104 protein-coding genes and 1 pseudogene are annotated in these 105688 nt (G+C 66.2%); 51 read left to right on the forward strand and 54 right to left on the reverse strand.

Annotation, left to right across the window (positions count from 1 at the left end):
- Positions 1-161: 161 nt before the first annotated feature.
- Both ACILR9_RS23440 and ACILR9_RS23445 read right to left on the reverse strand, forming a co-directional pair.
- The gene (locus ACILR9_RS23440) at positions 162-449 is read right to left on the reverse strand and encodes a carboxymuconolactone decarboxylase family protein (RefSeq protein ID WP_395712381.1); all 288 of its coding nucleotides are present in this window, start codon (positions 447-449) and stop codon (positions 162-164) included.
- A 21-nt stretch (positions 450-470) separates the two neighbouring features.
- Complete coding sequence (locus ACILR9_RS23445; protein ID WP_395712382.1) at positions 471-713, reverse strand: hypothetical protein; 243 nt, start codon at positions 711-713, stop codon at positions 471-473.
- Positions 714-885: 172 nt separating this feature from the next.
- On the opposite strand from ACILR9_RS23445, the gene ACILR9_RS23450 reads away from it, so the two are divergent.
- Both ACILR9_RS23450 and ACILR9_RS23455 read left to right on the forward strand, forming a co-directional pair.
- Positions 886-1377 (forward strand): hypothetical protein, encoded by a 492-nt coding sequence (locus ACILR9_RS23450; RefSeq protein ID WP_395712383.1) that lies wholly within the window; start codon positions 886-888, stop codon positions 1375-1377.
- 341 nt (positions 1378-1718) lie between these two features.
- Positions 1719-2954, forward strand: a complete 1236-nt coding sequence (locus tag ACILR9_RS23455; RefSeq protein ID WP_395712384.1) for an MFS transporter — start codon at positions 1719-1721, stop codon at positions 2952-2954.
- 299 nt (positions 2955-3253) lie between these two features.
- On the opposite strand, the gene ACILR9_RS23460 is transcribed toward ACILR9_RS23455, so the two are convergent.
- The 3 genes from ACILR9_RS23460 to ACILR9_RS23470 form a co-directional block, all read right to left on the reverse strand.
- Entirely contained in the window at positions 3254-4258 is a 1005-nt protein-coding gene (locus tag ACILR9_RS23460) for an extradiol ring-cleavage dioxygenase (RefSeq protein ID WP_395712385.1), read from the reverse strand.
- Positions 4259-4300: 42 nt separating this feature from the next.
- Positions 4301-5884 carry a phosphoglycerate dehydrogenase gene (gene serA, locus ACILR9_RS23465; RefSeq protein ID WP_395712386.1) on the reverse strand — a complete coding sequence of 528 codons (1584 nt, stop codon included), beginning with the start codon at positions 5882-5884 and terminating at the stop codon, positions 4301-4303.
- A 161-nt stretch (positions 5885-6045) separates the two neighbouring features.
- Positions 6046-7212, reverse strand: coding sequence for a phosphoserine transaminase (locus ACILR9_RS23470; protein ID WP_395712387.1), 1167 nt, complete (start codon positions 7210-7212; stop codon positions 6046-6048).
- 216 nt (positions 7213-7428) lie between these two features.
- On the opposite strand from ACILR9_RS23470, the gene ACILR9_RS23475 reads away from it, so the two are divergent.
- Positions 7429-8673 (forward strand): GDSL-type esterase/lipase family protein, encoded by a 1245-nt coding sequence (locus ACILR9_RS23475; protein ID WP_395712388.1) that lies wholly within the window; start codon positions 7429-7431, stop codon positions 8671-8673.
- On the opposite strand, the gene ACILR9_RS23480 is transcribed toward ACILR9_RS23475, so the two are convergent.
- The 4 genes from ACILR9_RS23480 to ACILR9_RS23495 all read right to left on the reverse strand — a co-directional run bounded on the left by ACILR9_RS23480 (position 8660) and on the right by ACILR9_RS23495 (position 12336).
- Positions 8660-10321: a hypothetical protein gene (locus ACILR9_RS23480; RefSeq protein ID WP_395712389.1), complete on the reverse strand. Its 1662-nt coding sequence runs from the start codon at positions 10319-10321 to the stop codon at positions 8660-8662. The genes ACILR9_RS23475 and ACILR9_RS23480 overlap by 14 nt on opposite strands.
- An 80-nt stretch (positions 10322-10401) precedes the next feature.
- Entirely contained in the window at positions 10402-10668 is a 267-nt protein-coding gene (locus ACILR9_RS23485) for a cupin domain-containing protein (RefSeq protein ID WP_395712390.1), read from the reverse strand.
- Positions 10669-10681: 13 nt separating this feature from the next.
- Positions 10682-11395 (reverse strand): class I SAM-dependent methyltransferase, encoded by a 714-nt coding sequence (locus tag ACILR9_RS23490; protein WP_395712391.1) that lies wholly within the window; start codon positions 11393-11395, stop codon positions 10682-10684.
- Positions 11392-12336, reverse strand: a complete 945-nt coding sequence (locus ACILR9_RS23495; protein WP_395712392.1) for a glycosyltransferase family 2 protein — start codon at positions 12334-12336, stop codon at positions 11392-11394. Before ACILR9_RS23495 ends, ACILR9_RS23490 begins: the two co-directional genes overlap by 4 nt.
- Positions 12337-12559: 223 nt before the next feature.
- On the opposite strand from ACILR9_RS23495, the gene ACILR9_RS23500 reads away from it, so the two are divergent.
- Both ACILR9_RS23500 and ACILR9_RS23505 read left to right on the forward strand, forming a co-directional pair.
- Positions 12560-13726: an ATP phosphoribosyltransferase regulatory subunit gene (locus tag ACILR9_RS23500; protein ID WP_395712393.1), complete on the forward strand. Its 1167-nt coding sequence runs from the start codon at positions 12560-12562 to the stop codon at positions 13724-13726.
- A gap of 308 nt (positions 13727-14034) precedes the next feature.
- A pseudogene (locus ACILR9_RS23505) lies at positions 14035-15303 on the forward strand (adenylosuccinate synthase); the annotation flags it as partial.
- Positions 15304-15448: 145 nt separating this feature from the next.
- On the opposite strand, the gene ACILR9_RS23510 reads toward ACILR9_RS23505, so the two are convergent.
- The 3 genes from ACILR9_RS23510 to ACILR9_RS23520 all read right to left on the reverse strand — a co-directional run bounded on the left by ACILR9_RS23510 (position 15449) and on the right by ACILR9_RS23520 (position 18468).
- Positions 15449-16609, reverse strand: coding sequence for a phytanoyl-CoA dioxygenase family protein (locus tag ACILR9_RS23510; protein WP_395712394.1), 1161 nt, complete (start codon positions 16607-16609; stop codon positions 15449-15451).
- Between the two features lie 105 nt (positions 16610-16714).
- On the reverse strand, positions 16715-17392 hold the full coding sequence (locus ACILR9_RS23515; protein ID WP_395712395.1) for a hypothetical protein: 678 nt from the start codon (positions 17390-17392) through the stop codon (positions 16715-16717).
- Between the two features lie 224 nt (positions 17393-17616).
- Positions 17617-18468: a phosphotransferase gene (locus ACILR9_RS23520; protein WP_395712396.1), complete on the reverse strand. Its 852-nt coding sequence runs from the start codon at positions 18466-18468 to the stop codon at positions 17617-17619.
- A gap of 68 nt (positions 18469-18536) precedes the next feature.
- Here ACILR9_RS23520 and ACILR9_RS23525 point away from each other — a divergent pair, with 68 nt between their 5' ends.
- The 3 genes from ACILR9_RS23525 to ACILR9_RS23535 are packed head-to-tail and all read left to right on the forward strand — an operon-like array spanning position 18537 to position 21073.
- Positions 18537-20207, forward strand: a complete 1671-nt coding sequence (locus ACILR9_RS23525; protein ID WP_395712397.1) for a thiamine pyrophosphate-binding protein — start codon at positions 18537-18539, stop codon at positions 20205-20207.
- A 3-nt stretch (positions 20208-20210) separates the two neighbouring features.
- Positions 20211-20603, forward strand: a complete 393-nt coding sequence (locus tag ACILR9_RS23530; protein WP_395712398.1) for a VOC family protein — start codon at positions 20211-20213, stop codon at positions 20601-20603.
- 17 nt (positions 20604-20620) lie between these two features.
- On the forward strand, positions 20621-21073 hold the full coding sequence (locus ACILR9_RS23535; protein WP_395712399.1) for a hypothetical protein: 453 nt from the start codon (positions 20621-20623) through the stop codon (positions 21071-21073).
- A 159-nt stretch (positions 21074-21232) separates the two neighbouring features.
- Here ACILR9_RS23535 and ACILR9_RS23540 read toward each other — a convergent pair whose 3' ends face one another.
- The 4 genes from ACILR9_RS23540 to ACILR9_RS23555 all read right to left on the reverse strand — a co-directional run bounded on the left by ACILR9_RS23540 (position 21233) and on the right by ACILR9_RS23555 (position 25920).
- Positions 21233-22300 carry a hypothetical protein gene (locus tag ACILR9_RS23540; protein ID WP_395712400.1) on the reverse strand — a complete coding sequence of 356 codons (1068 nt, stop codon included), beginning with the start codon at positions 22298-22300 and terminating at the stop codon, positions 21233-21235.
- A 176-nt stretch (positions 22301-22476) separates the two neighbouring features.
- Entirely contained in the window at positions 22477-23688 is a 1212-nt protein-coding gene (locus ACILR9_RS23545) for an acyl-CoA dehydrogenase family protein (RefSeq protein WP_395712401.1), read from the reverse strand.
- Between the two features lie 114 nt (positions 23689-23802).
- Complete coding sequence (locus ACILR9_RS23550; RefSeq protein WP_395712402.1) at positions 23803-24825, reverse strand: aspartate-semialdehyde dehydrogenase; 1023 nt, start codon at positions 24823-24825, stop codon at positions 23803-23805.
- Between the two features lie 246 nt (positions 24826-25071).
- On the reverse strand, positions 25072-25920 hold the full coding sequence (locus ACILR9_RS23555) for an enoyl-CoA hydratase (protein ID WP_395712403.1): 849 nt from the start codon (positions 25918-25920) through the stop codon (positions 25072-25074).
- A 34-nt stretch (positions 25921-25954) separates the two neighbouring features.
- Between ACILR9_RS23555 and ACILR9_RS23560 the strand changes: the two genes are divergently transcribed.
- Positions 25955-26848 carry an alpha/beta fold hydrolase gene (locus ACILR9_RS23560; RefSeq protein WP_395712404.1) on the forward strand — a complete coding sequence of 298 codons (894 nt, stop codon included), beginning with the start codon at positions 25955-25957 and terminating at the stop codon, positions 26846-26848.
- A gap of 5 nt (positions 26849-26853) precedes the next feature.
- Here ACILR9_RS23560 and rpoH read toward each other — a convergent pair whose 3' ends face one another.
- Both rpoH and ACILR9_RS23570 read right to left on the reverse strand, forming a co-directional pair.
- The gene (gene rpoH / locus ACILR9_RS23565; protein WP_395712405.1) at positions 26854-27795 is read right to left on the reverse strand and encodes an RNA polymerase sigma factor RpoH; all 942 of its coding nucleotides are present in this window, start codon (positions 27793-27795) and stop codon (positions 26854-26856) included.
- Between the two features lie 139 nt (positions 27796-27934).
- Positions 27935-28906, reverse strand: coding sequence for an RluA family pseudouridine synthase (locus ACILR9_RS23570; RefSeq protein WP_395712406.1), 972 nt, complete (start codon positions 28904-28906; stop codon positions 27935-27937).
- A 9-nt stretch (positions 28907-28915) separates the two neighbouring features.
- Between ACILR9_RS23570 and ACILR9_RS23575 the strand changes: the two genes are divergently transcribed.
- The 5 genes from ACILR9_RS23575 (at position 28916) to ACILR9_RS23595 (ending at position 33311) form a co-directional block, all read left to right on the forward strand.
- Entirely contained in the window at positions 28916-29251 is a 336-nt protein-coding gene (locus tag ACILR9_RS23575) for a DUF6476 family protein (protein WP_395712407.1), read from the forward strand.
- 102 nt (positions 29252-29353) lie between these two features.
- Entirely contained in the window at positions 29354-30400 is a 1047-nt protein-coding gene (locus ACILR9_RS23580) for a threonine aldolase family protein (RefSeq protein WP_395712408.1), read from the forward strand.
- Positions 30397-32694, forward strand: a complete 2298-nt coding sequence (locus ACILR9_RS23585) for a molybdopterin-dependent oxidoreductase (protein WP_395712409.1) — start codon at positions 30397-30399, stop codon at positions 32692-32694. Before ACILR9_RS23580 ends, ACILR9_RS23585 begins: the two co-directional genes overlap by 4 nt.
- A 61-nt stretch (positions 32695-32755) precedes the next feature.
- On the forward strand, positions 32756-32974 hold the full coding sequence (locus ACILR9_RS23590) for a hypothetical protein (protein ID WP_395712410.1): 219 nt from the start codon (positions 32756-32758) through the stop codon (positions 32972-32974).
- Between the two features lie 136 nt (positions 32975-33110).
- The gene (locus ACILR9_RS23595) at positions 33111-33311 is read left to right on the forward strand and encodes a hypothetical protein (RefSeq protein ID WP_395712411.1); all 201 of its coding nucleotides are present in this window, start codon (positions 33111-33113) and stop codon (positions 33309-33311) included.
- On the opposite strand, the gene ACILR9_RS23600 is transcribed toward ACILR9_RS23595, so the two are convergent.
- Positions 33292-33741, reverse strand: a complete 450-nt coding sequence (locus tag ACILR9_RS23600; RefSeq protein ID WP_395712412.1) for a phasin family protein — start codon at positions 33739-33741, stop codon at positions 33292-33294. The genes ACILR9_RS23595 and ACILR9_RS23600 overlap by 20 nt on opposite strands.
- A 193-nt stretch (positions 33742-33934) precedes the next feature.
- Between ACILR9_RS23600 and ACILR9_RS23605 the strand changes: the two genes are divergently transcribed.
- A complete protein-coding gene (locus ACILR9_RS23605; RefSeq protein ID WP_395712413.1) occupies positions 33935-35386 on the forward strand; it encodes a wax ester/triacylglycerol synthase family O-acyltransferase in 1452 nt (483 codons plus the stop codon).
- Between the two features lie 40 nt (positions 35387-35426).
- On the opposite strand, the gene ACILR9_RS23610 is transcribed toward ACILR9_RS23605, so the two are convergent.
- A complete protein-coding gene (locus ACILR9_RS23610) occupies positions 35427-36299 on the reverse strand; it encodes a hypothetical protein (RefSeq protein WP_395712414.1) in 873 nt (290 codons plus the stop codon).
- A gap of 19 nt (positions 36300-36318) precedes the next feature.
- The gene (locus ACILR9_RS23615; RefSeq protein ID WP_395712415.1) at positions 36319-38118 is read right to left on the reverse strand and encodes a TauD/TfdA family dioxygenase; all 1800 of its coding nucleotides are present in this window, start codon (positions 38116-38118) and stop codon (positions 36319-36321) included.
- A 230-nt stretch (positions 38119-38348) separates the two neighbouring features.
- Between ACILR9_RS23615 and ACILR9_RS23620 the strand changes: the two genes are divergently transcribed.
- Both ACILR9_RS23620 and ACILR9_RS23625 read left to right on the forward strand, forming a co-directional pair.
- Positions 38349-38609, forward strand: a complete 261-nt coding sequence (locus ACILR9_RS23620) for a hypothetical protein (protein WP_395712416.1) — start codon at positions 38349-38351, stop codon at positions 38607-38609.
- A 57-nt stretch (positions 38610-38666) separates the two neighbouring features.
- Positions 38667-39443 carry an esterase/lipase family protein gene (locus ACILR9_RS23625; protein ID WP_395712417.1) on the forward strand — a complete coding sequence of 259 codons (777 nt, stop codon included), beginning with the start codon at positions 38667-38669 and terminating at the stop codon, positions 39441-39443.
- Positions 39444-39668: 225 nt separating this feature from the next.
- Here ACILR9_RS23625 and ACILR9_RS23630 read toward each other — a convergent pair whose 3' ends face one another.
- From ACILR9_RS23630 to ACILR9_RS23640, 3 genes are all read right to left on the reverse strand, one after another.
- A complete protein-coding gene (locus tag ACILR9_RS23630; protein ID WP_395712418.1) occupies positions 39669-40094 on the reverse strand; it encodes a phasin family protein in 426 nt (141 codons plus the stop codon).
- Between the two features lie 16 nt (positions 40095-40110).
- Positions 40111-41280, reverse strand: a complete 1170-nt coding sequence (locus tag ACILR9_RS23635) for a DUF445 domain-containing protein (protein ID WP_395712419.1) — start codon at positions 41278-41280, stop codon at positions 40111-40113.
- Positions 41281-41386: 106 nt separating this feature from the next.
- Positions 41387-44584, reverse strand: a complete 3198-nt coding sequence (locus tag ACILR9_RS23640) for a bifunctional cytochrome P450/NADPH--P450 reductase (protein WP_395712420.1) — start codon at positions 44582-44584, stop codon at positions 41387-41389.
- Between the two features lie 130 nt (positions 44585-44714).
- On the opposite strand from ACILR9_RS23640, the gene ACILR9_RS23645 reads away from it, so the two are divergent.
- Positions 44715-45602 carry an NAD(P)-dependent oxidoreductase gene (locus ACILR9_RS23645; RefSeq protein ID WP_395712421.1) on the forward strand — a complete coding sequence of 296 codons (888 nt, stop codon included), beginning with the start codon at positions 44715-44717 and terminating at the stop codon, positions 45600-45602.
- Positions 45603-45774: 172 nt separating this feature from the next.
- Here ACILR9_RS23645 and ACILR9_RS23650 read toward each other — a convergent pair whose 3' ends face one another.
- From ACILR9_RS23650 to ACILR9_RS23670, 5 genes are all read right to left on the reverse strand, one after another.
- Entirely contained in the window at positions 45775-46371 is a 597-nt protein-coding gene (locus ACILR9_RS23650; protein WP_395712422.1) for an alpha/beta fold hydrolase, read from the reverse strand.
- Between the two features lie 203 nt (positions 46372-46574).
- Positions 46575-47840, reverse strand: coding sequence for an Nramp family divalent metal transporter (locus tag ACILR9_RS23655; protein ID WP_395712423.1), 1266 nt, complete (start codon positions 47838-47840; stop codon positions 46575-46577).
- A 17-nt stretch (positions 47841-47857) separates the two neighbouring features.
- Positions 47858-48661 (reverse strand): phosphodiesterase, encoded by an 804-nt coding sequence (locus ACILR9_RS23660; protein WP_395712424.1) that lies wholly within the window; start codon positions 48659-48661, stop codon positions 47858-47860.
- An 8-nt stretch (positions 48662-48669) separates the two neighbouring features.
- Complete coding sequence (locus ACILR9_RS23665) at positions 48670-50325, reverse strand: NAD+ synthase (protein WP_395712425.1); 1656 nt, start codon at positions 50323-50325, stop codon at positions 48670-48672.
- Between the two features lie 79 nt (positions 50326-50404).
- Positions 50405-50791 carry a RidA family protein gene (locus ACILR9_RS23670; RefSeq protein ID WP_395712426.1) on the reverse strand — a complete coding sequence of 129 codons (387 nt, stop codon included), beginning with the start codon at positions 50789-50791 and terminating at the stop codon, positions 50405-50407.
- A gap of 47 nt (positions 50792-50838) precedes the next feature.
- On the opposite strand from ACILR9_RS23670, the gene trmFO reads away from it, so the two are divergent.
- From trmFO to cobF, 6 genes are all read left to right on the forward strand, one after another.
- Positions 50839-52197, forward strand: coding sequence for a methylenetetrahydrofolate--tRNA-(uracil(54)-C(5))-methyltransferase (FADH(2)-oxidizing) TrmFO (trmFO, locus tag ACILR9_RS23675; protein WP_395712427.1), 1359 nt, complete (start codon positions 50839-50841; stop codon positions 52195-52197).
- A gap of 371 nt (positions 52198-52568) precedes the next feature.
- The gene (locus tag ACILR9_RS23680) at positions 52569-52721 is read left to right on the forward strand and encodes a hypothetical protein (RefSeq protein WP_395712428.1); all 153 of its coding nucleotides are present in this window, start codon (positions 52569-52571) and stop codon (positions 52719-52721) included.
- A gap of 81 nt (positions 52722-52802) precedes the next feature.
- On the forward strand, positions 52803-53417 hold the full coding sequence (locus ACILR9_RS23685; RefSeq protein ID WP_395712429.1) for a hypothetical protein: 615 nt from the start codon (positions 52803-52805) through the stop codon (positions 53415-53417).
- A 541-nt stretch (positions 53418-53958) separates the two neighbouring features.
- Positions 53959-54249 (forward strand): acyl carrier protein, encoded by a 291-nt coding sequence (locus tag ACILR9_RS23690; RefSeq protein WP_395712430.1) that lies wholly within the window; start codon positions 53959-53961, stop codon positions 54247-54249.
- Positions 54250-54358: 109 nt separating this feature from the next.
- Complete coding sequence (locus ACILR9_RS23695; RefSeq protein ID WP_395712431.1) at positions 54359-55684, forward strand: MATE family efflux transporter; 1326 nt, start codon at positions 54359-54361, stop codon at positions 55682-55684.
- 61 nt (positions 55685-55745) lie between these two features.
- Entirely contained in the window at positions 55746-56504 is a 759-nt protein-coding gene (gene cobF / locus ACILR9_RS23700; protein WP_395712432.1) for a precorrin-6A synthase (deacetylating), read from the forward strand.
- 105 nt (positions 56505-56609) lie between these two features.
- Here cobF and ACILR9_RS23705 read toward each other — a convergent pair whose 3' ends face one another.
- From ACILR9_RS23705 to ACILR9_RS23730, 6 genes are all read right to left on the reverse strand, one after another.
- Positions 56610-57086 carry a VOC family protein gene (locus ACILR9_RS23705; RefSeq protein ID WP_395712433.1) on the reverse strand — a complete coding sequence of 159 codons (477 nt, stop codon included), beginning with the start codon at positions 57084-57086 and terminating at the stop codon, positions 56610-56612.
- Positions 57083-58261, reverse strand: a complete 1179-nt coding sequence (locus tag ACILR9_RS23710; protein ID WP_395712434.1) for an FAD-dependent monooxygenase — start codon at positions 58259-58261, stop codon at positions 57083-57085. The genes ACILR9_RS23705 and ACILR9_RS23710 overlap by 4 nt, the downstream gene beginning before the upstream one ends.
- 17 nt (positions 58262-58278) lie before the next feature.
- A complete protein-coding gene (locus tag ACILR9_RS23715) occupies positions 58279-59835 on the reverse strand; it encodes an FAD-dependent monooxygenase (protein ID WP_395712435.1) in 1557 nt (518 codons plus the stop codon).
- Positions 59836-60125: 290 nt separating this feature from the next.
- Positions 60126-61352, reverse strand: a complete 1227-nt coding sequence (locus ACILR9_RS23720) for an LLM class flavin-dependent oxidoreductase (RefSeq protein WP_395712436.1) — start codon at positions 61350-61352, stop codon at positions 60126-60128.
- A 33-nt stretch (positions 61353-61385) separates the two neighbouring features.
- The gene (locus tag ACILR9_RS23725; protein WP_395712437.1) at positions 61386-62276 is read right to left on the reverse strand and encodes an alpha/beta fold hydrolase; all 891 of its coding nucleotides are present in this window, start codon (positions 62274-62276) and stop codon (positions 61386-61388) included.
- Between the two features lie 82 nt (positions 62277-62358).
- Positions 62359-63006, reverse strand: a complete 648-nt coding sequence (locus ACILR9_RS23730) for a squalene/phytoene synthase family protein (RefSeq protein WP_395712438.1) — start codon at positions 63004-63006, stop codon at positions 62359-62361.
- A gap of 110 nt (positions 63007-63116) precedes the next feature.
- Here ACILR9_RS23730 and ACILR9_RS23735 point away from each other — a divergent pair, with 110 nt between their 5' ends.
- A complete protein-coding gene (locus ACILR9_RS23735; protein ID WP_395712439.1) occupies positions 63117-63713 on the forward strand; it encodes a urate hydroxylase PuuD in 597 nt (198 codons plus the stop codon).
- Between the two features lie 65 nt (positions 63714-63778).
- On the opposite strand, the gene ACILR9_RS23740 is transcribed toward ACILR9_RS23735, so the two are convergent.
- The 5 genes from ACILR9_RS23740 to yajC all read right to left on the reverse strand — a co-directional run bounded on the left by ACILR9_RS23740 (position 63779) and on the right by yajC (position 68344).
- Positions 63779-64420, reverse strand: a complete 642-nt coding sequence (locus tag ACILR9_RS23740) for a LysE family translocator (protein ID WP_395712440.1) — start codon at positions 64418-64420, stop codon at positions 63779-63781.
- Between the two features lie 210 nt (positions 64421-64630).
- On the reverse strand, positions 64631-65038 hold the full coding sequence (locus ACILR9_RS23745) for an Mth938-like domain-containing protein (protein ID WP_395712441.1): 408 nt from the start codon (positions 65036-65038) through the stop codon (positions 64631-64633).
- Positions 65035-66213: a protein translocase subunit SecF gene (secF, locus tag ACILR9_RS23750; protein ID WP_395712442.1), complete on the reverse strand. Its 1179-nt coding sequence runs from the start codon at positions 66211-66213 to the stop codon at positions 65035-65037. The genes ACILR9_RS23745 and secF overlap by 4 nt, the downstream gene beginning before the upstream one ends.
- Positions 66214-66222: 9 nt before the next feature.
- Positions 66223-67893, reverse strand: coding sequence for a protein translocase subunit SecD (gene secD / locus ACILR9_RS23755; protein WP_395712443.1), 1671 nt, complete (start codon positions 67891-67893; stop codon positions 66223-66225).
- Between the two features lie 25 nt (positions 67894-67918).
- Entirely contained in the window at positions 67919-68344 is a 426-nt protein-coding gene (gene yajC, locus ACILR9_RS23760; RefSeq protein ID WP_395712444.1) for a preprotein translocase subunit YajC, read from the reverse strand.
- A gap of 159 nt (positions 68345-68503) precedes the next feature.
- Between yajC and ACILR9_RS23765 the strand changes: the two genes are divergently transcribed.
- The 8 genes from ACILR9_RS23765 to ACILR9_RS23800 all read left to right on the forward strand — a co-directional run bounded on the left by ACILR9_RS23765 (position 68504) and on the right by ACILR9_RS23800 (position 75640).
- A complete protein-coding gene (locus tag ACILR9_RS23765; RefSeq protein ID WP_395712445.1) occupies positions 68504-69367 on the forward strand; it encodes an ATP-binding protein in 864 nt (287 codons plus the stop codon).
- A gap of 16 nt (positions 69368-69383) precedes the next feature.
- A complete protein-coding gene (locus ACILR9_RS23770; RefSeq protein WP_395712446.1) occupies positions 69384-69977 on the forward strand; it encodes a pyridoxamine 5'-phosphate oxidase family protein in 594 nt (197 codons plus the stop codon).
- Between the two features lie 84 nt (positions 69978-70061).
- Complete coding sequence (locus tag ACILR9_RS23775; RefSeq protein ID WP_395712447.1) at positions 70062-71114, forward strand: ABC transporter substrate-binding protein; 1053 nt, start codon at positions 70062-70064, stop codon at positions 71112-71114.
- 9 nt (positions 71115-71123) lie between these two features.
- Positions 71124-72191 carry an ABC transporter ATP-binding protein gene (locus ACILR9_RS23780; protein WP_395712448.1) on the forward strand — a complete coding sequence of 356 codons (1068 nt, stop codon included), beginning with the start codon at positions 71124-71126 and terminating at the stop codon, positions 72189-72191.
- Positions 72188-73051 (forward strand): ABC transporter permease, encoded by an 864-nt coding sequence (locus tag ACILR9_RS23785; RefSeq protein ID WP_395712449.1) that lies wholly within the window; start codon positions 72188-72190, stop codon positions 73049-73051. The genes ACILR9_RS23780 and ACILR9_RS23785 overlap by 4 nt, the downstream gene beginning before the upstream one ends.
- A complete protein-coding gene (locus tag ACILR9_RS23790) occupies positions 73048-73848 on the forward strand; it encodes an ABC transporter permease (protein WP_395712450.1) in 801 nt (266 codons plus the stop codon). The genes ACILR9_RS23785 and ACILR9_RS23790 overlap by 4 nt, the downstream gene beginning before the upstream one ends.
- A gap of 165 nt (positions 73849-74013) precedes the next feature.
- Entirely contained in the window at positions 74014-74763 is a 750-nt protein-coding gene (locus ACILR9_RS23795) for an aspartate/glutamate racemase family protein (protein WP_395712451.1), read from the forward strand.
- Positions 74753-75640 carry a polysaccharide deacetylase family protein gene (locus ACILR9_RS23800; protein WP_395712452.1) on the forward strand — a complete coding sequence of 296 codons (888 nt, stop codon included), beginning with the start codon at positions 74753-74755 and terminating at the stop codon, positions 75638-75640. The genes ACILR9_RS23795 and ACILR9_RS23800 overlap by 11 nt, the downstream gene beginning before the upstream one ends.
- A 38-nt stretch (positions 75641-75678) precedes the next feature.
- Here the strand turns inward: ACILR9_RS23800 and ACILR9_RS23805 are convergent, their stop codons facing one another.
- The gene (locus tag ACILR9_RS23805; RefSeq protein WP_395712453.1) at positions 75679-76152 is read right to left on the reverse strand and encodes a PaaI family thioesterase; all 474 of its coding nucleotides are present in this window, start codon (positions 76150-76152) and stop codon (positions 75679-75681) included.
- A gap of 10 nt (positions 76153-76162) precedes the next feature.
- Complete coding sequence (locus ACILR9_RS23810) at positions 76163-76393, reverse strand: hypothetical protein (protein WP_395712454.1); 231 nt, start codon at positions 76391-76393, stop codon at positions 76163-76165.
- A gap of 179 nt (positions 76394-76572) precedes the next feature.
- On the opposite strand from ACILR9_RS23810, the gene ACILR9_RS23815 reads away from it, so the two are divergent.
- From ACILR9_RS23815 to ACILR9_RS23830, 4 genes are all read left to right on the forward strand, one after another.
- A complete protein-coding gene (locus ACILR9_RS23815; RefSeq protein ID WP_395712455.1) occupies positions 76573-77610 on the forward strand; it encodes a 2Fe-2S iron-sulfur cluster-binding protein in 1038 nt (345 codons plus the stop codon).
- Positions 77607-78539, forward strand: a complete 933-nt coding sequence (locus ACILR9_RS23820) for an SDR family NAD(P)-dependent oxidoreductase (RefSeq protein WP_395712456.1) — start codon at positions 77607-77609, stop codon at positions 78537-78539. Before ACILR9_RS23815 ends, ACILR9_RS23820 begins: the two co-directional genes overlap by 4 nt.
- 177 nt (positions 78540-78716) lie before the next feature.
- Entirely contained in the window at positions 78717-79553 is an 837-nt protein-coding gene (locus tag ACILR9_RS23825; RefSeq protein WP_395712457.1) for an alpha/beta fold hydrolase, read from the forward strand.
- Positions 79554-79803: 250 nt separating this feature from the next.
- Entirely contained in the window at positions 79804-81339 is a 1536-nt protein-coding gene (locus tag ACILR9_RS23830) for a M81 family metallopeptidase (protein ID WP_395712458.1), read from the forward strand.
- A gap of 178 nt (positions 81340-81517) precedes the next feature.
- Here the strand turns inward: ACILR9_RS23830 and ACILR9_RS23835 are convergent, their stop codons facing one another.
- Complete coding sequence (locus ACILR9_RS23835; RefSeq protein ID WP_395712459.1) at positions 81518-82396, reverse strand: pirin family protein; 879 nt, start codon at positions 82394-82396, stop codon at positions 81518-81520.
- Between the two features lie 621 nt (positions 82397-83017).
- On the opposite strand from ACILR9_RS23835, the gene ACILR9_RS23840 reads away from it, so the two are divergent.
- The 9 genes from ACILR9_RS23840 to ACILR9_RS23880 all read left to right on the forward strand — a co-directional run bounded on the left by ACILR9_RS23840 (position 83018) and on the right by ACILR9_RS23880 (position 92849).
- Entirely contained in the window at positions 83018-84313 is a 1296-nt protein-coding gene (locus ACILR9_RS23840; protein WP_395712460.1) for a M23 family metallopeptidase, read from the forward strand.
- A gap of 348 nt (positions 84314-84661) precedes the next feature.
- Positions 84662-85687, forward strand: coding sequence for an amino acid ABC transporter substrate-binding protein (locus ACILR9_RS23845; RefSeq protein ID WP_395712461.1), 1026 nt, complete (start codon positions 84662-84664; stop codon positions 85685-85687).
- A 127-nt stretch (positions 85688-85814) separates the two neighbouring features.
- Positions 85815-86846: an amino acid ABC transporter substrate-binding protein gene (locus tag ACILR9_RS23850; protein ID WP_395712462.1), complete on the forward strand. Its 1032-nt coding sequence runs from the start codon at positions 85815-85817 to the stop codon at positions 86844-86846.
- Between the two features lie 245 nt (positions 86847-87091).
- Entirely contained in the window at positions 87092-88123 is a 1032-nt protein-coding gene (locus tag ACILR9_RS23855) for an amino acid ABC transporter substrate-binding protein (RefSeq protein ID WP_395712463.1), read from the forward strand.
- A gap of 125 nt (positions 88124-88248) precedes the next feature.
- A complete protein-coding gene (locus ACILR9_RS23860) occupies positions 88249-89439 on the forward strand; it encodes an amino acid ABC transporter permease (RefSeq protein ID WP_395712464.1) in 1191 nt (396 codons plus the stop codon).
- A gap of 3 nt (positions 89440-89442) precedes the next feature.
- The gene (locus ACILR9_RS23865; protein ID WP_395712465.1) at positions 89443-90720 is read left to right on the forward strand and encodes an amino acid ABC transporter permease; all 1278 of its coding nucleotides are present in this window, start codon (positions 89443-89445) and stop codon (positions 90718-90720) included.
- A 23-nt stretch (positions 90721-90743) separates the two neighbouring features.
- On the forward strand, positions 90744-91514 hold the full coding sequence (locus ACILR9_RS23870; RefSeq protein WP_395712466.1) for an amino acid ABC transporter ATP-binding protein: 771 nt from the start codon (positions 90744-90746) through the stop codon (positions 91512-91514).
- 35 nt (positions 91515-91549) lie between these two features.
- A complete protein-coding gene (gene rfbB / locus ACILR9_RS23875) occupies positions 91550-92605 on the forward strand; it encodes a dTDP-glucose 4,6-dehydratase (RefSeq protein WP_395712467.1) in 1056 nt (351 codons plus the stop codon).
- A 58-nt stretch (positions 92606-92663) separates the two neighbouring features.
- Complete coding sequence (locus ACILR9_RS23880) at positions 92664-92849, forward strand: hypothetical protein (protein WP_395712468.1); 186 nt, start codon at positions 92664-92666, stop codon at positions 92847-92849.
- Between the two features lie 30 nt (positions 92850-92879).
- Here ACILR9_RS23880 and ACILR9_RS23885 read toward each other — a convergent pair whose 3' ends face one another.
- Both ACILR9_RS23885 and ACILR9_RS23890 read right to left on the reverse strand, forming a co-directional pair.
- Complete coding sequence (locus ACILR9_RS23885; protein ID WP_395712469.1) at positions 92880-93785, reverse strand: dienelactone hydrolase family protein; 906 nt, start codon at positions 93783-93785, stop codon at positions 92880-92882.
- Positions 93786-93974: 189 nt separating this feature from the next.
- Positions 93975-94826 carry an LLM class F420-dependent oxidoreductase gene (locus tag ACILR9_RS23890; RefSeq protein ID WP_395712470.1) on the reverse strand — a complete coding sequence of 284 codons (852 nt, stop codon included), beginning with the start codon at positions 94824-94826 and terminating at the stop codon, positions 93975-93977.
- 118 nt (positions 94827-94944) lie between these two features.
- Here ACILR9_RS23890 and ACILR9_RS23895 point away from each other — a divergent pair, with 118 nt between their 5' ends.
- On the forward strand, positions 94945-95196 hold the full coding sequence (locus ACILR9_RS23895; protein ID WP_395712471.1) for a hypothetical protein: 252 nt from the start codon (positions 94945-94947) through the stop codon (positions 95194-95196).
- Positions 95197-95204: 8 nt separating this feature from the next.
- Here the strand turns inward: ACILR9_RS23895 and ACILR9_RS23900 are convergent, their stop codons facing one another.
- Genes ACILR9_RS23900 through ACILR9_RS23925 form a run of 6 tightly spaced genes read right to left on the reverse strand, consistent with a single transcriptional unit; the run spans position 95205 to position 98954 of the window.
- Positions 95205-96308 carry a DegT/DnrJ/EryC1/StrS family aminotransferase gene (locus ACILR9_RS23900; protein WP_395712472.1) on the reverse strand — a complete coding sequence of 368 codons (1104 nt, stop codon included), beginning with the start codon at positions 96306-96308 and terminating at the stop codon, positions 95205-95207.
- The gene (locus tag ACILR9_RS23905) at positions 96305-96736 is read right to left on the reverse strand and encodes a sugar 3,4-ketoisomerase (RefSeq protein WP_395712473.1); all 432 of its coding nucleotides are present in this window, start codon (positions 96734-96736) and stop codon (positions 96305-96307) included. Before ACILR9_RS23905 ends, ACILR9_RS23900 begins: the two co-directional genes overlap by 4 nt.
- Positions 96737-96771: 35 nt before the next feature.
- Complete coding sequence (locus ACILR9_RS23910; protein WP_395712474.1) at positions 96772-97689, reverse strand: DMT family transporter; 918 nt, start codon at positions 97687-97689, stop codon at positions 96772-96774.
- Entirely contained in the window at positions 97686-97820 is a 135-nt protein-coding gene (locus ACILR9_RS23915) for a hypothetical protein (protein WP_395712475.1), read from the reverse strand. Before ACILR9_RS23915 ends, ACILR9_RS23910 begins: the two co-directional genes overlap by 4 nt.
- An 11-nt stretch (positions 97821-97831) precedes the next feature.
- Positions 97832-98191: a dihydroneopterin aldolase gene (locus ACILR9_RS23920; RefSeq protein ID WP_395712476.1), complete on the reverse strand. Its 360-nt coding sequence runs from the start codon at positions 98189-98191 to the stop codon at positions 97832-97834.
- 1 nt (position 98192) lies between these two features.
- Positions 98193-98954: an SDR family oxidoreductase gene (locus ACILR9_RS23925; protein WP_395712477.1), complete on the reverse strand. Its 762-nt coding sequence runs from the start codon at positions 98952-98954 to the stop codon at positions 98193-98195.
- A gap of 194 nt (positions 98955-99148) precedes the next feature.
- On the opposite strand from ACILR9_RS23925, the gene ACILR9_RS23930 reads away from it, so the two are divergent.
- The 3 genes from ACILR9_RS23930 (at position 99149) to ACILR9_RS23940 (ending at position 102166) form a co-directional block, all read left to right on the forward strand.
- The gene (locus ACILR9_RS23930; RefSeq protein ID WP_395712478.1) at positions 99149-100267 is read left to right on the forward strand and encodes an NAD(P)/FAD-dependent oxidoreductase; all 1119 of its coding nucleotides are present in this window, start codon (positions 99149-99151) and stop codon (positions 100265-100267) included.
- Entirely contained in the window at positions 100264-101097 is an 834-nt protein-coding gene (locus ACILR9_RS23935) for an alpha/beta hydrolase (RefSeq protein WP_395712479.1), read from the forward strand. Before ACILR9_RS23930 ends, ACILR9_RS23935 begins: the two co-directional genes overlap by 4 nt.
- A gap of 94 nt (positions 101098-101191) precedes the next feature.
- Positions 101192-102166, forward strand: coding sequence for an NAD(P)H-dependent flavin oxidoreductase (locus tag ACILR9_RS23940; protein WP_395712480.1), 975 nt, complete (start codon positions 101192-101194; stop codon positions 102164-102166).
- Positions 102167-102200: 34 nt separating this feature from the next.
- Here ACILR9_RS23940 and ACILR9_RS23945 read toward each other — a convergent pair whose 3' ends face one another.
- The 3 genes from ACILR9_RS23945 to ACILR9_RS23955 form a co-directional block, all read right to left on the reverse strand.
- Positions 102201-102701, reverse strand: a complete 501-nt coding sequence (locus ACILR9_RS23945; RefSeq protein WP_395712481.1) for a hypothetical protein — start codon at positions 102699-102701, stop codon at positions 102201-102203.
- Between the two features lie 368 nt (positions 102702-103069).
- The gene (locus ACILR9_RS23950; protein ID WP_395712482.1) at positions 103070-103813 is read right to left on the reverse strand and encodes a glutathione S-transferase family protein; all 744 of its coding nucleotides are present in this window, start codon (positions 103811-103813) and stop codon (positions 103070-103072) included.
- A gap of 7 nt (positions 103814-103820) precedes the next feature.
- Positions 103821-104570, reverse strand: a complete 750-nt coding sequence (locus tag ACILR9_RS23955; protein WP_395712483.1) for a VOC family protein — start codon at positions 104568-104570, stop codon at positions 103821-103823.
- A gap of 61 nt (positions 104571-104631) precedes the next feature.
- On the opposite strand from ACILR9_RS23955, the gene ACILR9_RS23960 reads away from it, so the two are divergent.
- Positions 104632-105552 (forward strand): branched-chain amino acid ABC transporter permease, encoded by a 921-nt coding sequence (locus ACILR9_RS23960; protein ID WP_395712484.1) that lies wholly within the window; start codon positions 104632-104634, stop codon positions 105550-105552.
- Positions 105553-105688 lie beyond the last annotated feature (136 nt).

Below are 105688 nucleotides of genomic sequence, written 5' to 3' on the forward strand. Positions count from 1 at the left end.
ATTCTATTGTTGCTCTCGACAGTTGTATTGGATTCCAAAATTATAGGAGAAGCGTGCTCCTCAACACACACTCCCAACCTCCCCCCGTCTTCGTGCGGCGCAACATCTGTGCTGAAACTAGCCAGCGAAGCTGGGGAGGAAAATGAAAGAGCGCCTCGCTCCTACTTCCGCGCCGGCACCAGGCAGAAGCCCTGGGCCTCGATGCCCAACGGCGGATTGAACTTGCTGCGGAAGTTCTCCATGGCGATCGCCGCCGTGAGCTCGACGATCTGCGCCTCGGTGAAGTGGCGCTTGACCTCGGCGAACAAGGCGTCGTCGACCTGCTGGTCGGTGTAGGTGATGCGTTCGGCATATTCGAGCGCCACCCGCTCGGCAGCGCTGAACAGCTTGCTGTCGCGCCAGTTCAGGACTTCCGTGACCTTGTCCAGGCCGCTTTCGGTTTCCGTCACACGGACGGAATTGATGTCAATTCAAAACGGGCAGCCGTTGATCGAGGCGACCCGGAGATAGATCAGCGGCGGCAGCGACTTGGGCAGCTGGCCGGACTGCTCGATCGACTGGCCGAGCAGCTTGGCGGCGCGCAGGATCGGCGGGCAATGCGCCAGCACCTTGGTGGGATTGAGCAGGTCCCCGAAGATCTCGCGCTCCTTGGTGAAGGTGGCGGCGAGCGTGGGATCGCCGCCGTCATTTTCGATTTCACTGACACGGGGCATCGGGTCGGTCCTTCGACAGAGTGCTTGTTTGGCAACGGGACGCCACCCCGACCGTAGCGTCCCGCCGAAGATCGCGACCACGGACCTTTTCTCATGCCCGCCATAGATCGGACGCGGACTTTGCTGCGTGGGCGCGTCATAGTCCCTGCCGTCTCGCGAAAAGGAGTAGGCAATGGCAGACGGACCGGTGACCGAGGCGGAAGCACGGGCGATCGTCGCGCGCTGGGGGGAATTGCACGACCTTCAGGCCGGCCTCTCCGCGTTCATCCCGTTCATTGCCGCCGAGGGCTTCTACATGGAGTTCGCCGGCAAGCGCTGGGAGGGTTACGCAGGGTTCGAGGACCATCAGGTCGCCAAGCGGCGCTTCTTCGACGAGCTCCACGAGACGGTGGAGATCCGCGTCACGCCGGGCGCCGACGTCACACGGTCCTGGACGCGGTCGCACTGGAACGCCCGCTATCGTCCGGAGAACAGCCCGCGCAGCCGCGTCATCAAGACCGTGATCGAGCACGACTGGGAGTTTCGCCGCGAACGGCTGAGCGGACGGGCCGTCATGCAGGGCCACAAGGTGACGCGGTTCGAGTACCTGCCGGGCTTCGGCCCCGACGACAAGCAGGACTACGACCCGCATCTCGACGCCAACGCCGGTAGCCGGCTCACGTAGCGGACATTGGCGCTGGAAAAGATGCCGTCATCCCATTACCCCGGGCGTCGCCTCATTCTCCTCCCCAGCTTCGCTGAGGAGGTGTCTCGGTAATCCGAGACGGAGGGGTCAGGAGCCTCAGTGGGGCTTTCGACCCCTCCGTCGCCGTATGACGGCGACACCTCCCCACGCAAAGCGTGGGGAGGAGAATGAGGGGACGCCCGCGGCTAAGCGCGGCTTCGCACGCGCGACGGCGTCCTGAAGACGCCGATGGCGGGCGGGGTCACGCAAAGCTACGATCGGCTGGCGGCGATCCTCGACGAGGACAAGACGGCCAAGACCGAGCCGCAGAGGAAGCGTGCATGTCTCGTTCCTACGGCTGGGTAATTGTCGGTGCCGGCATGCTGATCTCCTGTATCAGCATGGGCTCGGTATTTTCGCTCGCGGTGTTCCTGCAACCGCTGACCGCCGACACCGGCTGGTCGCGCACCGGCGTGTCGACCGCCATGACCATCGACTTCCTGGCGATGGGCGTGTCGGCCTTCGGCTGGGGCATCCTCAACGACCGCTGGGGAACGCGCGGCGTCGTGCTGTCGGGCAGCGTACTGCTGGGCGCCGGTCTCATTCTGGCAAGCCGCGCCAGCAGCCTGCTCGAGTTCCAGCTTCTCTACGGGCTGATCGTCGGCTCGGCCGCCGGCGCCTTCTATGCGCCGCTGATGGCAGTGGTCACGACGTGGTTCGAGAAGAACCGCAGCCTCGCCGTCGCCCTGGTCTCGGCCGGCATGGGCATGGCGCCGCTCACCGTGGCGCCGTTCGCCCGCTGGCTGATCACCAACTACGAATGGCGCCCGGCGATGATGATCATCGGCATCGTCGCCTGGGTCCTGATGATTCCCACGTCTCTGCTGATCCGACGCGTGCCGGTGACCATCCCGCAGCCGACGCCGTTGCGCGGCGTCGCGACGCCGATCGCCCCGGCCGCCCCCACGCCGCGGATGACGGCCGCCGAAGCCTTGCGCACGCCGCAGTTCGCGGCTCTCGCCCTCGCCCACTTCGCTTGCTGCGCCGCCCATTCCGGCCCGATCTTCCACATGGTGACCTACGCCATCGGCTGCGGCATCTCGGCCATGACGGCGGTGAGCGTCTACAGCGTGGCCGGACTCTCGGGGCTGGGCGGCCGCCTGCTGCTCGGCGTCGCCTCGGACCGACTGGGCGCCAAGCCGGTGCTGGTCGTCGGCCTCGCCGTGCAGGCCCTCGCCGCAGGCACCTACATCTTCGTCGGCCAGCTCGGCGAGTTCTATGCCCTGGCGGTAGTGTTCGGCATTGCCTACGGCGGCGTCATGCCGCTCTATGCCATTCTGGCGCGCGAATATTTCGGCGCGCACATCATGGGAACGACGTTCGGCGCGATCTCGATGGCCGCCAGCCTCGGCATGGCCTTCGGCCCGTGGGCCGGCGGCTATGTGTTCGACGCCTACGCCAGCTATTCGCTGCTCTACATCGGCTCGTTCACCGTCGGTCTGGCAGCCGTCGCGGTCGCCCTCACCTTCAAGCCAGTGCCGGCAGCCGCAAAGCTCAGGGCGGCGGCAAAGGCGTAGGGCCGCTCAGAGATCGAGCACGACGACAGAAAAGCACAACCCGAAACCGCAGATCACACTTCATGCCCCCTTCCCAGTCTCGCTGGGGAGGTGTCGCCGTCTTGCGGCGACGGAAGGGTCATGGTTCATGCGGACCGCGGGTGTCTCGCCCGCTCATGACAAAAGCGGGCGACACGCCCGCGGTCCAGAAGAGTCATGACCCTCCGTCCGCGAAGACGCGGACATCTCCTCAGCAAGCCTGGGGGGCGTCCCACGCCTTTCGCGGGAGCCGTCGTGTGAGATCTCCTTCAGCCGGCTCTTCAGGCCCAGCTCGCGAAGCCCAGCCCGGTTCCCGTGCCCGCAGGCGTGCGGTAGCCCGGGTAATAGCTCGCCCAGCGCAGATCGAGATGCTCGAGCGCGCCAGCGGCGCAGATCCAGTTGCGGATCTCGGAGCTGCCGGAATTGAGCTGCTCGCGCGGCATGCCCTCCAGCGCGCCCGCGTCCTTCTCGCGGATCGCCCGTATGACCTCGCTGTCGAGCGCTTCGTCGACGGTGAAATGGCTGAGGCCGCCCGACGCCACCACGCCGAGGCGCAGGTCGCCGCCATAGCCTTCGATCGCCTCGCGGATCGCCTGTCCGAGCTTGTAGCAGCGCCGCGGCGACGGCTGGTTGGGCGGATAGTAGGTATTGAGAAAGACCGGAACGATCGGAATCGGTGCGTCCTTCAAGAGCCGTTGATGGACGAAGCCGAACGCATGACCTTCGCCCTCACCCTCAGGCAGCGCATTGGCCGAAGCGACATCGAACTCACGATCGACCAGGGCGGCGATGAGATGGTTGGCGAGCCTGGCGTCGACCGGATAGTGCCGAATCTCGTGCGCCTCGTAGTAGCGCGCGGAAGCGCGCTGCGCCCAGGCCGGCCGCGATCCCCATTCCGATGCGCCGTTGCGGGTCCGGTTCGGGACGTTGGGAATCGTCTCGCCGCGATAAACGAGAACGCTCGGCATGACGTCGTCGTGATAGATTTCCTTCTGGTCGTCACCGACGACGATGACCGCGTCGAGCTTCGCTCCGAGCAGTTCATCGCGCAGCCGGCCGAGCGCCGTCATCGCCTCGGCGTGGCGCCGGGCAAGTTTGTCCGGTGCGATCTCGGACCGCAGCGATGCCGGCGCGATCGCCAGCAGGTCATCGTAGGTCGCCGGCCGCCCATCCTTGTGGAGATGGGCCCGCTTGCGGTCGATCTCCTCGAACAGCGGCCATTCCTCGGCCGCCGAATTCAGCATCGGCGTATGCGAGGTCGCCGCCCCGAAGACGATGCTTGCCATGAATGCAGAGCCCTCCCATGGGATCAACTTTGGTTCGAAGGCCTAAAATCCCAGCAGCTTGGCCTGCACCACACCTTCGAGAGCAGCGATCCGTCCCAGCAGGTCGGGCGAGATCGGCTGGTCGACCTGGATCAGGGCGATCGCCGAGCCGCCCGGCGCGTCGCGGCCGAGATGGAAGGTGGCGATGTTCACCTTGTTCTCGCCCAGGATGGTGCCCAGGCGGCCGATGAAGCCCGGCTTGTCGTCGTTGGTGATGTAGAGCATGTGCGGGGCGAACTCGGCCTCGATCTCGATGCCCTTGATGTCGACGATGCGCGGGTGCTTGCCGCCGAACAGCGTGCCGCTGACGGCGCGCGTGTACTTCTCCGTGGTGACGGTGAGGCGGATCATGGCGTGATAGTCGCTGTCGCGCTCGTGCTTGACCTCGGCCACCTCGACGCCGCGCTCGCGGGCGATCACCGGCGCGTTCACCATGTTGATCGAGGCGAGCTGGGGACGCAGCACGCCCATCAGCGCGACCTGGCTCAGCGGCTTGACGTTGAGCGCCGCCACCTGGCCTTCGTACTCGATCGACACGGCCTTGATGTCGGTGTCGGTGAGCTGGCCGGCGAACGAGCCCAGCTTCTCGGCGAGGTCGAGATAGGGCGCCAGCTTGGGCGCGTCCTCGGCCGAGACGTTGGGCATGTTGAGCGAGTTCACGACGGCGCCGGTCAGCAGGTAGTCCGCCATCTGCTCGGCGACCTGCAGGGCGACGTTCTCCTGCGCCTCGACCGTGGCGGCGCCGAGATGCGGCGTGCAGACGAGGTTGGGCGCGCCGAACAGCACGTTCTGCTTGGCCGGCTCCTCGGTGAAGACGTCGAAACCGGCGCCGGCGATGTGGCCCGACACCAGCAGGTCGCGCACCGCCAGCTCGTCGACCAGGCCGCCGCGCGCACAATTGACGATGCGCACGCCCTTCTTGGTCTTCATCAGGTTGGCGCGGCCCAGGATGTTCCTGGTCTGCTCGGTGAGCGGCGTGTGCACGCTGATGAAGTCGGCGCGCGCCAGCAGCTGGTCGAGGGTCGCCTTCTCCACGCCGAGCTCCTGGGCGCGCTGGTCCGACAGGAACGGATCGTAGGCCATGACGCGCATCTTGAGGCCGAGGGCGCGCTCGGCGACGATCGAGCCGATATTGCCGCAGCCGATCAGGCCCAGCGTCTTGAAGCTGAGCTCGGTGCCCATGAAGCGGTTCTTTTCCCACTTGCCGAGCTGGGTGCTGGCATTGGCGTCGGGCACCTGGCGGGCGACGGCGAACATCAGGGCGATGGCGTGCTCGGCCGTGGTGATGGCGTTGCCGAACGGCGTGTTCATCACCACGACGCCGTGCGCCGTCGCCGACTTCAGGTCGACATTGTCGACGCCGATGCCGGCGCGGCCGACGACCCTGAGCTTCTTCGCCTCGGCCAGCACCTCGGCCGTCACCTTGGTCGCCGAGCGGATGGCGAGGCCCTCGTAGTTGCCGACGATGGCGCGCAGCTCGGCCGGCTTCAGGCCCGGCTTGAAATCGACGTCGCAACCGCGCTCGGCGAAGATCTCGACGGCGCGCGGCGACAGCTCATCGGAGATGAGCACCTTGGGTTTTGCCATGATCGTCACTCCTTGGAACCGCTTGTCCTCCCCAGCTTCGCTGGGGAGGTGTCGCCGTCTTCGGCGACGGAGAGGTCATGAGCCTCGTTGATGGTGGCTCATGACCCCTCCGTCCGCGAAGACGCGGACACCTCCCCCTGCAAGCAGGGGGAGGATTTGAATCACGCTGCCGCCTTGCCGAACTCGCGCTCGATCTCGCCGTAGGCCCAGTCGAGCCACGGCATCAGCGCTTCGAGATCGGCCTTTTCGACCGTGGCGCCGCACCAGATGCGCAGGCCCGGCGGCGCGTCGCGGTAGGAGCCCGCGTCGTAGCCGGCCTTCTCGGCCTCCAGCAGGTCGGCCATCTTCTTGGCCGCTGCGGCCTGCTTGTCGGCCGGCAACGCGGTGAACCACGGCGCCGCGATGGCGAGGCACACCGAGGTGTTGGAGCGGATCGCCTTGTCGCTGGCGAGGAAGGAAATCCACGGCCGCGACGCGACGAAGCTCTCGAGCACGCCGAGATTGGCTTCCGAACGGGCCTTGAGCGCCGGCAGGCCGCCGATGCTCTCGCCCCAGCGCAGGCCGTCGATCGCGTCCTCGATGCAGAGCAGCGATGGCGTGTTGATGGTGTCGCCCTTGAAGATCGCCTCGGAGAACTTGCCGCCCGAGGTCAGGCGGAAGATCTTGGGCAGCGGCCACGGCGGGCTGTAGCTCTCGAGGCGCTCGATGGCGCGCGGCGACAGCACCAGCATGCCGTGCGCGCCCTCCCCGCCCATCACCTTCTGCCAGGACCACGTCACGACATCGAGCTTGGCCCACGGCAGGTCCATGGCGAACACCGCCGAGGTGGCGTCGCAGATCGCGAGGCCCTCGCGGTCGGCGGCGATCCAGTCGCCGTTCGGCACTTTCACGCCCGAGGTCGTGCCGTTCCAGGTGAAGACCACGTCGTGCGTCCAGTCGACCTTGGCGAGGTCGGCGATCTGGCCGTACGGCGCCTTGAGCACGCGGGCGTCCTTGAGCTTCAACTGCTTGACGACGTCGGTGACCCAGCCCTCGCCGAAGCTTTCCCAGGTCAGCATGTCGACCGGCCGGGCGCCGAGCAGCGACCACAGCGCCATCTCGACCGCACCGGTATCGGAGGCCGGCACGATGGCGATCCGGTAGTCGGCCGGAATGCCGAGCAGCGCGCGCGTGCGATCGACCGCCTCGACGATCTTCTTCTTGCCGAGCTTGGATCGGTGGGACCGCCCCGTGGCGGCATCTTTGAGGACTTCGGGCGTCCATCCCGGACGCTTGGCGCAAGGTCCGGACGAAAAGTCGGGACGCGCCGGACGCATGTTCGGCTTCATCAAACCTCTCCCTTACAGAAGAGCTGCACTCCGGTGGGGGAGCGTGGCCCGCCGCTCAAATGCCCCAAGGAGCCTTTGGAATCAACCGCCCGTTTGCCGCAGGGGTTGTCTTGCATCGGCGTCCTGCGGGCAGCTCCCGTAGCGACATGCCGCGGCCGTCCGCCGGAACGTCGATGCGTGGCGTTCCACCGAGAGAACCAGTAGTTATGACCCGGAATGCAAGAGAGGCAGCCGACGCCCTCCCGCTCCTGGCCGCGGACCATCCTGGCGACACTGGCGATCGTCGTGGCATCGGCCTTTGCGGCAGAGTTCGTCGCCCGGCAGTTCTTCGACCTGGACACACTGCAATACCGCCGGCCGTACCAGCCGATCTTCGTGTCGGGCGATTATCACTACCTCATGCCCAACGAGGAGCTGCCGTTCGTTCCCGGCGGGCCTGTGGAGATGGGCTATCGGCCAGGCCCTTACGGCTTCTTTTACAGCGCCGACACGCCGCCGCCCCGCTCCGCCGCCACGCTGGCCAACTACCTGTTCGCGCACAAGCGCTCGCGCTACGACGCGGGCGAGATCGACCGGCTGTCCTGCGCCGGCGGCGATCCGGTGCTGATCTACGTGCTGGGCAGCTCGGTCGCCCAGGGGTTCTCGTCGGACGAGAAGGCCGACACCTGGCACGCGGTGCTCGAGCGCGCGCTGCGGCGCCAGCTCGGGCGACAGGACGTCCACATCTTCAACGGCGCGATGGGCGGTTTCGTCTCCCTGCAGGATCGCCTCGCCTACCATCTCGCGGTGGCGCCGCGGCCGGCCCGCCTGGTGCTGATCGTCAACGGCTACAACGACCTCACCCTGCCGGCCAATTCGGCTGTTCGGCCGGGCGATCCGTTCCAGCTCGGCCTGCGCTACAGCCAGCTGTTCGATGACGGCTTCATGTGGTGGCTGGCGCGCCACAGCGCCATCGCCAATGCGATGCTGCAGAACGAGTTCACCGATCGCATCAGCCAGTTCCGCCACCGGCTCGAGGAGGACGACGCGGTGTTTGCGCGCCACGCCCAGGCGATCACCGACATATACATGGAGAACATGGAGGAGGTGCTCGATGCGTGCGTGGCGCGCAGCCAGGCCTGCCGCGTCGCCATCCAGCCGGCCCGCGCCCTCACCGCCCACTACATCGGCACCGGCGCCGGTGATGTGCTGTCCCAGAAACGCCTGGTGGAGCTCTACCGGTCGCTGTTGGGGAAGGTCGCGGAAAGCCGGCACCGCGCCCTCTTCATCGACCTCACGCACGTGTTCGACCGCGGCGAGAGGATGCAGCACTACGCCGATTCGGTTCATCCCAACTATGCCGGCCAGCAGGTGCTGGCGCGGGCGCTGCTGGCGCCCACTCTGGCGGCGCTCGGCTCGGCGCAAACCGTGCCGCCACCGGCCAATCGCTGCGCGCGGCTGTCGCGCGCTAGCGGCGGGTAACCTCGTAGTAGGTCCCGGCGGTCGGTTCGCGGAACACCTCGCGGGCCGTGTAGCGACCGTGCAGCAGGGCATGGATTGCCGGCGCACGGTTGGCGGCGGACAGGCCGCCCAGCTGCCCGGCCAGCTCGCCCTCGCTCCAGGTCCATACGTCGGAAGCGACGACCCGGTAACCCTTGTCGAGCGCATGGTCGATGTCGCGGCGCAGGGCCTCGGCATTCTGCTCGGGCGTCCAGTCGGGATGGCGGATGGCGCCCGCATCGATGGCGATCCATTTGAACGTCGGATCGGCCTGCGGCGCCGGGCCGACGGGTGCCGCGCCATCCCAATCCCAGGTCCGGCTCCACAGGGCGTACTGCCACATGGTGATCGGCTCGAAGCCCCAATACACGAACACCGTCGATTGCGGCGGAAATCGCTTTTCGAGCGCGGCGATGGCTGTCAGCGCCGCCGCATCGCCGCCACGATGGCGCGCCAGCTGGCTCACGTTCCAGGCAAGCGGCGCGAGCGAGAGGACCGCGAGGCCGACCACCATCGCGCGTGGCCCGGCGAGCAGCGCTCCCAGCAGCAGGCCCCAGGCCACCGTCAGCCACGGCATGACGTTGATCTGCATCTGCGGATCCTGGGGCTGCGAATAGACGTTCAGCACCTGCCCGGCACCCAGTGTTCCCAGGAACACGACGGCAATGGCGCGCAGGCGAGCATCGCGGCGGCGTGGCCACAGGACGGCGGCGCAGGCGACGAAGATCGCGACTTGCAGCAACACCGAGACGATGAGCGGAACGGCGGCGCGCTTGGCCGACAGCGGGTCGACCCAGCCGCCGACAATGAGAAAATAGTTGCCGATGCCGGACAGCATCATCCAGGCCTTGTCCCACGACAGGCCTGCCCAGCCGGTCGCGACGCCCTTGCCGGTCCACAGGATGTCGTGCAGGCCGACCGCGCCGTTGTGGCCTTCCCACGCAAGCTGCACGATCCCCGACACGGCAAGGATGACGACGACGAGAGTGCCGATCAGCGCCAACCGACGCTTGAAGGGGACGGATGCGACGGCGAGTGCGAGCACCAGCGCCGGCAGGGTCGGAAACAGCAACCGCCATTCGATCAGCCAGCCCAAGGTGAAGACCGCGCCGGCCAACACCACGCGCGCGTGGGTCGGCCGGTCGAACCACAGGCCGGCCAGCAGCATCGCGCCCAGCACCAGCGCGTAGCCCGGCATGATGTCCTCGCTGATCACGGCGAGCAGCAGCACGAAGCCGGTGCCGGCATGGAAGCAGGCGGTCAGCGCGGCCGCCCGGACGCTTCCGGTCACGCGATGCACGAAGGCATAGACGAAGACGTTGGCGAGGCTTGCCCACAGCGCGTTGAGACAGGCGAACTGCTTCCATGGAACGCCGCGCAGGATGCCGAGCGCATCGAGCGCCGCGGCGAGAACGCCGTACAGGGGGAAATAGAGATAGTTCGACGGATCGAGCCGGGCGCGGCCGGGATCGGCGATCCAGGGCTCGGCCTGGATGCTCTTGTACATGCCGTTGCTGGTGATGATGTGCACGTTCTGCAGCAAGACGATCAGGCCGCAGAACAGCAGCAGCGACAGGGCGAAGACGACGGCCAGCTCTCCTGTCGCCCTGAGCGCAGCGAAGGACCTCATCGCCGCCTGCCGTGAGTGGACTTCGTAACTCCGGACAATGAGATCCTTCGCTGCGCTCAGGATGACACGAATATGGAGCCCTACATCTTCCGGCCGAACAGCGTCACCGCGCCTTCCGGCCCGTAGCTCTCCGAGTGCAAGCAGCCTTTGGCCATGGTGAAGGTCTCGCCGGCGCGATAGGTCGTGGTCTTGCCTTCCGAAGTCAGGGTCAACGCACCATCCAGCACCATGGCGCGGACGTCGAAGGGATGGCTGTGCTCGGGATTCACCTTGGCCCCTGCCGTGATGTTGGTGGCGATCTCGTAGCCGTCGCGCTTCAGGTCGGCTTCGAAGGTCTGGCGATCCATGGCTGTCTCCTCCTCAGGCGGTCTTGCGTCCTGCCACGACATACTGCGCGCCGAGCGGTAGCCAGGCCAGCAGGCGATCGATCCCGCGCAGCGCGGCAATGCCGGGCGGCATGAACATCAGGTAGTCCGAATCGAGGTGATAGTGCGCCGAATCGAGCAGGCCGTGCCGCACCTCCTTCTCGTCGAGCAGGATCGCATTGGCATCGATCGGCGTGCGGGCGATCACGTAGCGCACGAGCGGATTACGCGGATTGTGCTCGAACACGTAGAGCCGCCCGCCCGGCTTCAGCACTCGCGCAAGCTCGCGGTAGACGGCAGCGCGTTCCACGGGCGGCACGTGATGCAGCACGGCGCTGATGGTGACGATGTCGAACCGGCCGGCAGGGAACGGCGTCAGGGCGCCATCCTGGGCGGCAATCTCGGGCGCCGGACCCAGCGCCGCCGGCCAGCGCTTCTCGACCTCGGCCAGCATGCCGGTCGAGACATCGCAGCCGGTGAAGCGCGCGCGCGCGCCAAGGCCAGCCAGCACGCGCAGCAGGTCGGCCGTGCCGCAGCCGTAGTCGAGCAGCGCGAGGCCGCCCTGGCTCAGCGCAGGCTCGCGGCGCAGCAGCCAGCGCGCCTTGACAGCGATGAACTGGTCCTGCGAGTTGCCCATCATCCGCTTGACCGGATTGTCGAGGCCGCCGTCATAGTCCGCGGCATGACGATCGAACTCGGCCGGCTTCATCGCGGGCCCCCGACGATGTCGCGGATCATGAACAGCGGTCGTCCCTTGCTCTGGTCGTAGAGCCGGCCGAGATAGGCCCCGATGACACCCAGCATCAGGAACTGCATGCCACCCAGCAGGCCGACCGCGGCCATCAGCGAGGTCCAGCCGGGCATGGTGTGACCGAACAGCCAGCCGATGATCGAATAGACGAAGAAGGCGAACCCGACGGCCGCCATCACCCAGCCGATGGTGAGCGAGGCCATCAATGGCACCACCGAGAAGGCGGTGATGGCGTCGACGGCGAAGCGCACCATCTTGGACACCGGATACTTGCTCTCGCCCGCCACGCGCGCCTGGCGATCGTAGAGCAGCGGCACCTGCTTGCCGCCGATCCAGGCCACCATGCCGCGCACGAAGCGATGGCGCTCGGGCATGGCAAGCAGCAGGTCGAGCACGCGGCGGTTGACCAGGCGGAAGTCGCCGGTGTCGGCCGGTATGGCCACGTCGGTCAGCCGGCCGATCAGGCGATAGAAGATGGCCGCGGTGGCACGCTTGAACAGGCTCTCGCCCTCGCGCTGGCGGCGCTGGCCGTAGACCACGTCGGCGCCCTGATCCATCCGCGCCAGCATATCGGGCAGGAGCTCAGGCGGATCCTGCAGGTCGGAGTCGATGATCAGGATGCGCGTGCCGCGGCAGATCGACAGGCCGGCGGTGAGCGCCAGCTGGTGGCCATGATTGCGCATCAGGCGCACCGCGACAATGCGCGGGTCGCGCCCGGCGGCTTCCGTCATCAGGCCCCAGGTCGCATCGCGCGAGCCGTCGTCGACCAGCACGATCTCGCTGGTGCCGCCGACGCCGTCGAGCACCGCGCCAACCCGTCGCACGAACTCGGGCAAGGCTTCCTGCTCGTTGTAGCAAGGCGCCACCACGGACAGCGCGGGACGGTCGGTCTCGGTCATCGCCGGCGAGCAATAACGGTTGTTCGGGGCGGCGGCTAGCCGCTCTCGTTCTCCTCCCCGGCTTCGCCGGGGAGGTGCCCCCGTAATCGGGGGCGGAGGGGTCATAGGCCACAAATCCCGCTGCTCATGACCCCTCCGTCGCGTATGACGCGACACCTCCCCAGCAAGCTGGGGAGGACCATGAATTGGGATTTTCGCCCCCAATCGGCTATCAACCGGCCCCATGACCGCCAACGACAACGACCATCGCGGGCTGCTGCCGGCCGGGTTGGCCGATCTCCTGCCGCCCGACGCCGCACGCGAAACCGACGCCATCGACATCGCCATCGGGCGCTTCGCCGCCTTCGGCTACGAAAGGGTCAAGCCTCCCTTGGTCGAATTCGAGGAATCGCTGCTGGGCGGGCCCGGGGCGGCGCTGGCCTCGCAGACCTTCCGGCTGATGGACCCGGTGTCGCAGCGCATGATGGGCGTGCGTCCGGACATGACCGTGCAGGTGGCGCGCATCGCCGTGACCCGGCTGAAGCACGAGTCTCGGCCCTTGCGCCTGTCCTACGGCGGCAACGTCATCCGAGTGCGCGGCAATGCACTGAAGCCCGAGCGCCAGTTCACCCAGGTCGGCACCGAGCTGATCGGCGTCGATTCGGCCGAAGCCGACGCCGAAGCGGTGCTGCTGGCGGTCGACGCCTTGCGCGCGATCGGCGTCTCCCGGCTATCGGTCGATCTCAACCTGCCGACCCTGGTGGCCGCCGTAGGCGCCGGGCTCGGGCTGCCGGCAGAGGCCCTGAGGCGGGCGCGCCGGGCACTCGACCGCAAGGACGAAGGCGGTATCGCCAAGGCTCTGGCCAGCCAGCGCCAGGCAGGCGAGATGCTGGTCGGCCTGCTGCGTGCCGCCGGCCCGGCCGAGGAGGGCATCACCAAGCTGCGGGCGCTGGCGCTGCCGGAAGCGGGCGCCGCCGAGGCGGCCCGCCTCGCCGAGGTGGTGGCCCTGGTGCGTGCCGCGGACGAGGACCTGCCGATGACCATCGATCCGGTCGAATATCGCGGCCTCGAGTACCAGACCGGCGTGTCGTTCTCGGTGTTCGCCCTCGATGGCCGCCAGAGCCTGGCCAGCGGCGGGCGTTATTCGGCCGGCTATCCCGAGGATGGCGTCAGCGAGGCCGCGACCGGTTTCACGCTCTACATGGATGCCGTGCTGGCTGCCTCGCGGGCCACGCCGGAGCGGCCGCGGCTGTTCCTGCCGCTCGGCACGCCGTGGCGTGACGCCGCACCTTGGCAAGCCAAGGGCTATGCCGTGGTGCGCGCCGTAACCGCCAGCGAGGAGCTGCGCACGGAGGCCAAGCGCCTGCGCTGCAGCCATGCCCTGATCGACGCCGAGGCGGTTCCTCTGTGACCTTTCTTGTTCCTCCCCAGCGAGGCTGGGGAGGTGTCGGCGTAATCGCCGACGGAGGGGGTCAGAGGCCTCAGTTTCGCTGCTCATGACCCCTCCGTCCGCGACTACGCGGACACCTCCCCAGCGAAGCTGGGGAGGAGAATGAGAGGCATCCCCAGCGAAGACGCTGGGGAGGAGGCGCATCGTTCCCGACTGGCCACTCCCCGGTGAGCGTGCTATCGAACGCCACGCCTCTCCGGGTCGGCCAACGGTGGTTGCCCCGGGGAGGCGTTTTTTCGTGTCTGAACACCTCCATCAGGACAACGCAAATGGCCAACGTGGCAGTGATCGGCGCCCAGTGGGGCGACGAAGGCAAGGGCAAGATCGTCGACTGGCTGAGCGAGCGCGCCGAGGTCGTGGTGCGCTTCCAGGGTGGTCACAACGCCGGCCACACGCTCGTCATCGGCAACCAGGTCTACAAGCTCGCCCTGCTGCCGTCGGGCGTGGTGCGGCCCGGCAAGCTGTCGATCATCGGCAACGGCGTCGTGGTCGATCCCTGGCATTTCCTCGAGGAAGTGAAGAAGGTGAATGGCCAAGGCGTGGCGGTGACGCCCGACAACCTCAAGATCGCCAACCACGCCGTGCTGATCCTGCCGCTGCATCGCGATCTCGACGGCTGGCGCGAGGACGTGCCGGGCACGATCAAGATCGGCACGACGCGCCGCGGCATCGGCCCGGCCTACGAAGACAAGGTCGGCCGGCGCGCCATCCGGGTCGGCGATCTCGCCGAGCCCGACCAGCTCGCGCTCAAGGTCGACACGCTGCTCGCCCATCACAATGCGCTGCGCCAGGGACTCGGCCGGCCGACGATCGAGCCCAAGGCGCTGCTCGCCGACCTGCTCGACCTCGCGCCCAGGCTGCTGCCCTACGCCGAGGATGTGTGGGAGCGGCTCGATGGCTTGCGCGCCTCGGGCAAGCGCATCCTGTTCGAAGGCGCGCAGGCCACCATGCTCGACATCGATCACGGCACCTACCCGTTCGTCACCTCGTCCAACACCGTGGCGGCGCAGGCGATGATCGGCAGCGGCATGGGCAACGGCGCGGTCGGCTACGTGCTGGGCATCGCCAAGGCCTACACGACGCGCGTCGGCGACGGCCCCTTCCCGACCGAGCTCAAGGATTCGATCGGCCAGCTGCTGGGCGATCGCGGCAACGAGTTCGGCACCAACACCGGCCGCCGCCGCCGCTGCGGCTGGTTCGACGCCGTGATGGTGCGGCAGGCGGTCAAGCTGAACGGCATCGACGGCATCGCGCTCACCAAGCTCGACGTGCTCGACGGCTTCGCGGAGATCAAGGTCTGCGTCGGCTACGAGCTCGACGGCAAGCGCATCGAACGCTTCCCGTTCACGATGGGCGCCCAGGCCAAGCTGCAGCCGATCTGGGAAACCTTCGAAGGCTGGGGCCAGAGCACGCGCGGCGCCCGTTCGTTCGGCGAGCTGCCGGCGACCTGCATCAAGTACGTGCGCCGCGTCGAGGAATTGGTGGGTTGCCCAGTGGCCCTGCTCAGCACCAGCCCCGAGCGCGAGGACACGATCATGACATCAATCCTGTCATCCCGAGCGCAGCGAGGGACCTTTGAACTTTCCTACTTCAGGTTCACCAGCGTCAGGTCGACAAACCACGACTGTGGCGACACGAAGCCCGGCACGTTCTTCGACATGGCGCGCGGGTTGAGATCGTGGGTCAAATGCTGAGATCGAGCAGGTTGTAGTCCTTGATGTCGGCCTTGGCCGCCGTATCCCAGCGATAGTTGAGGCCGGCCGAGACGTGCGGCTGGTAGGCGAAAGGCGTCTCGTCGGGGAAGCGCTGGCGGCGGGCGTCGATGGCATAGCCGATCAAGCGGGCGCGCTCGCGGATGCGCGCGTCGTCGTAGATCGCGGCCGTGTTGTGCACGCCGCCGCCGTGAACGCCCAGCACCGACCGGCGGCGGTGGAAGCCCATGTTCACGGTGACGCGCCAGTCGCGGCTGGTGTTGGCGAACGAGCCGTGCAGCGCCTGGCGGTTGGTGATGGCAACGTCGCCCGGCCTGGCGATGATCGGCACGGCGTCCGGCAGGCGCTCGCTGCCGGCGGCGTCGACCAGAGCACGAATGTCGATCTTGCCGCGCTTGTGCGAACCCGGCACGACCCACACGCCGTTGGCCGCCGTGCAGCCGTAGAGCTGGCCCATGAAGTTGAATCCGTGCGCCCCCTGGTCCCACGTCGGGCTGTCCCAGTGCGTGACGCCATCCTGGTGCCAGGCGACCGAGGCGCCGCGGCCCGGCTCCTTGATGAACAGCGCCTCGTTGAAAGGCGTGAAGTCCGGACCATTGATCGCCGCGGCAACCGCGAGCAGCTGCGGATGACCGTAGACGCGCAATGCGGCCTCGGAGAATTGCAGCGAACCGAGGATCAGGTAGACGACTTCCTTGGGTGCGTCGTCGGCCGCCTTGGGCTCGAACATCTTCACCGGGTGGCGGCCGTTGGCGAGTGTCGTGCCGCCGAACGGATCGCCGAGCGGCTTCGACCACAGCAGAGCAGGCGCGGTGCAGTCGGCGGCCAGCGCCGGGCGTCCCTTGGCATCGAGCGCGGCGCCGCGCTCGGCTGGCAGGCGATCGAGGATGTCGCGGAGATCACGCTCGATATCGGCGAGCTCCTCGGCCTTCAGCACGCCTTCGAAGACGTAGAAACCGCAACGCCAATAGGCCTCGACAATCTCTGGATTCAGGGCGCCGTCCGCCGTGAAACGGATCGGACCGCGATTGCCGAGCGTCGCCGCCCGCCGCTCGCCTTCTCGCAGGTAGACCCGCATGGCAGCTTCCTCGCTGCCGTAGTCGACCGCCGCGGCCTGCCTCGATCCGTCCATGGCCTTCCTCCCGGATGAAAGCTTCTCCGGAAGGATACTCTTGTGCGATGGCGATTGCCCGCCCTGGGCCGGCATCGTTTCGGAACGCGAACGACGATGGCCGAATCAATTCGCCGCGAAGCAGTAGAGCAGGCCGGCGCCGCCGCTGCTCTTCAGGGCGTCGGGGCTGCACCCGCGCGAGGGATGAGAGGCATTCCACGACTTCGACGGCGCATCGTCGCGCAAGCCGGCGCGGTCGTGATGGCCGACCATGGCTGCGCCCTCCCCACTCTTGGTCCAGTTGCCGCAGGTCATGTCCTTATCGGGTGGCGGCGCGGTGCCGTTGTCGAGCGATCCGGTCAGGATGTCGTGCTGGTTGACGACGAAGTAGCGGCCGGGAATGCGGCGGCCGGTTTCCGACTGGCCGGTCTCGGTGCTGATCTTGTTGTTGGCGGAATGGAGGTCGTCGACATTGGCGGCGATCTGGACGCCGTCCGCATTCACCCACGGCCCCTTGCCGATCCGGTCGCGTGCGTTGATGGCAGTGGCGCCGCCGACGGCCTGCACGCTGAGATAGGCCCGCCAGGTCTTGCCCCCGGCACCAGCCTTGGCGGCCAGGGTCTGGCAATGGCGATCGGCTCCGTCGATGCCGCCATAGTCGGCGCCCGAAGGCCCGCCGACGCTGGTAATGAAGAAGGTCATGTTGGGAAACTGCGGCGGCTGCTGTGCCCAGGTCGCTCCGCCCGATGCGGCGCATGCCAACGCCGTGATCGCGCATGCCTTCACCATCGTCGTCTTGCGCATTCCTTTTCTCCCGCGTTTGGCCCGCCGATTGGGCCAATTGGGCCGAAGTCTGGAACGACCTGCAGATTTGCTGAAGTCAACTTTCCGTGGGCGAATTTCAGCTCCGCGGCGCTCGCCGAGGCTTCGCCAAGGTCGATCTGTGCCAGGAACTCATAACGCAACCACCATGTGTCCAGTGCCGGCAGCCCGCTGGAGCAGTCAACGACCATCGTGCCTTTAGCCGCTCAGCCGAGGTCGAGAGCGGCCGTTGCGGCGTTGAAGCGCGCGAGATAGGTGCGGGCGTGCGCCTGGTAGTCGACGTCCTCGGTCCGCAGGTGAACGTCGGACACCATGGCCCACAGCGCCTCGCGCAGCGCGCTGGCGGCTTTCATGGCGGCGAAGGCGCGGCGCAGTGGGGCGTCGACGGTGCCGAAATATCCTTCGAGCAGCCCCGCATCCTCGGCCGGACCGAAGTCGCCGTTGGCCGACAGATTGGCGAGGTCGAACAAGGCGGTGCCGAAAGCGCCGTACTCCCAGTCGATCAGCCACAGCCTCGCGCCGTCGTCCATCAGGTTGCCCGGAAGCAGGTCGTGATGACCGAACACGATCGGCAGCGGCACCTGGGCCTGCTCCAGCCGGTCGGCCCAGTCGACGTAGCGCCGGTCGGCATCGAGCAGGTGCACATAGTCGCGAATCACGTGGAACACCCAGAAGGCGCCGGCGGGACCGCGCACAAACCGTCCGACCCTGGCATGGCAGTCCTTCATCAAGGCAGCCAGCCGGCCGACATTGGCGCGCATGTCGGCCTCGACGAAGGTGCGGCCAGCGATGAAGCGCATCACCATGATGCCGGCCTCGCCATGGACGATCTCGGGCGACAGGCCGGCCGCGAACGCGGCGATCGATGCGGCCCGCTCGCGCTCGCGAGAGACGTGGTGCACTGGAATGTCGGCGCCGAAGCGCACGACGAACTTCTCGTCGCCATCGGTCACGACATAGGAAAGGTTGGTAAGGCCGCCCTTCAGCGGTTCGAAGGACACCGGGCCGCGCCAGCACGGCAGCATCGTCAACTTCGATTCGAGGTCTTCTTTTCGCATCGCGGTGAACCGATCATTTCATGCCTGCGCGCGGCAGGCTACCCTGTCGCCAGGGAGGAACCCATTCGATGCCTGACAGCCGAGTCACCAACACCATCACCGGCCGCGACGCCTTCATGCGCGTGCTCCAGGATGAAGGCGTCAGCAAGATGTTCGGCAATCCCGGCACCACCGAGCTGCCGATCATGCACGCGCTCTCCTCGGCGCCGGAGATGGGCTACGTGCTGGGGCTGCAGGAAGCCGTGGTCATCGCCATGGCCGACGGCTACGCCCGTGCCTCCGGCAAGCTGGTGTCGTGCAACGTCCACGTGGCACCCGGTCTCGGCAACGCCATCGGCTCGATCTACACGGCGATGATGTCGGGCACGGCCATGATCGTGACCGCCGGCCAGCAGGAGCAGGGCCATGGACTCACCGAGCCCCTGCTCTATGCGCCCCTGGTGCCGATCGCCCAGCCGGTCGTGAAGTGGGCAACCGAGGTCAACCGCATCGAGGACCTGCCGCGCATCATGCGCCGTGCCGCCAAGGTGGCGACCACGGCGCCGACCGGCCCGGTGTTCATCTCCCTGCCTGGCGACATCCTGAACAACGAGGCCGCCGTCGACATGGGCGCCCCGACCCGCGTCGACACGGCGGTCCGCCCGAGCGACGCGGCGCTCGAGCAACTCGCCCGCCGGCTGCTGTCCGCCAGGAAGCCCGTCATCCTGGCCGGGCACGAGATCGCCACGTCGGATGCCTTCGCCGAGGCGGAGGCGCTGGCCGAGACCCTGGGTGCTCCGGTGCTGCAGCAGACCGTGGCGTGGGGTGCGCACTTCCCCTCCGAGCACCCCGCCTATATCGGCGCCCTGAACCGTGACCAGAAATACGTGCGCGGCGTGCTGAGCGAGTTCGACCTCATGCTGTGCGTGGGCTCGGACGTGCTCAAGATGTCGGTATGGAGCACGACCGAGCCGCTGCCCGAAACCACGGCGGTGGCGATGATCGGGCTGCGCGACTGGGAGATGGGGAAGAATTTCCCGGCCGAGATCGCGTTGCGCGCCGACGTGAAGGAGACCCTGAAAGCCCTCGTCCCGCTCCTGAAGAAACTGGGCGGCAGCGCGCTCGACTCGCGCGCCAAGGACGCGATGGCCGAGATCGCCAAGCGCAACTGGAGCGCCCAGCGCGCCGCCCGCAAGGCCAAGCTGGCCGTTCCCACCGAGAAGCCTCTGGCCGCCGAATGGGTGATGATGCAGCTCAGCGAGAAGATCCCGAAGGACGCGGTGGTGGTCGACGAGGGCCTGACCAGCGCCGCGACCCTGCCGATGTATTTCCCGTTCCGCGACCGCAACAGCTTCTTCGGCAATGTCAGCGGCGGCATCGGCTGGGGCATCGCCGCCGCGGTCGGCGTCCAGATCGCGCTGCCCGAACGACGCGTGGTCGCCGTGATCGGCGACGGCAGCGCCATGTACTCGATCACCGCGCTGTGGAGCGCCGCCAACCAGAAGCTGCCGGTGATCTTCGTGATCGCCAACAACGAAGGCTATCAGATCCTCAAGAACCGCCTGAAGCTGTTCCACGGCAACGACAAGCCGATCGGCATGGACTTCAAGGATCCGAAGATGAATGTCACCCAGATCGCCCAGGGGTTCGGCGTCACCGCCGAGCGTGTCGACACCGTCGCTGGCTTCGACGCGGCAATCGACAAGGCGCTCGCCCGAAAGGGCGGCCCGAGCCTGATCGAGGTGATGATCAAGAGCTGACAGATGCTCCTCAACCTCAGCCATATCGGCCAGATCGGCCTGCCGATCAGCGACCCCGATCGCTCCGAGGCCTTTTATGGCAATGTCCTCGGCCTTCGGAAGCTCCACCGGTTCGGCGGTCTCGTCTTCTTCGACTGCGCCGGCGTGCGCTTGCTCCTCGAGAAGGTCGCCAAGCCGGAGGATCTCGTGCCGCGCGGCTGCATCTACTTCCGCTGTGCCGACATCGCCTTGAGCGTAGCGGAACTCGAGAAGCGCGGCCTCGTCTTCACCGGCCGGCCGCACCTCATCGCCCGAATGGACGATCACGATCTCTGGATGGCGTTCTTCGAGGACCCCGACGGACACACGCTGGCGATCATGCAGGAAGCGCCGAAGGGCTACGCCCCCTCTTCCTGACGTCGTATGGGGAAGCGATGACCAACGAAGCCGAGCTGCGCGACAGGCTGCGCAAGATCGAGGCCCTGTTCGCCGGCGCCGGCACCGACGGCGAGCGGATGGCGGCCGACGCCGCCCGGGCGCGTGTCCAGGCGCGCCTGGCGGAGCTCGAACGACGCGATTCGCCGATCGAGATGCAGTTCTCAATGCCCGATCAATGGTCGCGCCGGCTGTTCGTCGCTCTCTGTCGACGCTACGGCCTCAAGCCCTACCGCTATCGCCGCCAGCGCCTCACGACTGTCATGCTGCGGGTGCCACGCGGCTTCATCGACCAGGTGCTGTGGCCCGAGTTCACCGAGCTCAATCGGGCGCTCCGCGTCTTTCTCGACGAGGTGACCGGGCGGGTCATCCGCGAGGAGATTTACGCCGATGCGAGCGAAGCGGCTGAAGTTGCCCAGACCCTGCCCGCAGGCGGCTCATCGACCAGGTGACCGGTCCCATAGGCGCTGACTTTGCCGAAGGAGCGTGTCATGCGCTGGCAGCGCATGAACTGCCGGCCGCTCCTCGGATGACCCAGGGTGACGGCGAGCGTCTCGCTCGCTCAGAGTCATGAGCGAGCGAGACGCTCGCGGTCCGAAAGACGATGAGTGCTATCGCCCCATCACGTCGAACACGGCGTCACGCAGCATCGCCTCGACCTTGGCGCCTTCGCTCTTGCCTCCAGCAGCGGCCTTCGATGCCGTGGCGAAGAGGTAGAACGCGCCATCGTCGAGCGGCACGATCGTGTAATAGAACTGGTAAGCGTCGCTGCCGTCCTGGCAGCCGGTGAAGACGCGGACGACCTCGGGGTTCTTCTCGTCCTTGGTCGAGCCCGAGATGGTCTGTCCCTTGCAGTTCTTGGTGTCGTCGGAGACGACTGCTGCCGCGATCTGCCGGGCCGTCGCGTTGACCGACGAAGCGATGATGCGCAGCGTGCCGATGACGCCTTCGGCGCGCCACACGACATCGGAGCTCGACAGGTAGCTCGACTTCATCTCGGCGATTTCGCGCGCCGTCAGGATGCGGAAATTGCTCAGCTCGCCGTGCGACAGGATGTTGGCGACGATCTTGGTGGCCTCGAGACGCTCCTCGGCCGTGCTGCCCCGCGCGTTCCGCTCGGGCTGCGGCGGCGGCGTCGTCTGCTGCTGCTGCTGCCGCGGTATGGGCGAGCGCGGCGACGACGACGCGACGGCCTCGTAGCGCTCGGCGCACGCCAGCGTCTCGGTAAGCGCAGCATAGGTGCCGTCGAGATTGAAGGCGTAATTGGAACCGCCGGCGCGAACCGTCATCCGGTTGCCGCGGCGAATCAGGTCGAACAGGGCTGCCCTGGGCGGCAGCTCTGCCAGGGCCAGCTTGTCGGTGACAGCATTGGCACGCAGCGTGATCGGCCCGATATTGTCGACGAAGATGTCGACCGGCACGCTCTGCCCCCTGCTGAACTGCCATGAATCGTGCGCCCAGCCGACCCGCCACGTGTAGTCGCCGGAGACCGAGAACACCATGGTGATGCCGCTGCGATAAAGCGTCGACATCGCGCAATGGGAGAACCTGTCACCGCGCGTGTAGGCGCCGATATCCCAGCCGGCAATGTTGTTCTTGGAGCCGGGAATCAAGTCGGCCCATGCCGCCTGAGCACCCAGAAGAAGGCTCAAGACGGCGACAGCAAGCGTTCGGATCATCTATTCCCCCAATGCAAGCGGGTCCCGCTCCCCTCTCGAACCGGCGGTTTCCCCCGACGGGCCACAGCGCCCGTCTCGACAGCACCATTCAGTGTGACAGGACTGCCGACCGGAACCAAGGATCAGACGCAGGCCGGCTGAAGAATTCTTCGGGTCAATGGTCATGAAAAAGCCGCTTATACGAACTGCACGACGTTCTCAGTCCCGATCAGATGGCGACCCACCATCTCGACCAAGGGCAGCATCGCCTGGAGGTGCTGGCTGGCGCTCAGCGCGTCACGCAGGCGGCGCTCGAACGGCGCGGAGTTCATGATCGCTGCCGTGCCGGCACCGCGATAGCAGGCGATCGACACGTCGGTCGCCTCGTTCATGCCGTGCGTCGTGGCAAGCCGCAGTCGCATGCGCAGGTCGACATCGAGCGTACCGGCGGCCGACGCCGCGTAAGCCTGGCCGGCCGCCTCGTGGAGAAACGCGCGGACCGAGGAGAGCCGTGCCTCGAGCAGGCCGACCTCGCGCTGCACCGCATTGTTGCGCGCCATCGCCTGGACCGAGGCCCGGCTGTGCCGGCCGCGCGCCAGCTCGATGTAGGTGTCCAGCATCCGCCGGGCGATGCCGATGGTGACGCTGCAGAAGCCGCAGGCGTAAAGCAGCGTCGAGCCGATCGGATAGATCGGCCCGTGCTCGCGCCGTTCGTCCGCGATGTCGCGCGCCGGCGCATGTGCGTCGGGCACGAACAGGTCGGTCACCGAATAGGTGTCGCTGCCGGTGCCGCGCAGGCCGAGCACGTGCCAGTCATCGATGATCTTGGCCTGCGAGCGCAGGAAGAGGAAGCTGCGATCGTCCGGCCTGCCGTAGCGGATGTGCGGCGTGCCGTCGGGATTCTGCACGGCGCTGTGGGCGCCGAGCCACGTCGTATGCCGGCCGCCGCTGGCGAAGCTCCAAGTGCCGGTCAGGCGGTAGCCGCCCTCGACCCGGATTGCCGTGCTGTTGTTGTGCCGAGCACCCCACGCCAATCCGGCCCGCGAGCCGGCAAAGATCCTCGCCGCCGCCTCGTGCGGCATCGCCGCCGCCGAGGACGCCGCCGAGACGTTGGACTGATTGACGAACCAGCCGGTGCTGGCATCGGCCCAGGCGATCGCCTCGTTGGCCTTGCAGTAGTCGACAAGGTCGACTTCCTGCCCTCCCATGCTGCGCGGCAGCAGCATGCGCAGCAGGTCCTGTCCGGCCAGCGCGTCGACCACTTCCGGCGTCAACTCGCGCCGGCGGTCCATCTCCGGCCCGTGCTCGTCGAGGATGGCCTGCACGGCGCGCGCCCGCTCGACCGGGCTCGCGAGCAGCGCGCCATCGCCGGCGTTGCTGGTGGATGGGGATTGTACGCGGCTCGACATGGCGGTTCCTCGGCTATTTGACCGGGAACTATAGAGAGCCTGCGTCTCTTGTCTCGATTCCTCGCACCGAGAATCGGCCAAGCGAAATTCGCCTGGCCGAACCGCGGATTGGCGTTACTCCGCCGCCATGGCCTTGGGCTTGGCGAGCTCCTCGGCAATCTGGACGGCGTTCCACGCCGCTCCCTTCAGCAGCTGGTCGCCCGCCACGAACAGCACCAGGCCGTTGGGATTGGACAGATCGCGGCGGATGCGACCGACATGGACGTCGAGATCGCCGCTCGCCTCGAGCGGCATCGGGAAGTGGTTGGCCGCCGCGTCGTCGACCAGCTTGACGCCGGGGGCACGCGCCAGGATGTCGCGCGCCTCGGCGGGCGACATCGGCTTGTCGAGCTCGAGCGTGATGGCTTCCGAGTGCGCGCGCAGCACCGGCACGCGGATGCAGGTCGGCACGATCGGCAGATGCGGCATGTGGAACATCTTCCGCATCTCCTCGATCACCTTGTTCTCTTCCTCGTTGTAACCGTTCTCGCCGATCTTGGTGTTGTGCGAGAACAGGTTGAAGGCGATCTGGTGCGGGAAGACCTTGCGCTCGATCTCCTTGCCGGCGACGTGGTCGCGCACCTGGTCCTCGAGCTCCTGCATTGCCTGGGCACCGGCGCCCGAGGCCGACTGATAGGTCGCTACGACGATCTTGCGGATGCCGGCCGCCTGATGGATCGGCCAGACAGCCGTCGCAAGGATGGCGGCGGTGCAGTTCGGGTTGGCGATCACGCCGGTATGCTTGGCCAAGTCGCCTGCGTTCACCTCGGGCACGACCAGCGGCACCGTGGGATCCATGCGGAAGGCCGACGAGTTGTCGACCACGATGGCGCCGGCCGCCTTGGCCGCCGGCACGAACTCGCGCGACCGGGCGGCGCCGGCGCTGAAAAAGGCGATGTCGATCCCTTTGAACGCTCCGGCCGCCACTTCCTCCACCGGACAGGCCTTGCCCTTGAACTCGAGGGTTTTGCCGACCGAACGCGAGGAGGCGAGCAACCTGAGGGACGCGACGGGAAAGTTCCGTCGCTCGAGGACGCGGAGGATCTCTACTCCGACCGCGCCGGTGGCGCCGACAATGGCGATGTTCTGGGCGTTCATGATGCCGGCAAAATACAGGATCGTCCGGTGGACGTCATGAGACCCGATGACGCCGATTGCCGAGAACTGCTCATACCGGCCTCAAGCGGGGCTGGGGTGTTCTTGTTCTCCTCCCCCAGCTCCGCTGGGGAGGTGTCGCCGTCATACGGCGACGGAGGGGTCATGAGCATCGCGACTGTGGCTCATGACCCCTCCGTCGGCGGTTACGCCGACACCTCCCCAGCGGAGCTGGGGAGGTCATGATTGTCACCCCGCCGCCTGCTCGCGCTTCTTGATGGCCGGCATCAGGCCGGTCGGGTCGACCAGGCGGCCGTGCGCCAGCATGTTGTGGGCATGTGCCAGATGGTGGAGGGCGAAAGACGTCTGCATGGCGCTGACCCGGCCCTGCGCATCCTGCGCTGCATTCACCGCCTGCTTGACGAGCTTCAAGGCGAACAGGGGCTTGCGGGCGATCCGCTCGGCCATTGCCAACCCGAAAGTCTCCAACTCGGCACGCGGCACCACGTGGTTGACCATGCCCATCCGATGGGCCTCGGTTGCACTGATCCAGTCGGCGGTGAACAGGAATTCCTTGGCTTTGCGAACGCCCATCTCCCAGGGATGGGCGAAAAACTCGGCCCCGCCGACGCCCATCGCCACCGTATGGTCGAGGAACTCGGCATCGTCGGAGCAGACGATGAGATCGCATGGCCACATCAGCATCAGCCCGCCGGCGATCACCTTGCCATGCACCAGCGCGAGGGTCGGCTTGGGAAGATTGCGCCAGCGCTCGCAGAAGCCGATGTAGATCTCCTGCTCGCGGGCATACTGGGCCTCGGCGCCCGGCTTGCCGAAGCCGGACCACGTGCCGACCGTCTCGTGCCGGCGCATGTTGCCGTGCCCGTCGACCTCGCGCAGGTCATGGCCTGACGAGAAATGCGGCCCGTTGGCCGAGAGCACGATGACCTTCACCTCGTCGTCGTGCGCCGCCCGGTCGAACGCCTCGTTCAGCGCATAAAGAAGGGCCGTGTCCTGCGCGTTCCTCGTGTCCGCCCGGTTGAGGATGATGCGCGCGATGCCGGCGCTCGGCGTCTCGTAAAGGATCGCGTCTGCCATGGGCTCCTCCTGCTCGTTGTGCAACAGTCTAGCCATGGCCGACATCACACACACCTTCGTCGAGACGCGCGGTTTCACCACGCACGTCGCGCAGTGCGGCAAAGGACCGCCACTCCTCCTGCTGCACGGGTGGCCCGAGTTCTGGGCCACCTGGGAGCCGATGTTCGATCGCCTCGGCGACCGCTATCGGCTGGTCGCGCCCGATTTTCGCGGCTTCGGCGAGAGCGGCAATCCGTCACCCGGACGCACCGACCAGGCAGGCGCGGATGTCCTGGCCGACGACATCGCAGCCCTGATGGGCAAGCTCGGCCTCGCCCAGGCCGGTTTCGTCGGCCACGATGTCGGCGCCTTCGCCATGCAGCGCCTGGCGCTCAACCACCCCGATCGGGTGGCCGGGCTGTTCTTCTTCAATTGCCCGACGCACGGTGTCGGCGCGCGCTTTCGCGAGCCGCGACAGATCAACGAGATCTGGTACCAGACCTTCCACCAGATGCCATTTGCACCAGCCCTGGTCGGCGCTTCACGGGATTCCTGCCGGGCCTATTTCAGCCACTTCCTGAAGCATTGGGCATACGACAAGACCGCTTTCGACGGCGTGCTCGAGCGCTGGGTCGACAACTTCATGCGACCGGGCAACCTGCAGGGTGGCTTCAACTGGTACGTCTCGCAGAATGCCGGGCGCCTGGCCGTCATGGCGGGCACGGCGCCCAGGCCACCCAAGATCGGACAGCCGGCCCGAATCCTGTGGGGCCGCCACGACCCGGTGCTGCGCTGCGACTGGATCGACGTCGTCGGCGAGTACTTCGAAAACGTCGAGACCGGCATCGCGGAGGATGCCGGCCACTTCGTTCACTACGAAACCCCGGACCCGGCGGCGGCCGAGATCGACCGATTTTTCCGCCGGATCGGCTATCGGAACGCCGCCTAGCGAGGCTAGGCCGGCGCAGGCTGGGCGGCCGTCTTGCCGATGCGCCGCGATGACGACTGGGTAGCCGCCTCGACCACCATGTTCTTCATCGCCTTCTGCAGCTTGTCGAAGGCGCGCACCTCGATCTGACGCACCCGCTCGCGGCTAATACCGTATTTGGCGGACAGGTCCTCAAGCGTCTTGGGCTCGTCGATCAGGCGGCGCTCGACGATGATGTGGCGCTCACGGTCGGTCAGCTGCTTCAGGGCGGCGGCCAGCATGTGCTTGCGCTGGCCGAGCTCCTGGCTTTCGGCGAGCCGAGTCTCCTGGTTGGGGCTGTCGTCGACCAGCCAGTCCTGCCACTCCATGTCGCCCTCGGTCTTGACCGGGGCATTGAGCGAGGAATCGGGCGCCGATAGCCGGCGATTCATGTTGACCACCTCCTCCTCGGGAACGCCGAGGCGGGTCGCAATCTTGGTGACCTGCTCGGGCGACAGGTCGCCCTCCTCGATGGCCTGCATCTGGCCCTTGAGCTTGCGCAGGTTGAAGAACAGCTTCTTCTGGGCGGCCGTCGTGCCCATCTTCACCAGCGACCAGCTGTGCAGGATGTATTCCTGGATCGAGGCGCGAATCCACCACATGGCATAGGTGGCCAGCCGGAAGCCGCGGTCCGGGTCGAACCGCTTGACGGCCTGCATCATGCCGACATTGCCTTCGGAGATCAGCTCGGCGACCGGCAGGCCGTAGCCGCGGTACCCCATGGCGATCTTGGCCACGAGGCGCAAATGGCTGGTCACCAGCTTGTGGGCGGCTTTCGAATCCCCATGTTCACGCCACGCCTTGGCGAGCATGAACTCCTCCTGCGGCTCGAGCAGGGGAAATTTGCGGATCTCCTGCAAATAGCGGCTGAGATTGCCCTCCGGGGTTAGCGAGGACGGCAGGGCGGGAAGGTTGGCGGTAGCACTCATGAGGCTCCCCCTTTCAAGTACGGACTGAGATGAACGAGCGTTTAGCACTCTCGCCCATCGACTGCTAAAGTTGACTCTAATAGTCGGATGATCAGCAGGTCAAGAAAATCCGACTAATGCTCTCGGATACTAAAGCTTATCACTTAACGCTGTTCAGGTTCGCCAGCAGACTCAGCATGTCTTGCGGCATTTCTGAGGCGAACTTCATCTCCCGCCCGGTCCTTGGATGCCGGAATTCCAGGACTGCTGCATGCAGGGCCTGGCGCTGGAATGCCGACAACGACGGCGGCGCAGCGACGTTGCGGGACCGCCGGCCATAAACCGGATCGCCCACAACCGGGCAGCCGAGATGGGCGAGATGGACCCGCACCTGGTGGGTCCGCCCCGTCCACAGCTTCGCCCCGACCAAGCTCGCCATGGGAGCAAGGGCCGGCCCGAAGCGGCGCTCGATCCAGTAGTCGGTCCGGGCGGCCCGGCCGCCAGCGCGGCGAACGGCCATGCGTTTGCGATCGACCGGATGGCGGCTGATCGCGGCCTCCACCGTGCCCTCCTTGGCGGCCGGCCCGCCCCACACCACCGCGCGATAGATCCGGGTGAGGTCGTGCTTGGCGAACAGGGCGGCCAAGCCATGATGGGCCGCGTCGTTCTTGGCCACCACCATCACCCCCGAAGTGTCCTTGTCGAGCCGATGGACGATCCCCGGCCGGCGGACGCCGCCAATGCCCGACAGGCTGCTCCCGCAATGCGCCAGGAGGGCGTTGACCAGGGTGTTGTCCGGGTTGCCCGGCGCCGGATGCACAACCAGGCCGGGCGGCTTGTTCAGCACCACCAGGTCATCGTCCTCGAACAGGATGTCGAGGTCGATCGCCTGCGGCTGCGGCACGGCCGGCTCGGCTTCCGGCACATCGACGATAAATCGCTCGCCCGTTTTGACCTTGCGGGAGGGCTCTTCTATCGTCGGGCCGTCCGCCAGCGCCACCCGGCGGCTTTCGATCAGCGCTTTCACGCGGCTGCGCGTGAGGGTCGGCAAGGCCACCGCCAGGGCGCGGTCGAGCCGCTGGCCGGCGGTGCTGTCATCGACGGTCACGAAGTGGCGGCCGGCGTCGCTCATGGAGTTTTCTTGGCGTCCCCTGCTCAGGCCTACGCGCCACTCTGGCTGAAAGTGCTGGTCATCGTGATGGGCCTGCTGATTGTGGCGGGCTTCATCGTCATTGCGGCCGAGATCGCCCGCCGGATGTCTACGCCCAACTCCGGACGATCGCCAGCAGCCTCCGGCACCTTCAGCGAACGTATCGCCCTGCCGTCGGGCGCTCGAGTGGTGTCGATGACGGCAGCCGGCGACCGTCTGGTGGTCCATGTCGAAACGCCGGGCGGCCCTTCCGCCGCCTACATCGTCGACCCGCGCAATGGCGCCCTGCTCGGCACGGTGGACTTCCCTCCGGGCGTGGCCCGTTGAGATGATCGACCACCTGTCGAGTTTCAACTACGACGCCGCCTTCGTGCGCGATCCTGACGGCAACCCGATCGAAGCCCTGACGCGCCGACCGGAGGACCAGGAATGAACTTTCGCAGCGACAACGAGAGCGGCGCGCATCCCACCATCATCAAGGCCGTGTCGACCGCCTTCGCGGGCGGCGCCTACGCCTATGGAGCCGACGAATGGACGCAGCGGGTCGAGCGCCGCCTGCGCGAACTGTTCGAGAAACCCGACCTGGTCTCCTACCCCGTTGCCACCGGGACGGCGGCCAACGTGCTGTCGCTGGCTTGCTGCACGCCGTCGTGGGGCGCCATCTACTGCCATCCGCAAGCCCACGTTATGGGCGACGAGGCCAACGCTACGGAATTCTACAGCGGGGGCGCCCAGCTCCGCGCGATCGACGGTCCTGACGGCAAGCTCGACTCACGACGGCTGGCGGACGCTCTGGCGCAGCCGGTCTACGGCGTGGTGCGCCACCCTCAACCGTCTGCCGTCAGCATCAGCCAAGCCTCGGAGTGCGGCACGGTCTACGATCCGGTCGAGATCGCCGCCATCGCCACCTCCACGCATCGTCACGGTCTCAAGCTGCACATGGACGGCGCCAGGTTTGCAAACGCCCTGGCGTTCGTCGGTTGCTCGGCCGCCGAGCTGTCGTGGCAAGCCGGCGTCGACGTGCTGAGCTTCGGCGCAACCAAGAACGGCGCGCTGGGCGCCGAAGCGGTGGTGTTTTTCGATCCCGGCCTGGCGCGCGAGTTCCTGTTCCGTCGCACGCGGGGCGGACATCAGATGTCGAAGATGCGGCTGCTGTCGGCCCAGCTCGACGCCTACCTCACTGACGGGCTGTGGCTCGCCAATGCCCACCACGCCAACGCCATGGCCCGCCGGCTGGTCGCCGGCCTCACGCCGCTCAAGGGCACCCAGCTGCTTTATCCGGTCAACGCCAACGAGATCTTCGTTGTCCTGCCGTCGCGCGTTCACGACGCGCTGCAGAAGGCTGGCGTGCAATATCACCCCTGGCCGTCGGACCGGCCGGGCGAGCGGGCCTTCCGTCTCGTCACCGCCTTCGACACCAGCTCGAGCGACGTCGACAGGTTCCTCTCCCTCGCAAAGGCCGCCTCCTCTCCATGACCCATCAGCGTACCCTCACGGCCGCCCACTGGGGCGTCTACGAGGTCGAGTATGACGACGCCGGCACGGCGGTTCGTCTCCATCCCTTCTCGAAGGATCCCGACCCCTCCCCGATCGGCCTGCACATGCTGTCCGACCAGGTGACCCGTCTGCGCGTGCGCCGGCCGGCGGTCCGCAAGAGCTGGCTCGACAAGGGCCCGGGCGCCAGCCCCGAACGGCGCGGCCAGGAGCCGTTCGTCGAGGTGCCGTGGGACGAGGCGCTCGATCTCGTGGCTGGCGAGCTGGCGCGGGTGAAGCGGACCTGGTCAAACCGGGCGATCTTCGGTGGGTCTTATGGCTGGTCGAGCGCCGGCCGCTTCCATCACGCGCAAAGCCAGGTCCATCGCTTTCTCAACTCGATCGGCGGCTACGTGCGGCACCAGGATTCCTACAGCCTGGGCGCGGCGCGCGTGCTGATGCCGCACATCGTCGCCCCGATGGACGAGCTGATGTCGATGCATACGAGCTGGGACGTGCTGGCCGAGCATTGCAAGCTGTTCGTCACCTTCGGCGGCGTGCCGCACAAGAACAGCCAGATCAACGCCGGCGGTGCCACCCTCCATCACGTCAAGCGCGGACTTTACGACCTGCGTCAGAAGGGCGTGCGCTTCGTCAACGTGACGCCGACTGCCGATGACCTCCACACCGGCGGCGAGGTCGAATGGCTGGCCATCCGGCCCAATACCGACACCGCGTTGATCCTGGCGCTCTGCCACACGCTGCTGGCGGAGAACCTGCACGATCGCGACTTCCTCGATCGCTGCACGGTGGGCTTCGAAAAATTCGCACCCTCGCTCACCGGCAAGGATGCCGCATGGGCGGAGAAGATCACCGGCATCCCGGCGGCGCGCATCGTCCGCCTGGCCCGCGAGATGGCGGCAACCCGCACGATCGTCAGCATCAACTGGTCGTTGCAGCGCAGCCATCATGGCGAGCAGCCGTTCTGGGCGCTGGTGACGTTGGCCTGCATGCTGGGCCAAGTTGGCCTGCCGGGCGGCGGTTTCGGCGTCGGCTATGGGCCGGTCAACCTGATGGGCAGCGCGCATCCCAAATATTCCGGCCCGACCTTGCCCCAAGGTACCAACGCGGTCAGCGACTTCATCCCGGTGGCGCGCTTCACCGACATGCTGCTCGAGCCCGGCGGAAAGATCCCCTACAACGGCCGCACCCTCGTCTATCCCGACATCCGATTGGTCTATTGGGCAGGCGGCAACCCATTCCATCATCACCAGGATCTCAATCGCCTGCGGGTCGCCTGGCGCAAGCCCGAGACCATCATCTTCCACGAGCAGTTCTGGACGCCGGCGGCACGAATGGCCGACATCGTGCTGCCGGCCACAACCAGCCTCGAGCGCGATGACATCGGCTACGGCAGCCGCGAGCCGTTCCTGATCGCGATGAAGAAGGCGCGCGAACCGGTCGGCGAGTCGCGCGACGATTACGCGATCTTCGCCGAGCTGGCACGGCGCCTGGGCGCCGGCGATGCCTTCACCGAAGGCCGCGACACCATGGCCTGGCTGGAGCATCTCTATGGGTTGTCTCGTACCAAGTCAGCCGACGCCGGCGTGGCGATCCCCGCCTTCGACGCGTTCTGGCAGGCCGGCATCGCCGAGGCCCAGGGCGAGAGCCGCGAGCCAGTGATGCTGGCGCGCTTCCGCGCCGACCCGGCCAAGCATCCCCTGCGCACGCCATCGGGCAAGATCGAGATTTTCTCGCAGACGATCGCGTCGTTCGGCTACGACGACTGCGCCGGCCACGCCGTGTGGCTGGAGCCCGCCGAATGGCTCGGCTCGAAGCAGGCCGAGCGCTATCCCCTGCACATGCTGTCCGATCAGCCGGCCGACAAGCTGCACAGCCAGCTCGACCACAGCCCGCACGCGCGCGCCACCAAGGTCAAGGGCCGCCAGCCGGTCACGCTTCATCCCGCCGATGCTGCCGCCCGCGGCATTGCCGACGGCGACCTCGTGCGCGTGTTCAACGACCGCGGCGCCTGCCTGTCGGCGGCACGCGTGTCGGACCGGATCCGGCGCGGCGTCGTGCGGCTATCCACCGGCGCTTGGTTCGATCCGTCCGACGCCGGCTCGAACCAGCCACTGGAGAAGCACGGCAATCCGAACGCGCTCACGCTCGACATCGGCGCCTCCAAGCTCAGCCAGGGCTGCATCGCCCAGACCTGCCTGGTCGAGATCGAGCGATTCGACGGTCCCGCACCGCCGGTGACGGCACACAAGCTGCCGGAGTTCGTGAAGCGCTGAGCATCGCGATCACATAGCCGGGAACGATGTCGACCTCAGCGATGTCGAGGTCTGCTACAAGATGTTCACGCGCGCAGCACGGGATAGCATCGACCTGTCATGCGACGACTTCGGCGTGGAGATACAAATCTCGGCGCAACTGGCTCTTGCACGCCGTTGGCGAATCTACGAGACCGGCATCTCCTACTACGGACGTACTTACATGGAAGGGAAGAAGATTGCCTGGAAGGATGGCTTCAAGGCGCTATGGTATATTCTCAAGTTTCGCGTCACCCGCTAGCGCGTTGCCCTTCGATCGTCCGGCTTGGAGACCGCTATGGCACGAGCTTCCTAGCCTATGCCGGTACCGCTGGTCTCAGTGCCTCCACCGAGTGGATGACGTTCATTTCACCCTGCCCCATGTCGGAAGCGCGGCAATGGCGTTCGTCGGCTTCTTCTCCGGGACGCTGGCGAACTTCCAACCACGAGACGAGAGCGTGATCGAGACTGTTCGCAATCATTCGATTTCTGCTTCCCCTCAAAACCGGCGCGCGGCCAGAAAGGAAAGGCCCGTCCTTGCAGACGGGCCCTACGCACGCGACTACTCGAAACTGTCGATCAAGCAGCGGCCTTCGTGAGCTTCTCAATGCGCTCCTGGACCGGGCGGACGACGTCGTCCGCGGCCTTGCGCATGTAGGCGCCGAGATCCTGGGCCTGCGCGATGCGGGTCTCCAGGCGGCCGCGCCAGTACTTGGCGGTGATGTCGAACGCCTCGATCGCCGTCTTGGCGGCGACCAGGTCGCGCATCGCGGCGAAGCCGGCATCGGCATCTTCCTTGGCAATCTCGAGGGCCTTCAGGCTGATCCGGGTGGCGCCTTCGTGCGCCTGGGTGAACTGGGTGTTGAGCTCGGCCGACGCCGTCTGGGCGGCCTTGTTGATCTGCTCGAAGCTCTCGGTCGCCTTGCGGACGCCGATCTGGGCGAACTCGCGGACGCGCTCGCCGGCGGCCTTGGTGGTCTCGTTGGCGTGCTCGATGACGCTGTCGATGGCAGTGTTGGGGGTGGTCATGGGTGGTTCCTGCTCGGGTTGAAAGACGGGTGGATGATTGTACTGACGAGGCGTATATGGGATTACAATGGTGCGCCGCAACATAAATTTGTGCAGTGCGATAGTGAATCTCGTTTATGATTGTTAATCAATAGATTAGGCTTAGACAAAAAAGAGCCGAACCGAGCCGGCACGACGTTTCGGGAGGAGCGCCATGGATCAGCAGCTGTCGGGCATCGATGCGTCCTTTCTCTATCTTGAGACGCCGGAGACCCCCATGCACGTGGCGGGCCTCACCTATTTCCAGTTGCCCGAAGGGTTCGAGGGCAGCTTCTACCAGCACTTCCGCCGCTTCTTCGAAGGCCGCCTGCACACGATTCCGATCTTCGCCAAGCGCCTGGCGCCGTCACTCTATGACCTCGACCATCCGGGTTGGGTCGATGCCGACGACCTCGACCTCGACTACCATCTGCGCGAGACGACGCTGCCCGCACCGGGGACCGAAGCGCAGCTCGAGGAAGTCATCGGGCGTCTGCATGCCAATACGCTCGATCGCAGCCGGCCGCTCTGGCAGTTCTACGTCATCTCCGGCCTGGAGAACGGCCAGGGCGTTCTCTACTCGAAGGTCCACCACGCCGCGATCGACGGCGGGGCCGGCATGGCCATCAACAAGGCGCTCTACGACGTGACGCCGACGCCGCGCGAGGTCGCACCGCCGCCTCCCCGGCCGGCCGCTACCAAGCCCGCGCCGAGCTCACCCACGGCAGTCGACCCGCTCAAAGGCATAACTGACATCATGAGCAACATGATGCGCCAGCAGGTTCGCCTGTGGCAGGCCGCACCGGACATCGTCAACGCCGTGACCAACACCTTCCTCGCCAAGCCGGGCGAGACGCCGAAGGCGCTCAGCACGCTGCAGAGCCTGGTCAGCCAGTTGCCCACGCTGAACGCCCCCAAGACCCCGTTCAACGCCACCATCACGCGCGAGCGCAGCTACGCTGCGCGCACGATCTCGCTCGGCGATGCCAAGGCAATCGGCAAGGCAAGCGGGGCCAAGCTGAACGACGTCGTCATGGCGATCTGCGCCGGCGCGCTGCGCCGCTATCTGCAGGAGAAGGGCCAGCTCCCGGACAAGCCGTTGATCGCCGGCGTGCCGATCAGCCTGCGCGAGCCTGGCGACACCCGGCAGAACAACCAGGTCTCCGGCATGCTGTGCCAGATCGCGACGGACATCGCCGATCCGGCCGAGCGGCTGCGTGCGATCGTGAAATCCTCCTCCGAGTCCAAGCAGATCGCCGGCACGTTTCGCGACGCCGTACCCCAGGATTTCGCCTTCGTCGGCGCCCCGATCCTGCTGCAGCTCGTCATGCTGGTCTATGGCCGCAGCGGGCTCGCCGACCGCCTGCCGATGCCGATGAACGTCACCATCTCCAACGTGCCCGGCCCACCAATGCCCCTCTATTGCGCCGGCGCCAAGGTGACGGCGCTTCATCCTGTCTCCATCCCGGCGCATGGCGCTGCCCTCAACATCACTGTGCAGAGCTACATGGATGCCTTGAACTTCGGCCTCACTGCCGATCGGCGGGCGGTGCCCGATGTCGCTCTCCTCGGCGACTATCTGGTCGATGCGGCGAAGGAGCTCGGGAAGTCGGTGATCCGCAACTGAGAAGGGCTGTCCGTCGCGCTTACCTGCAGCCCCTGTCGCGTCAGCCTGCCCCGGGGACAAAGGTCTTCATCTGAAATTCATCCGCGCCCAGCCGCTCCAGGCGAATTGACATCGGCAGGAGCATTCTCGGGTCCGCGGTATGAACCCCACCGCACGGCATCTCCAAGGTGCGAGCACCCAGCCTGGCCTTCCACATCCTGCGCTCGTGAAAGCTGGTGCCGACGGGTTCAACGCTGATCTGACGAATTTCAGCGACGATCTCATTGGCCCGCCGCTCGATCTCCGCGCCGAGCCCGTCGAAATCGGCCCAGAACCGCCCGCTGGCGAGGCCGGCCTTTCGGGCTGACTTCCCGATGCGATATCGATCGACACTGCCGTACTCGACGATACGGGACTCGCCAATCAGCTGTTGATCGGTATCCGGATTGCCCAAGGAATCGAGACGGATCGTCCTATCCCAATAAGGCGCCGTTACGGCATTGAGAGCGATGGCAGCGACGTGGCATCCAGTGTGCCCGCAGGCAATGGCTGTCCGGTAGGCATGATCCACGAAAAGCTCTATCGGCTGCCCGACCTGAAAGCCTGGACTGGCCTGCCGCCCGACAACGTGCCCGACACTCCATTGCCAGGCCGCATCGGCCCGCTTGACGCTCTTGTCGGAATTGAGGCGCATGGCGCCACTCGCCACGTCAACACCAACGAGCACCGCCCTTTCGACAGGAACCCTCGCACTCCCCGTCACCGCAACCTCTCCTCGATCGGAAGGTTGATCCGGCCACCACGGATCCAGGGGATGGAAGGGCGTCCGGTCAGTCACGACGCACCATGATCCCTCAACCAGCTCTGGCAACGCCGTGATCGTGCACGCAGCGCTTTCATCGCCCTCCGGATACGTCACGATCGTCGGGGTCATGCCAGTCCTCGCGATGCACTCAGGCAAAGGAAAAGGTCGTGTCGATTATTCGTTCGTTGCGATATCTCTCCTCGTCCATGGACGCAACATCGCGGCGCGCATAGATTCGCTGAAGCCATCGATCGGTTCCATCATATCGCGGATTGAATATCGACCGCGCATGAATGGACCGGCGATTGTCAATAATGAGCATCTCTCCCGGGTTGAGCCTTACGTAGTTGTACACCTTCTTCACCGTCTCCTTGACCAGTGCAAAGGCTCGTGCGGCATCGCGATCGATCGGTTGAGTCTGCTCGAGATCGAACTTCATGAAGGGATCGTAGCCGCCACCATACAACAACGGAACCTTGGGACCACCGATGGCTCTCTGGCTCTGTCCTGTTGCCCCGAACGAATAGTCGATCCCCGCTCGGTAGCGAGGCTGAAACAGGATCTGCCGCAGCGAGATGGGCACATGAGCCAAAACGTTGGCGACGCTGGCCACGGCAGTCATCGCGCTTTGTTCGTGGTCGCTGCGCAGGCATAGAAGAACCACGAAATCGGGAAGCTCCGGATGGAACACCTGCTCGGTATGCCACTCCAGGAAAATTTTTGAGCTGCCAGCCGACGGTTCGCGCTCCTCCGCAGCAATCGGGCATACGTTCTGGAATATCTCTCCGTCGTGGTGAACGCTGTAACCGATCGGGTCGCCGAGCGCCTGCCCGATCATTCCCAGCCAGCTCTCGCTCCAGAACGTGGCCTTCTCCCTCGGAGGGATCTTGTTGCCCGGCGTAGGAGGCAGCACCGGATCCAAGGGAAGCCCCATGATGTGCAATATGCCAAAGCCATTGCCGTTGCGTTTGAAGTCAATCACTGCGCGCCGGAACTGTTCAGGCAAAGTATGAAATCGAAATTCGCATTCCCTCAAAAACTCCTCCCGAGCCTCGTATGGATTGGGCAAGCCCCCGATTGCGCGGTCGAACGCAGGCTTGTCGATCTCGAGACCGAAGAGATGGTTACCCGGAATTTCCCGAAGATCCCGGCCTTTCGGAAAGTCCCATACACCGGAGCCACGCTGCAGGACGGCAATCTTGCCCTTCTCCACGTCCTTGTTGGGTCGCTGCAAAAGCCAGCTGGCAATATTGAGGAGCAGTCGAACATTGTCGCTCTGCCCGATGTAGGCTAGCGAAAAGAGATCGCTATCCCCAATGGCCACGACGCGGCCTTTGCCAACCGTTGACGCCGCACAGACGCACGCTCCTTCCGGCGTCGAGATCACCGTGCAAGGTGCAGCGTCACTGTCATCGCTCTCCGCAAGCGAAAGAGAGCAGCCACGATGATACGTAATCTCGAAAACGTCGTTGCATATTGCATGCTGCGACGAGACGATAATGGGGAAATGTCTGGTTTGGACCGATTCCAGGTCAGGGCGCGGGCGCGCAATCGAATCATTGTTGAATTGCAAACCCAGCGGTCGAACAACGTCGTTGACGTTGCTCTCCCACATATCAATATTGTATTCGCCTACAATGAGCAGCCCTCCACCATTGCGGACATACTCAACAAGGCAGGCGATCTCGGCGTCGGAAAAAATCGGTTCCCCCCCAACGTTTGGTTCCACCGAGCTGCGGGCCGGATGCACTATTATGACGAGCTCGGAATTCCTTATTGTTTCGGCGTTCCAGCTCACCATCGCGGACGAACCCAACCCCAGCTCTTCGCTGAAGAGTTCCGACAGATGGCCGTAGTAGTAGTTTTCAGGACGCGTTCCCGCGATCCTGAGAGCGAGATCCTTGCGAATAGTCCAAGTTTCTCCGTGCGATTCTTCGAAGATGATCATTCTGACAAACACCCCCGGCAACGTTCGAAGTCTCGCCTGAAACCCCAGACACGGCAAATGAAAAGGTCCTCGAACCGCCGGCGATACGCTGCACCTGTCCGTCAGATGTGCCCTGCAACTCGTTGAGATGGCGCTACTTTTGTTTATCGCCTTCCCCTACCTGAGATTGCAGACGGTTCACTTAGTCGCGCCGACCAGATGACGAACCCGCGATCTCTCGGGACAATGGAATGTTCGCTCCCGCCATGCCCGGCCGTGCGGATTGCCGCATCCTTTCCGACAATGGGCCCGTCGCTGCACATCAGGCGATCGCCCCGGAAGTCCCGCGCTTCGATCTGAAGCCCGACCTCAGCGATCGGCTTCCGACATGCCTCGCACTCGCCACCCATCAGCCGTGGATTTTCTTCGATCGCGGCGGGCAACGTCGCTGCCGTGGAAACTATGTCCTCAGCATGACAGCGAACACGGAAACTGGCGCCTTTGGTGATTGAACTCCTTCCGTGGAACAGCCAGATGTGAGAGTCTGGCTACGCTCACGAGGAGATCCCATGACGGCCGCCGCCCAAGCGCTGCATCCACCATCGCGAACGCTCCTGCTGCTCGAGGGCCGCGCTGTCCAGGAACTGGGCGCTTTCATGCTGTTGCGGCCGTGGCTGGCCGCAGCGCCGCGCGGCGACGGCCATCCCGTGCTGGTACTCCCCGGGCTTCTCGCCAGTGACCTGTCCACCCGACCGCTGCGCAGCTTCCTCAAGAACCAGGGCTACGCGGCGCACGGTTGGGACCAGGGCCGCAATCTCGGGCTGCGCCCGGGCGTGGAGCAGGCGATGATGGAGCGGATCGAGGAACTGTATGCGCGCCACGGCGGCCGCAAACTCAGCCTCGTCGGCTGGAGCCTCGGCGGCATATACGCCCGCCAGCTCGCCAAGCGCCTGCCTGACAAGGTGCGCCTTGTGATCAGCCTGGGCAGCCCGTTCACCGGCAGTCCCAAGGCGACGAATGCCTGGCGTGTCTACGAGCTCACCTCCGGGCAGCGGGTCGACGATCGAGACAATCACATCGCCGGAGCGCTCGCCGATCCGCCGCCTGTGCCCACCACATCGATCTTCAGCCGCTCCGACGGCATCTGTGCCTGGCAGACCTGCCTCAACGAGGAGCGCGACGAGGTCGAGAACATCGAGGTCTACGGCAGTCATTGCGGCCTCGGCCATCATCCCGCCGCCGTCTACGCCATCGCCGATCGCCTGGCCCAATCGGAAGGCCAATGGCAGAAGTTCGACCGCTCGGGCTGGAAGAGCCTGGTCTATCCGGACTGGCGCCGGGGTTAGGACGCCCTTGGATTGGCCTCCCTCGGTAGTCGGGGAGGTGCCCCGTCATACGGGGCGGAGGGGGTAGATCTTCCACTGGAAGCGCGCCACTCCGATGGCGCTCATCTTGTGGATCACAGACCCTATGAGCGCCATCGGAGTGGCGCGCTTCCAGCTATGAAATCCCTCCCCGTCGCCGTATGACGGCGACACCTTCCCAGCGAAGCTGGGAAGGAAAGGAAGTGGCTACTTCCTCCTCTCCACGGTGGCACGGATCTCCTCGTAGGACTCCTTCATCCTGTCCTGGACGATCTTGAAGGCCTCGGTGCTGGACCTCTGCACCAGCTCGGCGATGTCGCGCGTGTTGGTGATGGCGGCTTCCATCGCCTTCTTGGCGAACTCGGCCTGCTTGGCCATGATCTCCTGGGGATTGCCCGCCGGCTTGTATTGCTGGACCATCGCGGTGACGTCCTTCACCGCCTCGTCGAAGACTTCGCGCTGCTTCTTGGCGACCTCGGTCGCGCCGCCAGCCACCGCCTGCCACGACTTCGTCATGGCCTCAAGGTTCTTCTGGTGATGCTCCATGATCTTCGACATATCGAGCGCGGGAACCTTGAGCTGCTCGCCCAGATTCTTGAACATATCCATGAAGCTGTTGGGTGCGTCGGCCATACGAACCTCCCGTCGGTCAGAAACGAAGCTTCACCCCCTGTTCCAGCACATGCAAGACCAAACCGGCAAGGCCACCGATCAGCGTTCCATTGAAGCGTATATATTGGAGGTCGGGCCCGACCGTGAGCTCGATCCGGTCGACCAGCATGTCGATGTCCCATGACTTGACCTGATCGGCGATGAATCGGCCGACTCCGCTCTTCTGCTTCTGCACGAAGTCGGCCAGCACACGCACCATGCCTCGGTTGATCTCGCCCCGGATTTCCGGGTCGCGCGCCAGCTGGGCGCCGGTCTCGACCAGCATGACCTCGAGCTGGCGGCCGATCTGGCCGTCGGCGCCCTGTGCGTCGCGCTCGAGGAACATGCGCAGGCTGTCCCAGGCGTCTTCGGCGATGGCGGCGATCTCCGGCCGCGCCAGCATGTCGCGCTTGAGGCTTTCCGCGCGCCGGGCGAACTCCGGCGACGTGCGCAGGCGCTCGATGAAACCTGTCACGAATTCGTCGAACTCGGCCCGCAGCGGATGATGGCGATCGGCCCGGGCGTCCTGGATGAAGGCATTGGTCGAGGCGACAATCTTCCGCAGCAGATAGGCGTCGGCCCGATAGAGGTTGAACAGCGCCGGCAGCTCCTTGCGGATCTTCTCGCGCATGGCCGCCAGCGTTTCCTCGTTGCCCAAAACCTTCTCGAGCGCTGCCAGCAATTCGTCGAGCAGACGCTGATGGCGGCCTTTTTCGGTGACGGCGCTCAGCATCCCAGCCGCCAGGGGAGCAAGCTCGACCCGCTCCAGCTCCGTCATGATGCGCTTGCCGAGAAAGCCCTTGAGGCCCGACTGCTCGATGGCGCCGAGCGTCTGGGGCAGCAGGCGCAGCGCGAAGCCGGCGAGCGCATGGGCCCGGTCGCGGTCGGACAGCCATTCTGCCACCAGGGCGGCGAAGTCGACTTCGCGCAGGCGTGCCTCGACCGGGTCGGGGGCAAGGAAGTTGCTCTCGATGAAGCTGCCCAGCGTGTCGGCGATGCGCAGGTGATTGCGCGGAATGATCGCAGTGTGCGGGATCGGCAATCCGAGCGGCCGGCGGAACAGGGCGATGACGGCGTACCAGTCGGCGAGGCCGCCGACGGTCGCCGCGGCGGCGAACGCCGCCACGTAGCCCCACGCCCAATGGCTCGGCTCGAGGTGCCGCGCCACCAGGAACAGCGTAGCCGTGGACGCCAGCAGCGCCGTCGCCGCGAGCTTGATGCGGCGAAGCTGCCGGGCGCGCTCGCGATCGTCCGTCAGAGTCCTGCCTCGTCCATCAGGTGCCTGCCCATACGTCGAGCACGTAGCGATCGTCGGCGGCGAGCGTCTCCATCCACGCCTCGCTGGCCGAGTCGCCGGCGCGCGATTTCTCGCCGTGGATGGCCATCAGGGCGCGCTTGACGTCCGGCTCCATGTGACTGCCGTCACCACAGACATAGATGATGGCGCCCTGCTCGATCAGTGACCAGACACCGTCAGCCTGTTCGTTCAGAAGGTCTTGTACATAGGTCTTCTTGCCGGCGTGGCGCGAAAAGGCGACGTGCAGATCGACGATGCCGGCGGCAGCGTGCTCCCTGAGCTCTTCGGCATAGATGAAGTCCTGCTCGGGATGACGGCAGCCGAAGAACAGCATGGCCGGGCCCAAGGTACGTCCCTGGGCGGCGAGCGCCGCACGCTCACGCAGAAAACCGCGGAAGGGCGCCAAGCCGGTGCCCGGGCCGATCATGACGATCGGAGCCGCAGGATCGACCGGCAAGCGGAAGCCGGCCTTGGTCTCCTTGACGAAGGCCTGCACGGTGGCGCCAGCCACCTGTCGAGCGAGATAGTTCGAACAGACGCCGTAGTAGACACCCGTGCCCGAGCGCGCCGGCCCTTCCACGACCGCCGTGGTGATCGAGCAACGCGCGCCATCGGCGACCGGCGACGACGAGATCGAGTAGTAGCGTGGCACCATCAGCGGCACCATCTCGAGGAAGGCTGCGAACGGCAGCTCGCAGGCCGGATGCTCCTCAAGCAGGTCGAGCACCGACTTGCGCTTGGCGAGAACCTCGCCACGAAAGCGATCCTCGGCCAGGAGCGATTCGAGCTTGGGGCGCGTGAACGGACACCGCGTGTGCTGCGCCATGGTCTGGACCTGCTTGCGTGTGGCCGGAAGCTGCAGCTCGACAAACTCCGACAGCAGCCGGTGAACGGCGATCGCCTCGCCGACCGGCAGCTGGGCGCGCCGTCCTTCCGCGGCGGACAGCACGACATGCGCTCCCGGGGCAAACCCGAAGCGGCGCTGGGCACGCTCGACCAGGGCCGCGCCGTTCTCCGGCACGATGCTGAGATGATCGCCGGCGCGATAGCCGACGCCGTCGGGCAGCAGAACCTCGATGTGACGGGTGCTGCGGCCCGATGTCCCGGCATTCTGCAGCTCACGATTCACGAGGACACGCATCGGCAAGGCGCCCGCCGCGCCGATCAGCGGATGGGCCGGCGGTTTGTCGACCGCCAGCACGTGATAGAGCGGTTCATGAGCGAGGCCCGTTTCACCTTCCAGCTTGACGCCGAGCTTGCCAGCCAACGCCGGCATTAGCGGCTCGTTCCACGCCTGGAAGTGACCATCGAGATCTTCCTTGGCATCGCCCTCGCCGCGCGGATAAAGCCGCTCCGCCCCTTTCGCCGTCATCAGCTCGTCGATCCGGCGAGGCACGGCCTGGTAGGTCGAGGCCCAGTCGCGATTGCCGCAGCCGAACACCGTATAGCGCACGCCGGCCAGCGATCCGGGCGCGGCGTCCTCGAGCGCGGCAATGAAGGCGCCCGCATTGTCGGGTGGGCTGCCGTTGTACGACGCGCAGACGATCGCGACGGCGCCCTCGGTGGGGATGCTGCCGGCGCTGTCGTCCAGGCTCGCGAGCGATGCCGTAAAGCCCTGGACTTCACCCGCTTCGGCAATCGTGCGGGCCAATTCCTCGGCTGTCCCCATGTTCGAGCCGAACAGCACGGTGAGCTTCGTCCCATGGCTGCGCGCCGACTTCTTCGCAGGCGCCTTCCTGGACGCGGGCTTTGCCAGCACGGCCGCGCCGCTGCCGCGCACCACGTCAGGCCGTAGACGGACGCGCATCATCAGTCCCTCTGGCTTGATGGTGAGCGATTCCTTGATCTTGAGCTGGTAGCGCGCGTGATCGATCAGCCGGAAGCGTTGCAGGATCAACCCGAGCACCAGGGTGGCCTCGGTCATGGCGAACTGCCGGCCGATGCAGGCACGCTGGCCGTTACCGAACGGCTTGAAGGCGTGCGGCGGCATCCTGGCCTCGCGCTCGGGCGCGAAATTGTCGGGATTGAATATTTCGGCCTGCGGCCCCCACACGGATTTGTCGCGATGCAGCATCGCCGTCAGCACGGTGACGAAAGTGCGCTTGCGCAGCTTGTATTTCCCGCCAATCGTCTCGTTCTGATAGGGGTACAGGCCGAAGGCCGGGGCAGTCGGCCACAGGCGCAGCGATTCCTTCAGGATCTGACCGATATAGATCAGCTGGTTCACCTGCTGTGCGGTCGGCCGGGCATTGACGTCGCGGCCGAGCACGCGGTCGACCTCCTCGTACGCCTTCTGGATAACGTGCGGATTGTTGAGCAGAAAGTAGATCGCGAACGACAGCATGCCGCTGGTCGTCTCATGCCCGGCGATCAGGAAGGTGTTCATCTGATAGCGGATGTTGACGTCGTCCAGCCGCTCGCCGCTCTGCCGGTCGACGCCTGACAGCATGTAGCCCAAGAGGTCAGGCTTGACGGTTTCGTCGGCCGGGATCTCGCGCCGTTCCCGGATGATGCGGTCGGCGATGCCGTTCATGAAGCCGACGTCCTGCTCGAGCTTCTTGCGGCTCTTGCGCTGGGTGATGTCCTCGAGCGGCAGGCCGCGCATCTTCATCACTGCCTCGAGGGCGCGCACCAGCGATTCGACGTAGGGATGGTTGTCGCTGCGATAGAACGAGTTGAAGCGGTAATTGAATCCGCACAGGCCGATCGTATCCAGGGTGAGCGCGGTCATGTCGCGCACCACGTCGATCTCCTCGTCGGCGTTCAGCCGCTCCCACTTGGTGACGAGCTGCTCGGCGATGTCGAGCATGCCTTCGTGATAGGTCTGCATCATGCGGTGGGCGAAGGTCGGCAGCAGGATGTTATGTGCCTTCTGCCAGTTGGGCTCCTGTGTCTCGGCAGTGAACAGCGCGTCGCCGCCCAGCATGCGGACCCGGCGCAGCGAGCCGCGCACCGCCTTGTCGAAGCGCGTCTCGTCGCACAGCTCGGCAACGAGGTCAGCGCCCGATACGACAACAAGAGGGGTGCCCATCATGTCGAGCCAGAAGATCGGCCCCTGCTCGCGGGAGATCCGCATGAGGTCCTGGATGGGAGCGTCGCCATCGACGGTGAGCATGTTGCCCAGCACGGGCGTGCGCGGCGGATGCGGAATGGGATGAAGCTTGTTGCGCGCCATGGGCGGGGCGATCCTTCTGTCTTTCTCGATATCGTTTTGCCGGCATATTGCCCTGCCGCGTTGCAACGCGAAACACCGCCGTGCCCCGAACTGTCGTATAGTGCGCCGTCACTTCTACCGGGAGGCAAGCGTGAAGGTCGGATTCATCGGCGTCGGCAACATGGGCGGCCCCATGTGCCGCAACATCGTCAAGCGCAGCAATCACCAGGTTTCGGTGTTCGACCTCAACGCCGCCGCCGTGAAGACCTGCACCGACCTCGGCGCGACCGCGGCCAAGTCGATCGCCGACGTGACCAAGGGCGCCGACGTGATCATGACGTCCCTGCCTATGCCCAAGGATGTCGAAGCCGTCACCCTGGGCGACGGCGGTATCCTCGCCAACATCGGCAAGGGCCAGACCTACATCGATCTCAGCACCAACGCGCCGTCCATGGTGAAGAAGATCGGTGCGGCGATGGCGGCCAAGGGCATCGCCATGCTCGACGCGCCGGTGAGCGGCGGCACGGTGGGTGCCGAGGCCGCAACCATCGCCATCATGGTCGGCGGCGACAAGAAAGTGTTCGACGATGCCCTGCCTGTGCTGCAGTCGTTCAGCGCCAACGTGATCCACATGGGCGAGCTCGGCAGCGGGACGGTGGCCAAGCTGGTCAACAACATGATGGCGTTCTGCAACGCCGCGGCGGCAGCCGAGGGGTTGATGCTCGGCGTGACCGCCGGCCTCGACCCGCAGAAGCTGATTCAGGTCGTCGCCAACTCGAGCGGCAACTCGAACGCTTTCAAGAGCTTCTCGGAGCGCGCCCTGTCGGGCCGCCTGGAGCCGAGCTTCGCCCTCAACCTTGCGTACAAGGACCTCCATCTCGCCCTCGAGCTGGGCGACGAGCTCGGCGTGCCGCTGCCGCAGGGCTCCTCGACCCACAACCTGCAGCGCCTGGCGCGCGGCATGGGACACGGCCCCAACGACAGCTCGGCGATCCTGAAGGTCTACGAGTCGGCACTCGGCCGCACGGTCAAGCGGTAGGCCCCGCTGGGAGCGCGCCACTCTTCAAACTCCTCCCCAACTCTGTTGGGGAGGTGTCGCCGTCTTCGGCGACGGAGGGGTCATGAGCAACGAGACTGAGGCTCATGACCCCTCCGCCCCGTAAGACGGGGCACCTCCCCAGCGAAGCTGGGGAGGATAGTGAGAGTATCGTTCAGCCGAGATGCTCGGCGATCAGCGCCGCCACGGGCCCGGCATGCGTCTCCGCGAGGTCATGGTCGCCGCCCGGCACGACGTGAAGTCGGGCGGCCGGCAGGCGAGCCTGCAAGTGCTCTCCCACGGCGACGGGACTGATCGGATCGGCATCGCCCCAGATCAGGAGCGTCGGGGCGGTGATCTTCTCGACCGGCAGGCTGGGCGACGATCTCGACGCCGTGATCCATTCCGCCGCCCGGGGATATGACTTGCGATAGCTGGCTCGCCAATCCGAGCCGCCGAGGCCGGCCATATCGACCCCGCCGGACGTAACGGTCAGCACCAGCCTGCGCACGCGATCGGGAAGCGCCAGCGCCAAGCGGGCCGCAATGACCCCGCCCATCGACTGGGCCACCAGGTCGACAGGCTCATCCATATGCTTGGCGACCAGCCCGACCAGATCGTCGAGGCTCGTGATCGCCGGATCATGCGGCTGATCGCCGAGCCCCGGCCAACCAAAATAATGCTTCGGCCATTCCGCCGGAAGACGCGACCCGACCGGCTTCCAGAAGTCGGGGGAAGCGCCAGCGCCGGGCAGGAACAGAATCCTCGTCATATCGAAACCCTGTCGGTGAAACGGCCCTCGACTGACGAACACGGCGCCAGCCCTTTCGTGATCCCGCCAATTCCTGCTCGCGCTCGTCGGCTTGATCAATGCAGGACTGAGACAGTACGACTGTCATCCCGAGCGCAGCGAGGGACCTTTTACTGCGGCCTTAAAAGGTCCCTCGCTGCGCTCGGGATGACAGCGATTTTGCATCACATCAGGACGAACATCATGATGACCGCCGCGGCCATGATCGCCGTGGCACTCCACCCGAGGAGGAGTTGCCAAGGGGCGGCGACGAACTTGCCCATGAGCTTGGGTCGGCTGACCATGATCATCATTGCCGCCATGATCGGCACGACGATCACGCCATTCAGCACCGCGCTCCAGACCAGTGCCTTGATCGGATCGAGCGACGTGAACTCGACCGACACGCCGAGCAGAATGGCAACGGCGATCACGAGGTAGAACGGCCGCGCCTCGTTCAGCGGTCGCTCGAGGCCGGTGCGCCACCCGCGCGCCTCGGCGGCGGCGTAAGCCGCCGAGCCCGCCAACACGGGGATGGCCAGCAGGCCGGTGCCGATCAGACCGAGACTGAACAGAATGAATGCTGCGTCGCCGGCGATCGGTCGCAACGCCTCGGCGGCCTGCTCGGCCGACTGGATATCGGTCTTGCCGCTGGCGTGCAGGGTCACCGCCGTCGTGAGAATGATGAAGAAGGCAATGAGGTTCGAGATCGCCATGCCGGCCCAGGTCTCCCAGCTGATGCGGCTCAGCTCGCGATTTGCCTGCTCGGGATGCACGATCAACGGTCCGGCATCGGGATCGGCTTCTTCTTCCTCGACCTCTTGGGAACTCTGCCAGAAGAACAGGTAGGGGCTGATGGTGGTACCGAAGATCGCGACAATCAGCGTGAAAGATTCACCCGACAACTCGAAGCGAGGCACGAAGGCACCGGCTCCGACAGCCTGCCAATCGATCTTCACGCTGAATACCACGCCGACATAGGCAAGCAGGGAAAAGGTGAACCACTTCAACAGCCCGACATAGCGGTGATAGGGCACGAAGACGATGGCCAGCAGGGAACCAATCGCGAAGGCGATCGTGAAGAGGTGCGTGCTCCCCCCGCCCAGCATCAATCGCGCCGCCGCGCCCATCGCAGCGAGGTCGGCGCCGAGGTTGATCGTGTTGGCCAGGAACAGCAGCAGCACGAGGGCCGTGACGACGCTGCGCGGAAACACCAGGGCCATGTTGCCGGCGAGCCCGCGGCCGGTGACCCGCCCGATGCGGGCGCTGACCGACTGCACCGCGACCATGAGCGGCCACGTCAGGACCACCGTCCACAGGAGAGCGAAGCCGGTCCGGGCGCCAGCCTGCGAGTAGGTGGCGATGCCGCTGGGGTCATCGTCCGCCGCGCCGGTGATGATTCCAGGACCCAGCTTCCTCAGCAGAGACTGAGAACTCGTTCGTTCACTCAAGCGGGACTGCGCCGCGGTCATGGATCGGGGCGAAACGGCCGTGGCCCTTCGTAGTTCCCGATGTAGCTCATGTGCGTGATGAGACCGGTACCTCCGCGCCACAAATGCAGGGCCACTCCCGGTGGCTCCATCATCATCGACAACGGTGCCTGGTCGTGCAGGTCGAGCGTCGCCTGATGTGCCGTGCTGGGGGCCACGGAGGCGATGGTGCCGGCCCAGCGCACCTGGATCGGGCGATGGACATGCCCGCACAGCGCGCGCTCGACGTGACCGTGGCGCTGCACAAGCTCGGCCAGGCGCGGCTCGCCTTCCCGCAATCGATGGCCGTCGAAGGCCGTGATGCCGCAATCAAAAGGTGGATGGTGCAGGAACAGGATCGTCGGCTGGGCGCTTTCGGCAAGGCGCGCCTCCAGCCAGTCCAAGCGCTCGGCGCACAATTCGCCATGCGTCTTGCCGGGCGTCAGCGTGTCGAGCGCGACCAGGCGCATAGGCCAGCCCTCGATCGTGTACTGCAGGAAACCGGTCCGCGGCAGATAGGCGTGATCGGGGAAGACCTCGCGCAGAGGATCCCGGGCGTCGTGATTGCCCGGGATCAGGTAAACCGGCCTGTCGAGCGGCGCCAGGAGGCGGCGAAGCAGTTGATACTCCTCCACCTTGCCGCCATCGACGAGATCGCCGGTGGCCAGCACGATGTCGGGCTGCGGATCGAGCGCCTTCACGTGCGCCACGGCCCGCTCGAGGAATCCGGCCGTATCGATGCGCTTGAAGAGCAGCTCGCCCGGCGGCTTGATGTGCATGTCGGAGATCTGGGCGATCAGCATGGATGGTCCTATCCGCGAAAGCCGTTGACGATGGGATAACGACGCTCCCGGCTGACATTGCGCGCCGTGATCTTCACCCCCGGGGGCGCCTGCCGGCGCTTATACTCCGCCGCCTCGAGCTGGCGCCACACGCGGTCGACGACGGCGCGGTCATGCCCCTCCCTCGCCAGCGTTTCGGCATCGAGATCACGCTCGATCAGACCGCGCAGGATGGCGTCGAGCGACGGATAAGGCGGCAGGGAGTCCTCGTCCTTCTGGTCGGCGCGCAGCTCGGCCGACGGCGGCTTGTCGATGATACGCTCTGGGATCACGTGGCCGACCGGCCCGACGGATCCCTCGGGCCAGTGGTGATTTCGCCATCGGCAGAGCTCGAACACGGTGGTCTTGTAGACGTCCTTCAAGACGTTGAAGCCGCCGCACATGTCGCCATAGAGCGTGGCATAGCCCACCGCCATCTCCGACTTGTTGCCGGTCGTCACCACCATCCCGCCGAGCTTGTTCGACAGCGCCATCAGGGTGACGGCGCGGGCGCGGCTCTGGATGTTCTCCTCGGTGACGTCTGGGGCGGCATTGCCGAACAGCGGCGTCAGCATCCTGGCATACGCCTCGATAGCCGGCTCGATGTCGACGATGTCGTGACGGACACCCAGGGCCTGGGCGCAGGCCTTGGCGTCTTCTAGCGAAGCACCGCTGGTGTAGCGCGAGGGCATCATCACCGTATGCACCCGTGACGGTCCGAGCGCATCGACGGCCAGCGCCGCCGTCAGCGCCGAATCGACGCCGCCCGACAAGCCGATCAGGACGGACGGGAAACCGGTCTTGTTCACATAGTCGCGCAGGCCCAGCATCATCGCCTGGTAGATCGAGTTGAGGTCGGAGAGCTCGCGCGCGATTGCCGCGGACTGGCACTCCCAGCCATTGGTGCCCCGGCGGAACTCGATGGTCGCGACTTCCTCGCGGAACGACGCGAGCTTGGCCTTGAGCGCCCGGTCGGCGCCGAGCACGAACGAGCCGCCATCGAACACCAGCTCGTCCTGGCCGCCCACCTGGTTGAGGTAGACGAAGGGCAGGCCGCTTTCGACGACGCGCTGCACGCCGAGCTGCACGCGAATGTCGGTCTTGCCGACTTCGTAGGGCGAGCCGTTGGGCACCAGCAGGATCTCGCCGCCGGTCTCGGAGATGCATTCGACGACATCGGCCGTCCACACGTCCTCGCAGATCGGCACGCCGAGGCGCACGCCGTTGAAGACCAGCGGCCCCGGCATCGGCCCGGGCGCGAATACGCGCTTCTCGTCGAACACGCCGTAGTTCGGCAGATCGACCTTGAAGCGCTTGCCGATCACTTCCCCCTTGTTGAGGCAGATGATGGCGTTGTGCAGCTTGTCGGCCTCGCGCCACGGCGTGGTGACGAACAGCGCCGGCCCGCCGTCGCTTGTGTCGGCGCGCAGCGCTTCGACCGCCTCGTGACAGCGCTTCTGGAAGGCGGGCTTCAGCACCAGGTCCTCGGGCGGGTAACCCGACAGCACGAGCTCGGAGGTCAGGACCAGCTCGGCTCCCTGGCGCGCCGCCTCTGCTCGGGCGGCGCGGACCTTGGCGAGATTGCCGGCGACATCGCCGACTTTGGGATTGAGCTGGGCCAGCGCGACCTTCAGCGAATCAGACATGACGACCGGAGTCCAATTATGCTCACTATGAGTATAGTAGAGTAATGCTATTTATGAGCATAATAGGTGTCAAGCCGGCCTAGGTCGCCGCGACCGCCTCGATCTCGACCAGCATGCCGGGATCGGCCAGCCCCTGCACGATCAGGAGCGTCGAGGCCGGATACGGCTCCGCCGAAACGAACGCTGCGCGAGTCGCGCGATAGGGCTCGATGAAGCGGCTGTCGGTGAGGAAGACGTTGACCTTGACGATGTCGCGGAAGCCCATGCCGGCGGCCCTCAGCACCTGGCCGATGTTCTTCCAGGCCTGGGTGCACTGCTTCTCGATGCCGGCCTGCAGCTTGCCACGCGAATCGACGCCAACCTGGCCCGACATGAACAGCACACGGGCACCCTGCGGCACCTCGGCGCCCAGGCTATACTTGCCGGCCAGCGATACCGATTTGGGATTGTGATACGTGATGGCCATGATGGCTCCCCCTGTTTAAGAGAGCGCACGGTTTCAGGTCGGACAGGATGACGTCAAGCAGCAAGAGCGTTCACATTATCGGCGGTGGCCTCGCGGGCAGCGAAGCGGCCTGGCAGCTCGCGTCCGAGGGGGTCCCGGTCGTCCTGCACGAGATGCGGCCGCAACGCGCCACCGAGGCGCACCAGACCGAGTCCCTGGCGGAGCTCGTCTGCTCGAACTCCTTCCGGTCCGACGATGCGGCCAACAACGCCGTCGGGCTGCTGCACGAGGAGATGCGGCGGGCCGGCTCGCTGATCATGCGGGCGGCCGACGCCCATCGCCTGCCGGCGGGCGGCGCGCTCGCTGTCGACCGACACGGTTTCTCAGCCGCCGTGCAACAAGCCCTGTTGGACCACCCCCTGGTCGAGCTCATGCGCGAGGAGATGGCAGGCCTGCCGCCCGCTGCCTGGGACAGCGTGATCGTCGCCACCGGCCCGCTCACCTCCCCTGCCCTGGCCGACGCCATCCGCAGCCTGACCGGCGAGGACTCGCTCGCGTTCTTCGACGCCATCGCCCCTATCGTCCATCACGACAGCATCGATCTTTCGGTCGCCTGGAAGCAGTCGCGCTACGACAAGGGCAGCCCGGGCGGTGACGGCGCCGACTACCTCAACTGTCCGCTCGACAAGCCGGGCTACGAGGCCTTCGTCGCCGCCCTGCTCGCCGCCGACAAGACCGAGTTCAAGGAATGGGAGAGCAACACGCCCTACTTCGATGGCTGCCTGCCAATCGAGGTGATGGCGGCGCGCGGCCTCGACACGCTGCGCTTCGGGCCGATGAAGCCGGTTGGCCTGCGCGATCCGCGCACCGGCCGTCGCCCGTGGGCGGTCGTGCAGCTGCGCCAGGACAACGCGCTCGGCACCCTGTGGAACATCGTGGGCTTCCAGACCAAGCTGAAGCACGGCGAGCAGACGCGCGTCTTTCGCACCATCCCGGGCCTGCAGGGTGCCGAATTCGCCCGCCTGGGCGGTCTGCACCGCAACACCTTCCTCAACAGCCCGCGCCTGCTCGACGCGACGCTGCGGCTGAAGGCGATGCCGCGCCTGCGCTTCGCCGGCCAGATCACCGGCTGCGAGGGCTATGTCGAGAGCGCCGCCATCGGCCTGCTGACCGGACGCTTCGCCGCCGTGGAACGGCTGGGCCGCGCCCTGAGCGCACCACCGCCGACGACCGCCATGGGCGCCCTGCTCGGCCATATCACCGGTGGCGCCGACGCCACGACGTTCCAACCGATGAACGTCAATTTCGGCCTGTTCCCGCCGCTGCCCGGCACGCTGCGCGGCAAGGAACGCAAGCAGGCCCTGTCGGCCAGGGCGCTGCACGATTTCGACGAGTGGCTCGCGCCGGCTCCGCTCGCCGCGGAGTAGCGAACGCGCTCAAAGGGCGCGTTTCATTCTCCTCCCCACGCCTTGCGTGGGGAGGTGTCCGCGTCATCGCGGACGGAGGGGTCAGGGGCCGGGAGCGCGCGGTGGTGCCCATCTGCATTCTTCTCTCCCCACCAGCTGTGTTGGGGAGGTGTCCGCGGCCATCGCGGACGAGGGCTCATGATGTCCTCTCCTGGTGCCTTCAGACTCGGTGTGCGTAGTGAACGGGCGGCTGCTGATGAAGCGCCCGTCGTCGACCCGTTTCCGGCAGGACCCCGTGCGCGATCCCGGACGGAGCGAGCAGGTCGATGGCCTTGGGCACCGAACAGTTGCTTGGGCCGGAGCCCGAACGGCGGGCGCAAGGGAGCCGGAGGATGGCACAGATCAGAGCAGTTGTCGGCCTCGATGTCAGCGACAAGGTCGATGCCTGGTATTCGCTCGGCGTCGGCGGAGCGGACAGCAATACCCCGGAAGGCCGTCGCGGAGCTGCTGAGCTGGCTTCCGAGCACGCTGCTCGCCGGCGGTGATGGAAGCGACCGGCGGCTACGAAGAGAGCTGGGCGAAGTCGCTCGAGCAGGCTGGCGTGGAGGTGGTGATCGTCGATCCAGGTGCGTGGTCCGCCGGCCTTCGCCAGGGTCGGCGGGCCGGGCGAAGAACATCTCGATCGATGCCAGGATGATCGCCGGCACAGGACGACCTTTCACCGACCAACCGGGCAGTTTCGCGATCGCCGCCAGCGCGGCTCGATGCGGACATTGGGCATTGGCCCGGCTGGCCTGATCGACCTGCAGACGCGGATCGGCAATCGAACCGAGCACGATCAGCCGGCCGAAGCGCGCTTCATCGGGGCGGCCTCGAAGGCGCTCACCACGCAGATCGCCAAGCTGGAGGCGGCCAATCGCCGCCAGGCTCAAGCTTCACGCCGAGTTCGCCGAGCGCGCCGCCATCATCCGAAGCATGCCGGGCTGGGCGATACCGCAACGGCCGGCGTGGCCGCCTTCATGGCCCGGTTTCGCCGCGTCGATAAATCCGCCGCTGCCGCCTTGCTCGGTGTCGCCCCCTACGACGACGACAGCGTGGAGATCGGCACGGCGCCGGCGATCAGCGTGGTCGACAAGCTGCGCAAGCTGCTCTTCGCCGATCTCGCGCCACCAGCACGAATCCGGCCCTCAAGGCCTACTACGAGCCTGCTGGCCATGGGCAAGCGAAGAAAGCTGCTTTGATCGCCTGCATGCGAAAACTGATCACCATTCTCAACAACAAGGTGCTCAAAGCGAGGCGAAGAGATCCGGCCGGGCCACTGCCAAAGCGACGGTGCCAGCGACGTTCTCGAAGGTTGATGGCATAACACGGGCGACTGGCGGTAGACTGGCCGCGCCGGCGGAAGCGGATGGCCTGGGAGCAACCCGTCAGAGGAATAGCCGGCAAGAAACACAGTGATGACGTCGTGACCGGTCGGCCTCGCCTGCCGGTCACCTCGCTCGCTGCCGCCCGCACTGCGCCTACAGTCCATCACTGTAGATTTCTTCATGCCTCTAAAACCCACGCCTGAAAAAGCACAGTTGCTCCGTCGGCGTAAGACGCCGACACCTCAGCAAAGCTGGGGAGGAGAAGGATGAAAGCGTTCGCTGATGTTCTGAAGCCCGATTGCCCGTTCAGCCGCAACATTATGAAATCTAACGCAACATGCTGTAACGATTTGTTATTTCCCATTGGCGGCACATTCCTGTCCGATGCCATTGAGGTCCATCGGCGGAGGTCGATTTGCACAGCACGGATGTTCTGGTCGCCGGAAATGCGGAGCGCGTCACGCTCCAGATGAAGGTGATGCGTGAGATTCGCCGCCACCTGACCCCTTATCATGCCGGAGAAACGCCGATCACCGGCGACACCGTGATCTGCAACAGCCTCACGGTCGATTCTCTGACGATCATGGACTTGATCATGGAGCTCGAGGACCGTTTTGACGTCACGATGCCCATGAATGTCGTCGCGGAAATCCGCACCATCGACGAGCTGGCCCAAACCGTCCTCAGGCTGCACGCCCGGCGTTGATCCCATGGCGCACCTTGACGTCCAATGATGGGATCATGAGATAAGCTTGCGAGCAGCGCGCGACGCGCATGCTACCTAGCGCGTCATGAGTCCCGTTGAGCGCCGGCAAATGATGCTGGCAGGGCCGATCGTGCCCACCATCCTGACCCTGGCCGCGCCCAATGTGCTGAACGTGGCGATGCAGAGTTTGGTCAGCATTTCCGACAGCTGGTTCGTGAGCCAGCTCGGCATCATCGACCTTGCAGCCCTTGCCCTCGTCTTCCCAACCCAGATGGCGCTCGGCCAGATGTCGGCCGGCGCCATGGGCGGCGGCGTGTCGTCGTCGGTGGCGCGCGCGCTTGGCTCGGGCAATCGGGCGGCCGCTGAAGCCGCGGCCGCCCATGCGCTGGTGATCGCGCTCGGCATGGCGACCTTGTTCGCGATCGTTTTCGTCGGCTTCGGCCGCACAATCTATGGCGCCCTGGGCGGCAACGGCGGCGTGCTCGACGGCGCCGAGGCCTTCGCCTCCATCCTGTTCCTCGGCTGCTATGCCCATTGGATCGCCAACTCGCTGGCCTCCGTGCTGCGCGGCACCGGCGACATGAAGACGCCGGGCTACGCCCTGGTCCTGACGGCAGCGCTGCAGATCGTCCTGGCCGGCGCCCTGACCCTGGGCTGGTTCGGGCTGCCGCAACTCGGCATCCGCGGCCCCGCCCTCGCCGCCGTCATCGCCTTCACCCTCGCCGCGATGTGGATGGCCTCGCGCCTGGTCGGCCCCAAGGCCGCGCTGAGACTGCGCTGGCCCCAGAGCGGGTTCCGCTGGGCCTCGTTCCGCGACATCCTCAAGGTCGGCCTGATCGCCTGCCTCGTCGTCATCCTGACTAACGGCACGGTGCTGCTGGTGACCGGCCTGGTCGGCCGCGGAGGCGACGCCGCCATCGCCGGCTACGGCATCGGCAGCCGCCTGGAATACATGCTGGTGCCGATCAGCTTCGGCATCGGGGCGACGCTCACCACCCTGGTCGGCACCAACATCGGCGCCCGCCAGTTCGCTCGCGCCCAACGCGTCGCCTGGACCGGCGCCCTGATGGCGGGAACCATCGCTGCCGCCATCGGCGCGGTCGTGGCGATCTGGCCCGATCTGTGGCTCGGCCTGTTCACCGCCCATCCGGGCGCGCTGGCGTCAGGCCGCACCTACCTGCATATCGTCGGGCCGGTCTATGGCTTCTTTGGGCTGGCGATGGCGCTCTACTTCGCCTCGCAGGGAACCGGCGAGATGGTGTGGCCGGTGATGGCCAATTTGAGCCGCATCGCAATCGTGCTCAGCGGCAGCCTGCTGGCGCTCGACGTGCTGGCCTGGGGCGTGCGCGGCCTGTTCGCCTTCGTCGCCCTGGGCATCGTCTCGTTCTCCCTGGTGATCGCCTTCTCGACGACACGGCGCGCCTGGACCGGCTGAGCGGGCGGGCATATCGCGCCAACCGCTGATACAAGGACCGCAGCCCACGGGAGCAGCGGTCATGAAGACGATCCTGATCATCGGCATCGGCGCCGGCGATCCCGACTACATCACGGTTCAGGCAATCAAGGCCCTGAACCGGGTCGACGTCTTCTTCCTGATGGACAAGGGGCCGGCCAAGGTGAAGTTGCGCGCCCTGCGCGACGAGCTCTGTCACCGACACATCCAGGGCCGCACCTGGCGCACCGCCGAAGCGCCGAGCCCGCCACGCGATACCGCGCCGGCCGACTACCGTGCCGCGGTCGACGCGCTCAACCGCAACAAGCAGGCGGTGCTCGAAACCATGATCGAGAGCGAGATGAAGGACGGCGAGACGGCCGGCATCCTGGTGTGGGGCGATCCCATGCTCTACGACAGCACGATCCGCAACATCGAGGCGATCGCCGCCGCCGGCCGACACCCCATCGCCTACGAGGTGATCCCCGGCATCACCGCCGTCCAGGCGCTTGCGGCCCGGCATCGCATCCCGCTCAACCGCATCGCCGAGCCGGTCATGCTGACCACCGGCCGCCGCCTGGCCGAGGGCTTTCCCAGCGACAGCGAGAGCGTCGTGGTGCTGCTCGACGGCGGGGACACATATCGCTGCTTCGCCGGCCAGGACATGGAGATCTACTGGGGGGCCTATCTCGGCACGCCCGACGAGATCCTCGTTTCCGGCCCGTTGTCCGAAGTGTCCGACGAGATTCATCGCCGGCGCAGCGAAGCGCGCCGCGCCAACGGCTGGATCATGGACATCTACTTGATGCGCAGACGGACGTGATCTCGGACTCCTGCTCTTCCGGACCGCGAGCGAGACGCTCGCGGTCCGGAAGAGCACGATCAACACAAGAAGAGACCGCTCTATCGCCAGTTCTGAAGCAAAACGTCAGAACTTCGGCGAATTCTGATCCCAGTTGGGATCGCTGCTCGGGCTGAGCGGCTGCTCGAACGCCAGGAGGCCCTTGCCTGGCACGTAGTTGACCTCGAGACGGATGCCGTCTGGGTCCTCGAACACGATATAGTAGTAGCCTGGCGCCCAGGCACCCTCGATCGGGCCGCGATCGATGATGGCACCCATGATCTTGAGCTTCTCCGCCACCTTGTCGACATCCTCGCGCGAGCGCGCCCGAAGGCAGAGGTGATGCAGGCCGATGCGGTTCTGGACGAACCGCTCCTTCTCGTACGCCTCGGCTGCCCGCTGGATGCCGATCGCCGTTCGGCCACCCACGTGATAAAGGAAATTGTTGCCGTCATAGACCTTCTTCATGCCGAGGAAGGGCATCAGCTCGGCATAGAACTTTCGCGACTTCTCCCAGTCGCTCACCGTCAGGATGACGTGTGCCATTCCATTGACTTCGATCATGGTCGCACCTCCGCAGCGTCGTGTTCGTAGAGCCAGGCAATGTTGTCGAACGACCGGTCACCCGAAATGGCCATGGCATGGTCGCGCTTCTCCTGTTCGGGTCCATCAGGGAGATGGAACCGGAAACGGTTAGCAGCACTCGCCTCCTGCAGCCGCGTGGCGCGCGGCTTGCGCACCTCCTCGTAGCGCCGCAGCGCTGCCGGAACATCGTCCGGCATTGCCTTCAACAAAGCCGCCAACGCCGCGCCGTCCTCGATCGCCTGAGCGGCACCCTGCGCCATCATGGGCAGCATGGGATGACAGGCATCACCCAGCAGGGTGACCCGCCCCTGCGACCAGCGCGGCAGCGGCAAGCGATCGTGCAAGGCCCAGATGAAGGTCTCGGGAAAGGCCGAGATCAGGCCGCGCACCATGGGATGCCAGCCTTCGTACAGCGCCAGCACGTCCTCGACGCGCCCCTTGTCGGTCCACGACTCGCTGGTCCACGTGCCGTGCTCGACGACGCAGACCACGTTCATGAACCGCCCCGCCGAGACCCAGTAATGCACGCAGTGCGCCCCCGGCCCCATCCAGTTGTGTGACGCCACCTCGATGTCGAGATGAGCGATGCGCTCGGCCGGCACCAGGCCGCGCCACGCCACGCATCCGGTGAAGCGCGGCTTTTCGGGACCGAACACCAGGTGACGGACGCGGCTGTGAATGCCGTCGGCGCCGATCAGCAGATCCGCCTCGGCCGAGGTTCCGTTCTCGAAGCACGCGACGACCCGCTCACTGCGTTCCTCCAGGCCGACCAGGCGATGGCCAGCATGGGTTCGCTCCGGCGGCATCGCGCCGGCAAGCAGCGCCGCCAGGTCGCCGCGATGGAAATGAAAGTACGGCGCGCCGAACCGCGCCTCGACCTCGGGACCCAGGACGGCTCGCTGCAGGGTGCGCGCATCGTCCCAGCGCTTCTGATGCACCGCGCGCGGTCGCACGGCGTAGCGGTCCATCGCCTGCGCCAGCCCGCAGCGGTAGAGCAGGCGCGAGGCATTTGGGCTGATCTGGATACCGGCGCCGATCTCGCCAAACCGCGCCGCCTGCTCGTAGACGTGCACGTCGAAGCCTTCGCGCAGCAAGGCAAGGGCCGCCGACAGGCCGCCGATGCCACCTCCGATGATGGCGACGCGCAGGGTCATGTGCTCCTCTTCCTGAATTATCCCAATCGACCATCGAGAACGTCCGCCCAGATGGCAGCACCGTCATCGCAGGCGTTGCCGCGCCACGCGACATGCGTATCCGGGCGAACCAGCACCAGCTTCGCCTCGTAGATCGGCGCGACCGATGGATCGTCGACGACCACGGTCTCGAGAGGCGCCGGCGCCGCATCGATCAGCGGTGACGGGTCGGCGTCACCGAAACGCAGCAGGGTGAACCACGGCCCGAGGCGATCGTAGAGCGCGCTGCCGTCGTGCAGGAAGACGCTCGGCAAGCGCGCGCCGGGCGCCGTCGTCGGTTGGTAGATCAAGGGATCGCCCTCGACTCCGTCGTAGCGGTAACCGAACTCGATGCCCCAGCTCTCGTTCTCGGCGTTGCCCAGTTGGGCGATGCCGCGCGCCAGGGCGTCGCGATCGACCGCGGTCCGATAGAGGTTGGCGATCTCGATCCTGATGTCGGTGTGACGCCCCGAGGCAAGGCGATTGCGCAAGCCTACGAGCCGGCGTTCGCTTTCATAGGACGCCAGCAGACCGGGCCGCGCGAAACCTTTGAGCGTGGCCGCGAGCTTCCAACCGAGATCGACCGCATCGCCGATCCCGGTGTTCATGCCGTAGCCGCCGGTCGGGATGTACTGGTGCGCGGCGTCGCCCGCCAGGAACACGCGGCCGCCGCCGTAGCGCTCGGCCAGCAGGAGGTGCGTGAACCACGGATTGGCGACCAGGATATCGCGCGCGAACCGGCGGCCCGCCCAGGCATCGAGCATGGCATGAGGATCGATGGCTGCCGGATCGACATCGGCTGGCGGCCGGGTCTGCAGGGTCCAGGTGTCGATGTCGTCCTGGGCGATCAGCGTGCCCTTGTCGGTCTGGTAATGCCAGGCGATGCCGAACGATTGCAGCAGGTCGCGCGCCTCGGAGCGGAAATGGATCATGTAGCGATGCGCCACGGCGGCCTTGCCCTCGAGGCCGATGCCGAGCTTGTCACGCACGGTGCTCGAGCCGCCGTCGCAACCGGCGAGGAAGTCGCAGCGCACGGTCTCGATGGCGCCGGTCTCCATCGTGCGCAACGTCGCCGTCACACCCGACTCGTCCTGCTCGAAATCTTCGAACGCGACGCCCCAGCGCGCCTCGACCAGCGGGTCGTTGACGATCGCCTGGCGCAGCACCGGTTCGATCTTGACCTGGCTCACCCGCATGGCCGGCTCGCGCGGCTGGGAGCCGTCGTTCTTCTCGAGGATCTCGGCGCGCTTCTCGATCACGCTGGGATAGCGGAAGCGGTGCAGCTCGCGGCCACCCGTCTCGCGGGCGAGCGAGGTGATCCACGAGACGTCGAAATTGTTGGCTTCGGCCACGCCGGCGGCGCGCAGCTGGTCGATCAGGCCCAGCCGGCGGAACAGCTCCATCGAGCGGCCGTTGGTGATGTCCATCTTGGGATGCCGCGTCGTCGAGGCATTGCGCTCGACCAGCAGGCAGCGCACGCCATAGAAGGCCAGCGTGCGGGCCAGCGTCATGCCGACCGGCCCGCCACCGGCGATCAGGACGGGCACGCGCTTCATGCGGACCGCGGGAACGCGTCAGACGCGCAATGCAGCGGGCGCGCCACTGGAGCGGCGTGTCTCATAGGCGCTGATTTTGCGGGAGTTCCAAGCAAAGTCCTCATCCTGAGGTGGCCGCGTGGCGGCCGTCTCGAAGGATGGGCCGCACCGAGAATCGTGGAAAGGCAGTGTTGCAGAGTCGGCCGCGCTGCCCACCCTTCGAGACGCGGCCCGGCGGGCCGCTCCTCAGGGTGAGGGCTCTTGTAAAGTTGGCGCCCATGAGTGGCGCCCCCAACATTGCCCAACTCTGATCACGCCCGCTGGGCTTCCTTCTCGGCCATCTTCTGCTTCAGCTGCTCGGGCGTGAGGCGGACGATGTGCTCGTTCTGATGGCTGTAGATGTCGTACTTCCCGACATCGAGATCCTCGAGCACGATCTCGCGTGCCAGGACTTTCTGCTTCCACGCCACATGCTCGGCCTCGGCGGCATGGAACTCAGGCATGACCTCGCGGGCGAACAGCTCGAGCGATTCGCAGATGTCCGTGTGGCTGGTCCTGCCTGCCTGGTTCAACAGGATGACCTGATCGACTCGGCTCTGCTGGAACTGGCGCAGCTTGCGGCGGATGGTTTCCGGCGAGCCGATCAGGCCCGACTCGAGCGCCTTGCGCTCCTCGGGTCCGCCCTTCCAGCTCTGGTATTCCTCCCACAGGTTGGAGGTGCCCGGCGCGTCGACGCCCTTCCGGCCGTAGTAGGACAGCGCGAAGATGAAGAAGGTCCAGCCGGCTGCCTTGGCTTCGGCCTCCGCGTCGGTCGGCGCGCACATGAAGCCCGACACCATGGCGACGTTGGGATTGCTGGGATACTCGGCGAGCTTCTGCCCGTTGTTCAGGAGGTTGTTGTAGTACCTGTGAACCCACGCGCGCGCCGCCTCGGGCGTGACAAAGGTGAAGCCCAGCGCGCCCATGCCCCATTCGCCGGCCTTGCCGATGGTCTGGATATTGGAGCAGGCGACCCACAGCGGCGGATGCGGCTTCTGGAACGGCTTTGGAATCACGTTGCGCGCCGGGAAGTCGTAATACTTCCCGTGGAACTCCCAGCTGTCGCGCGTGAACATCGGGATGATTGCCTTGACCGCCTCCTCCCAGCGATCGCGCTTGTCGCGCACGCGGATGTTGAAGGGATGCAGCTCGGCCGGCCCGGCCGCCTCGCCCATGCCGAGATCGACGCGGCCGCCCGACAACAGGTCCAGGGTGGCGATGCGCTCGGCCACGCGGTGCGGCTGGTTGGTGGTGAGCTGGACGACACCGTGGCCGAGACGGATCCGCTTGGTGCGCTGGCTGGCCGCGCCGAGAAACACCTCGGGCGCCGAGGAGTGCGAATACTCCTCGAGGAAGTGATGTTCGACTTCCCAGGCATAATCGTAGCCCAGCGCATCGGCGAGCTCGATCTGGGTCAACGAATCCTGCAGGAGCTGGTACTCGCTGTTCGGGCCCCACGGCCGCGGCAGTTGATGCTCGTAGAAGATGCCGAATTTCATGTCCGCTTCCTCGCCTTCTTTTTGTCGGGACGCTCAGGCCTTCGCCTGCTCGCAAAATGTCGCGATGCGCTCGACCAGGGTCGGCACCAGCGCATCCGGCATGTCATGACCCCAGCCCGGATATGTGTCGATCCGGGCGCCTGGCACGAGACGCGCCACGTCGCGGCCGCACTCGACCGGCAACAGCGGATCGTCCTCGCCGTGCAACACCAATGTCGGCGCCCGCACGGTCTTCAGGAGCTCGACCCTGTTGTCCGAAGCGATGATCGCAAGGTACTGCCGTCCCGCCCCTTCGGGATACCAGCGCCGATCGATGTTGAGAGCGACGAGCGCCCGCAGCGCCTCCTCGGAGGCTGGATAGCCCGGGCTGCCAATCGCCGCGCGCACCTTCATGCCGTGGGCGATCAACTGCTCGCGCGCCGGCCCGGCCGGCAGCGCCGTCAGCATGGCGAGCGCCTCGGGTTTGCCGAGCGGCAGGCCGGGTCGGCCGCTGGTCGAGAAGATCGAGACGAGCGACCGCGTCCGCTGCGGCGCGAGGCCGGCGATTGTCTGGGCGATCATGCCGCCCATCGAGCCGCCGACGATATGCGCCCGATCGATGCCCAGCGTATCGAGCAGCCCGGTCCCGTCCGCCGCCATGTCGCTCATCAGGTAGGGCGCCGAGACCTTCCTGCCGCTCATCGCATCACGCAGCGCCTCGGGAATGTTCGCGGGTCCCCAGGCGCCGAAATCGGTCGACAGGCCGCAATCGCGATTGTCGTAGCGGACGACGAAGAAGCCATTGGCGGCCAGACCTTCGCAGAATGACCTGGGCCACAGGGTGAGCTGGGCGCCGAGGCCCATGATGAGCAGCATCGCCGGGTCCGCCCGATTGCCGAACGTCTCGTACTCGATCTCGATGCCATTGGCCTTTGCCCGTGCCACGCGCCCTCCTTGCTCGTTCTGCCTGCTCGTCGACTTTTCCTCTTAGCCTGTCTACCTGAACAGAGCGAGGGAGCGCGCCCTGTCAGTAGCGACCCCTCCTCGCGGCCCACCAATAGGCGAGAGGCCTGCGCCAAGGTGCCATGCCGCCATCGAGCGACAAGGCCGGAAGCAGGATCGGCAGCGCCGCCTTGTCGATCGTGTTTCGCAACGCGCGGGCTTCGGCGAGCAGGGCCGCGCGCTCCGGCCCCGCGCCCATCAGCCAGGCCGCACCGATCGCCCGCGCCGCCTGCCTCGTCGCCGCGTCGTCGACACCGAGCACGGTGAGCTCCAGATCGGCCAGCGCGTTGCCGGCGCGCACGACGTCGAGCGGACCGTCGATCTCCTCTTCACGCGCGTCGATCAGAGCCTCGAACCGCTCGGAAGCCAGGAGATGACGGCGCACTGTTTCGCTGAGCGACTCGACGATGGGCTGAGCTCGTGGCGCTCCCGAGGCAGCGGCTTCGGCAACCGCTTCACGCCACCATTGCAGTCGGATGCGCGCCAGCATCGGTTCCCGCGTCACCGTGCGGGTGCGCGCCAGCTCGTGATCGAACGCCAGCAACGCCAGCAGATCCGAGCGTGCCGGCTCCGGCGCGAACAGGGCGGCGAGGAAACGATCGCGGTCGGCGGCGCGCACCGTTTCGAGCACGTAGCGATGCGCTGCAACCGATGCGTGATAGGCGTCGATCATCGGGGATAACCACCCAACTGCGACAGTTGAACGCAGCCCGCTGCGGGATTACAATTCCGCAATCGGGGATTCACTAATCCCTTCAACAACATAAAGGGGGAGCTGCTAACATGGGTGCAATATTCACCTCGCCCGGACGCACCGTTACCGCCGGCGTCGTGCTGCTGATCCTGATTGTCGTCGTCGTAGGTCTCGCCACCGGGAGCATGACAAAGATCAACCACGACTGGGCCACGTTCATCATGCGCTGGCTGCATGTCATGAGCGGCGTGCTGTGGATCGGGCTCCTCTGGTACCTGAACTTCGTCCAGGTGCCGACCATGCCGACCATCCAGCCGGTCGAAAGCCGAACGGCCATCACGAAGTACATTGCACCGAGCGTCCTCTTCTATTTTCGCTACGCCGCCTTGGCGACCGTGATCACCGGTCTGTTGCTGGCGTGGATGCAATTCTACCTCGTGGAAGCCCTGACCCTGCAGAAGGGCAAGGTGATGATCGGCATCGGCATGTGGATGGCGCTCATCATGGCGTTCAACGTCTGGTTCATCATCTGGCCGAACCAGCAGAAGATTCTCGGCTTGGTCGAGGCAACGGCCGAGCAGAAGGCGGCGGCCGCCAAGCCGGCACTCTATGCCAGCCGCTTCAATACGATGTTCTCGATCGGCATGCTGTACTGCATGGTGGCGCAACAGAACGCCACTGTTTGAGCGGCGCGCGCCTCCTGATGTCAAACGGGGCCCATGCGGGCCCCGTTTTTCTTGACCACTCTCGATCACGGGCGTCGCGCGAGCGCCAGCCCGACCCCTGCGCCAATCAGCAGCCCGCCGGTCAGGCGGTTGCGCAGCCGGACATGAGCGACCAGCAGCGCGCGCAATCGATCGGCGAGCAGCGCCCAGACGCCGTCGAGCACGACCGCGATCGCCAGGAACGTCGCGGCCAGCAGCAGCAGCTGATCGGACGCGGTCGGCCCCGGCACGATGAACTGCGGCAGGAAGGCGCCATAGAACAGCAGCGTCTTGGGATTGGTGAGTCCGACCAGGAAGCCGCGCAGGAAGATCACCCGCGCCGAGCGCGCCTGCGCGCCGACCCGGCTGAGATCGGTTGCCGGTGTGCGCCAGGCGGCGACGCCGAGCCACACCAGATAAGCAACACCGATCCAGCGCAGCCATTCGAAGCTGGCGGCGAGAAAGTTCAACACGACGCTGGCGCCCGCCACGGTAAGCGCGAGATGGATGACGACGGAGCTGCTGGTGCCCGCCACCGTGAGCAGGCCGAAGCGGGCGCCATGGGCCACGCTGTTGGCCACGATCAGGGCGATGTTGGGTCCCGGGATGACGATCAGGACGACGCAGGCCAGGACGTACGCGAGATAGAGGTCGAGGGGCATCATCGCGGCACTGTAGCGGGTTCTCATTCTCCTCCCCAGCTCCGCTGGGGAGGTGTCGGCGTCTTCGCGGACGGAGGGGTCATGGGTCGGGAGTGCGCCACTCCGTGGCGCTCATCGGATGTGTGATCGACAAGAAGAGCGCCACGGAGTGGCGCACTCCCGGCGAAGACCCCATGACCCCTCCGCCGCCGTAAGACGGCGACACCTTCCCAGCGAAGCTGGGGAGGAGTTAATGATCTACAGCGGCACCAGCGCCGCGGCGACTCGCCTGCCCTCGGCCAGCAGGACGTTGTAGATGCGGCAGGCCGAGCCGGTGTCGACCACCTCGAGGGCCAGCCCCGCCCCCTTCAGCTCGGCGCGCAGCGCCGGCGGCACGAAAATGGCGCGCGGACCGCAGCCCAGCACCAGCAGCTCAGTTGGCGGCTGTATCCGATGAAGCGGTGCCAGGGAGGCGAGCGAAAGCTCCTCGGAGCGCGAGACGCTCCATTCGACAGTCATCGCCGGCGTCACCAGCACGGGCGTCCGCCAGTCGCGCTCGCCGATCAGGAAGTGCCCGGGACCGTAGCTGCGGATCAACTGGACCCGCGCCGGGTCGGGCGTCGGCAAGGTCTTGTCGTCGGGCGGGCCCGCCGACGAACTGCTCACGCCTTGGCCTTCTCGGCCTTCTCCTCGCCCTGGCGCAGCTGCTCAGGCCGCAGGTTGAGATAGACCAGGGTGGCCGACGCGATCCAGATCGAGGAGTAGGTGCCAACGAAGACGCCCCACAGCATGGCGATGGAGAAGCTGTAGAGCACCGGCCCGCCGAACAGAACCAGCGCCAGCACGGCCACGAACATCGTCCCCGAGGTCATCAGGGTGCGCGCCAGCGTCTCGTTGATGCTGAAGTTCAGCAGCTCGATCAGACCCATCTTCTTGTAGCGGCGCATGTTTTCGCGCACGCGGTCGAAGATCACGACGGTGTCGTTGATCGAGTAGCCGGCGATCGTGAGCAGAGCGGCGAGCGCGGTCAGGCTGAAATCGAGGCGCAGCACGACGAACAGGCCGACCGTCGAGATCACGTCGTGCAGAAGGGCCACCAGGGCGCCGACGCCGAACTGCCATTCGAACCGGAACCAGACATAGATCGCGATGGCGGCAAGCGTCGCCACGATGGCCAGGATGCCGTTGCGCATCAGCTCGTCGCCGATCTTGGGCCCGACCGACTCGGTGCCGCGCAGCTCATACTTGTCGCCGATCGTGTCCTCGACCAGCTTGATCGCCACTTGTTGGCACCATTCGGCGCGTTGCTCGGGCGTCATCTCGACCTTGGCGACGTTGACCGAGCCGCGCGGCAGCTGGCGCTCCTGCACGGTCAGCCCGACGCGGCTCACCGCATCGCGCCAGCCCACCGCATCGAGAGCGCTCGGCGCCGTGAACTCGACGTCGCCCGTGCCGGTAGCGCCCGGCTTGACCGCCCAGCCGTTGCCGGCACGCCGCTTCAGGACATTGTCGGCGTTGGCCACGCATTGCGTGCCGCCCTCCTGCCGCTGAACGCGGATCAGGGCGGTGCTGGCATCGCCGAACTCCTGCAGCGAGACTTCACCGACATGCAGAGCCCCTACCGTGGAACGCAGCTCCTCGAGATGGATCGTGCCCTGCTTGGCGCGCACCTGGATGGCGATGCCGCCTTCGAAATCGATGCCGAAATTGAGGCCGAAGATGAAGACGCCGGCGAGCGACAGCACGTTGATCAAGGTCGACGCGACAAGCGCCAGCCGGCGCTTGCCCAGGAAGTCGAAGCTGGTGCGCGCTTGAATGAGGTGGTGCGGTCTCCACAGCATGATGGCGCCTCAGATCGGCAGTTCGGTCGGCCGCCGGAGACGCACCCAGGTCGCCAGCAGCATGCGGGTGAAGATCGTGGCCGTGAACAGGTGAGTGAGCAGGCCGAGCGTCAGCGACGTGGCGAAACCGCGAATCGGACCCGAACCGAAGCCGAACAGCAGCACGCCGGCGATCAGCGCGGTGAGGTTGGAATCGATGATCGCCGTCAGCGCCCTTTCATAACCCGTCGCCAGGGCGCTGAAGGCCGACCGGCCGTTGGCCTTCTCCTCGCGCACGCGCTCGTAGATCAGCACGTTCGAATCGACCGACATGCCGACGGTCAGCACCAGTCCGGCAATGCCGGGCAAGGTCAGCGACGCACCGAGGATCGACATGCCGGCGAACACGAGCAGCATGTTGACCAGCATGGCGATGCTGGCGAAGCCGCCGAAGATCGGCCCGTAGACGGTCAGCATCAGCAGGATGACCAGGGCGGTGCCGACGAACGCCGCCGTCGTGCCCGCCTGGATGGCGTCGGCGCCGAGATCGGCGCCCACCGTGCGCTCCTCAATGATGCTGAGCGTCGCCGGTAGCGCGCCGGAGCGCAGCAGCAAGGCCTGCTCCTGGGTCTGCTGCGTGGTGAAGGTGCCGGTGATGATGCCGCTGCCGCCGCAGATCGCGCTCTGCACCACCGGGGCACTGATGATCTCGTTGTCGAGCTGGATCGCCAGCCGCTTGCCGATGTTCTGCCGCGTGGCGTTGCAGAACGCGCGCCCGCCGGCCGTATTGAAGGTGAAGCTGATGATGGGCCGGCCACCCTGCTGTTGCTCGAAGGTCGCCTTGGCGTCGTCAAGATCCTCACCGCCCACGACCACGCGCTTGAGCACCGGCAGGCACTGCGGCTGGAAGCGGCGGCAGATCTGCTCGGGCGAAAGCCGCGGGTTGGCCGCCTGGATTTCCTCCCATGCCTTGGGATTGGAGCGCCGCAGCTCCTGCATGCCCTCGCGCGTCGGCACCAGGGAGGTGGTGGGCGGCAGCGTGGTCGGGATGTTCTGGCCGGCCTGCGCCACGTCCTCGTTGACCAGATGGAAGGTGAGCTTGGCCGTCTGGTTGATCTTGCGCTTGAGGTCGGTCGTATCCTTGATGCCCGGCATCTGCAGCAGGATGCGGTCATCACCCTGGCGCACGATGGTGGGCTCGATGGTGCCGGTCTCGTCGACGCGGCGCCGCAGGATCTCGATCGACTGGTCGATGACCTCTTTCTTCTTCCTGAAGAGCTCCTGGTCGGAATAGGCGAGCCGGATGGTGTCGCCGCTGCCCGATACGGCGAGTGACGGATCGACCGCTCGGATCGCCTCGAGGGCCTTGGCGCGCTGCGCCTCGTCGCGCAGGGTGACGACCACGGCGCGCCCCGCCTCGACGGTCACGTCCTTGAGGCCGACCTGCTGCTTGCGCATCTCCGCGCGCAGAGAATCCGACAGGTTGGCGAGTCGCTCGTTGAGGACCGAACGCAGGTCGGCCTCGAGCAGGAAGTGAGCACCGCCGCGCAGGTCGAGGCCGAGATTGATGCGGCTCTGCTGGTACCAGCCCGGCAGGTGATCGAGCACCGCCGCCGGCAAGACGTTGGGCAACGCGAACAGACCGCCCAGTGCCGTGAAGACGATGACGGCGATGGTCTGCCAGCGGGGGAGATTGAGCATTCCGTCTACTATCCGGCCTTTGCGGCTACTTCTTGCCGCCGAACAGGCTACCCAGCAGGCTCTTGCGCTCGGGCGCCGGCGCGGGCGGCGGCAACATTGGCTTTTCGTCTTCCTCGGAGTCCTTGGCGCCGCGCACCGATTCGCCGCGCGTCACGATGTCCGTGATGGTCTGCTTGACGATGCGGACCCGCACGCCCTCGGCCAGCTCGACCTGCAGCTCGTTGTCGGAGATCACCTTGGTGACCAGGCCGATGATGCCGCCGCCGGTGACGACGCGATCGCCGCGCTTGACGCCGGCCAGCATCTCCCGCTGGGCCTTCATCTTGGCCTGCTGGGGCCGAATCAGCAGGAAATAGAAGACGACAAAGATCAGGACCAGCGGGAACAGCTGGACGAGGAAACCGCCGTCGCCGCCGCCTGCGCCTTGCGCCCATGCCTGGGATATGAACATTTTCCGCTCCCGATTCTTCCAGCCCCGTTGGCATATATGGCTGCTGAGCGGCCAAAACGCCCCATCAAAAAAAGCGCGCGGACTATAACGGCCCCACCCCGCTTTGCAACGCAAGTGCGGGGACGATATGGTCTGCGCCTTTTTTCACGACGCAATCCAATGGATCAAGACCTTAAGGCCACTCTTTCACGCATCGTTGAAGCCCTGGACCGGCTCGCCCCGCCCACCCCGCCCGGCGCCGACCTGGCGGCCGCCGAGGCCTATGTCTGGCACGCTTCAGGGCGCCGCCTGGAAGCAGTCGCCAAGGTCAACCGGGTGAACCTCGACCTGCTGAAGGGCGTCGATCGCCAGAAGGAGACGCTGGTCGAGAACACCAGGCGCTTCGCCAAGGGCCTGCCGGCCAACAATGCCCTGCTGTGGGGCTCGCGCGGCGCCGGCAAGAGCTCGATCGTCAAGGCGGTGCATGCCCACGTGAATCGCGAGATGGGCGGCCCGCCCGGCCTCCTCGCCCTGGTCGAGATCCATCGCGAGGATATCCCCTCCCTGCCCGTGCTGCTGTCGATGATCCGCAGCTCGACGCGGCGCTTCCTGGTGTTCTGCGACGACCTGTCGTTCGACGGCCAGGATGCCGCTTACAAGTCACTGAAAGCGGTGTTGGAAGGCGGCATCGAGGGCCGGCCCGACAATGTCGTGTTCTATGCGACTTCCAATCGCCGCCACCTGATGCCGCGCGACATGATCGAGAACGAGCGGTCGACGGCGATCAACCCGTCCGAGGCGGTCGAGGAGAAGGTGTCGCTGAGCGACCGTTTCGGCCTCTGGCTCGGTTTCCACAATGCCGACCAGGACACGTTCTTCGCCATGATCGAAGGCTATGCCTGCCACTACGGGCTCGAGGTCCCGCCGGAGACCTTGCGCAAGCAGGCCATCGAATGGTCGGTGACGCGCGGCGCGCGCTCGGGGCGCGTCGCCTGGCAATTCATCCAGGAGGTCGCCGGCCAGCTCGGCAAGAAGCTGGAGTAACAACGGAGGTTCCGCCATGGACAATCCCGAGGACGCGATGTTCTCGTCCGCCGTCAAGGCGGAGCAGGCGCGTCTCGGATCGCGTGTCCAGTTCGAGGACCGTGCGTGGAAATCGGAAATCACCGACGATCTCCGTCAGTTCCTGGCGGTCATCGACACCTTCTTCCTGGCGACGGCCAGCGCCGACGGCCGGCCCTACGTGCAGCATCGCGGCGGCCCGCCCGGGTTCCTGAAGACGATCGGCACCCACACCGTGGCCTTCGCCGACTTCGCCGGCAACCGCCAGTACATCTCGCTCGGCCACCTCAGGGAAAATGACCGCGCCCACATCCTCATCCCGCACTTCGCCACCCAGCAGCGGCTCAAGCTGTGGGGCCGCGCCCGCGTCGTCGAAGGCGACCTCGAGCTGATGGAGCGCCTGGTCGATCCGAACTACCGGGCCCGCCCGGAGCGGGCGATCGTGTTCCGCCTCGAAGCCTGGGACATCAACTGCCGCCAGCACATCGTGCCGCGCTACACGGAGGCTGAGATCGCCCCGGCAGTCGATCGCTTGGCGCAACGGATCAAGGAGCTCGAGGCGGAAGTGGCGCAGCTGAAGGGCAGGGCGTGATTCATACCCCTCCCCAGCGAAGCTGGGGAGGAGGAAGACGTCGCGGCACGGTCCTTGCTTCCCTTGGCGACGAAAGGGAAAGCCATGTCCAGGACGCGCACCATCACCGTCAATCGTCGCAGGCTGCTCGCCGCCGTCGGAGCGGCGACCGCCGCCCTCGCTGCACCCCGCGTGCTGCGCGCCCAGGGCAAGGAGGTCGTGGTCGGCGGCGCCGCCAGCCACAAGAATTTCGTCGAGACGGTGATCGCTCCGGTCGTCGAGAAGAAGTTCAACTGCAAGGTCGTGTTCGAGGGCACCCGCTCGCTGGTCAACCTCGAGAAGATGCAGAAGAACAAGGACAAGCAGTACCTGTCGGTCGTCATGATGGACGATCCGGTGATGATCCCGGCCGTTGCCGAAGGGCTGCTAGAGAAGCTGACGACCGCCAAGGTCCCGAACCTCGCGCTGCTGAAGCCCGGCACCGTCCACATGGACGGGATGTGGTGCAATTACCTGCAGCCCTGGCTCGGCATTGCCTACAACCCGAAAGCGCTCAAGACGGCGCCGACCTCGTGGGCCGACATCTACGACCCCAAGTACAAGGGGCGTGTCATCCTGCCGTCGCTGCAGAACACCGAAGGTCTCGCCAACCTGTTCATGGCCGCGCAACTCGCCACCGGCAAGCCGATGGCCGAGGCGCAGAAGGACATCGACGCGGGCTTCAAGAAGCTGGTGACGATCAAGCCCAACCTGCTGACCGCTTACACGCAGATGCCGCAGGCCTACAATCTCCTGGAGCAGGGCGAAGGCTTCATGATCTCGAGCGCAATCTCGCAGGTCGCGCTGGAGCGCAAGGCGGGTGGCGCTCCGGTCGACATTGCCGTCCCCAAGGAAGGCATCTTCGCCATGCCGTCCGGCGTCGCCCTGGTGAAGGGCGGCCCGCAGCCGGAGCTGGCCGCCGGCTACATCAACGAGATGATCGGCCCCGAGGTCCAGGCCAAGCTCTCCGCCGTCACCTTCTCGCTGCCGACCAACAAGGACACCCCGGTACCGGCCGGCATGCCGACCGGCGTCACGATCCATGGCGTCGACTGGCAATTCGTGGCAGCGGATCGTGCTGACTGGGTGAAGCGCTGGGATCGCGACATGGCGATGTAGTTCGCCGTCGTGGCTGTTGCGTCCTTTCTCGATATCGCCGGCGCCGAAAAGTCGTTCGGCGCCGCGGCTGTGCTGGGCGGTGTCGATCTCGGCGTCGGTGCCGGTGAGTTCGTCTCGCTGCTGGGTCCGTCGGGCTGCGGCAAGACCACGCTGCTGCGCATCGTCGCCGGCCTGCTGTCGGCCGATCGCGGCACGGTGAAGCTCGACCGGCAGGACATCACCCGCCTGCCGCCGCACAAGCGCGACGTTGGCGTGGTGTTCCAGAACTATGCGCTGTTCCCCCATCTCAGCGTGGCCGAGAACGTGGCCTTCGGCCTGAAGGCGCGCCGACGCAGCGCTGCCGAGACCGGCGACGCGGTCCGTCGCTTCCTCGACCTGGTACACCTGTCCAACTTCGCCAACCGCTCGGTTCGCGCCCTCTCGGGCGGCCAGCAGCAGCGCGTCGCCGTCGCCCGGGCGCTCGCCGTGAAGCCCAAGCTGCTGCTGCTCGACGAGCCCTTCTCCGCGCTCGATCGCAAGCTGCGCGAGACCATGCAGATCGAGCTGCGCCGCCTGCTGCGCGAGCTGGGCACGACCGCCGTGTTCGTGACCCACGACCAGGACGAAGCGCTCACCATGTCGGACCGCATCGCCGTGATGAATCGCGGTGCCATCGAGCAGCTGGCCGATCCCAAGTCGATCTATCGCCAGCCGGCGACGGCGTTCGTGCTGGAGTTCGTCGGCCTGTCCTCGCGCTTGGCCGGCAAGGTGGTGGCGAGCGAAGCCGGCATCGTGACGGTCGACACAGCGCTCGGACGCCTCCGCGGCCCGGGGCAGTTCGTCAACGGCGCCAACGTGCTGCTGGCCGTCCGGCCCGAGCGTATCAGACTGGGCGAGGGCGAGAACCGGACGACCGTCCCCCTGCTCGATGCGGTGTTCCAAGGCTCCAAGATCCAGCTCCACTTCAAGGCGCCCGAAGGCGATCAGCTGATAGCCGAGACGGCCGACCTCGAAAGCGGCATTCCATCGCCCGGCAGCCCGATGAGCCTGGGCTGGTCGATTGCCGATACGCTCGTCTATCCCGCCAGGCCGGCATGACTGCCGCGGCCCCCTCGAAATCGCGGCTCCCGTCGCCGTGGCGCGATCCGGTCGCCCTGCTCGCCGTCCCGGCAGTGATCTACTTCGCGGTCGTCTACGCCTATCCGCTGGTCTGGCTGCTGCTGAAGAGCTTCAGCAGCCCGACCGGCTTCACGCTGCAACCCTACATCGGCTTCATGAGCGACCCGTTCAATTGGCGGGTCATCGGCAACACGCTGCGCATCGCCGCCTGGGTCACGGTGTTCTGCCTGATCGTCGGCTATCCCGCCGCCTTCGCCCTGGCGCGCGCTGGAGCCTTCGTCCAGATCGTCATGCTGGTGTCGATCATCCTGCCGCTGTCGATCGGTGCGGTGGTCAAGGCCTTCGCCTGGCAGATCGTCTTGCGCCGCGACGGCGTCGTCTCCCAGCTCATGCTCGGGCTCGGCATCTGGGACGAGCCGCAGCGCCTTCTGTTCACCGAGACAGGCCTGGTGCTGGGCGCCGCCAACATCTTCCTGCCCTTCATGATCCTGCCGGTCTATTCGGTGGTGAAGCTGATCGACCCGCGGCTGAGCGAGGCCGGCGCGACCCTGGGCGCCACGCCGCTCTACCGCTTCAGCCACGTCACCTTGCCGCTCACCCTGCCGGGCGTCGTCTCCGGCATCGCCTTCGTGTTCTCGATGAGCGTGTCGATGTTCGTCATCCCTTCGCTCCTGATCGGCGACCGCTTCCAGACGCTGTCGACCCTGACCGGCCGATCGTTCCTGCTGATGCGCAACGAGCAGCTCGGCTCGACGACCGCGGTGGTTCTCCTGGTGCTCGCCGTCAGCATCGTCGTCGTCTCGACCTGGCTGGGGCGCCGGCTGGGCGGCCGGACATGACCGCTCTCGAACGACTGACCCGGTATGTCGTCTGGATCGTCGCCGCGGCCACGGTGATCTTCCTGATGACGCCGCTGGTCGTCACCATTGCCGTGTCGTTCGGCTCGTCCACCGTCTTCACCCTGCCGCCACCCGACTGGTCGCTGCGCTGGTACGAGCGGCTCGCCAACACGCGCGGCCTGCTGCCGGCGCTCACCGTATCATTGCAGGTCGCCTCGATCTCGACCGCGATCTCGATGGCCCTGGGCACGCTCTGTGCCATCGCCCTGGTGCGCGGCCGCTTCCCCGGCCGCGAGGCGATCTCGACCTTTCTCGTGTCGCCGCTCATGCTGCCCGGCCTGGTGATCGGCATCGCCATGCTGCAGGGCTTCAAATCGATGGGCCTGCGCGACGTCTACGCGAGCCTGCTGATCGCCCACGTGATCATCACCCTACCCTACATCGCCCGCACGGTCGTGAGCGCGCTGGGGCTGTTCGACTTCTCGCTGATCGATGCTGCGCGCACGCTGGGCTGCAGTTATCCCGCCGCCCTGATGCGCGTCCTGGTGCCAGCGCTCGCCCCGGCCTTCCTGACCTCCGGCATGTTCGCCTTCCTGGCGTCGATGGACAATTATCCGATCTCGATCTTCTTCACCGACGCCTGGACCAAGACCCTGCCGATCCAGATGCTGCAGTACGTCGAGGAGCGGCCCGATCCCACCATCGCCGCCATATCGGCCGGCCTGGTGCTGCTCGCGATCGTCGCGTTGATCATCGGCGACCGCCTCGTCGGCCTGCGCAAGCTTGCCGATTTTTAGCGCGGTGCTGAAAAGTGCTGTTATCGTCATTGATCCGACGGTGCTCAAAGATCCCTCGCTACGCTCGGGATGACACCACTCTTTTGCTGACAGCAATGTTGTCATCCCGAGCGCAGCGAGGGATCTTTCCTTCAAGCGACACTACATTCCCGAACCAGAGCCCCCATGAAGATCCTGATCGCCAATCCCAACACCTCGTCGGGCGTCACCGACCGGCTGGTCGCCTCGGCGAAGCTGGTCGCGAGCCCCGGCACCGAGCTCCTGCCCATGACCGCGCCGCGCGGCGTGCCCTACATCGCCACCCGCGCCGAAGCGGCGATCGGGGCCGCCGCAGCGCTCGAGATGCTCGCCGAGCGGCGCGGCGAGATAGATGCGGCGATCGTGGCGGCGTTCGGCGATCCCGGCCTCGGCGGCGCACGTGAGCTGTTCGACTTTCCCGTGGTCGGCATGGCCGAGGCGGCGATGCTGGTCGCCTGCACGCTCGGCCGCTCGTTCGCCATCGTGAGCTTCTCGCGCTCGCTCGAGCCGTGGTTCGCCGAGATCGTCGCCTGGCATGGCCTGTCCGGACGCTGCGCCGCCATCCGCACTCTGGACGAAAGCTTCCGGTCGATCGAGGACGTCCAGGAGGAGAAGGAATCGGTGCTGGTCGACCTGGCGCTCAGCACCGTGACCAACGACGCGGCTGACGTCGTCATCCTGGCCGGCGCGCCGCTCGCCGGTCTCGCCAACAAGATCCGCGATCGCGTGCCCGTTCCGCTCGTGGACGGCATCCAGGCCGCCACCGTGATGGCGGAGGGGCTGGTCCGCCTCGCGCCGCGCAAGGCGACCGCCGGCACGTTCCGCCGGCCCGGCCCCAAGGACTCGAAAGGCCTCGCTCCCGCCCTCGCCAACGTGATCGGCCATCGTGACTCGTGACCTGAAAGGCTACGGCCGTACGCCGCCCGACCCGCACTGGCGCGGTGGCGCACGGGTCGCCGTGTCGTTCGTCATCAATTTCGAGGAGGGCGCGGAGATGGCGCTGTCCTCGGGCGATCCGACGAACGAGAAGGTCTACGAGGTCACCGACGAGGTTTCAGGCGTCGCCGACCGCTGCATGGAATCGCACTTCGAATACGGCACCAAGGCCGCTTGGTGGCGGATCGCCGACTCGCTGGAGCGGTTGGGCATAGCGGCCACGGTCAGCACCTGCGGCAGGGCGGCCGAGCTCTCGCCCTGGCTGATCGAGGACGCCGTCGGGCGCGGCCACGAGATCTCCTGCCATGGCTGGCGCTGGGAGAAGCACGCACACATGGCCGAACCCGACGAGCGCCGCGCCATCGCCCGCACCGTCGAGGTCCTGACCAGGATCGCTGGCCATCGCCCCGTGGGCTGGCACACCCGCTCGACGCCGTCGCCCAATACCCGCCGCCTGCTCGTGGAAGAAGGCGGCTTCCTCTACGACAGCGACGACTATTCCGATGACCTGCCGTTCTTCGTCGAGGTGTCAGGCAAGCGGCACTTGGTGCTGCCCTACAGCTTCGACACCAACGACATGCACTACCATCAGGGCTTCCATCGCTTCGTCACCGCGCGCGATTTCGCCGACTATACGAATGATGCCTTCGACGCGCTGTGGCACGAGGGCGAGCGGCAGCCCAAGATGATGTCGATCGGCCTGCATCTGCGCATGATCGGCCGGCCCGGCCGCATCGCCGCCCTCGACCGCATCGTGTCGCACATGCGGACCAAAGGCGGCGCCTGGTTCGCCACCCGCCGCCAGATCGCCGAACACTGGCTCGGCCGGTTCGGCTGACTGATTTTCCTCCCAAGCTTTGCTGGGGAGGTGAATGATTACCCCTTCGCCTTCGGCCGGATGATCTTGATGGTCGACGTCGCATGCACGATCATCCGGCCCTTCTCGTCCTTCAGGTCACCGTCGAGGAAGCCGACCGAGCCGCCCCAGCGCATGACGCGGCCTTCGGCATAGACGATGCCGGGGCCCATGGCCTCGAAGTAGCTGATCTTGAGCTCCAGGGTCGGTACGGCGACGGCGAGCTTGCCCCTGACAATGGCGGCATTCGCCATCGCCGTGTCGACCATGCCGGCAAGAAACCCGCCTTGGCAGATCGTGCCCTGGGAATGACAGAAGGCCGGCACGACCTCGAAACGCAGCCGCGCATACCCGCGTGCCGAATCGATGTCGAGCAGTTCACCGTTCAAGGTGCGGACGGCGTCGGGCACGCTGTCGCGCATCACCCGCAGGATCTCGGAATCGTGCGACAGATCCCTGGGCGCGTGCTGGAAGTCAGGATGGACCGAATTCATGGCGCGCGGACTATAGCGAACGCGCGCCGCGATACACCTTGTCCAGCGAGCCGATCAGGACCTGCATTTCGGACGCCGAAAGGCCTGATGGCTCAAACGCGAACATAGTCAGCGTCTCGGCCGCATCGACTCTACGCTGGCACGCATGTGCACCGAACATGGATCGGCTGCTGAGCGCGATTCCGAGCAACAGATCGGCCTGGACCGATTGCACCACCGGGTGGAGCGCATCGAGCAGCATCTCGAACTCAGGGACGTACCTTGACAGGTCGACCGCTCTACCGATGCGCTCAAGAGGCCGACCTTGCGGGGCAGCCTTTTTTCAGTCGCTGTCGCAACCTTTGGCGTCAGCCTACCAATCTTTGATATATTCGGCGAGTTCACCACCGATGAGCAAGGATAGCCTCCCCTGACCGCGTCATGAGCTTCAAGGTTCGTATCGCCCAGGCTGGCTGCAGCCTTGAAGTGCCGACGCACGCCACCATCCTGGCGACGGCCCTCGATGCGGGTATCGACTATCCCTTCGGTTGCCAGTCCGGCAATTGCGGGGCCTGCAAGACGCGCCTCGTCCGCGGCGAGGTGTCGATGGAGGACTATTCCGACTTCGCCTTGTCCAACGAAGAGAAGGCACACGGCCTGATTCTCGCCTGCCGCGCCGCGCCTCGGACCGACTGCGAGGTAGCCTGGCTGGAGCAGGACGACGCGATTGTTCACCCGAGGCGCCGACTAGGCTGTCGGGTCCGCGACCTCCTCGATGCCACGCACGACATCAAGCGCGTGCGCCTGGAGATCGTGTCCGGCGGGCCATTCCATTTCTCGGCCGGTCAGTTCGCGTCGGTCACCTTTGCCAGCTGTCCACCGCGCGACTATTCCATGGCGAACGTGCCTGGCGATCCAACGCTCGAGTTTCACGTACGCCTCACGGCGAGCGGCGCCACCAGCCTTCATGTCGCGCAGCACCTCCGAATCGGCGACAGCGTCCGGGTCGAGGGTCCATTCGGCACCTCGTACCTGCGCGAAAGTCATCGCGGACCGATCATCGCCATCGCCGGCGGCTCGGGCATGGCGCCGATCGGCTCGATCGTCGAGCACGCCTTGCAGTCGGCGCTGCCGCAGCCCATCCACCTCTACTTCGGTGTCCGCACCGAGCAGGATCTCTACCTGCATGATCACTTCGTCGCCCAGGCAAGGGGCCACGATAACTTTCGCTATACGCCGGTGCTGAGCGACACTGGCGATGCCCGCTATCGCCGCGGCCCGGTGCACGAAGCGGTCGCGGCCGATTTCGCTGATCTGGATGGATACAAGGCCTATCTTGCCGGTCCGCCGGTCATGGTCGAGGCGGCGAGCGTCATGCTGGAGCGGCGCGGCATGCGGCGCAGCGATATCCACGCCGATGCCTTCTACACGGCCGCGGAGATGGCCAAAGCGGGCCGGAAGACGGGAGCGGAGCTGTGACGGGTCTCCTGGAAGGTCGGGCGGCGATCGTCACCGGCGCCGGACGCGGCATCGGTCGCGCCATTGCCGAGGCGCTGGTTGGCGAAGGTGCGCGCGTGATCGTGGCCGACAACGGCACGTCGATCGAGGGCGACGGTGGCGATCCCGAGGTGGCGCGCCAGGCGGCCAAGGCGCTCGGCAAGAGAGCCATCGCTTCTGTCGACAGCGTGGCGTCGCCCGGTGCGGCCCGGCAACTCGTCGAGCTGGCAGTCCGGGAATTCGGCGGCATCGACATCGTGGTGAACAATGCCGCCATCGTGCGCCACGCCACCGTCTTCCACGCCGATCCGCGCGACTGGGATGCGGTGATCCGCAACAATCTCTCCGCCGCCTTCTACCTGATCACCGCAGCGTCGACGGTGATGCGTGCTCAGGGTCAGGCTGACCGCGGCGCCACCGGTGGCTACGACTGGGGCCGCATCGTCAACCTCGTTTCGTCGGCCGGCCTCCAGGGCGGTCTCGGCCAAGCCGCCGACGCCAGCGCCAAGGCAGGATTGTTCGGCCTCACCCGCGCAGCGGCAATGGATTTGGCGAGCGCCCAGATCACGGCGAATGCCGTCGTGCCGTTCGCGCGCACGCGCGTCCCAGATGTGATGCAACCGGCCGGCGGGGCACGGAGCGTCGACAAGGAGCGCACGCTCGAGATCGGCGCGCACCACGTGGCGACCCTGGTGACGGCACTGTGCTCGGCGGCCGGTAAATCGATCACTGGCCAGCTGCTGGGCGTGCGCGGCCGCGAGATCTTCCTGTTCGGCCAGCCCCGCCCGATCGCGGGCCTCGAAACCGGCGCGCCGGACGCCATCGCCGCAGATCTCGTTGCCAAGCTGGGCGACAAGTTCACCGACCTCACCACAGGGTTCGATGCCTTCGACACCGAGCCGCTCGTGTGACTCCTCATTCTCAAGCTCATGGTCTTCTGGACTGTGGGCCGCTCTTGAGCATGAGCGGGCGAGACGCCCGCGGTCCAGAAGACCATGACCCTTTCGGAGTGCGTGCAGAAGCCGCGACGCTGGCCACCCTCGCTCACAGGCTCTACGCTGCACCGTCGTGACAGGATCAGGAGATTCATGAGCAACTACAGCGCGCCGCGGCAAGCGACCGGGCGCCTCGCCCGGCCATTCGGCGATCTGTACTACGAGGTCACCGGCCAAGGGCCGGCCCTGGTGTTCGCCCATGGCCTCGGCGGCAATCATCTGAGCTGGTGGCAGCAGGTCGGGCATTTCGCCTCGCGCTACACCTGCGTGACCTTTGCCCATCGCGGCTTCGCGCCCTCCGATGCCATTCCCGGCGGACCCGATCCGGCCGACTATGCCGGCGACCTCGCGGCGCTGGTCGATCATCTGAAGCTTGCCGACGTGCGCCTCGTCGGCCAGTCGATGGGCGGCTGGTGCGTGCTCGAATACGCCCTCGCGCAGCCCTCGCGCGTCGCCGCCCTGATCCTGAGCTCGACCTCGGGGACGCTCGATCGGCGCGCCTGCGATCCCTCGGGCGGCACCCGGTACGATGCCTGGCTGCAGGATGCGACGGCCAGGAGCGCGGCCGCCGCCGCGCGCGGCATCCATCCGGCCGTCGGCGCGCCTGCCGCCGAGCGTCAGCCGGCACTGCACCTTCTCTACCAGTCGATCGATCGGCTGGCCGGCGCGCTCGACAAGGAGAAGCTGCGGAGCGGGCTGCGCCGCACGGCCCAGCGCACGCTTGCCGACCTCGCAGGCTTCCGCGTCCCCACGCTTCTGATCGCCGGCAGCGATGACGTCGTCTTTCCGCCCTTCCTGGCAAGCGCCATCGCGACAATCCTGCCCTGCGGCGAGACGCGGATGATGGCCGATTGCGGACACTCGCCATATTTCGAGCAGGCCGCTACGTTCAACAGCGTGGTCGACGAATTCCTGTCACGCCAGCGCTAGGAGACGGACATTGCTACGGCTCGGCCGTTTTCCGCGCGTGCCCCTGGGGCACATGCCGACGCGCCCTGGAACCCATGCAGCGTCTCGCTCCCCTATACCGGCTGCGTCGCCCAAGGCCATGGCGGGGTTGATCGATCTCGTGCGCATGGGTCGCTTCGGCAAGGACGAGGGCGTCGTGTTCGTGCACACCGGCGGGCAGGCTGGGCTGTTTGCTCATGAGCCCACTTTCGCCGCCTGAAGGAGGAGAGTCGTGTCGAAGGATAATCCGCGTATTGCCATCCTGGGTTTCGCCATCGAGTGCAACCGGTTCTCGCCGGTCACCACCGCGGCGGACTTCGAGCAGGACGTCGATATCCGCGGCAACCAGATCGTGAGCGAAGCGCGGTCGGGCGCCTCGATCACCATGCCCGACCTGCCCGGCTTCTTCACCGAGATGGACCGCACCGGGCCGTGGACCCCGGTGCCCTTGCGCGTCGCCCTCGCCCAGCCGGGCGGCCCGGTTGAGCAGAATTTCTTCCGGACGTTTCTGGGCGACATCGCGGCGGGACTCGCCGCCAGCGGGCCGTTCGACGCGGTGTTCGTTTCGGCGCATGGCGCGGCGCTGGCCGAAGGCACCGATGACCCCGATGGCGACCTGTTCGACGTGATCCGGCGCGCCGTCGGCCCCGACATTCCGGTGATCGCGGTGTTCGATCTGCACGCCAACGTCTCGCGCAAGATGATCGACAATCTTTCCGTCTTTGTCGGCTACCTGGAGAACCCGCATACCGACATCTACGAGCGCGGCGTCGAAGCGGCAAAGCATATGCGCGAATGCCTGGCCGGCGCGCGCACCGCGATCGAGATGGTCAAGCTGCCCCTCGTGCCGCCGCAAATCGCGCTGCTGACCGCCAGGGGCCCCTACGCTGACCTGATCAGGTACGGCCAGACCAAGGTGGGCGGCGACATCGTCAACGTCTCGGTGATGGCAGGTTTCGCCTACAGCGACAGCCCCAAGAACGGGCTGACCGCGGTCGTGACCGCGCGCAACGCCAATCGCAAGGCAGCGGCCGACCTGGCGCTCGATATCGCCACGCGTGCCTGGAGCATGAAGGAGCGCTTCAAGCGCGGGATGATGTCGCTGGCCGACGCCGTGCAGCTCGCGGTTGCGGTCAGCCGCGACCGGCGCCGCAAGCCGATCATCCTGGCCGACGTTGCCGACAATCCGGGCGGCGGCGGTCGCGGCAACACGACCTATCTCCTGCGGGCGCTGAAGATGGCCGGCGCCGAGCACGTGATCTTCGGCGTGTTCAACGATGCTGCGCTGGCGGCGAAAGCGCATGAGCTCGGGGAAGGCGCCACCTTCACCGCCTCGTTCAATACCCGGGAGCACCAGGAGTTTTCCCTGCCCTTCGATTGCGAGGCCAAGGTGGTCAAGCTGTCGGACGGCAAGTATGTCGGGCGCCGCGGCGTGCTGCGCAACGTCTCGGCCGACATGGGCCCATCGGCCCTGCTCGATCTCGGCGGGGTGCAGGTGGTGGTGATCAGCTATCGCTGCCAGTGCATGGACCCGCGGCAGTTCGAGATGTTCGGCCTCGACATCGCCCACGCCCGTGTCGTCGTGGTCAAGAGCCGCGGCCACTTCCGCGGCGGCTTCGACGAGTTCTTCAAGCCCGAGCAGGTCTACGAGGTCGACTGCCCGGGCCTGACGTCGCCGGTGCTGGCGAACTTCACCTGGAGCAAGCTGCCGCGTCCGGTCTATCCGCTCGACGAGGAGACCACCTGGACGCCGCCTGCTGCGGCCTGAAGCTCATCCGCCGGGAGCGCGCCGTTCATCCTCCTCCGCAGCCTTGCTGGGGAAGTGCCCTGTCATACGGGGCGGAGGGGCATGGAGTCATGACCCTTCCGTCACCGACGGCGGCGACACTCCCCCACCAGAGTTGGGGAGGAGGATGAGAGAGCGCCCGCGTGCAAACGCCCTCCCCCTACTTCTCCGGCAGCGGGATGAACTCCGGGTCGCCCGGCACCTTGGCGAAACGGCCCTCGCGCCAATCGGCCTTGGCCTTCTCAATGCGCTCGCGTGTCGACGACACGAAGTTCCACCAGACGTGACGCGGGCCGTCCATCGGCGCGCCGCCCAGCAGCATCACCTTGGCGCCGTTGGCGCCGGCAACGATTTCCGCCGGTTGGGCGGCGCGCAGAACCGCGAGATCGCCCCGACCGAGCAGGCGGTCGCCGACCGCCGCCTCGCCGTCCGCCAGATAGATGGCGCGCTCGGGATGCTCGGGCGAAACCGCGATCTTGCCGCCCGACGGCAGTTCGGCACCGACGTAGAAGATCGGCGAGAAGTGCGTGGTCGGGGCCGTGCGCCCGGCGTAGCTGCCAACGATCAACCGCAGACTCGTCTCTCCGTCCTGCCACGACGGCAGACGCGCTGCCTCGACATGCTCGAATGCCGGGGCAGTTTCCTCCTGCGCCTTTGGCAGCGCGACCCAGGTTTGGACGCCGTGCATGCGAAAGCCGGTGCGGCGCATCTCCGGCTCGGTGCGTTCGCTATGGGCGATGCCGCTGCCGGCAGTCATCCAGTTGACGTCGCCCGGCCGAATGGCCTGGGCGTAGCCGAGGCTGTCGCGATGGAAAATGCCGCCCTCGAACAGGTAAGTGACCGTCGCCAGCCCGACATGCGGGTGCGGCCGGACCTCCATGCCGCCGCCTGGCGGCACCTCCATCGGCCCGAAATGGTCGAGGAAGACGAAGGGCCCGACCATCCGGCGCTTCACGTTCGGCAGGACCCGCCGCACGACAAAGCCGCCACCAAGATCGTGGCTGTGCCCCTGGATAAGAAGTTCGATGGGGTCGGCCATCCTGTTCCCTCCTGCCGGCCTGCCGCACAGGCCTCGAAACCACCTAGGGTCGACACATGGAATGCGTCAATCCCGCTGGCGCTGGCATTCAAGCGGGGGCACTCATGGTGCAGTGCATGATATTGGCCTTGGCCCCCGAAGTCCGAATGGCCTGCGGGCAGAACCAACCAAGCCCTGAAAGGTTGGCCGCCGGCACTCGCCACGGCAGCCAGATGGTGTCGCGGCACTGACGCAAGCGCCTGCCGGAGCCACCGGAATCGGTCCTTTATCCCGTGACCATTCCTGGCCGTTCCGGGCGTCGACCCAAAAAACCGTTTGGGGACAAACCGTTAACGCAAATTCACGGGTGTTGCATTTTTGCAACTTTTTGTGGACTTGTGGATATTCCGTGGCCACAGTGGCTCCGAAGAAGGGCAGACGGCGTGGGGTACCGACCAGGGGAGGTCGGTAATTTCGCCGACGAGCCTCCGGAACGAAGTACCTGGTTGAATGGAACGGGAGAGGCTGATGGCGTTCAAGTCGACGCGTAGTCAATGCGCGCTCCGCTGGCGAACCGCCCGCAATCTACTGGCAGCAACCGCCGCTCTTGCTGCACTGCAACTAGCAATCACCCCCGGGTCCGTGGCGCAGGTCAAGGCCCCCACCAAGGCGCAGCTCAAACCCGGCGCCAAACCAGCGGCCGCGTCGGCCGACGATGTCCAGCCTTTCGCCGTTGGCAAGGACGGCTCGGTCGTCGACCAGCTGCTCGGTCTCCAGGTCGACCCGGCCGACGCTCAGGCCGCCGCCGAAGCGGTGAGCAAGGCCGTCGGGCAGCTCGATATCAGCAAGGGCACCAGCTCGGGCCGCGCCGTCCTCAAGTCACAGGGCGCCAACCAGCCCAAGCGCCTCGTCTCGCTGCAACTGTTCTCGGCCAAGTCGATGGCGGTCGAGCTGTTCCGCGGCAACGACGGCAGCTACGGCTACAAGCTCGCCCCTGGCGCCACGGAGAATGACGACGAGCGCATCTCCAGCCTGCCCCGCACCGCATCCCAGATGGGCGCCGCCGCGCGCTCGCTCCAGGTCGGCTCGGTAGGCTTGGTGAAGGTCAGCGGCACGAGCGTGGCGAGCGGCCTGGCGCAGACCGGCGCCAGCACGGCGACCTTGAAGGACCTGACCAGCGCCCTGGCGGGATTCGCGCCGGCGGCTTCGAAGATCGAGGTTCTCAAGGGGCGCACAGCCGACGGCGCACCGCGCATCCTGCTGGCCTATCTGGGTGACGGAAAGAGCCGGCAGGCCGTCTGGTGGTTCGCGCCGCCCAATCAGCCCGAAGGCTGGTTCGACGAGCAGGGCCGTCGCCTGGGTGGCACCGCGCTGGCCGACCCGCGCCCGGATTCGCGCATCTCGTCGCCCTTCGGCACGCGCCGCTACTACGGCCGCTCGAGCGGCGGCGGCTTCCACAATGGAATCGACTACGAAGGCAAGATAGGCGAGCCGATCTACGCCGCGGCCGACGGCGTCATCAACCATCAGGGCTGGTACTTCAACTACGGCCGCACCGTGAAAATCAGCCACGCCGACGATTTCGAAACTCTGTATGCGCACATGTCGCAGTTCGCGGCGGGCATGGGTCCCGGGTCGCCGGTGCGCAAGGGCGACGTGATCGGCTATATCGGCTCGAGCGGCCGCTCGACCGGCCCACATCTCCATTTCTCGGTCATTGTCAGCGGCCAATTCATCGATCCACAGCCCTATGTCACGGAGCGCGGCGGCCATAGCACGCTCGACGGCGAATCCCTGGTCGCCTTTCGGCAATGGCAGCAGGAAGTCCGCAAGGCCGCCGGCAACGGCGACGGTCGAGACCGGGGCTTCCGCGGCCTGCAGGGCGCCGAACCCTGGTCGACCAATCCCTTCTCCTCGCAGAACGTCAATCGCCTCTAGAACGCCTCCGGGCCTGCAACCAGGCCCTCGAAGGTCATCATGTTCCTCCCCAACGAAGTTGGGGAGGTGTCCGCGTAATCGCGGACGGAGGGGTCAGAGGCCACAGTCCCGCTGCTCATGACCCCTCCGCCCCCGATTACAGGGGCACCTCCCCAGCGAAGCTGGGGAGGAATCATAAGGGCCTCCCCACCGAAGGTGGGGAGGAGAACGAACGGCGCGCCCATATGCGAACGCCCTGGGTCGTCCGGAGCCCGTTGCGCGCCCAGGGTCGATCGCCTAGGAAGTGCGCCATCGCCCGGCCCCCTGATGGGCGCCGGGATTGAGGGGCAACACGAAGGGAAAGAAAGAATGTTGAACAAGTTCCTGGCCGCCGGCACGGCGGTGGCCACGCTGGTTGGCGCCGCTGGCGCCGCCCATGCAGGCAAGGATCTCGACACGGTGAAGGCGCGCGGCTCGCTGATCTGCGGTGTTTCCACGGGTGTCGCGGGCTTCGCCGCGCAGGACAGCCAGGGCAAGTGGACCGGCATCGACGTCGACACCTGCAAGGCTGTCGCCGCCGCCCTGTTCGGCGACGCGGAAAAGGTGAAGTACGTGCCGACCACGGCGCAGCAGCGCTTCACCGCCCTGCAGTCGGGCGAGGTCGACATGCTGGCCCGCACGACCACCTACACGCTGACCCGCGACACGGCGCTCGGCTTCGACTTCACCGGCGTCAACTACTATGACGGCCAGGGCTTCATGGTGAACAAGAAGCTCGGCGTCAAAAGCGCCAAGGAACTAAACGGCGCTACCGTCTGCGTGCAGCCCGGCACCACCACCGAGCTCAACCTCGCCGACTATTTCCGCGCCAACAAGATGACCTTCAAGCCGGTCGTCATCGAGAAGGTCGAGGAAGTGCGCGCGGCATTCTTCGCTGGCCGCTGCGACGTGTTCACGACTGACGCCTCGGGCTTGTACGCGACCCGCGCCGCCAACGCGCCCAACCCGGCCGACTACGTCATCCTGCCCGAGATCATCTCCAAGGAGCCGTTGGGCCCGGTGGTGCGCCACGGCGACAATCAATTTGCCGATATCGTGCGTTGGGCGCTGTTCGCCCAGCTCGAGGCCGAGGAATACGGCATCGATTCCAAGAACGTCGACGAGATGCTGAAGAGCGAGAACCCGGCGATCAAGCGCATCCTCGGCGTCACGCCCGGCATGGGCAAGGCGCTCGGGGTCGACGAGAAGTGGGTCTACAACATCGTCAAGCAGGTCGGTAACTACGGCGAGATGTTCGACCGCAACGTCGGCCCGGGTTCGGCCCTCAAGATCGACCGCGGCCTCAACAATCTGTGGACCAAGGGCGGCCTGCAGTACGCCCCGCCGATCCGCTGACACCACGCTGTCATTGAATTTGTCGACGACCGCCGCCCGAAGGGGCGGCGGTTTTCGCATGCCCGGTTGCGTTACCATCAGCGACCGTCGACACTCGATCGCAGAGAGAATGAACAGAGAGGCTTCAATGAAAAAGGTCATGCTCGCGGCGCTCGCACTTGCCGCAACGGCGCTCGCGTCCAACGGAGCCCTGGCCGGTCGCGACCTCGATGCCATCCGCGCCCGAGGATCGCTGATCTGCGGCGTCGGCCTCGGCACTGCGGGCTTCATGCTGGCCGACAGCCAGGGCAAATGGAAGGGCCTGTCGGTCGACGTCTGCCGGGCAGTCGCCGCCGCCATCTTCGGCGATGCTGAGAAGGTCAAGTACTCGCCCCTCACCTCGCAGCAGCGCTTCACCGCCGTGCAGTCGGGCGAGGTCGACATGGTGATGGGCAACGCCACCTACACCCTGACGCGCGACACCGCGCTCGGCCTCGATTTCACCGGCGTCTATTACTACGACGGCCAGAGCTTCCTGGTGCCCAAGAAGCTCGGCGTGAAGAGTGCCAAGGAACTCGGCGGCGCCACCGTTTGCGTCGCCCCCGGCACCACCACCGAGCTCAACCTCGCGGACTATTTCCGCGCCAACAAGATGACCTTCAAGCCGGTCGTCATCGAGAAGGTCGACGAGATCCGCTCGGCCTTCTTCTCCGGCCGCTGCGACGTCTACACGACCGACGCCTCCAGCCTGGCGGCGACGCGGGCGGCCAACGTGCCGCCGCCGCGCACCTTCGACGATTTCGTCATCCTGCCCGAGATCATCTCCAAGGAACCGCTGGGTCCGGTGGTCCGCCACGGCGACAATCAGTTTGCCGACATCGTGCGCTGGGCGCTGTTCGCAATGGTCGAGGCCGAGGAGTACGGCATCACGTCCCAGAATGTCGACGAGATGCTGAAGAGCGACAATCCGGCGATCAAGCGCATCCTCGGCGTGACGCCGGGCATGGGCAAGGCGCTCGGCGTCGACGAGAAGTGGGTCTACAACATCGTCAGGCAGGTCGGGAACTACGGCGAAAGCTTCGACCGCAATGTCGGCATGGGCTCCCCCCTCAAGATCGAGCGCGGCCTCAACAACCTGTGGACCAAGGGCGGCCTCCAGTACGCCCCGCCGATCCGGTAGAGGGCTCGTCCCTCCCCCCGCAATCTCTCATTTTCCTCCCTAAGCGTAGCTTGGGGAGGTGTCGCCGTCTTCGGCGACGGAGGGGTCATGAGCAGCGGGACTGAGGCTCATGACCCCTCCGCCCCGTATGACGGGGCACCTCCCCAGCGAAGCTGGGGAGGAAAGTGAAAGGCTCAATTGGCCTGTTGCTTGCTTGCCCGCGCGAGGAGACACTTGCTCGGGGAAAAAGAACGGGAGGCGATGATATGCACAAGGCTTCAATGGCAGCGGCGGCCGGTCTGGCTGCGATCTTCAGCTCAACGGGCGCGATGGCCGGCAAGGATCTCGACAACATCAAGGCGCGCGGCGCGCTGATCTGCGGTATCGGCCAGGGAACGGCCGGGTTCATGCTGCAGGACAGCCAGGGCAAGTGGGTCGGGCTCGACGTCGACGTCTGCCGCGCCGTCTCGGCCACCATCTTCGGCGATTCGGAGAAGGTGAAGTACGTGCCGTTGTCGTCGCAGCAGCGTTTCACCGCCCTGCAGTCGGGCGAAGTCGACATGCTGTCCAACAACACCACCGAGACCCTGACGCGCGATACCGCGCTCGGCCTCGATTTCACGGCCGTCACCTACTACGACGGCCAGGGCTTCCTGGTGAACAAGAAGCTCGGCGTGAAGAGCGCCAAGGAGCTGAATGGCGCCACGGTCTGCGTCGCGCCCGGCACCACCACGGAGCTCAACCTCGCCGACTACTTTCGCGCCAACAAGATGACCTTCAAGCCGGTCGTCATCGAGAAGGTCGAGGAGGTCCGCGCGGCCTTCTTCTCCGGCCGTTGCGACGTCTATACCAACGACGCGTCCAGCCTCTATGCGACCCGGGCCGCCAACGTGCCTCCGCCTGCCAAGGCCGAGGATTTCATCGTCCTGCCGGAGATCATCTCCAAGGAGCCGCTGGCTCCGGCCGTGCGCCACGGCGACAACCAATTTGCCGACATCGTGCGCTGGACCCAGTATGCCATGATCGAGGCTGAGGAGTACGGCATCTCATCGAAGACCGTCGACGAGATGCTGAAGAGCGACAATCCGGCGATCAAGCGCATCCTCGGCGTGACGCCGGGCATGGGCAAGGCGCTCGGGGTCGACGAGAAGTGGGTCTACAATATCGTCAAGCAGGTCGGTAACTACGGCGAAAGCTTCGACCGCAACGTCGGCAAGGATTCGCTCCTCAAGATCGATCGCGGGCTGAACAACCTGTGGACCAAGGGCGGCCTGCAGTACGCGCCACCGATTCGCTGACGTCGTCTTTCTCAGTTGTCGTGAGGGAATCGCCAGTGGTTACAAATGGACGATTCCCTCCTAGACTTGTGCAAATATCCGCAAGGGGCGTGCGGACGAACCGCAGCCGGCAGGGGGAACAGCGAATGGCAGTCGAGGCTGCGGGCTCCGCACCGCGCGCCAGGGTGGCGCCTTGGAATGACCCGGTCATCCGCGGGTGGGTGTTCCAGATCGTCGTCGTCGGCCTGGTCGGCCTGCTCGCCTGGTATCTCGTCTCCAACACCATGGAGAACCTGCAGCGCCAGAAGATCGCCAGCGGCTTCCACTATCTCGAGCGCGAGGCGGGCTTCGAGATCGGCGACACGATGATCGCCTACTCGCCAGCCAGCACCTATGCCCGTGCCATCTTCGTCGGCCTGCTCAACACGCTAAAGGTCGCCATCCTCGGCATCATCCTGTCGACCTTCCTGGGCACGATGATCGGCGTCGGCCGCCTGTCCCACAACTGGCTGCTCGCCAAGATCTGCGAATGGTACGTCGAAGCGTTCCGCAACGTGCCGCTGCTGCTCTGGCTGTTCCTGTTCTACAAGCTGATCAGCGAGGCCTTTCCCGGTCCGCGGCAGGCGATCGCCCTGTGCTGGAACAGCGTCTTCCTGTCCAATCGCGGTCTCTATTTTCCGGTCCCGCTGGCCGATCCGGTCTATGCCTGGATGGGGGGCGCCCTGCTGATCGGCATTGCCGGCGCCTGGCTGCTGCACCGCTGGGCCAAGAAGCGCCAGGAGACGACCGGCCAGCCCTTCCCGTCGATCCTGGCGGGCTTCGGCGTGGCGCTCGGCCTGCCGATCCTGGTCTGGCTGCTGGGCGGCGCGCCCCACCAGATGAGCTGGCCCGAGCTCAAGGGCTTCAATTTCGACGGCGGCACGGTCATCCAGCCGGAGTTCACCGCCCTGCTCGTCGGCCTCGTGCTCTACACCTCGGCCTTCGTTGCCGAGATCGTGCGCTCCGGCATCCTCGCCCTGCACAAGGGCCAGAGCGAGGCGGCGGCCGCGATCGGACTGACACGCGGCCAGTCCATGCGGCTCGTCCTGCTGCCGCAGGCGCTGCGCGTCATCGTGCCGCCGATGACCAGCCAGTATCTCAACATCACCAAGAACAGCTCGCTGGCCATCGCCATCGGCTATCCCGACCTCGTGGCCTCGATCAACGTCACGATCAACCAGACCGGCCAGGCCATCGAGAACGTGCTGCTGATCATGGCAGCCTATCTGTCGGTCAGCCTGTCGATCTCGGCGTTCATGAACTGGTACAACAAACGCATCGCCCTGAGGGAGCGCTGAGCCATGACCGACATGCCCGTCGGCGAGCGCCGCCAGCTTACGCCCCCGGTGGACGACAGCGGCGTCTTCGGCTGGATCCGCAAGAACCTGTTCTCGAGCTGGCTGAACGGCCTCACCACGATCGTGCTGATCGCCGCCCTCGGCTGGGTCCTGTCATGGTTCCTCGAATGGGCGGTCTTCACGGCCAACATCACCGCCGCGACCGGCGCGGAGTGCCGCGGCCAAGGCGCCTGCTGGGCGCTGATCCGCGAGAAGTACCGCTACATCTTCTTCGGCTCGTTCCCCTACGAGCAGCATTGGCGACCGCTCTTTGCCGTGATCGCCATGCTGGCGATGCTGGTCCTGTCGGCCGACCGCCGCATGTGGAACTGGCGGCTGGCCGTGATCTGGGGCGTCGGCTCGTTCATCACCTTCCTGCTGATGTTCGGCCAGATCCACATTCCGCTCAGCCTCATGCTGTTCATCGCCATGGTGGTCGGCGCCGTCGGCATGAGCCTGCGCAAGGGCATCGGCTCGGCCGGCGAGATGACGTCCTATCGCGTCGCCGCCGTGGTCGGCGTGGTCGGCCTTGCGCTGCGCATCGTCGGTGTGCTGCCGGCGTGGAGCCTCGCCATCGCGCCGCTGTCCTATGTCGAGACCGGCTTGTGGGGCGGCATCCCGGTGACGATCATCCTCGCCACCTACGGGCTTGCCTTCGCCTTTCCCTACGGCGTCCTGCTGGCACTCGGCCGGCGCTCCAACCTGCCGCTGATCAAGGGCCTGTGCGTCGGCTTCATCGAGCTGATCCGCGGCGTGCCGCTGATCAGCCTGCTGATCATGGCCTCGGTCATGCTGCCGTTGTTCCTGCCGAGCAGCGTCACCATCGACAAGTTCCTGCGTGCCCAGGTTGCCGTCATCCTGTTCGCCGGCGCCTATATAGCCGAGATCATTCGCGGCGGCCTGCAGTCGCTGCCCAAGGGCCAGTTCGAGGCCGCCGATGCGATGGGCCTGAACTACGTCCAGAAGACCGCCCTGATCATCCTGCCGCAGGCGCTGCGCGTGGTGATCCCGCCCCTGATCAACACCTTCATCGGTTTCTTCAAGGACACCTCGCTGGTGCTGATCATCGGCATCTTCGACTTCCTCAACACGGCGAACCAGGCCTTGGTCGATCCCAACTGGGCGGGCTTCCCGGGCGAGGTCTACCTCTTCGCCGCCTTCGTCTATTTCATCTTCTGCTTCTCGATGTCGCGCTACAGCAAGTATCTCGAGTTCGAGCTCAACAAGGGAACGCGCCGCTAGGGCGCCGCCGGGAGACAAGCACAATGGCTGCCAGTGCTGCGCACAATCTGTCGAACGCTGCGTCCGTGATCACGCTTCGGAGCGTCAACAAGTGGTTCGGCCAGTTCCACGTGCTGTCGGACATCAACCTCGACGTCAAGGAAGGCGAGAGGATCGTCATCTGCGGGCCGTCGGGCTCGGGCAAGTCGACCCTGATCCGCTGCATCAACCGGCTCGAGGAGCACCAGCAGGGCGACATCATCGTGCACGGCGTGGCGCTGTCCAACGACGTCAAGAACATCGAGGCGATCCGCCGCGAGGTCGGCATGGTGTTCCAGTCGTTCAACCTGTTCCCGCATCTCACCATCCTGGAGAACCTGACCCTGGCGCCGATCTGGGTGAAGAAAATGCCGAAGAAGGAGGCCGAGGAGATCGCCATGGGTCTCCTGAAGCGGGTGCGCATTCCCGAGCAGGCGGCGAAGTATCCCGGCCAGCTGTCGGGCGGCCAGCAGCAGCGCGTGGCGATCGCGCGGGCGCTCTGCATGCGGCCCAAGATCATGCTGTTCGACGAGCCGACCTCGGCGCTCGACCCGGAGATGGTGAAGGAGGTGCTCGACGTCATGATCGAGCTGGCGCGCGAAGGCATGACCATGCTGTGCGTCACCCACGAGATGGGCTTCGCGCGCGCTGTCGCCGACCGCGTGATCTTCATGGATCGCGGCGAGATCGTCGAGCAGAACGAGCCCGAGGAGTTCTTCGCCAACCCGCGCAACGAGCGCACCAAGCTGTTCCTCGGCCAGATCCTGCATCACTGAAGGTCCAGCACCACGAATCTCCGACTCGGGCGGCCATGAGAATCCTGGTCACGGGCGGCGCGGGCTTCATCGGCTCGGCTGTCATCCGCCACATCGTCCGCGACACCGACTGGACGGTGGCCAACGTCGACAAGCTCACCTACGCCGGCAACCTCGAATCGCTGGCCGAGGCGCGCACCAGCAATCGCCACACCCACTACAAGCTCGACATCTGCGACCGCGCGGCGATCGCTGAGATCTTCCGCAGCGTTCAACCTGATGCCGTGCTGCACCTCGCGGCGGAAAGCCATGTCGACCGCTCGATCGACGGCGCGGCGCCGTTCATCGATACCAACGTCACCGGCACCTGGGTCTTGCTCGATGCGGCGCTGGCCTACTGGCGCTCGCTCGACGAGGCGGCGCGCGGCCGCTTCCGCTTCCAGCACATCTCGACCGATGAGGTGTTCGGCTCGCTGGGCTCGACCGGCCGGTTCAGCGAGACCACGCCCTATCAGCCGAGCTCGCCTTACTCCGCCACCAAGGCCGCGTCGGACCATCTGGTGCGAGCCTGGCATCACACCTACGGTCTGCCGACGCTCGCCACCAACTGCTCCAACAATTATGGCCCCTACCACTTCCCCGAGAAGCTGATCCCGCTGGTGATCATCCGGGCGCTGCGCGGCGAGACCCTGCCGGTCTACGGCAAGGGCGAGAACGTCCGCGACTGGCTGCATGTCGAGGATCACGCCGAGGCGCTGACCCTGGTGCTGCAGAACGGCCGACCGGGCGAGACCTACAATGTCGGCGGCGACAGTGAGCGCCGCAACATCGATGTCGTCGAGACGATCTGCAGCCTGCTCGACGAGATGCTGCCCGACAGCCCCAATCGGCCGCATGCCCAGCTGATCCGCTTCGTCACCGACCGGCCGGGCCATGACGCGCGCTATGCCATCGACGCCGGCAAGATCCGCCGCGAGCTGGGCTGGCAACCACGGCACGGGTTCGACGACGGCCTGCGTCACACGGTGCGCTGGTACCTCGACCATCGGGGCTGGTGGGAACGGGTCATGAGCGGCGCCTACCGAGGCGAACGGCTGGGTCTGCCCGGATAGCCGACCGCCGGAACCTCACCGTCGCGCCAGCGTTTGAAACCGCACGTTGGAGGCAACAATGCGATGGCTGGTCTGGCTCGTCATCGCAGCCCTGGCCGTCACGGCGAGCGGTTGCGCGGGCGAGGACGCGCTGTACACCAATCCGAAGTACACTCCCGGCTACAAGCCGGGGAGCGGCAAGCCGGGCGGCAGCACCGCCCAGGCGTACGACCGCTCCTTGAGGCCCGACTGGCGACAGCTCTGACGCCGCCGCTCATCGGGTCAGGTCATCTCGTCAGGCCAGGTTCTTCTTGAAGAAGGCGACGGTGCGCTCCCAGGCCAGCTTGGCGGCCGCCTCGTTGTAGCGCGGCGTCGAGTTGTTGTGAAAGCCGTGCTGGGTGCCCGGATAGAAATGCGCCTCGTAGGCCGCTTCGCTGGCCTTCAGCGCCGCTTCGTAGGCCGGCCACATGGCATTGATGCGCGCGTCGTCCTCGGCGTACTGGATCAGGAGGGGCGCCTTGATCTTGGCTACCGACGCCGTCTCTGCGGCGGCGCCGTAGAACGGCACGCCCGCCTGCAGGTCGGTGCCCAGGATCACCGCCAAGAAATTGGTCGTGCCACCGCCCCAGCAGAAGCCGGTCGCGCCGAGCTTGCCGGTAGAAAGCGCATGGGTCTTCAGGAAGCGCGCGCTGTTCACCATGTCGGTGCGCAACTTGGCCTGGTCGAGGCCCGCCTGCAGGGCACGGCCGTCGTCGTCGTTGCCCGGATAGCCGCCGACCGGGAACAGTCCGTCCGGCGCCAGGGCCACGAAGCCCTCGACCGCGGCACGCCGCGCGACATCCTCGATGTAAGGATTGAGTCCGCGGTTCTCGTGGATCACCAGCACTGCCGGGAACGGACCGCTGCCGGATGGCTGGACCAGGTATCCGCGCATCTGCCCGGACGTGCCGCCCGGCGAAGGGTAGTTGACGTAGCGCGCCTTGATCCGCGAATCGGTGAAAGAGACGGTCTGTGCATTGGCGTAGCGCGGCATCAGCGCCTGCGCCATGGCCAGCCCGCCTACCGTCACGACGGCAGCCTGTTGGAAGAAGGTCCGCCGGTCGATGCGGCCATGGCAATACTCGTCGTAGAGCTCGAACACGCGCCGGTCGATGTCGCGCTGCGTCAGGGCGGGGAACTCGGAAATGGCGTGGTCAGGCATCGTGCAGGCTCCCGGTTCTTGCCGGACGAATAATGGTCCGGATCGCCGGATGGCGGAAGGCATTGCGGCCCAGATCAAGAGCTTGTGAGTTCAGGGACTCTTGGCTGGGAGCGCGCCATTCCAGTGGCGCGTTCTTCCTTCGCTAAGAGAGGACGCGCGGCTGGAGTCGCGCGCGCGCCCAGCGGATTGTCACCCCTCGAGCTGCCTCTTGAGCCCAGCCCAGCGGTCGAGAATGGGCAGGATCCTGTCCTCCTTCGCGGCCGGCAGGGAGAACACGATGCGGTCGATGCCGAGCCGCTCGTAGAGCCGCAGGCGCTCGATGTCGTCGGGCACGCGGAACAGGCTGATCGGCAGGCCCGCCGGCTCGCGGCCGGCATCGCGCGCCATCCGGTGGAACTGATCGATGACGCCCAGCCCGTCGCGTTCCAGCCAGTCGTCGCGCGGGATCCAGCCGTCGCCGTAGCGGATTGCCCGCCGGGCGGCGTGCGGGAAGGCGCCGCCGACGATGATGGGCGGATGTGGCCTCTGGAATGGCTTGGGCCATTGCTTCATCTTGTCGAAGCGCACGAGCTCGCCGTGATACTCGGGCTCCTCGTCCGTCCAGATCGCCTTCATCGCCTCGATGCGCTCGCGCGCCAGCTTGTGGCGGGTGGCGAAGACGGTGCCGTGATTCTCGACCTCGTCCTGGTTCCAGCCATTGCCGACGCCGAACAGGAAGCGGCCCTGGGACAACTGGTCGAGCGTCGACACGACCTTGGCGGTGACGATCGGGTCGCGCTGGATCACCAGGGCGATGCCCGTGCCGACCTTGAGGCGGGTAGTAGCGGTCGCCGCCGTGTTGAGCGCGAGGAAGGGATCCATCAGCTCGAAATAAGCCTGCACCAGTCCGCCGCTCGCCGGATAGGTCGACTTGCGCGACGACGGAATATGGGTGTGCTCGGGCACCCACAGGGATTCGAATCCGCGCTCTTCAAGGGCGCGGCCGAGCGCTCCCGGATGCATCGACTCCGTGGTGAAGAACATCACCGCCCCGATCTTCATGAACGCTTCCCCCAACCTGACGAGCCTGCCGCAATCTAGGGCCGTGCACCTCCTGCAGGCAAAGGAACGTTTGCCCAGGGCGCGTGTTGTCTCCTCGCACAGGAGTAGAGAGGAGATCATGAGACAGGTCAGTCTGGTGATGGCGGTCGCCTTGCTGGGCATGGTGGTGGCCGGCTGCGCCGATCCCTATCGGCCGCGCTATGCCTATGCCTACCAAACCTATCCGAGCAGCTACGTGGTCTATCAGACGGCGCCCGCACAGGTCGCCTACGTCTATCCGACGGCGAGCTACAGCACGTATCGGTCATACGACTACGACCGCAACTACATGGGCATCCATCCCGGCCCCGAGTTGAGCCGCTACCCCTAAGCAACAGCTCAGCGCTGCAGAGTCGCCCGCACGACGGCGGCAACCGCGTCGACGGCCTCGCTGGACATGTGGGCTCCAATCGGCAGGCTGAGCACGGTCTGCGCAAGCTTCTCGGCGATCGGAAACGTTCCCGCCGGCCAGCCGAGGTCGGCGTAGGCTTCCTGCAGATGCGGCGGGATCGGATAGTGGATGAGCGAGCCGATGCCCGCCTTGTCGAGCGCCGTGATCAGATCGGCACGACGCTCGGTCCGCACGACATAGAGATGCCAGATCGGCTCGGCCCATTGCGGGGCGCGCGGCAGGCCGAGGTCTGCGATGCCGGCAAGCTTGTCGTCATAGCGTGCCGCCAGCACCCGCCGGCGCTCGTTCCAGGCATCGAGCCGCGGCAGCTTGGCGCGCAGGAAAGCCGCCTGCATCTCGTCGAGCCTTGAATTGAAGCCGCGCTCGAGATTCACGTACTTCACCCGGCTGCCGTAGTTGCGCAGCACGCGCAGCCGCTCGGCGAGCTTGGGGTCGTCGGTCGTCACCGCCCCGCCGTCGCCGAACGCGCCGAAGTTCTTGGTCGGGAAGAAACTGTGCGCGCCGGCATGGCCGAGCGCGCCGGCGCGCCGGCCGCGCACCCTGGCTCCTTGCGCCTGCGCCACATCCTCGACCACCTTGAGGCCGTGCCTGTCGGCCAGCGCCATGATCGCGTCCATGTCGGCCGGCTCGCCGTACAGATGCACTGGCATGATGGCCCGCGTGCGGGATGTGATCGCCGCCGCGATACGCTCGGGGTCGATGTTGGGTCCGGCCGGCGTCGGCTCGATCGGCACTACCGTGGCGCCGACCGCCGTCACCGCGAGCCAGGTCGCGATATAGGTGTTCGACGGCACGATCACCTCGTCGCCGGCGCCGAGGTCCCAGGCGCGCAGCACCAGCTCGAGCGCCTCGAGGCCGTTGCCCAGCCCGACGCAGTGGGCCGTGCCGCAGAACGCGGCGTACTCCTCCTCGAATGCTGCGACCTCGCGGCCGAGCACGAACCAGCCCGACTCCATGACGCGCAGATATGCGGCGTCGAGCTCGGGCTTGAGCTCGGCATAGACCGACTTCATGTCGAGAAACGGGATCATGGCCGCGTCACCACCTCGCGCTGGAAGGTTTCGTAGTCGCGCAGATACTCGGTTTCGTCGTAGAGCGTCGAGGCGATCACCAGCACCACGCTCTGCGGCGCGAAGTCTACCAGCTCGTGCCATACCCAGGTGCCGAGATAGAGCGCGCGCGTCGGATCGTCCAGCTGCACCTGCTGCTTCTTGCGGCCATCGTCGAGCTCGACCCGGCAGCCGCCGTGCAGCGCCACCAGCAGCAGCTCCGACTGGCGATGGCCATGGCGGCCGCGCCACTGGCCGGGCGCGATGTGATGCAGCCAGAACAGGCGCTTGGGCGCGAACGGCAGGCCCTTGCCGAGCTCGGCGAAATTGACCTGGCCGCGCGCGTCGGCGACGCCCGGAACCTCGACCCAGCGGCAGTTGCGAACCGCGAAAAGGGACTCATTGGTCACCGACATCTCACTCCGATCACGCCTCGTCGCTCCAATCATGCTTTGCTCGCCTGCAGCTTGCGCCATTGCATGTAGACCACGCCGCTCAGCGCCACGAGACCTCCGACGATCTGATAGGCATTGGGCATGAAACCATAGGCCATGGCCCACAGGACGGCGAAAAACGGCACGAGGTTGACCCATAGCGAGGCGATGGCGACGCCCAGCCGGCTCGCGCCGATGTTCCAGAAATAGCCGCCGAGGCCACTCGCCAGCAGGGCCACCGTCACAAGCTGTGTCCACACCCAGGGATCGCCCTCATTGAACGGCGAGCGCGACCAGCCGAGCACGATCAGCACGGCACTCAAGGCAGTTGCCCAGCCGAGCGCCGACAATGACGCGACGTAGGCGCGATGCAACTGGCTCGCCCGGTCAAACCAAGCCTGCGCCTTGAGACTGTACAGCGTCCACAGGATGTTCGACGCCAGCAGGAAGATCTCGCCGCCGCCGAAGCTCACCGGCCCGCCGGCCACCAGGCTCGACGAGGCGAGAATGCCGCCACCCGCCAGGGTCAGCGCCAGCGCCACCGGGAAGCCCGGATCGAAGCGCAGCCCGGTCGCGATCCGGACGGTCGCTGCGGCGACCAGCGGCCCGGCGACCTGCACGGCAGCGGCGGTGATCGGATTGGTGAACAGAAGTCCCAGCGTGTAGATGAAGAAGAACGACGCCATCAGCAGGCCAAGCACGGCAAAGCGCTGCACGCCCACGTCGATGCGCAGCGCGCGCACGCCCTCGACCAGCAGAAGCAGGACAGCCAGCCCCACCGTGGCCACCGCAGTCCGGATCGCCGACATCGGGATCAGGTCGAAATGGGCCAGCATGACCTTGGAGACCGGCACGTTGGCGCCCCAGCTCGCGCCGACGAAGATCATGGCAGCGAACGCCCCGAGCAGATGGCGATGCTCGCGCATCATCGGCCGATCTGGCGCAGCTGCAGGCTGGCGACCGCCGCCATCACGACAATACCGCCGGCAAGCTGCAGCCAGCTTGGCTCCCGTCCCATCAGGGTGGCGTGCCGGAGCGCGCCGAGCGACGGAACGGCCACGCGTTGATCCCTCAGCCGGCCGCGCGCCGGCGCACCGCCTCGTAGCCGACGCGACAATCGCCGTAGACATCGGGCTTCTCGGTCGACACGCGCGCTTCGACGACGCCCGGCTGGGCGAGGCAGAGATCGAGAATGGCGTCGACCAGCGATTCCTGGAGGTTGAAATGCCGGCTCCTGGCCAAGGCAATGATTCCGTCATGAACGATGTCGTAGTTCAGGACGTTGGCGATGCGATCGTTGTGCGCCTTGTCCTCCGGGGCAAGCATCAGGTCCGCGTTGACGATCACGGTCTGCGGCCCCTCCTTCTCGAAATCATGGATGCCGATCGAGACTTGCAGGAGGAAGTCGCGGATGAAGATGCGGCGATCCATGTCAGCTCTTCTTTTTCTTGTCGAAGGCGATGTCGCGCGGCCGGCCGGTGAGGTGCTCGCCGCCGTCAATGATCAGGGTGTCGCCGGTTAAGGTGGGCGTCGCCACAATGAAGCGCAAGGCGCGCACCAGGTCATCGGTCGTGACGCCGACCTGCAACGGGTTCTGCATATGCTGCTCGGCGAAGCGGGCGTCGGTCTGGCTTCCGCTTCGCAGGGTCAGGCCCGGCGCGATGCCGGCCACGCGCAGGCGAGGCGCGAAGGCCTGTGCGAGCAGCTTGGTCAACCCCTGCAGGCCGATCTTGGACAGCGTGTAGGTCAGGAAGTCGGGGTTGAGATTGAACAGCTTCTGGTCGAGCAGGTTGACGATCAGCCCGGTCTCGCCCGCTGGCAGCTGCCGCGCCAGCGCCTGCGACAAGAGCATCGGCGCCCTCAGGTTGATCGCCATATGCCGATCGAAATTCTCCGCCGTCGCCGTCGGCGCGCGGTCGAGCTTGAACAGCGAGGCGTTGTTCACCAGGCAGGTGAGCGTGACGCCCGGCGCCCGGCACTTGTCGATCAGGGCCTCGGCCTGGCGGGCCGATTCGAGGTTGGCCCGCACCGCCCTGGCCTTGCCCTTCGCCGCGACAATCTCATCCACGGTCTCGCGCGCACCCTCGGCCGATTCGCGGTGGTGGACGAAGACGAAGTAGCCGTCCGCCGCCAAGGCCATCGCCAGGGCGCGACCGATCCGCAACCCGGCTCCGGTGACCAGCGCGCCTTTCATGGTGCAACCTCGAAACCACGCTCCTCCCCAACTCCGTTGGGGAGGTGTCGCCGTCTTACGGCGACGGAGGGGTCATGGGCACCACCACTGATGCTCATGACCCCTCCGTCCGCGAAGACGCGGACACCTCCCCAACTCCGTTGGGGAGGACAATGAATGCTGCCTTGTTCACGGCGGTCTACTAGCATGTGTCCATGACTTCGTCCCCGTTCGAAACCGTCGACTGCGTTGTGATCGGCGCAGGCGTTGTCGGCCTTGCCGTTGCTCGTGCACTTGCCCTTTCTGGTCGCGAGGTCATCGTCGTGGAAGCCGCGGAAGCCATCGGTACCGAGACGAGCTCGCGCAATTCCGAGGTCATCCACGCCGGCATCTACTATCCCAAGGGCAGCCTGATGGCGAAGACCTGCGTCGCCGGCCGGCGACGCCTTTACGCCTATTGCGCCGAGCATGGCGTGCCGCATCGCAATTGCGGCAAGCTGATCGTGGCGACCAACGACGCCGAAGGCAACAGGCTCACCGAGATCAAGGGCCGCGCCGAGGCCAACGGCGTCGAGGGCATGCGCCTCCTGAGCGCGGCCGACGCGATGGCGATGGAGCCCAACCTCTTTTGCACGGCAGCGCTGCTGTCGCCTGCTACCGGCATCGTCGACAGTCATTCCTACATGCTGGCGTTGCAGGGCGACGCCGAAGAGCACGGCGCGACGTTCGCCTTCAACAGTCCGCTCGAGCGCGGCCGCGTGGCCGACGGCGGTATCGAGATCGAGGTCGGCGGCATCGAGCCGATGACCCTTCGCTGCCGCACCGTCGTCAACTCGGGCGGCCTGCACGCGCCGGCGCTCGCACAAAAGATCACAGGCATGCCATCCGATCGAGTTCCTACTGCGTACTATGCCAAAGGAAACTACTTCACCTTGACCGGACGCTCGCCCTTCACCCACCTGATCTACCCGGTTCCCGTGCCGGGCGGCCTCGGCGTGCACATCACCGTCGATCTCGGCGGCCAGGCCAAGTTTGGCCCCGACGTCGAATGGATCGATGGAATCGACTACAACGTCGACCCGCACCGCGCCGACAAGTTCTATGCCGCGGTACGCCGCTACTGGCCGGCCCTTCGGGACGGCGCCATTCAGCCGGGCTATGCCGGCATCCGCCCCAAGATCGTGCCACAGGGCGCGCCAGCGCAGGATTTCGTCGTGCAGGGACCGGCTGATCATGGCGTGCCCGGCCTCGTCAACCTGTTCGGCATCGAATCGCCCGGCCTCACCTCCTCGCTGGCCCTGGCCGATCTGGTGCGCGACATCGCCAACGCATGAGCTTGGCCCGGCGCGGGCTCCTCGCCAGCCTGCTCGGGACCCTGCTGGGCGGCTGCTCGCCCGCCGCGATGCTGAATGCCACCGTGCCGCGCGAAGGATTTTCGCTCGAGCGCGACATCGCCTACGGGCCCCGGACCCGCCACAAGCTCGATCTCTACCGGCCCGACCGGGCGCGCGACGACGGACGCAGCGTGATGTTCTTCTACGGCGGCGCCTGGGACTCGGGCAGCAAGAGCGACTACCTGTTCGTCGGCCAGGCGCTCGCCGCGCGCGGAGTCACCACGATCATCGCCGACTACCGTCTCTATCCCGAGGTGACGTTTCCCGCCTTCCTCGACGACGGCGCGCGGGCAACCGCCTGGGCGGCCGACCGCGTCGGCACGGACCGACTCTTCCTGATGGGCCACTCGGCCGGCGCCTACATCGCCGTGATGCTGGCCGCCAATACACCCTGGCTCGCGACGGCCGGAGTCGACCGGCTGAAGCTGCCGGGCGCCATCGGCCTGTCCGGTCCCTATGACTTCCTGCCGCTGGCGTCGCGCCGGCTGCAGCAGATCTTCGGCGGCGCCAACCGCACGGAGACGCAGCCGATCACCTTCGCGACGGCGCCGCTGCCGCCCCTGCTGCTCATTCATGGCACAGCCGATTTCACGGTGAGGTCCGGCAACAGCGAGCGCCTGGCCGCAGCCTGGCGGCGCGCCGGAGGTCGGGCAGACCTGAGGCTTTATCCCGAGATCGACCATGTCGATGTGGTCGCGGCGCTGTCCGACTTCCTGCACAAGCGAGCGCCGACTCGCGCCGACGTCCTAGCCGGGATCGACAAGGCCTGATCCGCATCACGGAAGACCATTCCGGGGCTAGTGCGCCCGGACGAGGTTCGCTAATGCTGGCCCAGACCAAAGATCCCCGAGGGAAATCCAGCAGATGATCAAGACGCGCTTCACCGAAATGTTCGGCATCAAGCACCCGATCGTGCAGGGAGGCATGCAATGGGTTGGCCGTGCCGAGCTGACATCGGCGGTGGCCAATGCCGGTGCGCTCGGCTTCCTGACCGGTCTCACCCAGCCGACCCCGGAAGATCTGCGCAAGGAGGTCCAGCGCTGCCGCGACATGACCGACCAGCCGTTCGGGGTCAACCTCACCATCCTGCCCACGCTGGTGCCGCGGCCCTACGGCGAGTACATCGACGCGATCATCGATTCGGGCGTGAAGATCGTCGAGACGGCAGGCAACAACCCCAAGCCGTTCCTGCCCAAGCTCAAGGAAGCCGGCATCAAGGTCATCCACAAATGCACCTCGGTGCGCCACGGCATCACCGCCGAGAAGGTCGGCGTCGATGCGATCTCGATGGACGGCTTCGAATGCGCCGGCCATCCCGGCGAGGACGACGTGCCCAACCTCGTGCTGCTGCCGGCGGCCGCCAATGTCATCAGCATTCCGATGATCGCGTCGGGCGGTTTCGGCGATGCGCGCGGCCTGGTCGCAGCGCTGGCGTTGGGCTGCGAGGGCATCAACATGGGCACCCGCTTCATGGCGACCAAGGAAGCGCCGATCCACGACAACGTGAAGAAAGCGCTGGTCGAGAGCGACGAGCGATCGACGTCGCTCATCCTGCGCACCATGCGCAACACCAGCCGCGTCTACGGCAACTCGGTCGCCAAGAAGGCGATCGCGATGGAGCACGAAGGCAAAACCATCCAGGAGATCGGCCCGATCGTCGCCGGCGCCAAGGGCCGCGTCGTCTACGAGACCGGCGACATGGAGCACGGCATCTGGTCGGCCGGCACGGTGATGGGCCTGATCAAGGACATCCCGTCCTGCAAGGAGCTGGTCGAACGCATCGTCCGCGAAGCCGAGGAGATGATCCGCGGCCGCCTCGCCAAGGCGATTGCTGCCTGACGCGGAGCCAAGGCCACCATCCGCGGACCGTGGTCTAGTCGGCGGTCGTGACGGAGCCGTTCGAATCGACGATCAGCAGGACCTCGGTCTTGCCGCGGAATGCCTTGGCACGCCACACGCCGTCGCCCCTGCTCACGATGCGTACACCCTTGTACCCGTCGGCCTCGACGGCGGCCCGCGCCGCGTTTTCACCGGCCTGGTCGGGAGCAAGGGACGACTCCGTGGTACCGGGTTCGTCCCTGGCAGGCGCCCCTGACGTCTCGGTGGCCGGCGGATTCGCCGCCTGGCGAGGCTTCAGGAGCAGAGGCACCGGCGCCTGCTGGGGCTCAACCGAAGCTTTTGGCAACTCCGCGGGCGCCGACTTGGCAACGGCGTTCGGGCGCGGCTCCGATGAGCGGTCGGCCGCGGGGTGAGCCGCCGTGCCGATCGGCGGCATGTGCGGCTTGCCGCCATCGAATGGCCGCTTGGAAAGGCTGGCGACTGCCACCCCGACGATCGACATCACTGCCACGAGAACGATGATGCTGCTCTTCACGGTCGCCTCCCAGTCAGGATGTCGAGAACGGTCGAGGAACTATCGATTACCCGAGAATGGATCATCGAACGACGATTCTCGTATCGCTCCTTCGTATCCCGGCGGTGTTGCGGCCGGGACAAATTGTGTCGTCTGTGTCGCGGCCGCGAACGCCCTCCGATCCTTCGCCAAGGCGAGAGCGCCGTTCTCCCCCGCACCACCAACCAGCGCACCAGCACACCGATCGTCGGAGGCACCAGGCAGACGTCCGCGACCAGCGGGCCGATGCCAACACCGCCTTCAGGTCGAGGAAGGTGCCGCCAACGATGCCAGCGATCAGGCCGCCGATGGCGTTGCCATAGGCGAAGGAAAAAATCCGCCGCACGGTCTCATATCGGCATGATGCCGCGGCGTGGCGAGGCGGTCGCGAAGGTGTCGTTGGCAATCGGCGCGCCCAGGACCATGAGGGCGTTGCGCTGCTCCTGGATCGGCGTGCGCAGGATGGCATCCTCGATCTTCGCCAGCGTCTTGAACGGCGGCGAAGCAAGCGTGCGCCCCATCCAGGCGGCGGCGCGCGGCCAGCGTGCCGCATCGATCTGGACCCTTGCCCAGGCGGCATTGCGGAGGAAGCACGCCGGTGCGATGTCACCGATCGACAAGGTCGGCCCGAAGCGGAAGCCGTCGGCCGGTGCCTCGCTCTCGAGATAGTCGAGCACCGCCGGCACGTCCTCCTTCACGGTGCGGTCGACCAGCTCGCGATCGCCCTTCTCGCCCCACACCGAGGGCCGGATGGCGATCTGGTTGAACAGGCGCCAGATGAAGACGTCGCCCATGCGGGTATCGGCGAACTCCTCCAGCCAGCGCGCCCGGGCGCGATCGCGGATGTCGGCCGGAAACAGCGACGGCTCGGGCTGCTTGTCCTCGATGTACTGGCAGATCACCGACGAGTCGGAGAGCACGAGGTCGCCGTCGATCAGCACCGGGATGCGACGCAGCGGGCTCAGCTTGGAGAAACGATCGTCGCCGAAGAACGGCACGATCGGGTCGACCTCATAGCCGAGGCCCTTGGCCTCGAGGCACGCCAGGACCTTGCGCACATAGGGCGACAGATAGCTGCCGACGATCCTGATCATCCCCGCCTCACACCAGGTTGATGCGACAGCCGCAGACCTCGACCTGCGCGGGCCCGCGCTTCTTGCCGCGCTTCTCGGCAGCGGCGAGGACCTTGGCCTTGTCGGTGGCCTTGACGTCGTAGGCCGACACGCCCTGCCCGCGCCCGTCGGCCGCCGCGACGAAGCGGATCTCGCCGCCGTCGAGAGCGATCCGATTGCCGTGGAGCGGACGGCCGAGAATCTTCGACCAGCTGGCGGCGGCCGCTGCCGGATCGGGATGCTGGATCTCGACGCCGGCCAGCCCGTTGGTGACGTCGGAGCGGGCGTGCTTCAACCAGTCCTTCTCCGCCGGCGGCCACCACAGCGCCGGGTCGACTCCCTTGGGCGCGAAAGTCGTGTCGAGCGACAGCAGGACGCCCGCCGTGTCGGAGGGATGGAAGTGGGTGTACTGGTATTCGGGCAGGTCTTTCTGCGCCACGGCACGGATGCCGAGATCGGTCACGCGCTTGCGTTCGGCGGCCGCGTCGGCAACCTGGAGGATCACCATGTAGCCGCCGTCACCCTTGCGCCGATCGATATAGCGGCCGGCCGACGTGCCTTCCTGAAACGGCGTGACGATCTCGAGAAAATCATGTCCGGTCGGGCAGACGACGTTGACCAGACCCCACTTGGCGACGCCGGGATCGCGGAAGGCGACCTCGATGCCGAGGATGTCGCACAACTCCTCGCGTGAGCTCTCGAGCTCCTTGGTGACGAACACGCATTGACGCAACCGCATCGCTTCCCTCCCTTTTCCGGCCGTTACGGTTTATCGTAACGCCATGCGGACCGTGTGGACCATGGCTTTCGTGACGGCGGCCGCGCTCTCGTTCTGCTTACCGGACTTCATCGTCTTCCGCTTCACCCAGGCGGCGATCTGGGCGATCGCCCTCATTGGCCTCGTGATCCTGTGTGGCATCAGTGGCCAGTTCTCCTTCGCCCAGGCCGCCCTCTTCGGGATCGGCGGTTACTCCGCCGCGATCCTCGTCAATCAGACCGCGCTCTCGATCTATGTCGGGCTTCCCGCTGCGCTGGTGACGGGCTTCGCGGCGGGCTACGGCCTCGGCCGCATCGCCGGCAGCCACAGCCTGTGGACGCAGGCGCTGGTGACCTACGCCTTCGCCATCGCCTTCCCTCAATTGCTGCGCTGGCGACTGATCGAGGGAATCACGGGCGGCGTCGGCGGCCTCTATCTCGACTTCCCGACTCCGCCGGTTGACTTCCTGAGCGACGACCGCTGGCGCTTCTTGATGACTCTCGGCCTGCTGGGGTCTGGTCTCTGGCTCGCCTACAATCTCATCGACAGCCGCTCCGGTCGCGCCTTGCTGGCGACCCGTGACAACGACCTGGCCGCCGCCGCCCAGGGCATCCGGGTGGTGCAGGCGCGGGCCGCCGCTTCGGGCATCGCCGGTGCCTACATCGCCCTCGCCGGCTGCCTGTCGGCCTACCAGTTCGGCTTCGTCGGCCCGACCGCCTACACCTTCGGGCTGTCGATCCAGATGCTGTTCGGGCTGGTCATCGGCGGCATGCATTCGCCGGGCGGCGCCGTGCTGGGCGGGCTGATCCTGCAATTCCTGCCCGACTTCACCGCCGGCCTCGGCAAGGGCCTGTCCGGCCTGCTCTACGCCGTGCTGCTGATGGGCACGATGGTCCTTTTGCCCGAAGGACTGGCGGGGATGTTGAACCGCCTATCAGCCCGCCTCCCCCGTCTTACGGGCTAGCTTGAGCACAGATGTTGCGCTGCGAGATGGTAACCATCAGCGATAGCGTAGAAGCGCTCGAGTCCGTCGCGCATAGTGATGGGGCCATTTGATTTGTCACTTTGGTATCCGGTCCATCCGCCGAGTCGAGCGATGA

The sequence above is a fragment of the Reyranella sp. genome, from assembly GCF_044224635.1.
In the GTDB taxonomy this organism is placed as follows: domain Bacteria; phylum Pseudomonadota; class Alphaproteobacteria; order Reyranellales; family Reyranellaceae; genus Reyranella.

What these genes read in the sequence shown, in the direction of transcription:
- ACILR9_RS23445 (WP_395712382.1), bottom strand. Translation starts at nt 713, where the DNA reads ATGCCCCGTGTCAGTGAAATCGAAAATGACGGCGGCGATCCCACGCTC.
- ACILR9_RS23450 (WP_395712383.1), top strand. Translation starts at nt 886, where the DNA reads ATGGCAGACGGACCGGTGACCGAGGCGGAAGCACGGGCGATCGTCGCG.
- ACILR9_RS23455 (WP_395712384.1), top strand. Translation starts at nt 1,719, where the DNA reads ATGTCTCGTTCCTACGGCTGGGTAATTGTCGGTGCCGGCATGCTGATC.
- ACILR9_RS23460 (WP_395712385.1), bottom strand. Translation starts at nt 4,258, where the DNA reads ATGGCAAGCATCGTCTTCGGGGCGGCGACCTCGCATACGCCGATGCTG.
- serA (WP_395712386.1), bottom strand. Translation starts at nt 5,884, where the DNA reads ATGGCAAAACCCAAGGTGCTCATCTCCGATGAGCTGTCGCCGCGCGCC.
- ACILR9_RS23470 (WP_395712387.1), bottom strand. Translation starts at nt 7,212, where the DNA reads ATGAAGCCGAACATGCGTCCGGCGCGTCCCGACTTTTCGTCCGGACCT.
- ACILR9_RS23475 (WP_395712388.1), top strand. Translation starts at nt 7,429, where the DNA reads ATGCAAGAGAGGCAGCCGACGCCCTCCCGCTCCTGGCCGCGGACCATC.
- ACILR9_RS23480 (WP_395712389.1), bottom strand. Translation starts at nt 10,321, where the DNA reads ATGAGGTCCTTCGCTGCGCTCAGGGCGACAGGAGAGCTGGCCGTCGTC.
- ACILR9_RS23485 (WP_395712390.1), bottom strand. Translation starts at nt 10,668, where the DNA reads ATGGATCGCCAGACCTTCGAAGCCGACCTGAAGCGCGACGGCTACGAG.
- ACILR9_RS23490 (WP_395712391.1), bottom strand. Translation starts at nt 11,395, where the DNA reads ATGAAGCCGGCCGAGTTCGATCGTCATGCCGCGGACTATGACGGCGGC.
- ACILR9_RS23495 (WP_395712392.1), bottom strand. Translation starts at nt 12,336, where the DNA reads ATGACCGAGACCGACCGTCCCGCGCTGTCCGTGGTGGCGCCTTGCTAC.
- ACILR9_RS23500 (WP_395712393.1), top strand. Translation starts at nt 12,560, where the DNA reads ATGACCGCCAACGACAACGACCATCGCGGGCTGCTGCCGGCCGGGTTG.
- ACILR9_RS23510 (WP_395712394.1), bottom strand. Translation starts at nt 16,609, where the DNA reads ATGGACGGATCGAGGCAGGCCGCGGCGGTCGACTACGGCAGCGAGGAA.
- ACILR9_RS23515 (WP_395712395.1), bottom strand. Translation starts at nt 17,392, where the DNA reads ATGCGCAAGACGACGATGGTGAAGGCATGCGCGATCACGGCGTTGGCA.
- ACILR9_RS23520 (WP_395712396.1), bottom strand. Translation starts at nt 18,468, where the DNA reads ATGCGAAAAGAAGACCTCGAATCGAAGTTGACGATGCTGCCGTGCTGG.
- ACILR9_RS23525 (WP_395712397.1), top strand. Translation starts at nt 18,537, where the DNA reads ATGCCTGACAGCCGAGTCACCAACACCATCACCGGCCGCGACGCCTTC.
- ACILR9_RS23530 (WP_395712398.1), top strand. Translation starts at nt 20,211, where the DNA reads ATGCTCCTCAACCTCAGCCATATCGGCCAGATCGGCCTGCCGATCAGC.
- ACILR9_RS23535 (WP_395712399.1), top strand. Translation starts at nt 20,621, where the DNA reads ATGACCAACGAAGCCGAGCTGCGCGACAGGCTGCGCAAGATCGAGGCC.
- ACILR9_RS23540 (WP_395712400.1), bottom strand. Translation starts at nt 22,300, where the DNA reads ATGATCCGAACGCTTGCTGTCGCCGTCTTGAGCCTTCTTCTGGGTGCT.
- ACILR9_RS23545 (WP_395712401.1), bottom strand. Translation starts at nt 23,688, where the DNA reads ATGTCGAGCCGCGTACAATCCCCATCCACCAGCAACGCCGGCGATGGC.
- ACILR9_RS23550 (WP_395712402.1), bottom strand. Translation starts at nt 24,825, where the DNA reads ATGAACGCCCAGAACATCGCCATTGTCGGCGCCACCGGCGCGGTCGGA.
- ACILR9_RS23555 (WP_395712403.1), bottom strand. Translation starts at nt 25,920, where the DNA reads ATGGCAGACGCGATCCTTTACGAGACGCCGAGCGCCGGCATCGCGCGC.
- ACILR9_RS23560 (WP_395712404.1), top strand. Translation starts at nt 25,955, where the DNA reads ATGGCCGACATCACACACACCTTCGTCGAGACGCGCGGTTTCACCACG.
- rpoH (WP_395712405.1), bottom strand. Translation starts at nt 27,795, where the DNA reads ATGAGTGCTACCGCCAACCTTCCCGCCCTGCCGTCCTCGCTAACCCCG.
- ACILR9_RS23570 (WP_395712406.1), bottom strand. Translation starts at nt 28,906, where the DNA reads ATGAGCGACGCCGGCCGCCACTTCGTGACCGTCGATGACAGCACCGCC.
- ACILR9_RS23580 (WP_395712408.1), top strand. Translation starts at nt 29,354, where the DNA reads ATGAACTTTCGCAGCGACAACGAGAGCGGCGCGCATCCCACCATCATC.
- ACILR9_RS23585 (WP_395712409.1), top strand. Translation starts at nt 30,397, where the DNA reads ATGACCCATCAGCGTACCCTCACGGCCGCCCACTGGGGCGTCTACGAG.
- ACILR9_RS23590 (WP_395712410.1), top strand. Translation starts at nt 32,756, where the DNA reads ATGTTCACGCGCGCAGCACGGGATAGCATCGACCTGTCATGCGACGAC.
- ACILR9_RS23595 (WP_395712411.1), top strand. Translation starts at nt 33,111, where the DNA reads ATGGCGTTCGTCGGCTTCTTCTCCGGGACGCTGGCGAACTTCCAACCA.
- ACILR9_RS23600 (WP_395712412.1), bottom strand. Translation starts at nt 33,741, where the DNA reads ATGACCACCCCCAACACTGCCATCGACAGCGTCATCGAGCACGCCAAC.
- ACILR9_RS23605 (WP_395712413.1), top strand. Translation starts at nt 33,935, where the DNA reads ATGGATCAGCAGCTGTCGGGCATCGATGCGTCCTTTCTCTATCTTGAG.
- ACILR9_RS23610 (WP_395712414.1), bottom strand. Translation starts at nt 36,299, where the DNA reads ATGACCCCGACGATCGTGACGTATCCGGAGGGCGATGAAAGCGCTGCG.
- ACILR9_RS23615 (WP_395712415.1), bottom strand. Translation starts at nt 38,118, where the DNA reads ATGATCATCTTCGAAGAATCGCACGGAGAAACTTGGACTATTCGCAAG.
- ACILR9_RS23620 (WP_395712416.1), top strand. Translation starts at nt 38,349, where the DNA reads ATGTTCGCTCCCGCCATGCCCGGCCGTGCGGATTGCCGCATCCTTTCC.
- ACILR9_RS23625 (WP_395712417.1), top strand. Translation starts at nt 38,667, where the DNA reads ATGACGGCCGCCGCCCAAGCGCTGCATCCACCATCGCGAACGCTCCTG.
- ACILR9_RS23630 (WP_395712418.1), bottom strand. Translation starts at nt 40,094, where the DNA reads ATGGCCGACGCACCCAACAGCTTCATGGATATGTTCAAGAATCTGGGC.
- ACILR9_RS23640 (WP_395712420.1), bottom strand. Translation starts at nt 44,584, where the DNA reads ATGGCGCGCAACAAGCTTCATCCCATTCCGCATCCGCCGCGCACGCCC.
- ACILR9_RS23650 (WP_395712422.1), bottom strand. Translation starts at nt 46,371, where the DNA reads ATGACGAGGATTCTGTTCCTGCCCGGCGCTGGCGCTTCCCCCGACTTC.
- ACILR9_RS23660 (WP_395712424.1), bottom strand. Translation starts at nt 48,661, where the DNA reads ATGCTGATCGCCCAGATCTCCGACATGCACATCAAGCCGCCGGGCGAG.
- ACILR9_RS23665 (WP_395712425.1), bottom strand. Translation starts at nt 50,325, where the DNA reads ATGTCTGATTCGCTGAAGGTCGCGCTGGCCCAGCTCAATCCCAAAGTC.
- ACILR9_RS23670 (WP_395712426.1), bottom strand. Translation starts at nt 50,791, where the DNA reads ATGGCCATCACGTATCACAATCCCAAATCGGTATCGCTGGCCGGCAAG.
- trmFO (WP_395712427.1), top strand. Translation starts at nt 50,839, where the DNA reads ATGACGTCAAGCAGCAAGAGCGTTCACATTATCGGCGGTGGCCTCGCG.
- ACILR9_RS23680 (WP_395712428.1), top strand. Translation starts at nt 52,569, where the DNA reads ATGGCACAGATCAGAGCAGTTGTCGGCCTCGATGTCAGCGACAAGGTC.
- ACILR9_RS23695 (WP_395712431.1), top strand. Translation starts at nt 54,359, where the DNA reads ATGATGCTGGCAGGGCCGATCGTGCCCACCATCCTGACCCTGGCCGCG.
- cobF (WP_395712432.1), top strand. Translation starts at nt 55,746, where the DNA reads ATGAAGACGATCCTGATCATCGGCATCGGCGCCGGCGATCCCGACTAC.
- ACILR9_RS23705 (WP_395712433.1), bottom strand. Translation starts at nt 57,086, where the DNA reads ATGATCGAAGTCAATGGAATGGCACACGTCATCCTGACGGTGAGCGAC.
- ACILR9_RS23710 (WP_395712434.1), bottom strand. Translation starts at nt 58,261, where the DNA reads ATGACCCTGCGCGTCGCCATCATCGGAGGTGGCATCGGCGGCCTGTCG.
- ACILR9_RS23715 (WP_395712435.1), bottom strand. Translation starts at nt 59,835, where the DNA reads ATGAAGCGCGTGCCCGTCCTGATCGCCGGTGGCGGGCCGGTCGGCATG.
- ACILR9_RS23720 (WP_395712436.1), bottom strand. Translation starts at nt 61,352, where the DNA reads ATGAAATTCGGCATCTTCTACGAGCATCAACTGCCGCGGCCGTGGGGC.
- ACILR9_RS23730 (WP_395712438.1), bottom strand. Translation starts at nt 63,006, where the DNA reads ATGATCGACGCCTATCACGCATCGGTTGCAGCGCATCGCTACGTGCTC.
- ACILR9_RS23735 (WP_395712439.1), top strand. Translation starts at nt 63,117, where the DNA reads ATGGGTGCAATATTCACCTCGCCCGGACGCACCGTTACCGCCGGCGTC.
- ACILR9_RS23740 (WP_395712440.1), bottom strand. Translation starts at nt 64,420, where the DNA reads ATGAGAACCCGCTACAGTGCCGCGATGATGCCCCTCGACCTCTATCTC.
- secF (WP_395712442.1), bottom strand. Translation starts at nt 66,213, where the DNA reads ATGCTGTGGAGACCGCACCACCTCATTCAAGCGCGCACCAGCTTCGAC.
- secD (WP_395712443.1), bottom strand. Translation starts at nt 67,893, where the DNA reads ATGCTCAATCTCCCCCGCTGGCAGACCATCGCCGTCATCGTCTTCACG.
- yajC (WP_395712444.1), bottom strand. Translation starts at nt 68,344, where the DNA reads ATGTTCATATCCCAGGCATGGGCGCAAGGCGCAGGCGGCGGCGACGGC.
- ACILR9_RS23765 (WP_395712445.1), top strand. Translation starts at nt 68,504, where the DNA reads ATGGATCAAGACCTTAAGGCCACTCTTTCACGCATCGTTGAAGCCCTG.
- ACILR9_RS23770 (WP_395712446.1), top strand. Translation starts at nt 69,384, where the DNA reads ATGGACAATCCCGAGGACGCGATGTTCTCGTCCGCCGTCAAGGCGGAG.
- ACILR9_RS23775 (WP_395712447.1), top strand. Translation starts at nt 70,062, where the DNA reads ATGTCCAGGACGCGCACCATCACCGTCAATCGTCGCAGGCTGCTCGCC.
- ACILR9_RS23785 (WP_395712449.1), top strand. Translation starts at nt 72,188, where the DNA reads ATGACTGCCGCGGCCCCCTCGAAATCGCGGCTCCCGTCGCCGTGGCGC.
- ACILR9_RS23790 (WP_395712450.1), top strand. Translation starts at nt 73,048, where the DNA reads ATGACCGCTCTCGAACGACTGACCCGGTATGTCGTCTGGATCGTCGCC.
- ACILR9_RS23795 (WP_395712451.1), top strand. Translation starts at nt 74,014, where the DNA reads ATGAAGATCCTGATCGCCAATCCCAACACCTCGTCGGGCGTCACCGAC.
- ACILR9_RS23805 (WP_395712453.1), bottom strand. Translation starts at nt 76,152, where the DNA reads ATGAATTCGGTCCATCCTGACTTCCAGCACGCGCCCAGGGATCTGTCG.
- ACILR9_RS23810 (WP_395712454.1), bottom strand. Translation starts at nt 76,393, where the DNA reads ATGCTGCTCGATGCGCTCCACCCGGTGGTGCAATCGGTCCAGGCCGAT.
- ACILR9_RS23815 (WP_395712455.1), top strand. Translation starts at nt 76,573, where the DNA reads ATGAGCTTCAAGGTTCGTATCGCCCAGGCTGGCTGCAGCCTTGAAGTG.
- ACILR9_RS23825 (WP_395712457.1), top strand. Translation starts at nt 78,717, where the DNA reads ATGAGCAACTACAGCGCGCCGCGGCAAGCGACCGGGCGCCTCGCCCGG.
- ACILR9_RS23835 (WP_395712459.1), bottom strand. Translation starts at nt 82,396, where the DNA reads ATGGCCGACCCCATCGAACTTCTTATCCAGGGGCACAGCCACGATCTT.
- ACILR9_RS23845 (WP_395712461.1), top strand. Translation starts at nt 84,662, where the DNA reads ATGTTGAACAAGTTCCTGGCCGCCGGCACGGCGGTGGCCACGCTGGTT.
- ACILR9_RS23850 (WP_395712462.1), top strand. Translation starts at nt 85,815, where the DNA reads ATGAAAAAGGTCATGCTCGCGGCGCTCGCACTTGCCGCAACGGCGCTC.
- ACILR9_RS23855 (WP_395712463.1), top strand. Translation starts at nt 87,092, where the DNA reads ATGCACAAGGCTTCAATGGCAGCGGCGGCCGGTCTGGCTGCGATCTTC.
- ACILR9_RS23860 (WP_395712464.1), top strand. Translation starts at nt 88,249, where the DNA reads ATGGCAGTCGAGGCTGCGGGCTCCGCACCGCGCGCCAGGGTGGCGCCT.
- ACILR9_RS23865 (WP_395712465.1), top strand. Translation starts at nt 89,443, where the DNA reads ATGACCGACATGCCCGTCGGCGAGCGCCGCCAGCTTACGCCCCCGGTG.
- ACILR9_RS23870 (WP_395712466.1), top strand. Translation starts at nt 90,744, where the DNA reads ATGGCTGCCAGTGCTGCGCACAATCTGTCGAACGCTGCGTCCGTGATC.
- rfbB (WP_395712467.1), top strand. Translation starts at nt 91,550, where the DNA reads ATGAGAATCCTGGTCACGGGCGGCGCGGGCTTCATCGGCTCGGCTGTC.
- ACILR9_RS23880 (WP_395712468.1), top strand. Translation starts at nt 92,664, where the DNA reads ATGCGATGGCTGGTCTGGCTCGTCATCGCAGCCCTGGCCGTCACGGCG.
- ACILR9_RS23885 (WP_395712469.1), bottom strand. Translation starts at nt 93,785, where the DNA reads ATGCCTGACCACGCCATTTCCGAGTTCCCCGCCCTGACGCAGCGCGAC.
- ACILR9_RS23890 (WP_395712470.1), bottom strand. Translation starts at nt 94,826, where the DNA reads ATGAAGATCGGGGCGGTGATGTTCTTCACCACGGAGTCGATGCATCCG.
- ACILR9_RS23895 (WP_395712471.1), top strand. Translation starts at nt 94,945, where the DNA reads ATGAGACAGGTCAGTCTGGTGATGGCGGTCGCCTTGCTGGGCATGGTG.
- ACILR9_RS23900 (WP_395712472.1), bottom strand. Translation starts at nt 96,308, where the DNA reads ATGATCCCGTTTCTCGACATGAAGTCGGTCTATGCCGAGCTCAAGCCC.
- ACILR9_RS23910 (WP_395712474.1), bottom strand. Translation starts at nt 97,689, where the DNA reads ATGATGCGCGAGCATCGCCATCTGCTCGGGGCGTTCGCTGCCATGATC.
- ACILR9_RS23920 (WP_395712476.1), bottom strand. Translation starts at nt 98,191, where the DNA reads ATGGATCGCCGCATCTTCATCCGCGACTTCCTCCTGCAAGTCTCGATC.
- ACILR9_RS23925 (WP_395712477.1), bottom strand. Translation starts at nt 98,954, where the DNA reads ATGAAAGGCGCGCTGGTCACCGGAGCCGGGTTGCGGATCGGTCGCGCC.
- ACILR9_RS23930 (WP_395712478.1), top strand. Translation starts at nt 99,149, where the DNA reads ATGACTTCGTCCCCGTTCGAAACCGTCGACTGCGTTGTGATCGGCGCA.
- ACILR9_RS23935 (WP_395712479.1), top strand. Translation starts at nt 100,264, where the DNA reads ATGAGCTTGGCCCGGCGCGGGCTCCTCGCCAGCCTGCTCGGGACCCTG.
- ACILR9_RS23940 (WP_395712480.1), top strand. Translation starts at nt 101,192, where the DNA reads ATGATCAAGACGCGCTTCACCGAAATGTTCGGCATCAAGCACCCGATC.
- ACILR9_RS23950 (WP_395712482.1), bottom strand. Translation starts at nt 103,813, where the DNA reads ATGATCAGGATCGTCGGCAGCTATCTGTCGCCCTATGTGCGCAAGGTC.
- ACILR9_RS23955 (WP_395712483.1), bottom strand. Translation starts at nt 104,570, where the DNA reads ATGCGGTTGCGTCAATGCGTGTTCGTCACCAAGGAGCTCGAGAGCTCA.
- ACILR9_RS23960 (WP_395712484.1), top strand. Translation starts at nt 104,632, where the DNA reads ATGGCTTTCGTGACGGCGGCCGCGCTCTCGTTCTGCTTACCGGACTTC.